The organism is Serratia sp. GW822-FHT06D09 (assembly GCF_058799515.1).
Window position 1 is genome coordinate 113,811 of sequence record NZ_JBXALO010000006.1, and the last position, 115,343, is coordinate 229,153.

Below are 115,343 nucleotides of genomic sequence, written 5' to 3' on the forward strand. Positions count from 1 at the left end.
AAAAACGTCCGTCAGGGTTTGCCAGGCGTTTTCTGCAAAGTTAGCCCGCCCGGCCTGAGGTTTGGGGCATTTGCGCAACGGCGTTGTCGTCGGCCAGGAAATATATCCTGCATGACTAATTATTTCAGATGACTTCATCTTATTGTCGGCAGCGCTTATTAATAATAAATGAGCTGCTCGTTTCCAGTGTTAACCTCGGGTTAATGATTAATACGCTGTCTTTGGCGCCGGCTTTATTTTATTTGTCAGCGAGGGTAAACCTTTTTTACCTGAAGCCCTTCGTGACGATAAACTTCATCTACAGTAGTGAATGGATAAGCGATCGCGCTGTCTATGGTAGATGGCTGAGCCAGTCACTCAGCGCCTCCTTTTGTTCTGGCGTGCCGGATGAAGCGATATCCCACGACAGAGCGCGAAACACTCGGAGAGCCGTTTCACTGTCCGTTGGCTGCTGGCGTAGCGCGGCAACGGGGGAATCGGCTCTGGCAACACCATCAGCATTAGCGAGGAAAGAGTCAGTATGGTCAAGGTAGACAAGTGGCGGTTTTTGGCTGTGGGCCTGTGCCTGACGGCATTCTCAGGCGCCGCATTGGCGGACTCGCTGGACGCCCAGCGTCAGCGTTACCTGCAGATTAAACAGGCGTGGGACAGTAAGCAGATGGACGTCGTGGCGCAATTGATGCCGACGCTGCGTGATTACCCGCTATACCCTTATCTGGAATACCGTGAGCTGACGCAAGATCTCAGTCAGGCCGGGTTCTCCGAGGTGAACGATTTTATCAAACAGCATCCGACGCTGCCGCCGGCCAAATCATTGGCCCCGCGCTTTGTTAACGAGCTGGCACGGCGTGAAGACTGGCGGACTCTGTTGGCCTTTAGCCCACAGGCGCCTAAACCTATAGCTGCGCGTTGCAATTACTACTACGCCAAATGGGCCACCGGCGATCAACAGGCGGCCTGGAGCGGTGCTGAAGACGTTTGGATGAGCGGTAAATCGTTACCGGGCTCCTGTGACAAGCTGTTCAGCGTCTGGAAGGGCTCCGGCAAACAGACACCATCGGCGGTACTGGAGCGCATGAAGCTGGCGTTGAAAGAGGGCAACAGCGGCCTGGTCAACAGCTTGTACCGTCAGTTGCCGTCAGATTACCAAACCATGGGCGATGCGTTGGTGCGTCTGCAAAACGATCCGGCCACGGTAGAATCCTTTGCCCGTAGCGTAGGGCCAACAGATTTTACCCGTGCCGCGACCGGCATCGCTTTTGAACGCCTGGCGCGCCAGGATGTAGAAAATGCTCGCGCAATGATCCCGACGCTGGTGCGCCTGCAGAAAATGAGCGACAGCGAGCAGTTGGGGTTGGAAGAGGCGGTGGCCTGGCGCCTGATGGGCAGCGATGCCACCTTCGAACAAACCCAATGGCGCGATAAGGTGATCCTGCGCAGTCAGTCTCCGGCTCTGCTGGAACGTCGTGTGCGTATGGCATTGGGCAATGGCGATCGCCAGGGGGTGGCTACCTGGCTGGCTCGCCTGCCAGCGGAGTCTCGCAATAAAGACGAGTGGCGTTACTGGCGTGCAAGCCTGCTGCTGGACGAAGGCAAACGCAGTGAAGGTGAAGAGATCCTGCGTCGCCTGATGAACGAACGCGGCTTCTATCCAATGGTGGCGGCGCAGAAACTGAATAAGCCTTACCCGGTAATGGTGGCCGTGGCGGCGAAACCTCGCGCTTCGCTGGTGGACGGACCGGAGATTGCCCGGGTACGCGAACTGATGTACTGGAATATGGATAATCTGGCGCGCAGCGAGTGGACCTCGTTTGTGTCCAGCCGCAGTCGTCCGGAACAGGAAGCGCTGGCGCGTTATGCGTTCGAGCAAAAATGGGCCGATCTCAGCGTGCAGGCAACCATCGTTGGCAAACTGTGGGATCACCTTGAAGAGCGCTTCCCGGTAGCCTGGCCGCAAGAGTTCCGGGCCGCGACCGATGACAAGGGGATCACGCCGAGCTACGCCATGGCGATAGCCCGTCAGGAGAGCGCCTGGAACCCGAAAGCCCAGTCACCGGTAGGGGCCAGCGGCCTGATGCAGGTGATGCCGCGTACCGCGCAGCATACTGTGCAGATGTACAATATTCCCGGCTACTCAAGCCCAAGCCAGCTGCTTGATCCCCGGGTTAACATTACCATCGGTACCAGCTACCTGGAGTATGTGTACCAGCAGTTCGGCCGTAACCGCATTCTGTCATCGGCGGCCTACAACGCCGGTCCATCGCGGGTGAATACCTGGTTGGGCAACAGCGAAGGGCGGGTAGATGCGGTGGCGTTTGTCGAAAGCATCCCGTTCTCGGAAACCCGTTCTTATGTGAAGAATGTACTGGCCTATGACGCATTTTATCGCTACCTCATGCATCGTCCGGCCAAGGTGCTGACCGATGCCGAGTGGCAGAGGCGTTATTGATTTTTGCGGTGCTATGGTATGCTGCTGTACTAGTTAAATAGTATGGTGGCTTGCCATGACGCAATTATCGCTTAACGACCCGGCTCTTTCAGAACAAGGCAATGAGGATTGGCTGCGCTTTGTCGCGCTGCTGCAGAATTCGTTCGCCCAGGATCTGCATCAACCGCTGCTGCAACTGCTGCTGACGCCGGACGAAAGAACGGCTTTGGGGACGCGGGTGCGGATTATTCAGGAACTGATGCGCGGTGAGATGAGCCAGCGTGAGCTGAAGAACGAGCTGGGGGCCGGTATTGCCACCATCACTCGCGGTTCGAACAGCCTGAAGGCGGCGACGCCGGCGTTGAAACAGTGGCTGGAGCAGCAATTGCTGGGCGAGGCACCTTAGTCGTGCCTCGCTCGTCAGCGCTTATTTTTGCGGCGCGATGTTATGGTTTTGGTAGATCGGGTTGTGGAAGGGCACCAGCGCCAACAGCAGAGCCTGATGGTAAACGCTGGTGCGGCTCAACCGCCCATCGGTGAAGATACCGATAGCGCCGCCCTGGCGCTTCACTTCGGCATTGCCGGTGATGGCCGCCATTTCCGTCCCCAATTCGCGGCCGGCGCGAATTCCCTGTAAAATCGTCTCCGGCAGCATCAGACTGGCTGAACGCGATTCGCCTCGGGTGTACGGGTTTTCCACCGTCATCCAGGCGAAGGTCATATTCTCTTCGATACCCGCTTCCACGCCGACCCAAAAGTCGGCCTCCGGGCGTACCTGGCGTGCTTCCATGACGCGCTGGCGTGCACCGGTACGGGTTTCGAGATTGCCGATGGGTTGCAGTGAGACACCGCTGGCGACGTCGACTGATTCAATGCGGCATTGGTCTACGCCAAAGGTGTCCTCAAAGGCCAACTGAATAGCCTTAATCTTTGCCGGGTTGGTAGTTGCAGCGACAACATGATACATAACGGGTTTAGCATCCTTAAGCTAAGAGCCTATTCAATACGTCAGACGCTTGCGCAAGCGGCCTGTGACGAAGATAAACTCAGGTTTCACGCAGTATAACGGAAAAGCAAAATGTTACAGGTATACCTCGTTCGCCACGGCGAAACGGAATGGAATGCGGCTCGCCGTATCCAGGGTCAGTCCGACAGCCCGTTAACCGCCCACGGCGAACATCAGGCTCATCTGGTTGCCCAACGCGTCAGCAAGCTCGGCATCACGCACGTGATTACCAGCGATTTGGGGCGTACCCGACGCACCGCGCAAATCATCGCAGAAGCCTGCGGTTGCGAGGTGATAAACGATCCACGTTTGCGCGAATTGCACATGGGGGTTCTGGAAGAACGCCTGATCGACAGCCTGACGCCGCAGGAAGAGCAGTGGCGCAAGCAGATGGTCGATGGTACTGCTGACGGCCGTATCCCTCAAGGTGAATCCATGAGCGAGCTGGGTGGGCGGATGCGCGAGGCGCTGGAAAGCTGCCTGATGCTGCCGGAGGGGAGCAAACCGCTGATCGTGAGCCACGGTATCGCGTTGGGTTGTTTGATCAGCACCGTGCTCGGGTTACCTGCCTATGCCGAACGTCGCCTGCGTTTGCGCAACTGTTCGCTGTCACGTGTCGACTATCAGCAGAGCCCTTGGCTGGCTTCCGGCTGGATTGTCGAAACGGCGGGCGATATCACGCATCTGGACATGCCCGCACTCGACGAACTGCAACGTTAACGGCGGATCGGGATCAAATAGTCGCAGTTGATCTCTGTCGGCGGTTGGGGTGGCCGACGGTCACCCTTGGGATAAAAGCGCTCAATGTCGTGCCCTTTGCGGCGCGTGAGTTTGAGTGCCGGCAGACAAGTGCCGTACAGCGTCAGAATAAAGTCCTGCAGGCCAGAGGCTGGGCCTTCATAACTGAACATCGCATACTCGCCACCCTGCAGCGTCAGCGGCTGCCCAGCCTGAATTTCCTTCGGAACGTGATGCGGTTCCAGCGCCGTGGTGTACAGCACTTCCTGTTCGTCGTCCTTTTCCTGGCTTGGACGCGAATGGTGCAGACCGTACAGCACCGGCGGCAGCGTCTCCGCTTCGCCCAGGTATTGGCGCCAGAACTGTGAACGCAGCTCGGTACGGAAGTTTGAAATTTGCTCCAGCGTGCACGAATAGCTTTGCGTCAGGCCAATCAGGTGCAGTTCCGGTAGTGTGACAAACTCTGGCTGCGGCAGGGTAAAGGCGCCCAGGCGAATTGGCGGACAGATGCCGAATGCGCTCCAGTCTTCGGCGCGGCGATACAATGCCGGCGTTTGCGCAAACTGTTTTTTAAATGCGCGAGTGAATGTCTGCTGCGAGTCGAAGCGATACTGTAAGGCGATATCCAGAATAGGGCGGCTGGTTAAACGCAGCGCCACCGCAGCCTTGGATAATCTCCTTGCCCGGATATAAGCGCCGATGGCGTTACCGGTAATATCTTTGAACATCCGTTGTAGATGCCATTTTGAGTAACCCGCTTTTGCCGCCACGTTGTCCAGCGACAAGGGTTGGTCCAAATGGCTTTCCAGCCAGCTAAGCAGATCACGAATGATACCGGCTTGATCCATAGATCTTCCTCGTAGAGCTTTAGGGTCGGGACCCGAACTGTTTATTCGTCACGCTGGTGCTTGCGCTATCAGACCAATCCATGAGCCATTTTGCGTAGCACTCTTTGCCTCTCGCAGCGGGTTGTGCGGGAGTTGGACAGGGGCACACCTTAAAGGGCGCAAAGAAATAACGACGCCGCATAATAGCAATTTTTTTCCTCCGAGACTCTCAAAGATTTTTTTCACGCTCTGTGCTAAAAAGACCGGTGCAGACCGGAAAAACCCCTATTCTGTGACCTGAAACATAAACAATATTAATTGCCTGCGGCTATTTTCAGCGCCCAGGTTATTGGAGTTAAGTGAATGAAAAAAGGATGGATATTTTTGTTTGGTTTAGTTTGCGCAACGGTAAACAGCGCGCAGGCAGAACAGGTTGGGTCGGTGGATACGGTATTCAAACTCTTCGGTCCGGACCACAAAATCGTGGTGGAAGCATTCGACGATCCTGATGTTAAAAATGTAACTTGTTATATCAGCCGAGCCAAAACCGGTGGCATTAAAGGCGGGCTGGGATTGGCGGAGGATACTGCGGATGCGGCCATTTCTTGCCAGCAGGTCGGGCCGATTGCGCTGAACGATAAAATCAAAAACGGCAAGGCTGAAGGGACGGTGGTGTTCCAGAAACGAACGTCGCTGGTGTTCAAGAAGCTGCAGGTGGTACGCTTCTACGATTCAGCTCGTAATGCGTTGATTTATCTTAGCTATTCAGACCGTGTGGTGGATGGTTCACCGAAGAACGCGTTGAGCGCGGTGCCGATCATCCCTTGGGGTGAGGCAAAATAAGAGACTTGGGGTTCAACTGAACCCCAACTATTTTAACGCGAGACTTACTCTTCCAGATCGCCGCAGAAACGGTAACCTTCACCGTGAATGGTGGCGATGATTTCAGGCGTGTCCGGCGTGGATTCGAAGTGCTTGCGGATGCGACGAATGGTCACGTCCACGGTGCGGTCATGCGGTTTCAGCTCGCGACCGGTCATCTTCTTCAGCAGTTCGCCACGGGATTGGATCTTGCCCGGGTTTTCGCAGAAGTGCAGCATGGCGCGGAATTCACTGCGCGGCAATTTGTATTGCTCGCCCGCTGGGCTGATCAGTGAGCGGCTGTTGATGTCCAGCTCCCAACCGTTGAACTTATAGCTTTCAACCAGACGGCGTTCTTCGCCGACGCTGCCCAGGTTCATGGTGCGGGACAGCAGGTTGCGTGCGCGAATGGTCAGTTCACGTGGATTAAATGGCTTGGTGATATAGTCATCAGCGCCGATTTCCAATCCGAGGATCTTATCAACTTCGTTATCACGGCCGGTCAGGAACATCAGCGCAACGCTGGCCTGTTCGCGCAGTTCACGCGCCAGCAGCAGGCCATTTTTGCCTGGCAGATTGATGTCCATGATAACCAGATTGATATCATTTTCAGACAGGATGTTGTGCATCTCTGCACCATCATTGGCTTCATGAACAACGTAGCCTTCCGCCTCGAAAATGCTCTTCAGGGTGTTACGAGTGACTAACTCGTCTTCGACAATCAGAATGTGCGGGGTCTGCATATTTGCTACCTAAAATTGCCAACAAAATAGAAAATAGGAAGTACAGAAGTCTTTGTTTTCTTAGCGGAGGGCAGAGATTAGCGCTCACGTTCCCTCTTACCAAATGACTACAGTACGTAAACTCGTTCTTGATGCACTTTCCATCTCATGTCAACAAGATCGCTAGCTTGGTGGGGGTGCTATTCCTTACATCCCCAAAGGTGCCAAAACGGCGCATATCCTAACCCTATTAACAGCAATATAACAGTGCGTACCGAATTCATCACCCAACAAAACTAAGCTTTGTTGACATATATCAAATTCAATTGTAGCACGTTAACAGTTTTGTGAAAAACACTTACAGAAATGCCAGCTTAAGTCACAGAACCATAAATTCTGTGTACGATTCAGCATTGTTGTGCCTAATGAGGTAGAATTAACGGCTTATTGATAAAGCAGTTATATTAACACCTTGATTAATAAGAGTAGTAAATCATAAGAAGTAATAATATGTATTCCGTGCCATTTATAAGGCCAATAGCGCATTTACCCCTGTCTATCGCGGTGCGCGGGATTATTGTTGCACACTTGTAAATATAATCAGAGTATCCTGAACAGTCAAAAACCTGCGATCCCTTATTCAGTGGAGTATTGATGCAGCTGCATATTGTTTTAGTGGCTCCGGCACGGCCGGAAAACGTCGGCGCTGCGGCGCGGGCAATGAAAACCATGGGCTTTACTTCGTTGCGCATTGTCGACAGCGAAGCGCACCTGCAGCCGGCGGCGCGTTGGGTTGCTCACGGGGCGGGGGATATCCTCGACGGCGTGCAAACTTTTGCCACGCTGGAACAGGCACTGGCGGACGTAGATTTCACCGTGGCCACCACGGCCCGCAGCCGGGCGCGTTTTCATTATTACTGTACGCCGCAGCAGCTGTTAGGCCAACTGAGTGAGCGCAGCCAGTGGGTGAACCAGGCGGCGTTGGTGTTTGGCCGTGAAGATTCCGGCCTGACCAATGAGGAGCTGGAACTGGCGGATTTGCTGACCGGCGTACCTATGCAGGCGGATTACCCTTCGCTCAATCTCGGTCAGGCGGTGATGGTGTACTGTTATCAACTGTCAGAGCTGATGAACGTCAGTGCGCCACAAGAGCCGGTAGCCAACGAGGGGCAACTCAAGGCATTACGTCATCGCGCCGAGGGATTATTGGCGGCGCTGGAGGTCAGTGACGATCAAAAATTGCGCGACTGGCTGCATCAACGCCTTGGTGTTCTGCAACAGCGGGACACGGCGATGCTGCATACTTTGTTGCACGATATCGAAAAAAAACTGACAAAGTGATACCCGTAAACATGGCTAATTTTGCAGTGTGATCCACTGCAAATCTGCCGCCTGCCTGTCTTTTTGTTCTGTCATCTGGCTTTTCATCTCTCGCATCGCCCGGTTAGCCTGCTGTACGATAAATAAGCAAAAACAAGAAATAATTTGACTTGGGATAGCGATTGCTTTAACCAATAGAGGGGACAGAGTATTTAATGAGACAGACAGAAAAAATGCGAAACATCAGCCTGAACACAACAATTATTACCACCACCGATACCACAGGTAACGGGGCGGGCTGACGCGTACAGGAAACAAAAGAAAAAAGCCCGCACCTAACCAGTGCGGGCTTTTTTTTCGGCTTAAATTCGGGAGAGACAAGAAATGCGAGTGCTGAAATTTGGCGGAACCTCGGTAGCGAATGCAGAACGTTTTCTGCGCGTTGCCGACATCATGGAAAGTAATGCACGTCAGGGACAGGTGGCCACGGTCTTGTCCGCTCCGGCTAAAATCACTAACCACCTGGTGGCAATGATTGAAAAAACGGTAGCGGGGCAAGACATTCTGCCAAATATGAGCGATGCAGAGCGCATCTTCGCCGAGCTGCTGAGCGGGCTGGCGCAGGCGTTGCCCGGCTTTGAGTACGATCGCCTCAAGACGTTTGTCGATCAGGAGTTCGCCCAGCTCAAGCAGGTACTGCATGGCGTTGCGTTGCTTGGACAGTGCCCGGACAGCGTGAATGCGGCCATTATCTGCCGCGGCGAGAAGCTCTCCATCGCCATCATGGAAGGGGTGTTTCGTGCCAAAGGTTTCCCGGTCACGGTGATTAACCCGGTTGAGAAACTGCTGGCGCAGGGGCATTACCTGGAGTCCACGGTAGATATCGCAGAATCCACATTGCGTATCGCCGCATCGGCCATCCCGGCGGATCACATTGTGCTGATGGCCGGTTTCACCGCCGGCAACGACAAGGGCGAATTGGTGGTGCTGGGCCGTAACGGTTCCGACTACTCTGCCGCGGTGCTGGCTGCCTGTTTGCGCGCCGACTGTTGCGAGATCTGGACCGACGTTGACGGCGTTTATACCTGTGACCCACGCACCGTGCCGGATGCCAGGCTGTTGAAATCGATGTCGTACCAGGAAGCCATGGAGCTTTCCTATTTCGGCGCCAGCGTTCTCCACCCCCGCACCATTGCCCCCATCGCTCAGTTCCAAATCCCCTGCCTGATCAAAAACACCGCTAATCCACAGGCACCAGGCACGCTGATTGGCGGCGAAAATCTGGATTCTGATACGCCGGTGAAGGGCATCACCAACCTGAACAATATGGCGATGATCAACGTCTCCGGTCCGGGGATGAAAGGCATGGTCGGCATGGCGGCGCGGGTATTTGCCGTAATGTCGCGCGCCGGCATCTCTGTGGTGCTGATCACCCAGTCGTCCTCTGAATACAGCATCAGTTTCTGCGTGCCGCAGAGCGAACTGCAACGTGCGCGTCGGGCGCTGGAAGACGAGTTCTATCTTGAATTGAAAGACGGTCTGCTGGAGCCGCTGGACGTAATGGAACAGTTGGCGATCATCTCGGTGGTCGGCGACGGCATGCGTACCCTGCGCGGCATTTCGGCCAGCTTCTTCTCTGCGCTGGCTCGCGCCAATATCAACATTGTCGCTATTGCTCAGGGCTCTTCTGAACGCTCCATCTCGGTGGTGGTCAGCAATGATTCCGCGACCACCGGGGTGCGCGTTTGCCATCAGATGTTGTTCAATACCGATCAGGTGATTGAAGTGTTTGTCATCGGCGTTGGTGGCGTGGGCGGCGCGTTGATCGAGCAGATTTACCGTCAGCAACCTTGGCTGAAACAAAAGCATATCGATCTGCGGGTGTGCGGCATTGCCAATTCGCGTGCCATGTTGACCAACATTCACGGCATTCAGCTTGAAAGCTGGCGTGATGAGCTGGCCGGCGCGCAAGAGCCGTTCAACCTGGGGCGTTTGATTCGTTTGGTGAAGGAGTACCACCTGCTGAACCCGGTGATTGTCGACTGCACCTCCAGCCAGGCGGTTGCCGATCAATACGCGGACTTCCTGGCGGATGGATTCCACGTGGTGACGCCGAATAAAAAGGCCAACACCTCGTCGATGAACTACTACCAACAGTTGCGCACCGCCGCGGCCGGTTCGCGCCGCAAGTTTCTGTATGACACCAACGTCGGCGCGGGCTTGCCGGTGATCGAAAACCTGCAAAACCTGCTGAACGCCGGTGATGAGCTGACGCGTTTCTCCGGCATCCTGTCCGGTTCGCTGTCGTTTATTTTCGGCAAACTGGACGAGGGCATGTCGCTGTCGGCGGCGACCCTGGAGGCCAAGGCCAAAGGATATACCGAGCCGGATCCACGTGACGACCTTTCCGGTATGGACGTGGCCCGCAAGCTGCTGATCCTGGCCCGTGAAGCGGGGTACAAACTGGAACTGGAAGATATTGAGGTCGAGTCGGCGCTGCCGCCTTCCTTTGACGCCTCCGGGGATGTGGAAACCTTTATGGCGCGCCTGCCGGAACTGGATAAAGAGTATGCTCGCAATGTGGCCAACGCCGCTGAGCAGGGCAAGGTGCTGCGCTACGTCGGCGTCATTGAAAATGGCCGCTGTCAGGTTCGCATAGATGCGGTAGATGGCAACGATCCGTTGTATAAAGTGAAGAACGGCGAGAACGCCTTGGCTTTCTACAGCCGTTACTATCAGCCGTTGCCGTTGGTACTGCGTGGCTACGGTGCCGGTAACGATGTGACTGCAGCAGGGGTCTTCGCCGATCTGTTGCGCACACTGTCATGGAAGTTGGGAGTTTAATATGGTTAAGGTGTATGCGCCGGCCTCAATTGGCAACGTAAGCGTCGGCTTTGACGTTCTGGGTGCAGCGGTGTCACCGATCGACGGTACCTTGCTGGGCGACTGCGTCAGCGTCGAGGCTGCCGCCACGTTCAGCCTTCAGAACGCCGGTCGCTTCGTCAGCAAACTGCCGGACGATCCAAAAGAGAATATCGTTTATCAGTGCTGGCAGCGTTTCTGTCAGGAGATCGGCCGTGAGATCCCGGTGGCGATGCGGCTGGAGAAAAACATGCCGATCGGTTCAGGATTGGGTTCCAGCGCCTGCTCGGTGGTTGCCGGGCTGATGGCGATGAATGAATTCTGCAACCGTCCGCTGGATAAAATGACCCTGCTGAGCCTGATGGGCGAGCTGGAAGGCCGCATCTCCGGCAGCGTGCATTACGACAACGTGGCGCCTTGCTACCTTGGCGGCTTGCAACTGATGCTGGAAGAAGAAGGCTTCATCAGCCAGGAAGTGCCATGCTTTAAAGACTGGCTGTGGGTGATGGCCTATCCGGGCATCAAGGTGTCCACCGCCGAAGCGCGCGCGATTTTACCCGCGCAGTATCGTCGTCAGGACTGTGTCAGTCACGGTCGCTATCTGGCGGGCTTTATTCATGCCTGCCACACCCAACAGCCGCGTTTGGCCGCCAAACTGATGCAGGACGTGATTGCCGAGCCGTACCGCACTCGCCTGCTGCCGGGCTTTGCCGATGCGCGTAAAGCTGCGCAGGATATAGGTGCGCTGGCTTGCGGTATTTCCGGCTCCGGCCCGACGCTGTTCGCCGTCTGTGATGATGGCGCTACGGCTCAACGCATGGCCGATTGGCTGACTAATCACTATCTGCAAAACGACGAAGGTTTTGTTCATATTTGCCGTCTGGATACCGCAGGCGCACGACTACTGGGATAACGCATGAAACTGTACAACCTTAAGGATCACAACGAGCAGGTCAGCTTCGCGCAGGCGATCAAACAAGGCCTGGGCAAACAGCAAGGGCTGTTTTTCCCGCTGGAACTGCCGGAATTTGAATTGACCGAAATCGATCATCTGCTGGAGCAGGATTTTGTCACCCGCAGCAGCCGCATCCTGTCGGCGTTTATTGGCGATGAAGTTTCCGAAGAGGCTCTGCATAAGCGCGTAGCGGCGGCCTTTGAATTCCCGGCGCCGGTGGCGCAAGTGGAAGACGATATTGCGTGCCTGGAGCTGTTCCACGGCCCGACGCTGGCCTTTAAAGACTTCGGCGGCCGCTTTATGGCGCAAATGCTGGCGGAAGTGGCAGGCGATCAGCCGGTGACTATCCTGACGGCGACTTCCGGCGATACCGGCGCGGCGGTGGCACATGCTTTCTACGGCCTGAAGAATGTTCGCGTGGTGATCCTTTACCCGCAGGGCAAAATCAGCCCGTTGCAGGAAAAACTGTTCTGCACCCTGGGCGGTAACATTCACACCGTGGCGATTGATGGCGACTTCGATGCTTGCCAGGCCCTGGTCAAGCAGGCGTTTGACGATCAGGAGCTGAAAGAAGCGCTGCACCTGAACTCGGCCAACTCGATCAATATCAGCCGCCTGCTGGCGCAGATTTGCTACTACTTCGAAGCGGTAGCGCAACTGCCGCAGGAAGCACGTAATCAACTGGTGATTTCGGTGCCAAGCGGTAACTTCGGCGATCTGACCGCCGGCTTGTTGGCCAAATCACTGGGGCTGCCGGTGAAGCGTTTTATCGCCGCGACCAATGCCAACGATACCGTGCCGCGCTTCCTGACGAATGGTCAGTGGCAGCCACACGCCACGGTGGCAACGTTGTCGAATGCGATGGACGTCAGCCAGCCGAATAACTGGCCGCGCGTAGAAGAGCTGTTCCGTCGCAAGATCTGGCAGTTGAAAGAACTGGGGCACGCAACGGTGAGTGACGAAACCACCAAGGACAGCATGCGTGAGCTGGCGCAACTGGGCTACCTTTCTGAGCCGCATGCGGCAATCGCTTATCGCGCGTTGCGTGACCAATTGAAGGAAGGGGAGTTTGGCTTGTTCCTCGGTACTGCGCATCCGGCCAAGTTCAAAGAGAGCGTAGAGGAAATTCTCGGTCAGGAGCTGCCACTGCCCAAGGCGCTGGCGCTGCGCGCCGATTTGCCGCTGTTGTCCCACAATCTGCCGGCCAGCTTTGGCGAACTGCGTAAGTTCCTGATGGCCTTGCCTGCCTGATCCCGCTGGAGGCATAAAGCGAAAAGCCGTCATTGCGACGGCTTTTTTATGGGCGTGGCGGATTACTGCTCGGGGCGTTTGAACACCAGTTCGTTGCCTTTGGAGTCGGCTTCATCGAAGGCGTAACCTTCCAGGTTGAAACCAAGCAGTTGTTCGCGCTGCGTCAGGCGATTCTTGATGATATAGCGGCTCATCAATCCACGCGCCTTCTTGGCGTAGAAGCTGATCACTTTGTATTTGCCGTTCTTCTCGTCGAGGAACACCGGTTTAATCAGCGTGCCGTGCAGTTTGGCCGGCTTCACCGATTTGAAGTATTCGTCGGAAGCCAGGTTGACCACCACGTCGTCGCCCTGTTGCTCCAGCGCTTCGTTAAGCTTTTTGGTGATCTGCTCGCCCCAGAAGCTGTACAAATCCTTGCCCTTGGCGTTCTCCAGTTTGATACCCATCTCCAGACGGTAAGGCATCATCAGATCGAGCGGGCGCAGCACGCCGTACAACCCGGACAGCATGCGCAGATGCTGCTGGGCAAAGTCAAAATCGCCCTCGCTGAAGTCCTGTGCGTGCAAACCGGTATAGACGTCGCCTTTGAAAGCCAGCAGGGCCTGGCGAGCATTGTCTGGGGTGAACTTTGGCTGCCAGTCGCCAAAGCGAGCGGCGTTCAACCCGGCCAGTTTGTCGCTGATGCCCATCAGTTTGGAGATTTGTACCGGCGTCAGCTCGCGGCAGATTTTGATCAGCTGCTTAGATTTGTCCAGCAGTTCCGGCTGAGTGAAGCGTTCTGTCGCCAATGGGCTTTCGTAATCAAGGGTTTTTGCAGGTGAAATAATAACGAGCATGGCCAGATCCTGTTTATCCAAGAAGGGGTACTGTAGCAAAAAGCGCGGGAAAAAGGGTCAATGGGTCTGATAGGCAGGGCGCGTGCCAGACGCGCCCGTAAAAACTCAGTTTTTATCCCATACGCCGGGTTCCAACTGAGATTTCAGTTCAGGGAAGCGGTTGGCGTCGAAAGTCGGCAATTTGCCCAGCGTACGCTGGCGGTGATAATCGTCGGCCAGTTTCAGCGCCACTTTTGACAGTAGCAGGATCGCCGTCAGGTTGGTGATGGCCATTAACGCCATTGAGGTGTCAGCCATTTTCCAGACAACCGGCAATTCAGCCAGCGCACCAAACATCACCATGCCCAGTGCGGCGCAGCGGAAAACCAGCAGGCCGGCCGGGTGGTTGCGCTCGAGGAACACCAGATTACTTTCGGCGTAGGCATAGTTGGCGATGATCGAGGTAAAGGCGAAAAAGAAAATGGCAATGGCAACAAAGGGAGATCCCCAACTGCCGACGGCGGCGGACAAGGCTCGCTGAGTCATGTCGATACCGCTGACATTGGCTACCGGCTGATCCAGTACGCCGGACGACAGGATGATCGCGGCGGTCGCGCTGCAAATCACGATGGTATCGATAAAGACACCGAGCATCTGCACGTAGCCCTGAGACGCAGGGTGCGGCGGGTAAGGGGAGGCGGAAGCCGCCGCGTTGGGCGCGGAACCCATACCGGCCTCGTTGGAAAACAGGCCACGCTGAACGCCCTGGGTCATTGCCTGCGAAATACCATAGCCGACGGCACCTGCCGCTGCTTCCTGCAGCCCGAAGGCGCTCTTGAACACCAGCGACAAGATTGCCGGCATATGCTCGATATTCTGGCCAATCACCCAGAATGCCAGCAGTAGATAAGCCGCAGCCATCAGTGGCACCACCCATTCAGCCACGCGGGCAACCGAGCGGATACCGCCGAAGATGACCAGACCGCTCAGTACGACCAGACCGATACCGATATACAGAGGCTTCACGTTGAAGGCAACGGCGGAGGCCTGGGCAATGGAATTGGCCTGCACGGCATTGAACACTAATCCGAAGGCTACGATCAGGAAGATGGAGAACAGCACGCCCATCCAGCGCATGCCCAGCCCTTTTTCCATATAGTAAGCTGGCCCGCCGCGGAAGTTACCCTGATCGTCTTTGGTTTTGTAGAGCTGCGCCAGGCTGCTTTCGACAAAGGAAGTGGCCATGCCGATGAACGCCACCACCCACATCCAGAAGATGGCCCCGGGGCCGCCTGCGGTAAGGGCAATAGCCACGCCAGTCAGATTACCGGTGCCTACGCGCGCGGCAAGGGTGGTGCATAAAGCTTGAAAAGAGGAGATGCCCGCGCTGTCGCTTTTGTTGCTGTGCTTGAGCACGGAGAACATATGGCTGAAATGGCGGACCTGGATAAAGCGGGTACGCAGGGTAAAATAAATGCCTGCGCCAAGCAGTAAATAAATCAGTACCGAACCCCACAAAATATTATTTATAAAATTCATCAGGTCCGTCACGGATCCCTCCTTGTTGTTATTTTTTGTGCACCGCGCCGCATCCACCGCGGGTGAAGATATATTGATTGAATTTTTACAAGAGCTTAGCTGAAACCAGTCGGGTTCCGAGCAATTGAGATTTTTCTCAGATCACTGGCCCTATTGCATCAATTTTCGCGAATTTAACATAATTTATTCAATCGATAGCACGTTATTGCCTTTTCTTCAGCTCGGGAATGACGAAAGATACGAGCGTAAACGGTTGCTCGCTCAAGGATAAAACCAGCGCCGCCGGGCCGCGATTTTCCAGCCTTGCACCGGGCCTTGCGCATGTTATTATCAGGGCAGGGCATGGTTGAACGATGCCAAAAGTTCATGCACAAACGATGAGATAATGCCAACATGACCGATAAATTAACTTCCCTGCGCCAACTCACTACCGTGGTTGCAGATACGGGCGATATCGCGGCAATGAAGCTGTATCAACCGCAAGATGCTACAACCAACCCTTCGCTGATCCTCAATGCAGCCCAAATTCCTGAATACCGCAAACTGATTGACGAAGCTATTGCCTGGGCGCGTGAGCAGAGCAGCGATCGCGAACAGCAGATCGCCGACGCCGCCGACAAGCTGGCCGTCAACATCGGTCTGGAAATCCTTAAGCTGGTTCCTGGCCGTATCTCTACCGAAGTGGACGCACGTCTGTCCTACGATACCGTGGCCAGCGTTGCCAAGGCCAAGCGCCTGATCAAGCTGTACAACGATGCCGGCATCAGTAACGACCGCATCCTGATCAAACTGGCTTCTACCTGGCAGGGCATCCGCGCGGCAGAGCAGTTGGAGAAAGAAGGCATCAACTGTAACCTGACGCTGCTGTTCTCCTTCGCTCAGGCGCGTGCCTGTGCCGAAGCTGGCGTGTACCTGATCTCTCCGTTTGTTGGTCGTATCCTCGACTGGTACAAAGCCAACGGCGACAAGAAAGAGTTCGCGCCAAACGAAGATCCAGGTGTGGTTTCCGTTACCGAGATCTACCAGTATTACAAAGAGCACGGTTACAAAACCGTGGTGATGGGCGCCAGCTTCCGTAACGTCGGTGAAATCATCGAACTGGCTGGCTGTGACCGTCTGACCATCGCCCCTGCACTGCTGAAAGAGCTGGCAGAGAGCGAAGGTTCCCTGGAGCGTAAACTGGCTTACACCGGCGAAGTGAAAGCGCGTCCTGCGGCGCTGACCGAGCCTGAGTTCTACTGGCAGCACAACCAGGATCCAATGGCGGTTGAGAAACTGACCGACGGTATCCGCAAGTTTGCCGTAGACCAGGGCAAGCTGGAAAAAATGATCGCCGATCTGCTGTAATTCAGGCAGTCAGCGCAGAAAAAGGTGGCTTAGGCCGCCTTTTTTTATGCCCGCAGATCCCCGGCACGGGCAGACACCTTATACTCTCGGGATGAATAACAGGGCGGGAAGCGAACCCGCTCGAACCCCATTAGGCTGTAGAGGTTACGCATGGACATATTACGTATTGGTTTGGTTTCAGTTTCTGACCGCGCTTCCGGCGGCGTTTACCAGGACAAAGGCATACCGGCTTTGGAAGCGTGGCTGACCGACGCGCTGGCCACGCCGTTCAAACTGGAAACCCGCTTGATCCCCGATGAGCAAACGTTAATCGAGCAAACCCTGTGTGAGCTGGTGGATGAAATGGGCTGCCATCTGGTGCTGACGACCGGCGGTACCGGGCCGGCGCGACGTGACGTGACCCCAGACGCCACGCTGGCGATCGCCGATCGCGTGATGCCTGGCTTCGGCGAGCAAATGCGTCAAATCAGCCTACACTATGTGCCAACGGCAATTCTTTCACGCCAGGTGGGGGCGATCCGCAAGCAGGCGCTGATCATCAACCTGCCGGGACAACCGAAGTCAATCAAGGAAACGCTGGAAGGGGTCAAGGACGAACAGGGCAAGGTGGTGGTGCATGGTATCTTCGCCAGCGTGCCGTACTGCATTCAGTTGCTCGAGGGGCCTTATGTGGAAACTCAGGCCGAAGTGGTAGCAGCATTTAGGCCGAAGAATGCGCGTCGCGAGATAAACCTCTAAATTTCAGCGTAATGTGAGATAAGCCCCAAGCGTTCTGGTGTGAAAATATTTTGCCGTTATAGTAAGGATTCGTTTACAGAAGCCGCTGGCTTTTATTTTAACAGTCTCCTCTGACGGTACCCTATGCCTCACGATAATAATCGCCGGTTAAACCGGCAAGACTACAAAACTCTGACATTAGCTGCCCTGGGCGGAGCGCTGGAGTTCTACGACTTCATCATTTTCGTCTTCTTTGCTGCGGTGATGGGCGAACTCTTCTTCCCGGCGGATATGCCTGAATGGCTGCGTCAGGTGCAAACCTTCGGCATCTTTGCCGCCGGTTACCTGGCCCGCCCGTTGGGCGGCATCGTCATGGCACACTTCGGCGATTTGGTCGGCCGTAAGAAGATGTTCAGCCTGAGCATTCTGCTGATGGCGCTACCGACGCTGGGCATGGGCCTGTTACCGACCTACGCCAGCATCGGTATTGCCGCGCCGCTCTTGCTGCTGCTGATGCGCGTGCTGCAGGGTGCAGCGATTGGTGGTGAAGTGCCGGGGGCCTGGGTGTTTGTTGCCGAACACGTGCCGCGCCGCCGCATTGGTTTTGCCTGCGGTACCCTGACCGCCGGTCTGACGGTCGGTATCTTGCTGGGCTCGTTGGTGGCGACGGTGATCAACACTACGCTCAGCCAACAGACCATCGCCGAGGGGGGCTGGCGCATTCCTTTCCTGCTGGGCGGCATTTTCGGCCTGGTGGCGATGTACCTGCGCCGCTGGTTGCAGGAAACGCCAATTTTCATCGAGATGCAGGCGCGCAAAGCCCTGGCGGAGGAGCTGCCGCTGAAATCCGTGGTGCTTAACCATCGCAAGGAAGTGGTGGTGTCGATGCTGCTGACCTGGCTGCTGTCCGCCGGTATCGTGGTGGTGATCCTGATGACCCCGACTTACTTGCAAAAGCAATTTGGCATTGCCCCGGCGCTGTCGCTGCAGGCGAACAGCATTGCCACCATCATGCTGATTGCTGGCTGCATTACCGCCGGTTTGGCGGCGGATCGCTTCGGTGCCAGCAAGACCTTTATCGTTGGCAGTTTGCTGTTGGCCGGCTGCAGTTGGCTATTTTATCGGACGGTGGGAGAACACCCGGAAATGCTGTTCGCCTGCTATGCGCTGGTAGGCTTCAGCGTGGGCGTGGTGGGCGCTGTACCCTATGTGATGGTGCGGGCTTTCCCGGCGGAAGTGCGATTTACCGGTATTTCGTTCTCATATAATGTCGCATACGCTATTTTTGGGGGTTTAACCCCAATATTTGTGACGTTGATCATGAAGTTAACCCCGTTAGCACCCGCTTACTACGTATTGGCGTTGTCGGGGATAGGACTGCTGCTGGGGATTTACCTCCATCGCGATCTGAATAGCGAAACCAAGGCGCAACGCGCCGGTTCTTACAGCTAAAAAAAAGCCCTGCAATCAACCGCAGGGCTTTTCATTTCAGGTCAATGACGCTTATGCCACTGCCCGGATAGGTTCTACATTGTTGACGCTGGGTTCGCCAATCGGCAGCACCGTACGGCCAAACTGCTCGTTGAGCACTTCCGCCATAGCCAGGTAGATAGCGCTGGCACCGCAGATGATGCCTTCGTAGCCGGCAAATTTCAGCAGCGCAGGGTTGCCGGTGATGTTACCGACGGCCAGCAGGGCGAACAGCAGCGTCAGGCTGCCGAACACGAACTGCAGCACGCGGTTGCCGCGCAGAGTGCCGAAGAACATGAACAGGGTGAAGACGCCCCACAGTGCCAGATAGATCCCCAGCACGCTGGCGTCGGTCGGTTCAGCCAGGCCCAGGCGTGGCAGCAGCAGCAGCCCGACCAGGCTCAGCCAGAAGCTGCCGTAAGAGATAAAGGCCGTCATGCCGAAGGTATTGCCTTTCTTGTATTCCAGCAGGCCAGCCATAATCTGGGCCAGTCCACCGAAGAAAATCCCCATGCTGATGATGGAAGAGTTCAATGGGAAAAAGCCCGCGTTGTGCAGGTTCAGCAAGACGGTGGTCATCCCGAAGCCCATCAGGCCGAGAGGGCCGGGATTCGCCAACTTGTTGGTGTGCATATGTCCTCTGCGATAACAGAATTTTAACGAAAATGGATAGGTAAATTCATAAATGGTCTGAATGGCCGAAAAACCTATAACTTCCATCAGAGCGCGCGGCATCATAATGATCCCCAGAACAGGAAACAATGATCTGAGTGACGATAAAAACGAATTTTTTTTTGCCCTGCCCCTTGATGCTGGATTGTATGGCCCCATCTTATTTGCAACCGCAGTTGCTGACCGCGGGTAAGTCTGAAATGTCGGGCAGTTGAAAAGCAAAAATTCGCCCGCATATAGGTTAGCAACCTGACCGAATATGAATTTATTAGTGGAGACGTTTAGATGGGCAAAATCATTGGTATCGACCTGGGTACTACCAACTCTTGTGTAGCAATTATGGATGGTGGTAAAGCGCGCGTGCTGGAGAACAGCGAAGGCGATCGTACTACACCTTCGATCATCGCATATACCCAGGATGGTGAAATTCTGGTTGGCCAGCCTGCTAAGCGTCAGGCTGTTACTAACCCACAAAACACCCTGTTTGCGATCAAGCGCCTGATTGGCCGTCGCTTCCAGGATGAAGAAGCACAGCGTGATAAAGACATCATGCCGTACAAAATTGTGGCTGCTGATAACGGCGACGCATGGGTAGAAGTGAAAGGCCAGCGTGTGGCACCACCGCAGATCTCTGCAGAAGTGCTGAAGAAAATGAAGAAAACGGCGGAAGATTACCTGGGTGAACCGGTAACTGAAGCGGTTATCACCGTACCTGCATACTTCAACGACGCACAGCGTCAGGCGACCAAAGACGCCGGCCGTATCGCAGGTCTGGAAGTAAAACGTATCATCAACGAACCGACCGCTGCGGCCCTGGCTTACGGCCTGGACAAAGAAGTCGGCAACCGTACCATCGCGGTTTATGACCTGGGTGGCGGTACTTTCGATATCTCTATTATCGAAATCGACGAAGTTGACGGCGAAAAAACCTTCGAAGTTCTGGCAACCAACGGTGATACCCACCTGGGTGGTGAAGACTTCGACAGCCGCCTGATCAACTATCTGGTGGAAGAGTTCAAGAAAGAACAAGGTTTCGACCTGCGCAACGATCCGTTGGCGATGCAGCGTCTGAAAGAAGCCGCTGAGAAAGCGAAGATTGAACTGTCTTCCGCTCAGCAGACCGACGTAAACCTGCCGTACATTACTGCAGATGCGAGCGGTCCAAAACACATGAACATCAAAGTGACCCGTGCAAAACTCGAGTCGCTGGTAGAAGATCTGGTTGCGCGTTCTATCGAGCCGCTGAAAGTCGCTCTGAAAGACGCAGGCCTGTCGGTTTCCGACATTCAGGACGTGATCCTGGTGGGCGGCCAGACCCGTATGCCAATGGTTCAGAAGAAAGTCGCTGACTTCTTCGGTAAAGAACCGCGTAAAGACGTTAACCCGGACGAAGCCGTTGCGGTGGGTGCTGCGGTACAGGGCGGCGTGTTGGCCGGTGATGTGAAGGACGTTCTGCTGCTGGACGTTACCCCGCTGTCGCTGGGTATCGAAACCATGGGCAGCGTGATGACTCCGCTGATCACCAAAAACACCACCATCCCGACCAAGCACAGCCAGGTGTTCTCTACCGCTGAAGACAACCAGTCTGCGGTAACCATCCACGTGCTGCAGGGTGAGCGTAAACGCGCTAACGATAACAAGTCACTGGGCCAGTTCAATCTGGACGGCATCCAGGCGGCTCCACGCGGTATGGCGCAAATCGAAGTGACCTTCGACATCGACGCCGACGGTATTCTGCACGTGTCTGCCAAAGACAAGAATACTGGCCGTGAGCAGAAGATCACCATCAAGGCTTCTTCTGGTCTGAACGAAGAAGAAATCCAGAAAATGGTGCGCGATGCTGAAGTGAACGCCGAAGCTGACCGTAAGTTCGAAGAGCTGGTGCAGACCCGTAACCAGGCCGACCACCTGATCCACGGTACCCGTAAGCAGTTGGAAGAAGCGGGCGACAAACTGCCGGCGGAAGACAAAACGGCTATCGAAGCGGCGCTGAAAGATCTGGAAGTTGCGGTTAAAGGCGAAGATAAAGCCGAGATCGAAGCTAAGACCCAGGCTCTGGTGCAGGTTTCCGGCAAGCTGCTGGAAATGGCCCAGGCGCAGCAGGCTCAGCAAGGTGCTGATGCCGGTGCTGACAACGCGGCGCAGAAAGATGACGACGTGGTTGACGCTGAGTTCGAAGAAGTTAAAGACAAAAAATAATCGCCCTTAAGCGGGCACGGAACGGCTGAGAGGCCGTTACCGGAAACCAGCACGGGCGTCGAGGCAACTCTACGCCCGTGCACGCATGTTAAGGGTTACAGAAATAATGGCGAAGAAAGACTATTACGAGATTCTCGGCGTCTCCAAGACGGCGGAAGAGCGTGAGATCAAAAAGGCGTATAAACGCCTGGCGATGAAGTACCATCCTGACCGCAACCAGGATCAGGACGCCGAAGCCAGATTTAAAGAGGTCAAGGAAGCGTACGAAGTTCTGACCGACGATCAAAAGCGTGCGGCCTACGATCAATACGGCCATGCGGCGTTTGAACAAGGCGGCATGGGCGGTGGCGGTGGGTTTGGCGGCGGCGGTGCCGACTTCAGCGATATCTTTGGCGACGTATTTGGCGACATCTTCGGTGGTGGCCGCCGTCAACGTGCCAGCCGCGGTTCCGATCTGCGCTACAACATGGAGCTGTCCCTCGAGGAAGCTGTTCGTGGCGTGACCAAAGAGATCCGCATTCCGACGCTGGAAGAGTGTGGTGTTTGTCACGGCAGCGGCGCGAAGCCAGGCAGCTCGCCGGTGACCTGTCCAACCTGTCACGGTCAGGGCCAGGTGCAGATGCGCCAGGGCTTCTTTACCGTGCAGCAGGCCTGTCCGCACTGCCATGGCCGCGGTCAGATCATCAAAGACCCTTGCAACAGCTGCCATGGCCACGGCCGGGTTGAGAAAGCCAAAACGCTGTCGGTGAAAATCCCGGCTGGCGTGGATACCGGTGACCGCATCCGCCTGGCGGGTGAGGGTGAAGCAGGCGAACACGGCGCACCTGCTGGCGATCTGTACGTTCAGGTTCAGGTGAAGGCTCACCCGATCTTCGAGCGTGAAGGCAACAACCTGTACTGTGAAGTACCGATTAACTTCGCGATGGCAGCATTGGGCGGTGAGATCGAAGTGCCGACGCTGGATGGCCGCGTGAAGCTGAAAGTGCCGACAGAAACCCAGACCGGCAAACTGTTCCGCATGCGCGGCAAGGGTGTTAAATCGGTACGTGGCGGTAGCCAGGGCGACCTGCTGTGCCGTGTAGTGGTGGAAACCCCGGTTAACCTGAACGACAAGCAGAAGCAATTGCTGAAGGAACTGGAGGAGAGCCTGGGTGGCCCTTCCGGTGATAAAAACAGTCCGCGTTCGAAAAGTTTCTTCGACGGCGTGAAAAAGTTTTTTGATGACCTGACGCGTTAAGCTTCTGTCTCCGTTAGCGTTCTGCATAACCCCGGTGTCAAAACCGGGGTTTTTTATTGACGTTTATTCACCAATACCCCTATAAAAAATGTGATATATATCGTTAATTGTTCGGTTTTAACGATGTTTAAAGCATTTATAAACGTATTTTATCGAGCTAAATCGCCGTCTATACTCGTTCCATTACTTTGTCTGCGGGGCCCATGTGCTACGCACAGATCTGGAGAGACGTATTGTGACCAACATTATTCGTCAGTTTTTACGTCAGGAGGCCGCGGGCGGTATCATCCTGATAGTCGCCGCGATTATTGCATTGATCATGGCCAATACCCCGGCTCAGGGGATCTATCACGCTTTCCTCAATTTACCGGTCATGGTTAAGGTGTCTTCACTGGAGATTGCCAAGCCGCTGCTGCTGTGGATTAACGATGGCCTGATGGCGATCTTTTTCCTGGTGGTGGGGCTGGAGGTTAAGCGTGAGCTGATGCAAGGTTCATTGGCCGGGCGCGACAAGGCGGTCTTCCCGGCAATTGCCGCGCTGGGCGGCATGCTGGCACCGGCGCTGATTTACCTGATGTTCAACGGCGCGGACGAGGTGACTCGTCAGGGCTGGGCAATCCCGGCGGCGACCGATATTGCGTTTGCCCTCGGGGTGATGGCGCTGTTGGGTAACCGCGTGCCAACCAGCCTGAAGGTGTTCCTGCTGGCGCTGGCGATTATTGATGACCTGGGCGTGATCGTAATTATCGCGCTGTTCTATACCCACGAAGTCTCGATGGCGGCGCTGGGCGTGGCGGCGGCGGCTGTTGCGGTACTGGCGTTTATGAACTGGCGCGGGGTGGGGAAAACCTCACTCTATATGATTGTCGGCCTGGTGCTGTGGGTAGCTATCCTCAAATCCGGGGTGCATGCAACGCTTGCCGGGGTGATCGTCGGTTTTATGATCCCGCTGAACGTGAAGAAAGGCCCGTCGCCTTCAGAAACGTTAGAGCATGAACTGCATCCGTGGGTGGCCTTTATGATCCTGCCGCTGTTTGCTTTCGCTAACGCCGGCGTTTCATTACAGGGCGTGTCGTTGAGCGGGCTGACCTCGCTATTGCCGGTCGGGATCGCGGCGGGTCTGTTTATCGGTAAGCCGTTGGGCATCTTCACCTTTAGCCTGTTGGCAGTGAAGTTGGGGATTGCCAGGTTGCCTGAAGGAATTGGTTTCAAACAGGTGTTTGCCGTTTCTGTGCTCTGTGGTATTGGTTTCACCATGTCGATTTTCATCGCGTCACTGGCGTTTGGTGATGCGGATGTTGCACTAAGCACCTATTCGCGACTGGGGATCCTGATTGGGTCAACTACGGCGGCGGTGGTCGGGTACGCTCTGTTGCGCATGTCGTTACCAAGGGTCAGATAACCCCTTTAGGGTATCCCCTGTTTGCGGGGACACACTACAATAGCTGGTCGGAGCTGCACAGTATAAAATATGTGCAGCTTCGGCCGTTCTGTTTGGGACGAATGCAGCAACAGGTTGTCTGAAACAGGGAAAGGACATTAGTCGCTCGTCACGGTCGAAAGTTCGCCGCGATGAAATGTTAAGGAGAGCACCTCGTGAGGATGTCGCATATCAACTTTAATCACCTTTACTACTTCTGGCAGGTCTGCAAGGAAGGTTCTGTGGTCGGCGCCGCCGAAGCGTTGTTTCTGACGCCTCAGACCATTACTGGTCAGATCAAAGCGCTGGAAGAGCGTTTGGACGGCAAGCTGTTCAAGCGGCAGGGGCGTGGGCTGGTGCCTTCTGAATTGGGGCAGCTGGTGTTCCGCTATGCCGACAAGATGTTTATGCTCAGCCAGGAAATGCTGGATATCGTCAATTATCGCAAGGAATCCAACCTGCTGTTCGACGTAGGGGTGGCGGATGCGTTGTCCAAGCGTTTGGTGAGCCAGGTGCTGGAAACGGCGGTGGTGGTGGATAATGAGCAAATTCACCTGCGTTGCTTTGAGTCGACGCATGAGATGCTGCTGGAGCAGCTCAGCCAGCATAAGCTCGATATGATCCTGTCAGACTGCCCGGTGGACTCCAGCCAGCAGGAAGGGCTGTTTTCACTCAAGCTGGGTGAGTGCGGCATCAGCTTCTTCTGTCGTCAGCCGGCGCCGGACCTGCCGTTCCCCGCCTGCCTGGAACAGCGCAAATTGTTGATCCCTGGCCGACGTTCGATGCTGGGACGTAAATTGCTTAACTGGTTTAACACCCAAGGCATTCAGGTGGAAATCCTGGGCGAGTTTGACGATGCGGCCCTGATGAAAACCTTTGGCATGTACCACAACGCGATCTTCGTTGCTCCGACGCTGTATGCGCAAGATACCTATAACGACGATGACGTGGTGGAGATTGGACGTATTGATAGCGTGCAGGAAGAGTACTACATCATCTTTGCCGAGCGCATGATCCAGCATCCGGCGGTACAGCGGGTGTGCAACAAGGACTTCTCTGCGCTGTTTGCCTACTAGACCGGGTAGCGCAGACGTAAAAAAACCGGCCTGAGCCGGTTTTTTTTCAAGCAGACAACACGATGCTTATTACAAAGCGTTGATGCGCGCCGACAGGTTTGACTTATGGCGTGCTGCTTTGTTTTTGTGGATCAGGCCTTTAGCAGCCTTGCGGTCCACGATTGGTTTCATTACAGCGTAAGCAGCTTGCGCAGCTTCTTTGTCGCCAGTGGCGATAGCAGCTTCTACTTTCTTGATGTAGGTACGCATCATTGAGCGGCCGCTAGCGTTATGCTTACGACGCTTCTCAGACTGTACGGCGCGCTTCTTAGCTGATTTGATATTAGCCAAGGTCCAACTCCCAAATATATTCTATTGAGGACAATTCGAAGGCCGAGGAATATGCCCTTTTAGCCTGCGTTTGTCAATGAATTTGTGCAAATAAGCGCCGTTTGTACGGGCGGCACTTGCTACGTTGTGATGGCGCAGGATTTTACCAGCTTCGGTCATGGGAATACAGTCTTTCGCGAGAAAATTCACCAATGATTTGCCACGGTGGTCGCAACCCATTGGCCGCAGTCGGTAATCACCCGGATGACGCCGGATAAACTGCGGTTAGGGCGTTTCACCTGCAGATTATCTCCGGTATGGTATGTCTATTACATAAAGGCACCAATCGCGGGTTAACCTTAACCGCTGTACAAGGTATAATCCGGCGATTTCCACTGTTTTGAGCCAGCTATGGAGCTAATTCGCGGCATTCACAATATCCGGGCACGCCACCATGGTTGCGTGCTCACCATCGGCAACTTTGACGGCGTACACCGCGGTCACCAAGCGTTGCTGGAGCAGCTGAAACAAGAGGGGCAACGCCTCGGGCTGCCAGTGATGGTCATGATCTTTGAGCCGCAGCCGCTGGAAATGTTTGCAGCGGACAAGGCACCGGCCCGTCTCACGCGTTTGCGTGACAAGGCTAAATACCTGGCGCAGGCGGGGGTTGATTACCTGCTGTGCGTCAAGTTTGATCCGCGTTTTGCCGCCAACACGGCACAGGCGTTCGTCGCCGACCTGCTGGTGGAAAAACTGGGCGTGAAATTCCTGATGGTCGGGGATGATTTTCGCTTTGGCGCTACCCGCCAGGGCGATTTTCCGCTATTGCAAAAAGCCGGGAAGGAATATGGCTTTGAAGTGATCAGCACGCCGACCTTCCGCGAGGGCGATCAACGCATCAGCAGCACGGCGATCCGCAATGCGCTGCGCGATGACGACCTGGCGCAGGCGGAGACGCTGCTGGGCCACCCGTACAGCATTTCTGGTCGGGTGGTGCACGGCGATGAGCTGGGTCGCACCATCGGCTTCCCGACCGCCAACCTGCCGCTGAAGCGCCTGGTTGCCCCGGTGAAAGGGGTTTATGCGGTAGAAGTTTATGGTCTGGGGCCTGAGCCGCTCCCTGGCGTAGCCAATATCGGCACGCGCCCAACCGTTGCCGGTGTGCGTCAGCAGCTGGAAGTCCACCTGCTGGATGTCACAATGGATCTTTACGGGCGCCATATAGACGTGGTGCTCCGCGCGAAATTGCGCAATGAACAGCGTTTTGCTTCGCTCGATGCCCTGAAGCAGCAAATCGCCAATGATGTGGTGACGGCCCGAAAGTTCTTCGGGTTAAAAACACTGGTTTAATCGTTTACCCTAAACACTTCGAGTGGCATCGTGGCGGCAACCGCGCGAACCCCGATGAGCTTGCACAGGCAAGTGATTCGGGTAAGAAAGGGCAGCCAACAAAGATGCAGCTTGAAGTGTGACGGGTAAATAGCCGAAAACGGAAACGAGAATCTCATGAGTGACTACAAGAATACCCTGAACTTGCCGGAAACAGGGTTCCCGATGCGCGGCGATCTGGCCAAGCGTGAACCTGGCATGCTGCAACGTTGGTATGAACAGGATCTGTACGGGATTATTCGTACTGCCAAAAAGGGCAAAAAATCCTTCATTTTGCATGACGGCCCTCCGTATGCGAACGGCAGCATTCACATTGGTCACTCGGTTAACAAGATTCTCAAAGACATTATTATCAAGTCGAAAGGGATGTCCGGCTTCGACTCGCCTTACGTTCCGGGTTGGGACTGCCATGGCCTGCCGATCGAACTGAAAGTTGAGCAACTGTACGGCAAACCGGGTGAGAAACTCACCGCCGCGGAATTCCGTGTGAAGTGCCGTGAGTACGCCGCTGAGCAGGTTGAAGGCCAGAAAAAAGACTTTATCCGTCTGGGCGTGTTGGGCGACTGGGATCACCCGTACCTGACCATGGACTTCAAAACCGAAGCCAATATCATCCGCGCGTTGGGCAAAATCATCGACAACGGCCACCTGCTGAAAGGCGCCAAGCCGGTGCACTGGTGTACCGACTGCCGCTCTTCGCTGGCGGAAGCGGAAGTGGAATATTACGACAAGACTTCGCCGTCGATCGATGTGGCTTTCCACGCGGTTGACGCGGCTGCCGTGGCGGCCAAATTTGGCGTCACCAGCTTCAACGGCCCGGTTTCTCTGGTGATCTGGACCACCACGCCATGGACCTTGCCGGCTAACCGCGCGATCTCTTTGCACCCTGAATTTGCTTATCAACTGGTGCAGGTCGAAGGCCAGTGCCTGATCCTGGCCGCTGAGCTGGTAGAAAGCGTGATGAAGCGCGCCGGTATCAGCTCATGGACCGTGCTGGGCAGCTGCAAAGGCGCCGATCTGGAGTTGATGCGTTTCGAACACCCGTTCATGGGCTTCGACGTACCGGCGATCATGGGCGAACACGTCACGCTGGATGCCGGTACCGGTGCGGTCCATACCGCCGGTGGCCACGGTCCGGATGACTTTGTCATCAGCCAGAAATACGGTCTGGAGATTGCCAACCCGGTAGGGCCAAACGGCTGCTACCTGACCGGCACTCATCCGTTGCTGGACGGCAAGTTTGTCTTCAAGGCCAACGATCTGATCGTAGACCTGCTGCGTGAGAAAGGCGCACTGTTGCACGTTGAAAAACTGGTTCACAGCTATCCATGCTGCTGGCGCCACAAAACGCCGATCATCTTCCGCGCAACGCCACAGTGGTTCATCAGCATGGACCAGAAAGGCCTGCGTCAGCAGTCGCTGGAAGAGATCAAAGGCGTGCAGTGGATCCCGGAATGGGGCCAGGCACGTATCGAAACCATGGTGGCCAATCGCCCGGACTGGTGTATTTCGCGTCAGCGTACCTGGGGCGTGCCGATGTCGCTGTTTGTGCACAAAGACACTGAACAACTGCACCCACGCAGCGTTGAGCTGATGGAAGAAGTGGCGAAGCGCGTTGAGCAAGACGGTATTCAAGCCTGGTGGGATCTGGACGCTGCCGATATTCTCGGCGCGGATGCTGCCGACTACGTCAAAGTGCCAGACACCCTGGACGTGTGGTTCGACTCCGGTTCTACCCACTCTTCCGTGGTTGACGTGCGTCCGGAATTCCAGGGCCAAGGTGCAGACATGTATCTGGAAGGCTCCGATCAGCACCGCGGCTGGTTTATGTCATCGTTGATGATTTCCACCGCGATGAAGGGCAAGGCGCCATACAAAGAAGTGCTGACCCACGGTTTCACCGTTGACGGTCAGGGCCGCAAGATGTCCAAGTCCATCGGCAACACCGTCAGTCCACAAGACGTGATGAACAAGCTGGGTGGCGACATCCTGCGCCTGTGGGTGGCGTCTACCGACTACACCGGTGAAATCGCGGTGTCCGACGAGATCCTCAAGCGTTCTGCCGATTCTTATCGTCGTATCCGTAACACCGCGCGTTTCCTGTTGGCCAACCTGAACGGGTTTGAGCCAAGCACCGATTGCGTGGCCCCGGAAGACATGGTGGTACTGGATCGCTGGGCGGTGGGCCGTGCACTGGCGGCGCAGAAGGATATCGAACAGGCTTACGCCAACTATGACTTCCATGAAGTGGTGCAGCGCCTGATGCAGTTCTGCTCGGTCGAGATGGGCTCCTTCTATCTGGATATCATCAAGGATCGTCAGTACACCGCGAAGAGCGACAGCGTTGCTCGCCGCAGCTGCCAGACCGCATTGTTCCACATCGCGGAAGCGCTGGTTCGCTGGATGGCGCCGATCATGTCGTTCACCGCCGATGAAATCTGGAGCTTCCTGCCAGGCAAACGTGCGCAGTACGTGTTCACTGAAGAATGGTACGACGGTCTCTTCGGTTTGGCCGAAGGTGAAGGTATGAACGACGCCTTCTGGGCCGAGCTGCTGAAAGTGCGCGGCGAAGTGAACAAGGTGCTGGAACAGGCACGTGCCGACAAACGGCTGGGGGGTTCTCTGGAAGCGGCGGTCACGCTGTATGCCGACACCGAACTGGCCGAACGTCTTAACAGTCTGCAGGATGAGCTGCGCTTTGTGTTGCTGACCTCGGCGGCGCGCGTTGCTCCACTGGCCGATGCGCCGGCGGATGCACAAACAGCAGAATTGGTGAAAGGTCTGAAAATTGCCTTCAGCACCGCAGAAGGTGAGAAGTGCCCGCGCTGCTGGCATTACACCACCGATATCGGCCTGGTGGCGGAGCATGCAGATCTTTGCGGCCGCTGTGTGATCAACGTAGCCGGTGACGGCGAAAAGCGTAAGTTTGCCTAAATGAGTAAACCAATCTGTTCGACCGGTCTGCGCTGGCTGTGGCTGGTGGTGGTGGTGTTGGTACTGGATTTCGCCAGCAAACAGTGGATCCTCGGTAACTTTGTGCTGGGCCAGTCCCAGCCGCTGATCCCGTCGTTCAATCTGTTTTATGCGCGCAACTACGGCGCCGCCTTCAGCTTCCTCGCCGATCACGGCGGCTGGCAGCGCTGGTTCTTTGCCGGCATCGCCGTCGCTATCGTTGCGGTGCTGTTGGTGATGATGTACCGCAGTCAGGCACAGCAAAAGCTGAACAATATTGCCTATGCTTTTATCATCGGCGGGGCGCTCGGCAACCTGTTCGATCGCCTGTGGCACGGGTTCGTGGTCGATTTCATCGACTTCTACGTAGGCGACTGGCACTACCCGACCTTCAACCTGGCGGATAGCTTTATCTGCGTGGGGGCGGCGATGATCGTGTTGGAAGGCTTCTTGTCGCCGGCGAGCAAAAGCGCAAAGAGTAAAGGTGAGTAATATGACGGCTCAGGTTAACGGTAGCAGCGCAGTGCTGGTTCACTTCACGCTGAAACTGGAAGACGGTTCAACCGCAGAATCTACCCGCAGCAGCGGCAAACCGGCGCTGTTCCGTCTGGGTGACGGCAGCCTCTCGGCACCGCTGGAAGCGGAGTTGATTGGCCTGCGTGCGGGCGACAAGTGCGCCTTTACCTTGCAGCCGGAAGCCGCATTCGGTGCAGAGAACCCGGACCTGGTCCAGTACTTCTCACGTCGCGATTTCGCGGAGACTGGGGTACCGGATGTGGGCACCATCATGCTGTTTACCGCCGTCGACGGCAGTGAAATGCCGGGCGTGGTGCGTGAAGTGGCGGAAGATTCGATTACCGTTGATTTCAACCATCCGCTGGCGGGCCATCCGGTGAGCTTCGATATTGAAGTGCTGGAGATTGATCCCGTGCAGGAGGAGACGCATGCAAATATTGCTGGCTAACCCACGTGGCTTCTGCGCCGGGGTTGATCGTGCGATCAGTATAGTAGAGCGCGCACTGGAAATTTACGGTGCGCCTATCTATGTACGCCACGAAGTGGTGCATAACCGCTATGTGGTGGACAGCCTGCGCGAGCGCGGGGCGGTGTTTATTGAGGAGATCGGTGAAGTGCCGGATGGGTCGATTCTGATCTTTTCGGCGCACGGGGTTTCCCAAGCGGTACGGGCGGAAGCCAAGGCGCGCGATCTGACCATGCTGTTTGACGCAACTTGTCCGCTGGTAACCAAAGTGCATATGGAGGTGGCGCGCGCCAGCCGTCGTGGCACTGAGGCGATCCTGATTGGCCATGCCGGCCACCCGGAGGTGGAAGGCACCATGGGCCAGTACAGCAACCCGAAGGGGGGCATGTATCTGGTTGAGTCGCCGGACGACGTGTGGAAGCTGCAGGTGAAGGATGAAAGCAACCTGTGCTTTATGACGCAAACCACGCTGTCGGTGGATGACACTTCTGACGTGATCGACGCCTTGCGCAAGCGCTTCCCGAGCATCATCGGGCCACGTAAGGACGACATCTGCTATGCCACGACCAACCGCCAGGAAGCGGTACGGAACCTGGCCGGGGATGCGGACGTGGTGTTAGTGGTGGGCTCGAAGAACTCATCCAACTCCAACCGTCTGGCTGAATTGGCTCAGCGCGTTGGCAAGCCGGCCTACCTGATCGATTCCGCCGCGGATATTCAGGAAGCCTGGCTGAAGAACGCGAGTAACATCGGCGTTACCGCCGGTGCGTCCGCCCCTGACGTGCTGGTACAGGACGTGATCGCTCGTCTGAAAGCCTTGGGCGGCCTTAACGTCCATGAAGTCAGCGGCCGTGAAGAGAATATCGTGTTTGAAGTGCCAAAAGAGCTGCGGGTCGATATCCGGCAGGTTGACTAGGCCACAGTGGTAAATAAATGAACGGGGAGCTTAGGCTCCCCGTTTTGCATTTGTGGATCGGGGGACGGGGGGCAATATTAGATCGAGAGGAAGGAATAGGATGTAATTCAAATTTTCTGTTATTTAAAGTCAAATTTGTTCTGACAATTTGAATTAATGAAAAATGAAGTGCTTATATAGGCAGTAATAAAGTTATTAAGACTAATATCATTAGTCTGCAATCTAAATAAAGTCTGGTGTTGGTCAGCAAAGGGCTGAAAGGTTAAATAACTAAATTAATTGTCGTTGCAGACACTGTTTATTTAATTAAGTTCGAAACTGGTTTAAAGAATTTTTCTCCTTTTGCTGCAGATGGATTTTCATATGCTCAAGCAAACGGCGAACTTTTAAAGGTTGGCTGTCCCGTCGCGGCATAATTGCATAGCAATTAATCTCTGGTAATCGCCATTCAGGCAGGATTTCCACCAAATCGCCATTGTGTAATTCACGCTCAACATTGACAAAGAAATTACGGATGATCCCTTTGCCCGCCAGCGCCAGTTCTTTCATGGCCATACCGTTATTGGTAAATAGACGCCCGGTCATTCGTAGCCGATGTTCATCGCCGTTGTGGTGGAGCAGGCGAACAAATTGCGGGTTGCCCAAGGGGGTAAAAGTCACCCATTGATGCCGGGTTAACGCTTGTGGGCTCTCGGGAATACCATGTCCCGCAAGGTAGGCTGGTGATGCACATAATACCTCACGAAAGCGCGCAAGGCGGGTTGAAACGTAACTGGAATCAGCCAACACACCGCCACGGATCGCCAGATCAATACGCTGGCCTATCAGGTCGATTTTCTCGTCGTGGATCTCCAGCCTCAGCGTGATGCGCGGGTGTTCATCAAGGAAGCTTTGCAGTGCAGGCACCAGATAGTGGGTGGCGAACTCAGTGGATGTGGCAACGCGTAGCTCCCCACTCAGCTCACCGCGCAGGGCGGCGATACGTTGTTGACCGCGCTCAGCAGCATGCAGCATCAAAACGCAATCTTCATAAAAACAGAGCCCGGCCTCGGTCAGGCTCAGTGAGCGAGTAGAACGCAGAAGTAATTGAATGCCGAGCTCGTTTTCCAACAGGCGGATATGCTGGCTGACGGCAGAGGTGGTAATGCCTAATTCCTTGGCTGCCATGCTGAATGCGCCGCAATCGACAACTTTAGAAAAAATGGCCATGCGTTTTAGAATATTACTCATAGTTTGTTAAGTTCAACTTAACCAAGATTGTTAATTATACGGGCTAATAATATAGCACCATCTCTTCTATATTGCCTGAAGCAGATAAATCTCAGCAGTGAGTATTATTCCCTGGTGATGCCTCTTTTTTCGAAAAGTCTTATTGCGTTTGTGAATAAATCACCTGCGCCATAATCTGAACAGGAGTTAATTGTGGACAGTGCCCGTATTGAAAAAATATCGTTAAAGATCCTTCATGAGCTATTGCAATATCGGCGTCGTTTTCCAGGAATGGAAACATCAAACTCCGAGGAAGAGCTGCTCGTCACTCAGGTGCAATTGCCGCGCATCCGGGCATTCATTGAACAACAACGGCGGATTGAGTTTGTACTGCCGGCCTTTCCGACAAAATCACCCAATACTAATAAGGTGATCGGTGCGGTACCCGATATGGCGGAACGCTTATCGTTGATATTCCTTAATTCCCTCTGCCAGCGTATTCAGCTTTATTATCCGCCGGGTGCGCATATTGTCATCTGTTCGGATGGTCATGTCTTCGGCGATTTAATCCGCGTCAGTGACGATGCCATCAACCACTATCAGCGCGAAATTGAAACTCTGCTGCATGAGGTTGGGGCCACGCACCTGAGCGTGTTCAACCTGGGGGATGTGGAAGGGCTGGCGGAACACACCGACGACTACGACTTACTGCGCCAGTTGCTGGTCGACGGTTATGCCGAATCGGAGTCGGCAATCAAACAACAGCTGATGGAAAGCGAGCAGGGGCTGCAACTGTACCGCGCCATTACCCGCTTCCTGTATGAAGACAGTCAACTGCCGGGCTACAGCGGCTCGAATGCCGCGTTGCAGAAAGACGCCAAGCTGCGTGCCTGCGGCGTGATCCAACGCAGCTGGGCCTGGGGTAATTTGCTGGCTCAGCATTTTCCGGCGGCGATCCGCTTGTCGATCCACCCGCAGCCTGCCGACAGTCTAAAAATAGGCATTCATATGATGCCAACCAAGGACGACTGGTTGACACCGTGGCACGGCGTCGCGGCCAACGTCAACGGACAGTTCGTACTGATGAAACGCAAAGACGCTCAGGAGTTAGAGGGCGAATTGGTGGCGATCCGCGGTACGCCAAGCCATTACCTGATTGAACAACCTCAAGTGGTGTAACGCGCCACCTTACGCCCGCTATCTTGGCGAGCGTCTTTTAACGGCACGGTTGCCGTGTGAGCAGCAAATTTGCTTCAAGGAGAGTCACCGATGGACAATCAACAATTGAACTGCCGTATTGAACTCAATAGCCCCTTTGGCGCCGTATTGACCCCCGAACACCCGGGGCAATCCATCAGCGAGCTGCCGGTAGCGGCGCTGCGGACGTTGGCACAGCAGCATCACCTGTTGGTGCTGCGCGGCTTCGATTCGGGTTTTACCGATCCGCGGGTATTGACCCGTTATGCCGGCAATTGGGGTGAGATCATGATGTGGCCCTTCGGCGCGGTGCTGGATGTGAAAGAACATCCAGACGCCAAGGACCATATTTTCGACAGCAGCTATGTGCCGCTGCACTGGGACGGCATGTATAAACCGACCATCCCGGAATTCCAGCTGTTTCACTGTGTAGCCGCGCCCTCGCAGGATGAAGGCGGTTGCACTACCTTTGTCGATACTACGCGCCTGCTGGCCAATGCCGATGAGTCGCAGCTGGCTCAGTGGCTGACGGTGTCTATCTCATACCGTATCAAGCAGGTGGTGCACTACGGTGGTGAGGTGTGTTCGCCGCTGGTGGTGACGCACCCGAGCGGTAGTGGGCTGATCATGCGCTACAACGAACCGCCGACAGAAGGGAAGAAATTCCTCAACCAGCATGCGCTGGAATATCACGGGGTGCCGGAAGATCAGCAGGAAGCGTTCCATCAGACTCTGCAGCAGCATCTCTACGATCCGCGCCACTATTACGCCCACCAGTGGCAGCAGGGTGATGTGGTGATCGCAGATAACTTCTCGCTGCTGCACGGGCGTGAAGGCTTTACCGCCCGCTCGGCCCGCCATTTACAACGGGTTCATATACAGAGCAACCCGGTGTGCGCCAATCTGGCGCTGAAACCGGCCAACGCAGAGGCTTAAGAGTTATGGCACGTATTCTGATGACCGCCGTGGCAACGCCCGGTCACGTTTACCCGATGCTGGGCATTGCCCGGCACCTGATTGCGCAAGGGCACCAGGTTCGGGTGATGACCGGCGCGTTGTTCCGTGAACGTGCGGAGGCGATAGGGGCGAAGTTTGTTGCCTTCGATCCCAAGGTCGATTTCGACTATCGCTATCTCGAGGAACACTTTCCTGAACGCGCTGCACTGCCGCCGGGCAATGTGCAGATGGCGCTGGCGTTGAAAGACTTTTTCGCCGCTCCAATCCCGTTGCTGAATCAACAGTTGCGTACGGTGATCGCCGCCGAGGCTACCGATCTGCTGATGGTGGAAAACTGTTTCTACGGGGTATTGCCGCTGCTGCAGGCGGAAGAACGCCCTCCGGTTATCGGTATCGGCGTAACGCCGCTGTCATTCTCGTCTGAAGATTCCATCTTCTACGGGCCGCGCATTCCTCCGGCGCTGTTGCCGCGGGAGCTACGTCGTGAACAGCTGGTGGATGACGCCACGCGTGCCTTGATTGATGAGGTGCAGCAGAGTTTTGACGCCGCGATGACGCAATCCGGTGGCAGGCCGTTGCACCAACCCTTTAGCGATGCCTTGATCGGCGGTTGCGATCGTTTCTTGCAACTGGCGACCCCTGCGCTGGAATATCGGCGTGACGATTTGCCCGCCGGCGTGCGATTTATTGGCCCGTTGCGCAGCGCACCGATGCAACAGTCGAGCGAAGCCCTCTGGGATGAGACGGACCAACGGCCGCTGGTGATTGTCAGCCAGGGCACGTTGGCGAATGTCGATCTGCATCAGTTGATAGTTCCGACGCTGAAGGCGTTGGCACAGTTACCGGTACGGGTGCTGGCGACCACCGGGGGGCGTTCGGTCGACGGGCTGTTGGATCGGTTGCCGGACAATGCCAGAGTGCGAGAGTTTATCTCTTTCGAACACTGGTTGCCGCAGGCCGCAGTGCTGATCACCAACGGCGGTTACGGTTCGATCAACTACGCGTTGGATCAGGGCGTGCCGTTGATTATTGCCGGTACCGGCGAGGACAAGCTCGAGGCGGCTGCTCGGGTGGTGGCAGCTGGCTGCGGCATTAATCTGCACACCAGCAATCCGGACGAATCGCAGCTGCGTCATGCCGTGCAGCAGATCCTGACGCAACCGGCCTACCGACAGCACGCGGCATGGGTTCAGGCCGATTACGCCTGCCATGATGCGCTGGCGACTATTGCCGAAGAGGTGGCGGCGTTAACCGCTTGAGTCGCTTTTATCACGGGGGCTTCGGCCCCCTCTTTGTGTCTTCCGCTATCGGTCGTCGTCTTGCATAATGGCACTGCGTCCCCCATCCATCACAATTGTGGTGCCGGCGATAAATCCCGCACCATCGCTGGCAAGAAACAGGCATAAATCACCGACTTCCTCGGGGCGGCCAAGGCGACCGACCGGATGTTTCTTAACGGTTTTCTCTCGTGCCAGTTTGGCGTCAGTATGGGCGTCGAACCAGGCCTGATTGCCTTCGGTATCAATAAAGCCAGGGGCAATACCCAGCGTGCGGATCGTCGGACCCCACTCGATAGTCAGACTCTGCACCAGCGATAAGAGTGCCCGTTTGCTGATGTTGTAGGGCGCACAGCCAGGCATGGTGGAAAATGCGTGGTTGGAGGTGATCACCAGGATCACGCCATGGCTTTTGGTCAATGCCGGGCGGGCGCATTTCGCCAGATACCAGTGCGAGCGCAGGTTGAGATCGAAATTGTGGGTCCAGTCTTCTTCTTCGCAATCAATGCCTTTGAAGACGTTTTTCCCAGCGTTGGAAACCACGATGTCGATGCGTCCGCATTGTTGTTCAGCATTCGCGACAAAGCGTTTAATGTCGGCGGTCTGGGTGACGTCGACCGAAGAATAGAAAAAATGCTGTGGGTAATCGGCCAATAATTGTCGGGCCTGCGGCGCATTTTCCAGGCTGGGATAGGCGCAACCCATCACGGTATCGCCGTTAGCGAGAAAGGTTTTGGCGATAGCCAGCCCTATGCCCTGACTGGCGCCAGTGACGATGGCTACACGCCCGGATTGGTGGGGTAGCATATAGACCTCCGAAAGGGCCGCGATCAAGCGGCCGTCTTGGCTACAGAGAAAACTGGCTTAAAAACTGCGCGATCATAAGGTGATCATCAGCGGTCAGTTGCCAACCGGGGTGGCGACAGTAATCGGTAGCGATGATATTGCGTCGTTGCAGGATGGTCTTTTCGATCTGAATGATGTATTCGCAGTGGCTCATCCAGCGTTGGATGTAAGGCAACAATGCCTGATGCAGCCTATTCGCTTGTTCCACTTCACCGGCCTGCCAATGGCGATAAATACGCAGGTAAATCTCGCTGAACGAGCAACCCGGCATCACGCCTTTGCCGCCCGCCGCCAACATCTGCAACATATAAAGCCCGGCATAGCCGTTCAGAACGTTGGCCTGGCGAGCCAGTTGCAGAAATTCTTTGGTGTATTCCACCGGCGGATTACATTCAATTTTGAACACCGCATGGGGATAGCGGGCTGCCACGTCGGCCAATTGTTGCGGGGTGATCGGCAAACCGGTTTCACTCGGCGCGTATTGCACCATTACCGGGATGTCTACGGCCTCCAGAACGGCGAAAATGTGCTGCTGGATCGCCTGTGGGCTGGGTTGAAGGAAAAAGGGGGGCAGCAGCATCAAAGCGTCGGCGCCCAGAGCTTGATAATGACGAGCGTGTTTGACGGCGACTTCGCTGCTGTGATCGGTGACCGAGATAGCGCGATACAGCGGGGCTCCTGCCAGTTCGCTGATAAATATCTCCGCCAGGCGTTCACGCTCAGGCTCCTCGAGCTTCGGGAATTCGCTGGCGATGCCAAACAGCGTCATTCCCTGAACGCCGGTTGCTGCCAGATGCTCCAGCAACTGGGTAAAACTCAGCGGGTCGATTTCGCCATTGGCCTTGAACGGCATGGCGACGATAGGGTTGACCCCTTCAATGTCGATAGCTTGGTAACGGCCCATTATTCCTCCTCCCGATCGGCCAGTACGGCACCCTGCGCAGCAGGTAAAGCCCAGCGACGATATAAACGCAGGAAGCCGCGCGGCACTTCTTTGTCCACGGGTTGCCAGTTTTGGCGCCGCTGCGCCAACATCGTCTCGTCAACGTGCAGCGTAAGAGTACGCGCGGGAATATCGATGGATATTTCGTCACCGTCTTGCACCAATGCCAGCTCGCCGCCGTCCACCGCTTCAGGCGAGATATGGCCGACAAACAGCCCGCGGTTGGAGCCGGAGAAACGGCCGTCGGTGATCAGAGCGCAACTGTCAGCCAGGCCCATGCCTTCCAGCGATTTCATCGGCTTATACATTTCCGGCATTCCGGGGCCACCTTTAGGCCCTTCATAGCGCAAGACCAGGGCGCTACCCGGCTTAATCTGGCCGGACATAATCGCCTCGACGGACTCCTGCTCGCTGTTGAACACCACGGCGGGCCCCCGGAAGCGCATCAAATTTTCCGGCACGGCCGCAGGCTTCACCACGCAGCCTAACGGTGACAAATTACCGTGCAGTACGGCAACGCCAGCTTCATTCCGCACCGGAATGGCCAGGGTATGGATGACTTCCGGGCGGCGGCTTGGCCGGGTTTCCGCCAGCAGTTCCGCTTTGGTTTTGCCGGTGACGGTTAACGCGTTGAGATCGAGCAGTTTGGCAATCTCAAGCTCTACTGCCGGTACGCCACCCGCTTCCCAAAAATCAATCATGTCATGTTCACTGGCCGGGTAGAGCGAGGCAACCAGCGGTACCTGGTGGCTCAACTCATCGAAGACGGACAGCGGCAGATGGCCCAGTTCCGCTTCGTAATGAATGGCTTGCAGATGCAGGATGGCATTGGTGGAGCCGCCGGTGGCCAGCAGGTAGATCACCGCATTGCGGATCGACTCGGCGGTGATAATTTGGCGGGCATTGACGCCATTCAATACCAGTTCCACCGCGGTGCGCCCGGTTTCGATAGCGCACTCGCGGCGCTCGGCCGAAACCGCCGGCAGCGTGCTGCTGCCCGGCAGGCTCATACCCAGTACTTCACCGATGCAGCACATGGTGTTGGCGGTGCCGTACATAGTGCAGGAGCCCGGGCCGGGTTCGGCGATATTTTCGATATGGGCAAATTCCGCCTCATCGATTTCGCCACGCATCTTCCAACCGATGGCCTCGGTGACGATGTTGCCGTCCCAGTGTTTACCTTTATATTCAGCCGGGTACATCGGCCCGCCGTTAACCATGATGGCCGGAATATCCAGCCGTGCCGCCGCCATCAGCATGGCGGGGACAATTTTGTCGCAGGAGCCAAGCAACACCATGCCGTCGAAACGATGGGCACGCATCATCACTTCGATGGAGGCGGTGATCACTTCACGAGCGGCCAGAATGTAGCGCATGCCGAGATGCCCTTCGGCGATACCGTCACAGGGAGCGATAGTGCCGAACACCATGCCGACCCCGCCGGCTTCTTCAATGCCCTGCAATACCTTGGCCGTCAGCTCATTCAGATTGGCGTGGCCGGCCGTCGCGTTGGTATAGCTGTTGACCACGGCGATCACCGGACGGCGCAGTTGTTCGTCGCTGTGCCCCATAGATTTGTATAGCGCACGCTTCAGCGCGCCGTCATCGCCCTCCAGAATAGGGTTGAAATGCGAGCCGCAACCGCTGCTGCCACAGGTTCCACATCCGCTCATCATTAAAATCTCTCAGTGATATTTAAAGGATCCTCAGCGTCAGGCTGAGCAACATCTTGGTCATGCATGCCATGGGTTTTGCCGGGGGAGACCAGCTTGGCAGGCAGCATGAAAATCAACGGCGCACAGAGCAGCAGGAAGCCCGCAAGAATGTACAGGCCGCTGTCGGTCTGGCCGGTTTGATCTTTCAGCCAGCCGAGAACCGTGGGGCCGAAGAAACCCGCGAGGTTGCCGACAGAATTCACCAGAGCAATACCGGCAGCGGCGGCGGTGCCGGAAAGCAGGGTGCCGGGCAGGCTGATGTAGGTAGGGATCAGCGCCAGGGTGCCGGACATCGCTACGCAGATCCACGTCATCATCCAGAAGGTGGAGCCGCTGCAGTAAGCGCTCAACGTCAGGCCGATACAGCCAATCACCGCCGGAATGGCAATATGCCAGCGACGTTCCTGTTTCAGATCGGAATGGCGGCTGTTCCATATCATAAATGCCGCGCCAAACACGTAGGGTAGGGCTGCCAGCAGGCCGATTTGGAGATCGTCGCTGATACCCGAAGTCTTGATGATGGAAGGCAGCCAGAAGCTGACGCCGTAATAACCGACGTTGAAACTGAAGAAAATCAGCGCCAGCAACCAGACATAGCGGTTAGCCAGCATCTCTTTCAGGCTGTGGGACGCTTTGCCGTTCGCCGCCCGATCCCGGTTGGCACGATCCTTGGCCAGATCGGTTTGCACGATCTGTTTTTCTTCGACGGTGAGCCATTTGGCTTCGTCCACGTTGTTATCCAGGTAACGCAGTACCACAAAGGCCAGTACGAAAGAGGGAATGGCCTCGACCAGGAACAGCCACTGCCAGTTGTGTAAACCGCCGACATTTTCGAACAGTTTGAGGATCAAACCTGAAAGCGGGCTGCCGATAATCACCGACAGTGGTGTAACCAGAATGAACAGCCCCAGCGTGCGGGCGGAACGCCATGAAGGGAACCACAGCGTTAAATAGAACACGATGCCGGGGAAAAAGCCGGCTTCGGCCACGCCAAGCAGGAAACGCAATACATAGAAGGTGGTTGGCGTGGTGACAAACATCATGGCCGCGGACAGGATCGCCCAGGTAGCCATGATGCGGGCAATCCAAAAACGCGGCCCGAAGCGTTGCATCAGCAGGTTGCTTGGCAGCTCAAAAATAAAATAGCCGATGAAGAAAATGCCGGCACCGAGACCATAGACGGTATCGCTGAAGCTCAGGGCATCCTGCATATGCAGCTTGGCGAACCCGACGTTAACGCGGTCCAGATAGGCGAAGAAATAGCACAAAATCAGGAAAGGGATCAGGCGGCGGGTAATTTTTCCGTACACCCGCGTTTCAGCGGCCTGTTCCGTCGTTGGATTTTCCGTGGTCAGCTTCATGATGGTTTCCTCTGATTTATTTTTATTAGCCGGGTTATGCCGGCGTATTCAAGGAATGGTCGGTAGTCTTGGGCTGGGGTGGCCTGCCTATATGGCGCAGGGAGGCACCCTGCATCAGATTTTTTTCGATGCATTCAAGGGAGATATTTTTGGTTTCCGGTACGAAACATAACGTCAGTACGATGCATAGCAGATTGAGTAGCGCGTAAAGCCAGAAAGTCCCGGCGCTGCCGAGGTTGTCGATCAGCGTCAGGAAGGTGGCACCAATAATCATGTTGGCAATCCAGTTGGCCATGGTGGAGCAGGTGACGCCAAAGTCTCGTCCGGCCAGCGGTTGGATTTCGGAGCACAGTACCCAAATCAATGGGCCGGCACTCATGGCGAAACCTATGATAAAGATCAGCAGCACCGTCACTGCGGCGTATTGTTCCGTGGGATTGCCGATGCCGATATAAAACATATAACCGAGCGTCGCCATGCAGATTGCCATCAGGCTGAAGCCGAGTTTGAGGATCGGTTTACGACCCCAGTGATCGACCAGCGCGATCGCGATAAAGGTGGCCAGAACATTGGTCAGGCCTGCTATCACGGTGCACCACATTTGCTCGCGGGTGGTGGCGAAACCGGCGATTTCAAAAATCTTGGGGGCGTAATACATGATGATCGTCATGCCGGTGAACTGCTGCATAAATTGCAGCAGAACGCCCAGGTAGGTGGAGCGGCGGAAGTGCGCATTGTGGCGAAACAGCTGCCAGCCTCGTTGCTTCATTTGCAGGCTTTCACGGATTTGGTTGAGTTCGTCGCGAGCCTCGGCATCCGAATTGCGTAACAGTTGCAAGACCTTGCCGGCCAATTCACCGCGCCCCTTCATCGCCAACCAGCGTGGGCTTTCCGGCAGTGTCAGTACGCCGATAAATAGCACCAGCGCCGGGAAGGTGATGATGCCCAGCATCCAGCGCCAGTGTCCGCCAGCACTGAATGCGGTATCAGACAGGAAGGCGGCCAAAATTCCGATGGTAATCATCAACTGATAGAGAGAAATCATGCTGCCGCGAATGCGCTCTGGAGCGATTTCCGACAGATACAGCGGCGCAGTGAACGAGGCTATGCCCACGGCTAATCCCAGGATAAAGCGGGAAATCACCAGCACTTCTAGATTTTGGGCCACGGCGCAGCCGATCGAGCCGACGACGAACAAAACCGCACCTAACAACAAGCTTTTTTTACGGCCCAAATGGGAGGACATAGGCCCGCTGCTCAGGGCCCCCAGCGCGGCGCCGAACATCATGATGCTGACGACGATTTCCTGCTGTTGGCTCGAGAGGCTAAATTCGTTTGCCAGGAACGGCAACGCACCGGCGATCACCCCCATATCCAGGCCGAACAGCAAACCGGCTAACGCGGCAAGAAAGCAAACCTGCAGGGTTTGGCGGTTTGTTTTTGCGGGAATAGATGATTTATTCATAACAACACCTTTTAATTCAATGCGTTATATTTATTTTTATACAAGCATCGGCAACGTCGCAGTGGGCAAATAGCTATTCCACGCAATGTTGCCAGGCGGCCTGATAGGCCAGCGCGCGTTGACGTAATGCCGCCAGGCTGATGCCGGGTTGATAGAGTCCGCCTCCCAGCCCAAACCCGTTGCTGCCCGCCTGGATATAGGCGCGCATCTGCAGGGGATCCGGTTGGATCCCTCCTACCGGCAAGCAAACCAGCCTTTGGGGAAGCACGACACGCAGCGCCTTGGTTACCGCTGGGGTAATACTTTCTGCCGGGAACAGCTTCAATCCGCTGGCTCCGGCAGCAAGAGCGCAGAAGGCTTCGGAAGGGGTGGCCACGGCGGGCATGCTGATCAGATTCAAATAACGGGAATGGCCGATCACCGCGGCGTCGGTATTGGGAGAAATAATCAGTTGTCCCCCGGCTTTGGCCACCTCTTCAACCTGCTGGACGTTCAGGACGGTGCCAGCGCCGACAAAACCCCTGTCGCCGACGGTTTTCCTGATCACGCGGATAGAGTCGTACGGGGTGGGGCTATTAAGCGGCACCTCCAGAAAGCGGAAGCCGCAGTCCAGCAGAATTTCGGCGACGGGCTCAGCCTCCTCAGGCGTGATGCCACGCAAAATAGCGACCAGGGGAAGCGGCTGTTGCTGCCACTGTTGGAGGAAGATCTCTGGGCTCATTGGGCGGTTCCTTGTAGTAGGGGATACAGTTGACTTAATCCGTTGATAAAGCAGCTATCGCCATCCGTGGCGCGCAATGACAGGCCCAAGGGTTCCGCCGCCATTTGGTAGCGCGCAACCAGCGGGGGGCTGGCGACAACCCAGATGGGCTGGTGCGCGGGCAGCGCCTGAAGCTCATTACCGATCAACAAACCGGAAAGGTAGCTGTGTATATTTGCCGCGGCGATTTCACCGCTGAGGCGGCGGGTACGTGCCGAGAAAATCAGGTGGCTGAGGGGGGCACCGCTGCGTGCCGTATCGGCCCCGAGGATGAACGCCTGCGCGTCCTCCTGTTGTTCCGGCAGGGCGTTGCCCAAAATGGAGCGCCGGCAGAGCAACGAGAACAGTTCGCCGGTCATAAAGGTTGAGAAGTGGCCGATTTCTCCCTGATTCAACTGAACATGCTTGCTGTGGGTTCCGGGTAAAATTGCCAGGCATTGCGCCGCTGGATGTCGTCTGGCCAAACCGAGCAGCTGCACTTCTTCTCCTCGCATCACTTCAGGCTGCTGAGCCAGCCCCAGCCCCTGAACGCCGGGAATGATCCACGCTGGGCTACCCCAGACAGTGGTGAATTTCATGGCCCCAGCCGCCAAATTTTTCAGGCCGCACGGCTGGGTTATGTAGGCAACCTCATGCCACCCCTGTTGTGATCCCACCATGCCGGCCATGACCACCGGCAAAGCGCCATGTTCGACTAACCAGGGCTGCAATAAGGTATGCAGGGTGTCGGCAAACCGGTTTTTTTCCACGGCCAGCAACCCGCAGGGATGGCTGAGGTTACTTAGGCATTGCTCCCCACACATTAAAAAAGCGCGGAAGTTAGTGGTGCCCCAATCGATACCAATCCAGTTGTTATTCATTCAAGTAATACAAACCATTCAGTCTTGTCATACAAGAATGCTAGAGCGAAAATTGCTCAGGATCTGTGAGGGCGATCGAAATTACAGCAAAGAGGGATTTTTAGAGGATGTGGGCGAACATTTCCGGTTGCTGCTGCCAGTGATTCTTTTTGGCCGCATTGAGCAGAATGACACGCATGCGCTGTCGTGCGGTTTCTACCTGTTTGAAGCGAATGGCCTCCAGCAATTGTTGGTGCTCTTCAACCGCATTTTTGGTCAGCCGGATATCTTCTTCCAGCGTTTGCTGGAAAGAGAGCGCCATGGCCGCGGAAAGTGCGCTGCCCAATGAATGCAAAAAAGGATTGTGGCTGGCGCCCAGCAAGGCAAGGTGAAATGCCATATCGCCCTGCTCGAAGAGTTGGCGACTGGCCTGCTGTTGGCCTTGTGACATGAGTTTGCAAGCATCTTCCAGCGCGGCCAGGTCATGACCGGTGGCGTTAACGGCCGCTAATGCCGCGATATTCGGCTCAAAGATCAGACGGGTGACCATCAATTGTTCGACCAGTTGTTGGTCGAGACTGCCTTCCGCCAACCAGCTCAGTACGTCAGGATCCAAAAAGCTCCATTGCTCGCGGGCATTGACGGTGCTGCGCTTCTTGGCCTGAATGGAGACCAACCCCTTCGCCGCCAGCACCTGCAACGCGTTACGTACCGAAGTGCGTGAAACCGAATACTGCAAGGCCAATTCATTCTCCCCCGGCAGCGACAGCCCAGGCGGCAGATCGCCACTGATGATGCGGCGGGCCAAATCTTGCGTCAGGGTTTCCGATATGGTGGTTTGCGCGGTTTTCATCCGTGGTTCTCAGGTAATTAAAGCGGCAGTTGCGCCCTATACTAAGCTAAGCGGCGTGCGGGTGGTACCTGTGCCGGTTTGAATGAAGAAAACGAGCGTTTTTTCATGCAAATTTCACCGGTTCAAATTGCATGTTTATGTACAATCGTCAATGGGCGTTGATCGGCCTGATTGTTAACCCATTGACAGCATTACTGATGAAAAGTGGGGGATATCATAATTTTCTAATTATGAAATGAATCCTCTGGCGATGATAGGACGAGGCAGTTACCCTGAACCGATATACCCGTCATACTTGAAGCTGTATCTGTGTTGACTGCGCTCACTTACCCGAATCACTTACTGAAGTAAGCTCATTGGGATAAGCTCGCTTGCCGCCTTGATACAGCTCCAATTATTTAGGGTAATGAAATCAATCAACAAGAGAGCAAGTATGACTGATTCACCCATCCGCATTGCGATTGCGGGTTCCGGCGGCCGTATGGGCCGCCAATTGATCCAGGCGGTACATCAGGCGCAGGGCGTGGTTTTGGGGGCGGCAGTATCGCGCCCAGGTTCAAGCCTGATTGGGACCGACGCCGGTGAACTGGCGGGCATTGGTGCGCTGGGCATAACCGTCAGCGACAGCCTGGAAAAAGTGGCCGACGATTTCGATATCCTGATCGACTTCACCCGTCCGGAAAGCACCCTGGCGTACCTGGCTTTCTGCGTCGAGCACAAAAAAGCCGTAGTGATTGGCACCACCGGTTTCGATGATGCGGGTAAGGAAGCCATCCGCGCCGCAGCTGGGCAGATTGGCATCGTTTTCGCCGCCAACTTCAGCGTGGGCGTGAACCTGGTGTTAAAACTGCTGGAAAAAGCCGCGCAGGTGATGGGCGACTATACCGATATTGAGATTGTTGAAGCGCATCATCGTCATAAGGTAGACGCTCCTTCGGGGACGGCTTTGGCGATGGGCGAGGCGATTGCCGGCGCGCTGGGGCGCGATCTGAAAGAGTGCGCGGTGTATGCGCGTGAAGGTTATACCGGTGAACGCGATCCGAAGAGCATTGGTTTTGCCACTATTCGCGCTGGCGATATCGTCGGTGAGCACACCGCCATGTTCGCCGACATCGGTGAGCGGGTAGAAATCACCCATAAGGCCTCCAGCCGCATGACTTTTGCCAGTGGTGCGGTTAAGGCTGCAGCATGGCTTGAAGGTCATGATAAAGGTCTGTTTGATATGCGTGATGTGCTCGGTTTAGACCAGTTATAATTGATTTGTATGCCATCGTGATGTGGCTGTATTAATCATAGTGCTATGATTAACGGACAATAATTTTATTGTCCTTTTTTTTAATATGATAAATGTGTGTTTGAGGTTGTTTTTATTGTTTGATTGCTATTTTTTGTGATTAACTTTTAATTTATGATGCTTTTTCCCCTTCCAACGTATCTCTTGCCTGGAAAAGTGCCCTGGGAATTGTGATTTTCTGTCTTTAGAGCTCGCAACCGTTTACTCACCCGAGTTTAGACGTGTTTTTATGGCTACTGACCCCATTAAACGCCGAGAAGTGCAAAAATAAGAGAAAAAATGGCGCTTTGGGTAGACAAGCGGAGCACTCATCATTAAAATGCGCCCAATTTGCCAAAAATTGACCTTGAGGGCGGTTTTTGCATTGATTTAGATCGTGACATCTGAATTAATATGCAAATATTGTGATTGATTATTCCTTGGAGGGTGTTTTGATTAAGTCAGCGCTATTGGTTCTCGAAGACGGAACCCAATTCCACGGTCGGGCCATCGGGGCAGAGGGTACGGCAGTGGGGGAAGTGGTCTTCAATACGTCGATGACCGGTTATCAAGAAATCCTCACTGATCCTTCCTACTCCCGCCAGATCGTTACTCTTACTTATCCTCATATCGGCAATGTCGGCACCAATGCTTCCGACGAAGAATCCTCCGCTGTACACGCCCAAGGCCTCGTCATTCGCGACCTCCCACTGATTGCCAGCAACTACCGCAACGAAGAAGGCCTGTCTGACTACCTGAAGCGTCACAACATCGTGGCGATTGCCGATATCGATACCCGCAAGCTGACCCGCCTGCTGCGCGAGAAAGGGGCACAGAACGGCTGCATCATCGCCGCCGACACGCCGGATGCCGCCTTGGCGTTAGCGAAGGCCAAAGCCTTCCCGGGCCTGAAAGGCATGGATCTGGCGAAAGAAGTTACCACCCAGGAAGCCTACAGCTGGCAGCAGGGCAGTTGGACGCTTGAAGGCGACCTGCCGGAAGCCAAACCGGCCTCTGAGCTGCCGTTCCACGTGGTGGCCTATGACTACGGCGCCAAGCGCAACATTCTGCGTATGCTGGTGGATCGCGGCTGCCGCCTGACGGTGGTGCCGGCACAGACCCCGGCGGATGAAGTCTTGAAGATGGATCCGGACGGTATTTTCCTGTCCAACGGCCCGGGTGACCCGGAGCCATGCGATTACGCCATCGCCGCCATCAAGCAGTTCCTGACAACCGATATCCCGGTGTTCGGCATCTGCCTCGGCCATCAGTTGCTGGCTCTGGCCAGCGGTGCAAAAACCGTGAAGATGAAGCTTGGCCACCACGGCGGCAACCACCCGGTAAAAGATCTGGATAACGACTGCGTCATGATCACCGCGCAGAACCATGGTTTTGCGGTAGACGAAAACAACCTGCCGGCCGAACTGCGCGTCACGCACAAATCCTTGTTTGACCACACGGTGCAGGGCATTCACCGCACCGATAAAGCAGCGTTCAGCTTCCAGGGCCACCCTGAAGCCAGCCCGGGCCCACACGACGCCGCGCCGCTGTTCGATCACTTTATCGAACTGATTGAGACTTACCGTTCTAACGCCAAATAATCAGGAGCAGTAAAAAATGCCAAAACGTACAGACATAAAAAGCATCCTGATCCTCGGCGCTGGCCCGATTGTTATCGGCCAGGCGTGTGAGTTCGACTACTCGGGTGCCCAGGCGTGTAAAGCGCTGCGCGAAGAGGGTTACCGCGTTATTCTGGTCAACTCCAACCCGGCCACCATCATGACCGACCCGGAAATGGCGGATGCGACCTACATCGAGCCAATCCACTGGGAAGTGGTGCGTAAAATCATCGAAAAAGAGCGTCCGGATGCCGTGCTGCCGACCATGGGCGGCCAGACCGCACTGAACTGCGCGCTGGAGCTGGAACGTCAGGGCGTGCTGGCCGAGTTCGGCGTGACCATGATTGGCGCTACCGCTGACGCGATCGACAAAGCAGAAGACCGTCGTCGCTTCGACGTGGCGATGAAAAAAATCGGCCTGGACACCGCGCGCTCCGGTATTGCGCACAATATGGAAGAAGCGCTGGCGGTGGCCGCTGACGTCGGCTTCCCGTGCATTATCCGTCCTTCCTTTACCATGGGTGGCACCGGTGGCGGCATCGCCTACAACCGCGAAGAGTTCGAAGAGATCTGCGAGCGTGGTCTGGACCTGTCTCCAACCAAAGAGCTGTTGATTGACGAGTCGCTGATCGGCTGGAAAGAGTACGAGATGGAGGTGGTGCGCGATAAGAACGATAACTGCATCATCGTCTGTTCGATCGAAAACTTCGATGCCATGGGTATCCATACCGGCGACTCCATCACCGTAGCACCGGCGCAAACCCTGACCGACAAAGAATACCAAATCATGCGTAACGCCTCGATGGCGGTACTGCGTGAAATCGGCGTGGAAACCGGTGGTTCCAACGTGCAGTTCTCGGTTAACCCGAAAACCGGCCGTTTGATCGTCATCGAAATGAACCCGCGCGTATCCCGCTCTTCGGCGCTGGCATCTAAAGCCACTGGCTTCCCGATTGCCAAAATCGCCGCCAAACTGGCGGTGGGTTACACCCTCGATGAGCTGATGAACGACATCACAGGTGGCCGTACGCCGGCGTCGTTTGAACCGTCCATCGACTACGTCGTGACCAAGATCCCTCGTTTCAACTTTGAGAAATTTGCCGGTGCCAATGACCGTCTGACTACCCAGATGAAATCCGTCGGCGAAGTGATGGCGATTGGCCGTACCCAGCAAGAGTCACTGCAGAAAGCATTGCGCGGGCTGGAAGTGGGCGCCACCGGTTTTGACCCTAAAGTGAGCCTGGATGACCCGGAAGCACTGACCAAAATCCGTCGTGAGCTGAAAGACGCCGGTTCTGACCGCATCTGGTACATCGCTGATGCCTTCCGCGCCGGCCTGTCCGTTGACGGCGTCTTCAACCTGACTAACGTAGACCGCTGGTTCCTGGTGCAGATTGAAGAGCTGGTGCGTCTGGAAGAGCAGGTTGCCGGTACCGGCATCAACGGCCTGACGAAAGAGTTCCTGCGCACCCTGAAGCGCAAAGGCTTCGCCGATGCGCGTCTGGCCACCTTGGCCGGCGTCGCCGAAAGCGAAATCCGCAAGCTGCGTCATGGCTATGGCCTGCACCCGGTTTACAAGCGCGTGGATACCTGCGCGGCGGAATTCGCCACCGACACCGCTTACATGTACTCCACCTATGAAGAAGAGTGCGAGTCCAACCCGACCAACGACCGTCCGAAAGTGATGGTGCTGGGCGGCGGGCCAAACCGTATCGGCCAGGGTATCGAATTCGATTACTGCTGTGTGCACGCCTCGCTGGCGCTGCGCGAAGACGGTTACGAGACCATCATGGTCAACTGTAACCCAGAAACCGTGTCTACCGACTACGACACCTCCGACCGTCTGTACTTCGAGCCGGTAACGTTGGAAGACGTACTGGAAATCGTGCGCATCGAGAAGCCGAAAGGCGTTATCGTGCAATACGGTGGCCAGACGCCGCTGAAATTGGCGCGCGAGCTGGAAGCCGCAGGCGTACCTATTATCGGCACCAGCCCGGACGCGATTGACCGCGCCGAGGACCGTGAGCGTTTCCAGCAGGCGGTACACCGTCTGGGCCTGAAACAGCCGGCCAACGCCACCGTGGCAACCATTGAGCAGGCGGTAGAGAAAGCGGCCGGGATCGGTTACCCGCTGGTGGTACGTCCTTCTTATGTGCTGGGCGGTCGGGCGATGGAAATCGTTTACGACGAAATCGACCTGCGCCGTTACTTCCAAAACGCAGTCAGCGTCTCCAACGACGCCCCGGTGCTGCTGGACCGCTTCCTGGATGACGCGGTAGAAGTCGACGTCGACGCCATCTGCGACGGCGAACGAGTGCTGATCGGTGGCATCATGGAACACATCGAACAGGCGGGCGTGCACTCCGGTGACTCGGCTTGTTCACTGCCGGCCTACACCCTGAGCAAGGAAATTCAGGACGTGATGCGTCAGCAGGTTGAGAAACTGGCGTTTGAGCTGCAGGTGCGCGGTTTGATGAACGTGCAGTTCGCCGTGAAGAACAATGAAGTCTACCTGATTGAAGTCAACCCACGCGCCGCGCGTACCGTGCCGTTTGTTTCCAAGGCCACCGGCGTGCCGTTGGCCAAAGTGGCTGCGCGCGTGATGGCAGGCAAAACCCTGGCAGAGCAGGGCGTGACGGAAGAAGTCATCCCGCCTTACTACTCGGTAAAAGAAGTGGTGCTGCCGTTCAACAAGTTCCCAGGCGTCGACCCGATTTTAGGGCCGGAAATGCGCTCTACCGGGGAAGTGATGGGCGTGGGCCGCACCTTTGCCGAGGCCTTCTCCAAGGCGATGCTCGGCAGCCAGTCAGGCATGAAAAAACAGGGCCGTGCGCTGCTGTCGGTGCGTGAAGGCGATAAAGCCCGGGTAGTAGATCTGGCGGCAAGCCTGCTGAAACAGGGCTTCGAGCTGGATGCCACTCACGGTACCGCCGTGGTGCTGGGCGAAGCGGGGATTAACCCACGCCTGGTCAACAAGGTGCATGAAGGCCGTCCGCACATTCAGGACCGTATCAAGAATGGCGAATACACCTACATCGTCAACACCACCGCCGGTCGCCAGGCGATTGAGGACTCCAAGCTGATCCGTCGTAGCGCATTGCAGTACAAGGTGCATTACGATACGACCCTGAACGGCGGCTTTGCCACCGCGATGGCGCTAAAAGCGGATCCGACCGAGCAGGTGACTTCGGTGCAGGAGTTGCACGCGCGTATCACCAAGTAATTCGATGATGCCGTAAAAGCCAGGGCGCTGCAGTTCATTGCAGCGCCCTTATTTTTTTAACTTGTTCAGTGAATTTGTTGTCGTGAATTAGAAATTTCCGCTATCAATCATTCAGCAAACTGTCACCCTGTGTGATTGGTATATGCTTGATGTATTGGCATGGAACGAAGGAACGACGACAACAATGATTCTGATTATTTACGCCCATCCCTATCCCCGGCATTCGCATGCCAATCACCGCCTGCTGCAGGCCGTGAAGGATATTCCCGAGGTGGAGGTACGCTCGCTGTATGAGCTGTATCCCGACTTCAACATCGATATCAATGCCGAACAGCGGGCACTGGAGCGCGCCGATCTGGTAGTGCTGCAACATCCGATGCAATGGTACAGCCAACCGCCGCTGCTGAAATTGTGGATCGATAAGGTGCTGGAGCACGGCTGGGCCTATGGTCATGAAGGCAATGCTCTGGTGGGCAAAGATGTGCTGTGGGCAGTGACCAGCGGTGGCGATGAACACCATTTCGAGCTGGGCGATTACCCGAACTTCGCGGCTCTCGGGCAGCCGCTGCAAGCGACGGCGCTGTACTGCGGTATGCATTGGCAACCGTATTTTGCCGTGCATAACACCTTTACCTGCAATGAACCGGCGCTGATTGCGGCAGGGGAAGCCTACCGTCAACGGCTGGTAGCCTATCTGATGGAACACGGTGAACCCGCCGAGCAGGGAGTTGAGCATGGATAATCACCAGATGATGATTGAGGGGCTGATCTATTTGGGATCGGCCGCGTTGTTTGTGCCGATTGCGGTGCGGCTCGGGCTGGGCTCGGTGTTGGGCTACCTGATTGCCGGCTGCATTATTGGCCCCTGGGGGCTGAAGCTGGTCTCCGATGCCGAATCGATCCTCACCTTTGCCGAAATCGGCGTGGTGCTGATGCTGTTTATCATCGGCCTGGAGTTGGATCCGAAACGGCTGTGGACGCTGCGCGCCTCGGTATTTGGCGGTGGCATTATTCAGATGGCAGCATGCGGATTGGCGCTGAGCGCCTTTTGCTACTTCCTCGGATTGAACTGGAAGGTGGCGCTGCTGATTGGCCTGACGCTGGCGTTGTCATCCACCGCCATCGCCATGCAGGCCATGAGCGAACGTAACCTGACGCCGTCGCCGATTGGTCGCAGTGCGTTTGCGGCACTGCTGTTCCAGGATATCGCGGCGATCCCCCTGGTGGCGATGATCCCACTGCTGGCCAGCAGCGGTGCCACGACTACGTTAGCGGCGTTTTCCCTGTCAGCGGCCAAAGTGGTGGGTGCGCTGGCAATAGTGGTACTGCTGGGGCGCTATGTGACCCGGCCGCTGCTGCATTTTGTCGCGCGATCGGGCATGCGTGAGGTTTTCAGCGCCGTGGCGCTGTTCCTGGTGTTCGGCTTTGGCATTCTGCTGGAAATGGCCGGGCTGTCGATGGCGATGGGCGCCTTCCTCGCCGGGGTGCTGCTGGCGAGCTCTGAATACCGCCATGCGCTGGAAAGCGATATTCAGCCGTTCAAGGGGCTGCTGCTCGGGCTGTTCTTTATCGGCGTTGGCATGTCGATCGACTTCGGTACCTTGTTCCATCACCCGCTGCTGATCGCCTCACTGCTGCTGGGCTTTATGCTGATCAAGGCGGCGCTGCTGTGGCTGATTGGCCCCTGGCTTGGGGTGCCGAAGCGTCAACGCGGCATGTTCGCGATCCTGCTGGGTCAGGGCAGTGAGTTTGCCTTCGTGATCTTCGGCGCCGCTCAACTGGCCGGAGTATTGCCGCCAGACTGGGCCAAATCATTGACGCTGGCGGTTGCCCTGTCGATGGCGGCGACGCCGCTGCTGCTGGTGGTGGCAACACGGCTCGAGAAAAATACGCCGAAAGACGAACGCCCGGCGGATGTGATTGATGAAGAGAATGCCAGCGTGATCATCGCCGGGTTTGGTCGTTTCGGTCAGATAGCCGGCCGTTTACTACTGGCCAATGGCGTACATACCGTGGTGTTGGATCACGATCCTGACCATATTGAAACGCTGCGCAAGTTCGATACCAAGGTGTTTTATGGTGATGCCACCCGCGCCGATCTGCTGGAGGCCGCCGGTGCCGAGCACGCCAAGGTGTTGATCAACGCCATCGACGACGTGGAGGCTAACCTGCAACTGACCGAATTGGCCAAACGGCACTTCCCGCACCTGAAAGTGGTAGCGCGCGCGCGTGATGTCGATCACTGGTATCAGCTGCGTCAGTTAGGCGTGGAAAAGCCGGAGCGTGAAACCTTTGAAAGCTCGCTACGCATAGGCCGCGAAACGCTGGAGCTGCTGGGGCTGGACGCCTACGAGGCGCGGGAAAAAGCGGATACTTTCCGCCGCTATAACCTGAAAATGCTGGAAGACACGCTGGATAATTATCAGGATACCGAATTCCGCGTTGCCAGCCTGCAGCGGGCGAAAGAAATGCTCAGCGCGGCCATCGAACAGGATCAGGATCGGTTGGCGCGAGTACCGCAGAGTGGTTGGCGTGGCAGTATTGATGGCAAAGCGCCGGAAGATGAGGTGGTGGAAGCCAAGGGATAAGCCTAATGGGCGCAGCCGTCGGGCTGCGCCCACGATGGCCGAATTAACTCAGCGCCACCTTGATACCCAGAGCAATCAGCATCCCGCCCAGCAGCTTATCCACCACCTTTTGCGTTTTCTCCAGGCCACGACGCACCGGTCCGCTTTGGATCAGGAACACCAGAACTGGCCACCAGAGAACAGACAGGCCAAGGATAATTCCCGCATACCACAGTTTTTCGCCCAACCCTGAGTCGATTTGCAGCACCTGGGTGAATACCGCCAGGAAGAACAGCGTAGCTTTTGGGTTGAGCAAATTGCACAGATAGCCCTGTACGAAGGCGCTTTTCAGGCTTGTTTGCTGCGGCGGCAGGTTACTGACGTTCATCTTGCTGCCGCTGCGCGACAGCAGTGCCTGAATGCCGACCCAAATCAGGTAGACCGCACCGGCGTATTTCAGCACGTTGAACAGCCATGGCGTGGTGGTGATCACGACCGCCAGCCCGGCGACGCAGTAAGACATGTGAGTGGCGACGCCGCAGATCACGCCGAAAGCCGTCATCATCGCGGCCAGACGCGGGTAGCGGGCGGCGTTCTTGATCACCAGGAAAAAGTCCGGGCCGGGTGACAGCATGCCCAAGGTGGCGATACCAGCAACGAACAGCGAAGTTTCAAGCATGATTTGACTCTCTGCACAAAAGGCGTAATGGAGGCGATAATAACGCCACGTCCCCTGATACGCATCAACCAAATGAGGTAATGTTTGGCAATATGATGAATATTCACTCAGGGATCTCGACGGGGCCTCATGTATCAGACAACCCATATAGACCAGCCGGAAGCGCAGCGACAGCAGCGTGAAATTACCCGCCTGTGCATTCAGTGCGCTTTACTGTTGCTGCAGCACGGTGCCGAGAGCACGGTGGTGGAGCAGTTATCGACCCGATTGGGGATAGCGCTGGGGATGGACAGCGTTGAAAGTTCGATCTCGGCCAATGCGGTGGTGCTGACCACCATCAGCCACGGTGAGTGTCTGACCACCACGCGCAAGAACGTCGATCGCGGCATCAATATGCAGATGGTGACGGAGGTGCAGCACATCGTTATTTTGGCAGAGCATCGGCTGGCGGATGTGCATGACGTTGCCCGGCGCTTCGACAAGATCCGCCCTTTGCGTTATCCACGCTGGTTGGTGGTATTGATGGTGGCGCTGTCATGCGGTTGTTTCAGCGTGCTGAACGGCGGCGATCAAAAGGCCTTTGCCGTCACCTTTATTGCCAGCGGCATGGCTATGTCGGTGCGTCAGGTGCTGACCGCGCGCCACATGAATCCCTTGATTAACTTTTGCCTGACGGCCTTTGTCGCGACCTCGGTTTCCGGGCTGTTGCTGCGGCTGCCGCTGTTTAACGAAACCTCCACCGTGGCGATGGCCGCCAGCGTATTGCTGCTGGTGCCCGGTTTCCCGCTGATTAACGCGGTGGCCGACATGTTCAAGGGCCACGTCAATACCGGTTTGGCGCGCTGGGCGATGGCCAGTCTGCTGACGCTGGCTACCTGTATCGGCGTGGTGATGGCGATGTCGCTGTGGGATCTGCGGGGGTGGTCATGAGTCTGCTCTGGGCCTTATTGCAGGATATGCTGCTGGCGGCGGTGCCGGCGTTGGGTTTCGCCATGGTGTTCAACGTGCCGCTGCGCGCACTGCGCTATTGCGCGCTGTTGGGGGCGATTGGCCACGGCTCCCGCATGCTGATGATGCATGTGGGGATGAATATTGAATGGTCATCGCTGCTGGCGGCGATCCTGATTGGCATCATCGGTATTTATTGGTCGCGCTGGCTGTTGGCGCATCCGAAGGTGTTTACCGTGGCGGCAGTGATCCCGATGTTCCCCGGTATCTCGGCCTATACCGCGATGATCAGCGTGGTGGAGATTTCGCATCTGGGTTACAGCGAGGCGCTGATGGCCACCATGATGACCAACTTCCTCAAAGCCTGCTTTATCGTGGGGGCATTATCGATTGGGCTGTCATTACCTGGGCTGTGGTTATACCGCAAACGTCCCGGCGTTTAAGGATCATGGGCCAAAAATTGTTGGGCATTAGATATACTGATAAGAGCTATCTTATATATTCATATTGCTTGATTAGCCTATCGACGACCGTTGGGGCTTTACGTATAGTGTGAGCAATTTTGCTGCCTACACAGGGTTTAACAATGATTATCAGCCTGATCGCTGCCTTGGCGGCGGATCGCGTTATTGGCATGGAAAACGCCATGCCTTGGCACCTGCCGGCGGACCTCGCGTGGTTTAAACGTAACACGCTGAATAAACCGGTTATTATGGGCCGTAAAACTTTCGAGTCTATTGGTCGTCCGTTACCGGGCCGCCATAACATCGTGTTGAGCAGCCGTCCTGGCACCGACGCCGGGGTGACCTGGGCGACTTCACTGGACGAAGCGCTGGCCGCAGCCGGTGATGTGGAAGAAGTGATGGTGATGGGCGGCGGGCGTATTTATACCCAGTTCCTGGCACGCGCTAACCGTATGTACCTGACGCATATCGATGCCGAAGTCGGCGGTGACACCCATTTCCCAGACTATGAGCCGGACGAATGGGAAACCTCATTCAGCGAGTTTCACGATGCCGATGAGTTGAATTCTCACAGCTATTGTTTCGAGATCCTGGAACGCCGTTAATGGCCGGCGATTAACCGTATCCTTCTGAGGGCGCAAGTGATTGCGCCCTTTGTCTTTTTACCCCCCACCTCTCCCTGACTTTTCGTTGTAACATTTTCGTCACACTTCCTGATTAGTATGAAGCCCAACTCTGAGCGCCCCGGCAACTCTGGTGAATCTCGATCGCGGCGCCATATTAAAAAGGAAATAAACCTATGACGACCAAAATTGAGCAATTAGATGCCGATCGCCTGACCGATCCCACTCGCCGTAAACTGTTGCTGGGCAGCGCCGGTGCCGTTGGCCTGGCCGGTTTCCTCGGCGGCGGTATTTGGACGGTTTCCGCTCAGGCTCTGGCGGAAGATTTGCCACCGAACAAGCTGCTGGGCTTTAAAGGGATTGCCGCTTCCACCGCTGATGAGGTGGCGATTGCGCCAGGGTATCGCGCCGAGGTGCTGATCTCCTGGGGTGAGCCGCTGGTTGAGGGAGCTGCCGCTTTCGACCCACAGGGCAACAACAGCGCTGCCGATCAGGAAAAGCAATTCGGCGATAATAATGACGGTATGAGCTTCTTCCCGATTGATGACAATCACGGCGTGATGGCCATCAACAACGAATACGTCAACGAGCAATACCTGTTTGCTCATGGCGGCACCAAAGCCACTAGTCTTGAAGACGTGCGCAAGTCACAGGCTGCCCATGGCGTTTCTATCGTGGCGGTACGCCGTGTGGGTGATAGCCAACGTTGGGAGGTCGAGCGCCCATCGCGTTATAACCGCCGGATCACCGCCAACACCGAGATGCAATTCAGCGGCCCGGCTGCCGGGCACGCGCTGCTGCAAACGGCGGCGGATCCTGGCGGCCGCAAGGTATTGGGCACCTTCGGTAACTGCGCCAACGGGAAAACCCCTTGGGGCACTTACCTGACCTGCGAAGAGAATTTCGATACCTATTTCGGCACTCATCAGGCTGACTACAAGACCACGGCGGACCAAAAGCGCTATACGTTGAAAGTCAGCGAACCTGAACGTAACTGGCCGGATTACGATGAACGCTTTGACGTGGCGAAGAACCCTAATGAATTCAATCGTCATGGCTGGATCGTCGAAATCGACCCGATGAACCCTGGCTCAACGCCAATCAAACATACCGCGCTGGGCCGCTTCAAACATGAAAATGCGGCGGTGACCGTCGCCAAGGATGGTCGCCTGGTGGTCTACATGGGTGACGATGAGCGTGGTGAGCACATCTATAAATACGTATCCAAAGGCGTGGTTGACGTGGCTAACCCGGCCAACAACCGCAGCCTGCTGGACGAAGGCACTTTATATGTGGCGCAGTTTGACGGGGACGCCAACGGCACACCGCTGAAAGGTACCGGGCGCTGGATAGCGCTGGAGTTCGGTAAAAATGGCCTGACGCCGGAAAATGGTTTCCGCGATGAGGCGGAAGTGTTGATCTTCGCCCGCAAGGCTGCGGCGCAGGTGGGGGCTACCAAAATGGACCGGCCGGAATGGATCGCCGTCAATCCACATGATGGGCGCGCCTACTGCACGCTGACCAACAACAGCAAACGTGGTGAAGAAGGCATGCCGTTGAATGCCGCTAACCCGCGACCGAACAATGTCTACGGCCAAATTATCCGTTGGGATGAAGGCGGTGATGCCACTGCTGCGTCATTCAACTGGGATATTTACGCGCTGTGCGGTAACCCGATTGCCCATCCGGAAGGCGTGAATCGCGGCACACCCAATATCACGGCCGACAATACTTTCAACAGTCCGGACGGACTGGGCTTTGATAAGACCGGTCGCCTGTGGATCCTCACCGACGGCAAATACAGCAACAAGGGCGACTATGCCGGACAGGGCAACAACCAAATGCTGGTGGGCGATCCGCAAAGTGGCGAAATCCGCCGCTTTATGGTTGGGCCAAAGTCATGCGAACTGACCGGCATTACCTTTACCCCCGATTACAAGACGATGTTCGTCAACGTACAGCACCCGGGTGAAGAAGGTGATTCTCATTTCCCGAACAATAGCCCGCGTCCGCGCTCATCGGTGTTGATGATTACGCGTGAAGACGGTGGAGTGATTGGGGCTTAAGAAGAAAACAGCGGGGCGGCATTGACCGCCCCGACGGGATTATGACGCGGCCTGCTGGTGTACGCTGTCGGACAGATCGCTGCGATGGGCCGGTTGGGTAAAGTACTGCCGGTCTTCCCAACGCAACATGGTCAAATCGCCCCCCCAGCAACAGCCGGTATCCAGGCCAATAATGCCTTCCGGCGTGCCTTTGCCTTCCAGTGATGCCCAGTGACCGAAAACAATGGTGTAATCGGCGTCGACCAATCGTGGCAAATCAAACCAGGGTTTCAGCGGAGCAGGCGCAGTGCCTGGCGCATCTTTGCAGATCATATCGAGTTGGCCGTTCGGGAAGCAGTAGCGCATGCGCGTCAGGGCATTGGTGCTGAAACGCAAGCGCGCCAGCCCGCTCAGTTCCGGGCTCCAGTTGTTCGGCATGTCACCGTACATGGCGTCGAGGAACAGCGGATAGCTGTCGCTGCTCAGTACGGCTTCCACTTCACGGGCACAGGTTTGCGCAGTTTCAATGTCCCACTGCGGCGTGATGCCGGCATGCGCCATCACCAGCTTGAGTTGCTCATCGACCTGCAGCACCGGTTGGCGGCGCAGCCAGTTGATCAGCTCATCGGCGTCTGGCGCTTCCAGCAACGACGTAATGCGATCTTTGGGTTTATTGCGGCTGATGCCGGCATAAACGGCCAGCAGATGCAGATCGTGATTGCCCAGCACCATGCGTACTGCCGGTCCGAGTGAGCGCACGTAGCGCAGCACGTCTAGTGAACCGGGGCCACGCGCGACCAGATCGCCGGTCAGCCACAGCTGGTCATGTTGGGGATCGAAGGCAACCTGGGCCAATAGCGACTTGAGTTCATCAAAACAGCCATGAACGTCGCCGATAAGATATGTCGACATAATCAGTGAATCAGCGTTGGAATGGCTAAGCGGAACACGGGAATAGCGGTCTGGAACGGCTGACCCTGATGATCAACCATTTCGTAATGGCCTTCCATGGTACCCAGCGGCGTTTCAAGAATGGCGCCGCTGGTGTATTGGAATTCGCCCCCGGGCGGAATGAGCGGCTGCTCGCCGACCACGCCTTCGCCCTGAACTTCGGTTTGACGGCCATTGCTGTTGGTGATCAACCAGTAACGGCCGAGCAGCTGCACGTTGAAACGCCCCAAATTGCGAATGGTGATGGTATAAGCGAAGACGTAACGTTCTTCCTCAGGTATCGACTGTGATTCCACATAGACACTTTGTACCTGAATACATACGCGAGGCGAATCAATCATGATCACTACTCCTTATTGCTGCGGCGCGGGATTGGCTGAAAGCCAGTTAGCCAGCTTACAGTATTGCGCCACAGAAATATTTTCTGCTCTAAGTACCGGATCGATACCCAATTCCGTCAGTTGCTCCGGAGTGAACAAATCCCCCAGGCTATTGCGGACAGTTTTCCGGCGCTGGTTGAACGCCTGAGTCGTGATGCGGCTCAGCATGCGCACGTCACCCACCGGATTTGGATTCACCTTGTGCGGTACCAGACGTACCACTGCGGAATCCACTTTCGGCGCCGGAGTGAACGAAGTTGGTGGCACTTCCAGCACCGGAATAACGTTGCAGTAGTACTGCGCCATCACGGTTAAACGCCCGTAGGCTTTGCTGTTAGGGCCGGCAACCAGGCGGTTGACCACCTCTTTTTGCAACATAAAGTGCATGTCGCGAATGGCCTGAGTATAGCTGAAAAGGTGGAACATCAGCGGCGTCGAGATGTTGTACGGCAGGTTACCAAATACGCGCAGCGGTTGGCCAGCCTGCTCGGCCATTTCGGCGAAGTTCACCGTCATGGCATCTTGCTGGTGAATGGTCAGCTTGTCTTTCAACTGCGGGTGGTTTGCCAGACGGGCCGCCAGATCGCGGTCCAGCTCAATCACCGTCATACGGTCCATGCGCGCGCCGACCGGCTCGGTCAGTGCGCCCAGGCCGGGACCGATTTCAACGACCGCTTCGCCCGGCATTGGGTGAATGGCGGAAACAATGCTATCGATGACAAACTGATCGGTTAAAAAGTTCTGTCCAAAGCGTTTGCGGGCAAAGTGCCCTTGGTGGACTTTATTATTCATTACAATTAATTATCATTTTAATGGCGAGATTCAAGGCCGTTTTGAAACTGCCGGCATCGGCGGTGCCGGTGCCGGCCAGTTCCAGAGCGGTACCGTGGTCGACCGAGGTACGGATAAAAGGCAAACCGAGGGTAATGTTTACCGCCCGGCCGAACCCTTGGTATTTTAGCACCGGCAGGCCCTGATCGTGATACATCGCCAGCACCGCATCCGCATGTTGCAGATACTTGGGCTGGAACAGGGTGTCCGCCGGCAGCGGGCCGATCAGATGAATACCTTCAGTCCGCAGCGCGTCTAGCGCCGGGATGATGGTATCTATCTCTTCGCGTCCCATATGGCCGCCTTCTCCCGCATGCGGGTTCAGTCCGCAGACATATATCTGCGGCTGGGCGATGCCAAATTTGGTTTTCAGATCGTTGTCGAGAATACGGATGACTTCGAACAGGCTTTGGCGAGTGATGGCACCAGGCACTGCCAGCAAAGGCAGGTGGGTGGTAGCCAGCGCTACGCGCAGCTCTTCGGTCGCCAGCATCATTACCACGCGGTCGCAACCGCTGCGATCGGCAAAAAATTCGGTATGGCCGATAAAGGGCACACCGGCGTCGTTGATCACGCCCTTGTTCACCGGGCCGGTGATCAGCGCAGCAAACTCGCCGTTCAGGCAACCGTCGCAGGCGCGCGCCAGCGTTTCCACCACGTAAGCACTGTTACCGACATTCAGCTCACCAGCCACTACTGGATGAGCAGTCGCAACCGGCAATACCGTCAACGTACCCGCACGCTGTGGCTGAGCGGGGTGCTGTGGCTGATAGGTGCGCAGCTGTAGCGGCAGGTTCAACTGTCGGGCGCGTTCAAGCAACAAGGCCGGATCCGCGCACACCACCAGTTCAACAGGCCAATCCCGTTGCGCCAGCGCTGCCACTAAATCCGGCCCAACCCCGGCAGGCTCGCCGGGGGTGATTACGATACGATTATTGTTGTGCATTACCGTCAAGGATCTTCACGTAAGCCTGAGCACGTTGTTCCTGCATCCAGGTCTGCGCTTCTTCAGCAAACTTGCGGTTGAACAGCATGCGGTAAGCGCGATCTTTTTGCGCCGCATCGGTTTTGTCCACCTGACGCGTATCCAGCAGCTGGATCAGGTGCCAGCCGAAGGAAGAGTGTACCGGTTGGCTGACCTCGCCTTTGCTCAGCTTCATCAACGCGTCGCGGAAGGCCGGATCGTAGATGTCTGGAGAAGCCCAGCCCAGATCGCCGCCCTGCAGTGCAGAACCCGGATCCTGAGAAAGCTGTTTGGCTTCGTCAGCAAACTTGGCGCGACCGCTCTTGATAGCTTCGGCTACCGCCTGCAGCTTGGCACGCGCCTGATCGTCGGTCAGCACCACGGAAGGTTTCAGCAGAATGTGACGAGCATGAACCTCGGTGACAGATACCGACTGGTTGGCGCCACGGATATCATTCACTTTCAGGATGTGGAAGCCGACGCCGGAACGGATTGGCCCAACCACGTCGCCTTTTTTGGCGTTAACCAGTCTTTCGGCGAACAGGGTAGGGATCTCCTGCAGCTTGCCCCAGCCCATGTTGCCGCCTTTCAGCGCCTGGGAATCTGCAGAGTAGGAGATGGCCAGCTTGCCGAAGTCGGCGCCGCCGTTGATTTCACCCATCAGCTGTTTAGCCAGGGCTTCAGCATCGTCAACCTGCGCCTGTGTCGGGTTCTCCGGCAGCGGGATCAGGATGTGGCTGATGTTCATTTCGGTATCGCTGCCGTTCTGAGCGCCAACCTGGGTCGCCAGTGAGTCCACTTCCTGAGGCAGGATGGTGACGCGGCGGCGAACTTCGTTGTTACGCACTTCGCTGATCAGCATTTCTTTGCGGATCTGTGAACGGTAAGTGTTGTAGTTCAGACCTTCATACGCCAGACGACTGCGCATCTGATCGATGCTCATTTTGTTCTGTGCGGCGATGTTGCCGATGGCTTTGTCCAGATCGGCATCGGAGACGTTAATCCCCATTTTCTTGGCCATCTGCAGTTGGATGTTATCCATAATCAGACGTTCAAGGATCTGGTGACGCAGGGTCTTGTCATCCGGCAATTGCTGACCGGCCTGCTGCGCATTGAGCTTCACCGACTGCAACAGGGTGTTTACGTCGCTCTCAAGTACCACGCCGTTATCCACGACGGCGGCGACTTTATCCACTTCTTGGGGTGCTGCGAACGCGGTATTGGCACAAACCACCAATCCGAGAATAAGCGTTCTCCAGTTCTTCATACTTTTCCCATTCTGTAATCCGCAAATGCGGGTGAAAGTTCTCGTTTTCAAAGTGTTACAAAGTATCAAAATGCACGCTGGTAAGGCAGTATGCCGGAACGCAACATTTCCGCGGAGCCCAGACTGTGATCGCTGCTCAGGCCACGCAGTTCGATGTTGAATGAAACTTTGTTGTCATAAACGCTGGTATTGTTGCTGTTGTTCCAGTCGGTGATCTTGCGCTCGTAGCCCAAGGTCACTGCCCAGCAGCAGGTGTTGTACTTCAGACCGAGCAACTGATCGGCGGACTGTTGGGCACGGGTGTCGTAGTAATAAGCCCCCACGACGGCCCAGCGATCGGCGATTGGCCAACTGCCGGTGACGCCCACCTGCGAAATACCGTCCTGATAAGCCGGCACCTGTCTGGTGTTCAGTGCCGTCTCAATATACTCCGGCGTAGCGTAACGGTAGTTCAACTGCAATACGCGTTCGGAATCCTGACGGTATTCCACCACGGCGTTACCCAACGAGACGCTATTGAGACGCGTATCATACTGCAGGCCGCCACGCAGACCCCAACGATCGTCAATCTTCCAATAGGTGTCGCCGGCCCAGGCCAGGCTACCGGTGTCGTCATTGTTGTCGTAATTCGTCGTTTTGTCGCCGGTACGGGAACGGCTGAAGTAGTAGATTTGACCCACGGAAACGTTAAAACGTTCAACCAGCGCATCATCATAAATACGCGAGGTCAAACCGGTCGATACGCGGTTCTGTGAGGCAATGCGATCCAGGCCGCTGTAGGTGCGGTCGCGGAACAAACCGGAGTAGTCGGTTTGCAGCAGCGTGGTGTCGTAGGTGTAGATGTTACTTTGGTCGCGATAGGGTACATACAGGTACTGTACGCGTGGCTCGAGGGTCTGGGTATAGCCTTCGGACCAGTTCATTGGGCGATCGAACACCATCTTGCCGTCGACCTTGAACTGCGGCAACACGCGGTTGACCGAATCTTCGAGATCGGGGGCGTCGCTACCGGTACGGTTCTTGTAGTTGTTGGCGAAACCGTCAGGAATATCCTGCTGGTAATGGGTCGCCAGCAGCTTGGCTTCGGTATTGATACTGCCCCAGCCGTTGGTCAACGGCAGGCTCAGCGTCGGTTCCATATGCAGACGGGTGGCGTCCGGGCTATAGGGGTTGACGCTGATAAACTTGGCGGCCTGACCATAAATGCGGAAATCGAACGGGCCGAGATCCTCTTTATAGTAGTTCAGGTCGAGCTGCGGCTGAACTTTGTAGGAGTCTGAGCTGCTGCGATCGGTATCGTCGTAAATCTGGAACTGTTTGGAGCTTAAGGTCGCATCCCAGTTATCAATGGCGTAGCCGACGCTGAATTTCTGCGTCGCATAACCGTCGGTGGTCGAACCGTATTTGGAATCCAGATCGGTAAAGTATTTGGAGTCGCTGACCTTGGTGTAGTCGACGTTGAAACGCCACACCTGATCCATCACGCCGTTGTGATTCCAGTAGAACAACCAACGCTTACTGTCGTCAGGATTGTCCTTGCTGTATTCCTTGTCGTCCGGCAACCAGTCCAATTCCATCAGGCCCAGACCCGGCTGCACCAGGTAGCGGAATTCGTTCTGTAACTGCAGACCACGTTTGGACATGTAATGCGGGGTGATAGTGGCGTCGAAGTTCGGCGCAATGTTCCAGTAATACGGCAGCATGAACTCAAAGCCATTGCTGCTGCCATATTTTGCGTTCGGGATCAGGAAGCCGGAACGACGCTTATCACCGACCGGCAATTGCAGGTACGGGCTGTAGAATACCGGTACACCGCCAATTTTGAAGCGGGCGTTCCAGATTTCAGCGACTTGCTCTTCGCGGTCGTGGATCACCTCGGAACCGACTACGCTCCAGCTGTTATCACCCGGCAAACAGGAGGTAAAGGTCCCGTTTTCCAAAATGGTGTAACGGTTGGCGCCGCGCATCTTCATTTTGTCGGCGTCGCCACGTCCCTGACGGCCCACCATTTGGTAGTCGCCTTGATAGACGTCGGTATCTTTATTATTCAGGTTCGACCAGGCTTTCGGGCCTTTCAACTTGATCTGGTTGTCGCTGTAGTGCACATCACCCGTAGCGGTCACGGTGCGAACCGGTTCGGTTTGCCCCGCGTCTTGCGTCTGGTTCAGTTCAACCTGTTTGGCGGTCAGGGTGCTGTTGCCTTGTTCAATATTCACGTTGCCGGTGAACAGCGCGCTTTTCGGATAGTCCGCGCGTGAATCATCGGCGTGAATGGTGACAGGCAGGCTGTTAGGATCGCCGCTGACCAGCGGTTTGTCATAAACAGGAACGCCAAGCATACATTGCTCGGCCAGGTCAGCCAGCGCGTGCTGACTGTAGAGTGCCGTCCAAATCAGTGTGGCCAGCAGTGTTGGGAAACTTTTTTTCATACGCGGTTTTGGTGTTCCGTCATCAGAGGCGTCATGTCCGGCAAACGGTCAGAGACTATATCACTCATCTGCGTTGCGCTAGTGTTAAATCCGGCCGTTTACTTGCGTCGTCGATAGGCGCAAAGATAAATGACAGGTATGATAATCCAAATCCTGAGAAAAATCGCCTTAACCCTTACCTAAGACGGAAGGGAGCAGTCGGCTTTCGGCATGATAATTGAGGAGTATATGCAGTATTGGGGAAAACTGCTCGGGGTCATCGTGGCCATTTGGGCTGGCGCGGGATTCTGGGGTGTAGTTTTGGGGCTGATTGTCGGTCATATGATCGACTCTGCGCGTAGCAATAAGCGCAGCCGGGGCTTTTTTACCGACCAGCAAACGCGGCAAACGCTGTTTTTCCGCACCACTTTTCAGGTGATGGGTCACCTGACCAAATCAAAAGGGCGCGTTACCGAGGCGGATATTCAGATCGCCAGCCTGTTTATGGATCGTCTGCAACTGCACGGGGAAGCCCGTACCGCGGCGCAGCAGGCGTTTCGTGAAGGCAAACAGAGCCAGTTCCCGCTGAGAGAAACGCTGCAGCAGTTCCGCAGCATCTGCTTTGGCCGTTTTGACCTGATTAGGATGTTTCTGGAAATTCAGATCCAGGCGGCGTTTGCCGACGGGTCACTGCATCCTAACGAACGGCAGGTACTGTATGTGATTGCCGAAGAGCTGGGCATTTCACGTGCGCAGTTCGACCAGTTCCTCAGCATGATGGAGGGCGGACGCCAGTTTGGCGGCGGTCAGCAGGGCGGTTATTCGCAAGGCGGTTACCAACAGGCGCAACGCGGTCCAACGCTGGAGGATGCCTGCAAGGTATTGGGTGTCAGCAGCAGCGACGACGCGACCACCATCAAGCGCGCTTACCGCAAGCTGATGAGCGAGCACCATCCGGATAAGCTGGTAGCGAAAGGTTTGCCGCCGCAAATGATGGAAATGGCCAAGCAGAAAGCGCAGGAAATTCAGGCGGCCTACGACCTGATCAAACGCGAGAAAGGCTTTAAGTAAAAAGAGGTGAGGGCTCGGTATTCTCTGAGCCCCTCTTTATATCGGTCAGAAGTCGGGTTCGACGCGAAAGTGCATCGGCGTCTGGAAAGCCGGATGGGTAATGCGCAGCTCTTGTGCATGCAGCTGTAAACGCGGCGCCATGGCTTTGGCTTCTGGCGTGGCATAGAAACCGTCGCCGAGGATAGGATGCCCCAGCGCCAGCATATGCACGCGCAGCTGGTGCGAGCGGCCAGTGATCGGCATGAGTTTGACCCGCGTGCTGCCGTCGGCGTCGCGTGACAACACCAGATATTCGGTTTGCGCCGCTTTGCCGGTCTCGAAACACACTTTCTGCAGCGGCCGATTCGGCCAGTCGCAAATCAGCGGTAAATCCACCAGACCTTCATCCTGCGCCAGATGCCCCCACACGCGGGCGATGTAGGACTTCTTCGGCTCGCGCTCGCGGAACTGGCGCTTGAGTTCACGCTCGGCCGCCTTGTTCAGCGCCACCACAATCACCCCGCTGGTGGCCATATCCAGACGATGCACCGATTCGGCAGCCGGAAAATCCGCCTGAATGCGCGTCATCAGGCTGTCTTTATTTTCCGGCGCACGGCCCGGGACCGACAGCAGGCCACTTGGCTTGTTGACCACGATAATGTGCTCATCCTGATACAGGATATGCATCGGTCCCTGCGGGGGATTGTAGGGTTCCATTTTGTTGGCTCCGCTGAGAGTAACGGCCAGGGGAACTGCAGTTCCCCTGGCGCGGGTTACTGGTGAGTGACGACCACCAGACGGATTGCATCCAGACGCCATCCCGCCTCATTCAGGTTGAGCAGCACCTGCTTGCGGTTGAACTCCAGCGTTTCTACCTCGTCATCACGAATATTCGGGTTGACCGCCTTCAGGGCTTCCAGACGAGCCAGCTCGGTGCTCAGCTTGTCATCCGCTTCCTGTTTGGCCTGCTCGATCAGGGCGCGAGCCTGTTCTTCAACCAGGCTTTCCGCCTGTTGCAACATGGCATGCACATCCTGTTGCACCGCATTGACCAGCTTGCTGGAGGTATGGCGGTTGACCGCGTTCAACTGGCGGTTGAAACTTTCGAATTCAACCTGCGCTGCCAGATTGGTGCCTTTGCGATCCATCAACATGCGGATTGGCGTTGGCGGCAGGAAGCGAGTCAGCTGCAGATGTTTCGGCGCCTGCGCTTCGACCACATACACCAGCTCGACCAGCAGGGTACCGACCGGCAGTGCCTTGTTTTTCAACAGAGAAACTGCACAGCTGCCGGTATCGCCGGACAGGATCAAATCCAGGCCGTTGCGGATAATCGGGTGTTCCCAACTGACGAACTGGGCATCCTCACGCGACAGGGCCTGTTCGCGATCGAAGGTGACGGTACAGCCGTCCTGCGGCAGACCCGGGAAGTCGGGCACCAGCATGTGGTCGGACGGCGTCAGAACAATCAGGTTGTCGCTGCGATCGTCCTGGTTGATGCCGACGATATCGAACAGGTTCAGCGCGAAGCCCACCAGATTGACGTCGTTGTCCTGATTGGCAATGGCTTCCGCCAGCGCCTGCGCTTTCTCGCCGCCGTTGGAGTGCATTTCCAGCAGGCGGTCACGGCCCTGCTCGAGCTGCATTTTCAGGTGGTCGTGCTGCTGGCGGCAGGCGTGAATGAACTCGTCCAGCCCTTCCTGCTCGGTCGGCGAAGCCAGGAAAGCGATCAGCTGCTCGTAGCCGCTGTCGTAGATGGTACGGCCGGTCGGGCAGGTATGCTCGAAGGCATCGAGCCCTTCGTGGAACCAGCGGCCCAGAACTGCCTGAGCGGTGTTCTCCAGGTACGGCACCATGATTTGAATGTCATGCATCTGGCCGATACGGTCCAGACGGCCAATACGCTGTTCCAGCAGGTCCGGGTTGAACGGCAGGTCGAACATCACCAGATGGCTGGCGAACTGGAAGTTACGGCCTTCGGAGCCGATCTCGGAACACAACAGCACCTGGGCACCGTCTTCTTCGGAGGCGAAGTAAGCGGCGGCGCGGTCGCGTTCGATAATCGACAGGCCTTCGTGGAACACGGCGGCACGGATAGCTTCACGTTCCCGTAGCACTTGCTCCAATTGCAGCGCGGTGGCGGCCTTGGCGCAGATCACCAGCACTTTTTCGTGGCGATTGGTCACCAGATAGTTCAGTAACCATTCGACGCGAGGATCGAAGTTCCACCAGGTGGCGTTCTCGCCTTCGAATTCCTGATAGATTTGCTCTGGATAGAGCATGTCGCGTGCGCGCGCCTCAACGGTTTTCTTCGCGCCCATGATGCCGGACACTTTAATGGCGGTCTGGTACTGGGTCGGCAACGGCAGTTTGATCTGGTGCAGGTTGCGGTGCGGGAAGCCTTTGACACCGTTGCGCGTGTTACGGAACAGCACGCGGCTGGTGCCGTGGCGGTCCATCAGCATGGTGACCAGTTCCTGACGCGCCTGCTCGCTGTTTTCACCGTCGCTGTTGGCGGCTTTCAGCAGCGGTTCAATGTCTTGTTCGTCGATCAGCTCGCCGAGCAGGTTCAGCTTGTCGTCGGCCAGGCGCTCACCGCTGAGCAGCAAGGTAACGGCATCGGCCACCGGGCGATATTTTTGCTGTTCGGCAACAAAATCGTGGTAGTCGTGGAAACGGTTCGGATCCAGCAGGCGCAGACGGGCGAAGTGGCTTTGTTGGCCAAGTTGCTCTGGCGTTGCGGTCAGCAGCAGCACGCCGGGAATGTGTTCTGCCAGTTGTTCGATCACCTGGTATTCACGGCTCGGCGCATCTTCGCTCCAGGCCAGATGGTGCGCTTCATCCACCACCAACAGATCCCACTGGGCATCGGCCAGTTCTTCCAGGCGCTGCTTGTTGCGGCGTACGAAGTCCAGCGAGCAGATCACCAGCTGTTCGGTTTCAAACGGGTTGCTGCTGTCGAGTTTGGCCTCTGAGTAACGGCTGTCGTCAAACAGAGAGAAATACAGGTTGAAGCGGCGCATCATTTCGACCAGCCACTGGTGCTGCAGGGTTTCCGGCACCACGATCAATACGCGCTCGGCGCGGCCTGCCAGCAACTGCTGGTGGATAATCATCCCGGCTTCGATGGTTTTACCCAATCCAACTTCGTCCGCCAACAAAACGCGCGGCGCATGACGCTGGCCGACTTCATAGGCGATATGCAACTGGTGCGGGATCAGGCTGGCACGCATGCCACGCAGGCCGGCGAACGGCAGGCGATACTGCTCGCTCTGGTATTTACGCGCGCGGAAACGCAGGGCGAAACGGTCCATACGGTCGATCTGGCCGGCAAACAGGCGGTCCTGCGGCTTGCTGAAGGTCAATTTGCTGTCCAGCAGCACTTCGCGCATCGCCACACCGCTCTCCTGGGTATCCAGGCGGGTGCCGATATAGGTCAGCAGACCGTTATCCTCTTTGACCTCTTCGACCTGCAGTTCCCACCCTTCGTGGTTGCTGATGGTGTCGCCCGGGTTGAACATCACACGGGTGATTGGCGAGTCATTTCTGGCGTAGAGGCGGTTTTCACCGGTTGCGGGGAAAAGCAGGGTAATCATGCGCGCATCCAGCGCCACGACGGTTCCCAGTCCTAATTCGCTTTCCGTATCGCTGATCCAGCGTTGACCAAGTGTAAAAGGCATATATTGTCGGCTCGATTCTTTTAAGTAAGTCTTGTTACCGGGCGGAAAGGGCCGCGGCACCCGTATCAAACGTCTGCTAATCCCGATTTATTTTAATATGGCGGGCAATAGCTATTCATCCCATGCATACATCGTCAGACGACATGGGGGGTGTGTGGGTCCAGAATTTGGGAAGGGCGCTATGGTAATGGAAGGCGGCGCGTTCGTCACCTGCAAAACCCGATGATTTTTCTTAACCCTTCACCAAACCCTGCTGGCGGGCGGAATGTTAAAACAGTCCCATCTGCCCGGTCACCAGCGTGGTAAAATCGTCATGTAAAAATGGCAGTATAGCGTCTGCTACCGGCTGCAGCTGGCGCTCCAGATAATGGGGATAATCAATCGCCGACTGCTGGGTCTCCAGCGGCTCCGGCCCGGCCACGGTCATGACATAGCTGATCCAGCCGCCGTTTTGGTATTGCAACGGTCGTCCCTGCTGACGATTATAGTCGTCGGCGATACGTGCTGCGCGCACATGCGGTGGAACGTTGCGCTGATAGTCGTCCAGCTTTCTGCGCAGACGCTTGCGGTAGACCAGCCGATCGTCGAAATCACCGTTAAGCGTTTGACTAACGTATTCACGCACAAAATCCTGGTAGGGCTGGCATTTAAAAATGCGTTGATACAGCAGGCGCTGAAACTGCTGTGCCAGCGGTGTCCAGTCGGTGCGCACCGTTTCCAATCCCTTGTAGACCATCTCTTCGCTGCCGTCCGGTTGGGTGATCAGCCCCGCGTAACGTTTTTTGCTGCCCTGCTCGGCGCCGCGAATGGTAGGCATCAGGAAACGTGAGTAATGGGTTTCAAACTCCAGTTCCAGCGCATTTTCCAGCCCGTACTCTTGCTGCAAATGCTGTTGCCACCATTGGTTCACCTGTTGCACCAGCTTTTGGCCTATTTGCGCCGCTTGCTGCTCGTCATGCGGTTGTTTGAGCCAAACGAAGGTCGAGTCGGTATCGCCGTAGATCACCTGATACCCCTGCGCCTCGATCAGCTCGCGCGTTTGCCGCATGATTTCATGGCCGCGCAGGGTGATCGACGAGGCTAATCGGGGATCGAAAAAACGACAGCCGCTCGATCCTAATACGCCATACAGCGCGTTCATGATGATCTTTAAGGCCTGCGACAAGGCTTTGTTCTGCTGACGTTTCGCCGCTTCACGGCCTTGCCAGATCTGCTCGACGATCGCCGGCAAACAGTGCTTGCTGCGTGAAAAACGCGCGTGGCGAAAACCGGGCACCGAGTCCGCATCGCCTGGGTTTCGCATGCCTTCGACCAAGCCGACCGGATCGATCAGGAAGGTGCGGATGATTGAGGGATACAGGCTCTTGTAATCCAGCACCAGCACCGAGTCATACAGGCCGGGTTGCGAATCCATCACAAAACCGCCGGGGCTGTGTTCCTCGGGCTGTTCACCCAGGTTGGGGGCCACAAAGCCCAGCCGGTGCATGCGCGGCATATACAGATTGCTGAAGGCGGCCACCGAACCGCCGCTGCGGTCGGCTGCCAGCCCGGTAACCGTGGCGCGTTCCAGCAGGAAGGTCAGCAACTCGGTTTTGGCAAAAATTCGCGTAACCAGTTCGCAGTCTTTCAGGTTGTAACGCGCCAGCGCGGGCTTGTCTTCGGCAAAGCGCCGGTCGATTTCTGCCATGCGCTGGTAAGGGTTATCGATAGACTTGCCTTCTCCCAGCAGCGTTTGCGACACGTGTTCCAGGCTGAACGACGGAAAGTTCCAGGTGGCGGATTTCAGCGCTTCAATGCCGTCGATAATCAGGCGACCGGCAGCGGAAGCGAAAAAGTGATTCTGTTTGAAACCGTGTTCGCGCCACTCCAGCAGGTTGCCGCCACGGCCCAGTCGCAGCGGGATCTGATAGCGTTCGGCGTGTTTTTGCAGCACGCGCAAATCGAACTGCACCAGGTTCCAGCCAATAATGGCGTCGGGATCGTGCCGCTCAAGCCATTGGTTCAGCCGTTCCAGCATTTGCGGACGGCTGACGCAGTACTCCAACTCAAAATCCAGTGGTTCATTGCCGCCGTTGGCGGGCCCAAGCATGTAAACCTGGCGCTGGCCGCAGCCTTCCAGGGCAATCGAGTACAGCTCGCCGTGGGCGGTGGTTTCAATGTCCAGGGAGACCAGCTTCAAGGTTGGGCGGTATTCCGGCGCCGGTTTCATTTGGCCGCCCTGCAGCGGGCCGTTGCCGTTGGCCTGGCCGCTGAACCACACCGGTGCGGTGATGAAACGCTCCATCAGGTAGCGTTCCGGTGGACGGATATCGGCCTCGTAGACATTGACGCCGCCGTCTTTCAGCAACTTTTCCAGCTTGATCAATTGGCGATGCTGCCGGCAGTAAAGCCCCATCACCGGGCGATGGTGAAAGTCAGTCAACGGCAGGGGTTTCAGCTCCAGTTGCCGCTCCTCACGCAGCAGCAGTTCAGCGCGCTGGCGCTGTTCGGCCGGGATAAAGGCTACGGAGATCTGTGGCGCCAGACGAAGTTGCTGCGGCCCATTGTCGGTCGCCAGCCAAAACTCCACCTCGGTGCCGGCAGGCGTATCACGCCAGTGGCGGGTGAGCAGAAAGCCCTGTTGGAGTGACATCATATACCCTTCGTATTTCAAGCTGCGGCGTTGTTGGCTGCGTGCGTTCACCCCAGTCACTTACTTGAGTAAGCTCCTGGGGACTCTCGCTCTTGCCGCCTAGCCGCAACTTGACATCCATTGGGTATTCCCCTGATGCTCAAGGCGTGGTGTCGTTGGCTGTTTGCGAAAGCTTTGGTTCTGGTAGATAAATTATAGTATGGGTTTTTATACAGTAATTGTCCATGGCCGCACAGTTCTGCCAAAAAAGCATACAATTCACAGGTTGACTCGCTCCCGGCCGCACCGGACAATCCCACGCCCACGCGCTTTGGATAACGAACAGAGGTTTAATGGAAGCCTATTTACAGCACTTGATCACCCAGTCATTGGCTTTCACTCTGATGGTGGTCATGTTTGTCGCGTTTCTGGAATCGCTGGCGCTGGTGGGGCTGTTGCTGCCCGGCACGGTCATGATGGCCAGTATCGGTGCGTTGATCGGCAGCGGTCAGGTAGATTTCTATTATGCCTGGGCTGCGGGCATCGTGGGTTGCCTGTTGGGTGACTGGATTTCTTACTTTATCGGCCGCGCCTTCAAGGGGCCGCTGCACCGCTGGTCATTCTTGAAGAAGAACAAAGCGATGCTGGACAAGACCGAGCACGCGTTGCACCAACACAGTATGGCGACCATCCTGATTGGGCGCTTTGTTGGCCCAACGCGCCCGCTGGTGCCGATGGTGGCCGGCATGCTCGATTTGCCGCCGTATAAATTCGCGTTGCCTAACATCATCGGCTGTATTGCCTGGCCACCAGTCTATTTCTTCCCCGGTATTTTGGCCGGCGTAGCCATCGATATCCCTGCCAGCGCCAACAGTGCGTTATTTAAGTGGTTGCTGTTTGCGGTAGTGGTATTGATTTGGTTGGCCGCCTGGCTGAGCTGGCGATGGTGGCGCGAAGGCAAACGCAGCGCTGACCGGCTTGGCAAGTGGCTGTCACCGGTACGTCTGCGGATAGCCTGCGTCCTGAGCTGGGGATTGGCGATCGGCACCTTTTATTATCTGCACCAGCAACCGCTGATGCCGGTTTATCGTCACCTGCTGTGGAAGGTGTTGGCTGGCTGATATCCCCGTTGTCTTTCAAGCGGCAGCGTTGTTGGCTGCGTCCCTAAACCCCAGTTACTTACCTAAGTAAGCGCCTGGGGATTCAGGCTCTTGCCGCCTAGCTGTCACGTGAAATCCATAGTGGATAGGGTTTGGTGTTCTGCCACCTTACTGGAAGAAGGCTTCCAGCTGTTCAAACACCCGCACGTCTTCGCTGTGGCGTTTTACCTGCAGCACATCTTCGAGTTTTTCTACCTGGCTGATCATCTGCATCAGCCGCTGATCGTCCGCCACTAATAGCCAGATGCGGCTTTGTTTACCGTCTTTCAGCGGCAGGCAAAGAATGCCCTCCACGTTGAAGGCGCGGCGGGCAAACAGGCCGCAGACGTGCGACATCACGCCAGGGTGGTTACGTACCGCCAGTTCCAGAATCACCTGTGGGTTATTGCGTTGTTCTGACATGGCTTATTCTCCAATCATGTCGATGTTGGCAGCGCCCGGCGGCACCATCGGGAAAACTTTTTCATTAATATCAATCAGCGCATGGATCAGGCAAGGCCCTGGACGTTGGATCGCTTCGGCCAGTGCCGCTTGCGGATCTTCTGCGGCATTCAAATCGCAGGTGTCCATCCCGAAACCGGCGGCAATCTTGATAAAGTCGGTGCGCTTGGGATAGGCGGCGGCGAAAATGCGCTGCTGGTAGAACAGCGTTTGCTGCTGATGCACCAGCCCCAACGCCTGGTTGTTCATCAGGATAATTTTCACGTCCAGGTCATGTTCGACGGCGGTCGCCATTTCCTGAATATTCATCATCAGGCTGCCGTCACCGGAGAAACACAGCACCTTGCGCTGCGGCTCGGCCAGGGCAGCGCCGATCGCCGCTGGCAGGCCGAAGCCCATGGTGCCCAGCCCGCCGGAGGTCAGCCACTGGCGCGGTCGGCTCAGCGGATAGGCTTGTGCTACCCACATCTGATGCTGGCCCACGTCGGTGGTAATGATGGCGTTTTCGTCCACGCAGCGCGCGGCAGCCAGCACCAGCCCGTAGTGGCTCAGCGGATCTTCGGCGTTAGGCATGCTGAACGGGAACTCGCGCTTGAGATCATTGACGGTACTCAGCCATTCGCTGCGTGGCTGCGCTTCGATTTGAGGCAGCAGTTGTTGCAATACCTGGCCTACGTCGGCGTGAATGGCAATATTGGCCTGCTTTACCTTGCCCAGTTCGGCGCGATCGATGTCCACGTGAATGATGCTGGCGTTTGGACAGAATTGCTCGGTCTTGCCAATCGCCCGATCGTCAAAGCGCGCGCCCAGCACGATCAGTAAATCAGCCTCTTGCAGAATAAAGTTGGTACTGCGCGCCGCATGCATACCCAGCATGCCCAGCGACAACGGATGCTGCACCGGCATGGCGCCCAATGCCATCAGCGTCATGGTGGTGGGCAGGTTGGCGCGTTCAGCGAGCTCAATCGCCTGCTGATAGGCGTTGGCGCAGATGATGCCGCCGCCCAGATACAACACCGGGCGTTTGGCCTGATTGATCATCGCGGCGGCCTGCGCCACGGCGGTAGCTTCAAAGGTTGGCGCCGCATCGGGAACGGCGATCGGCGGCAGTTCGTCCAGGCTGATAACCGCCGTTTGAACATCTTTCGGTACGTCGATCCACACCGGGCCAGGGCGGCCGGATTCAGCGATGCGGAATGCGTCACAGATCACCTGCGGCAGTTCGCGGATATCGCGGACTAAATGGTTGTGCTTGGTGATTGGAATCGAGATCCCATAGGTGTCCACTTCCTGGAAGGCGTCGGTGCCAATCATCGAAGAGGGCACCTGGCCGGTGATGCACACCAGCGGGATAGAATCGAGTTTGGCGTCGGCGATGGCGGTGACCAGATTGGTCGCGCCCGGGCCGCTCGAGGCAATACAAACCGCCGCCTTGCCGTTAGCGCGTGCCATACCCTGCGCCATAAAACCCGCCCCCTGTTCGTGGCGAGCCAGTACGTGATGAATACGGGTGCTTTGGCTCAGCGCGTCATACAGCGGCAGTGCCGCACCGCCGGGAATGCCGGCGACGGTGGTGATGCCCTGACGCTCCAGCAGATGAACGATCAACTCTGCGCCGGTGAAGCGGTTACCTTGATGTGGCGTGCCCGAAATTGCCATGTTCCTATCCTTTCTCAAGGCCGGTTTGCTTTTCTGGGCAGGGGGCTAAAACTAAAAACCCCGCCCGGTTTGCGCCGGCGGGGTTTGGGAATCGATGCGTTGATTCGGACCCTACGGCGCATTGCCGACGACCACCACCACACGCACGACGACCACCGCGGCTGGTAGCGCGGTAATTAGTAGGGTCGAAGTCAGCGAGGATGCGATCACAGGGAACCTTATCATCAGTAAAAAAAGTCAGGTTTTTATAGAACCACAGGCGAAAAATTCGCACAACTGGTTTATTTGCACAGCATAAAAAACGGGCGGAAGATCACGGTTTGTGTGAAATGCCCAGCACCTTGGCTTCCGGCGCGCTACCGTCCAGCAGCGCCTGCGTCGGGCCGTCGTAAAAAATACGGCCGTCCACCACCAGCAGGGTCCGTGGCGCGATGCGTGCGGCGTCATCCAGGTTGTGCGATACCATCAACAGCGTCAGGTTTCGCTGGTCGCAAACTTCCTGCAGCAGTTGCAGCATCTCGTTGCGTAAAGCCGGATCGAGCGCTGAAAAAGGTTCGTCGAGTAACAGGATGGGCCGCTGGCGGATCAGGCAACGCGCCAGGGCGGCACGCTGGCGTTGGCCACCGGAAAGTTGCGACGGCAGGCGGGGCAGATGTTCTTCCAGCCCTACTTGCCGGGCAATTTGCGCCAACTGCCGCTTCTGCTCCTCATTCAGCCGCAGGCCGGGATCCAGGCCTAAACCGATGTTCTGCGCCACCGTCAGGTGGGCGAACAGGTTATTTTCCTGAAACAGCATCGAGACCGGGCGCTTGGCTGGCGGCGTGCCGGTGTGGTCGCTACCGTTGAGCAGCAACCTGCCGCTGGCGGACGGCAGAAAACCGGCGATCAGGCTGAGCAGAGTGCTCTTCCCCGCCCCGCTGGGGCCCAGCACCGCGACGCGTTCGCCCGGTTGAATACGCAGGTCGAAGCGCATTGGCAGGTGTTCATACAGGTAGGTCAGTTTTTCAAGCTTTAGCATATGTCCTTCATCTTTCACGTTGCCGCTGTGTTGGCTTTCTTCACTTATCCCAGTCACTTAGGGAACTAAGCTCCTGGGAATGCGCTCAGTCGCCGCCTTGCTGCAGCTTGAAATCTATCGGTCAGAGCGGCCCGGTAAGCGTTCGATCAGGGTAAACAGCAGGAAGCACAGCAACAGCAACAGCAGCGCGGTGACCGCGCCGTCATTACTGCGGTAGGCGCCGATCTGCTGGTACAGGTAAAAAGGCAGGGTGCGGAAATGTTCGTTGCCAAACAGTGCCACCACGCCGAAATCGCCGATCGACAGTACGCAGGCGAAGGCCAGCGCCTGGGCCAACGGGCGGCGCAGCGCTTTCAGCTCAATCCAGCGTAGCCGCTGCCAGCCCTGAATATCCAGCGACAGGCACAGCGGATTATAACGTTCGGCCAGGTCGCGCATGGGGTTTTCCAACACTTTTAGCGCATAGGGCACGGCCATCAACGCATTGGTGAGGATCACCAGCGCGTACGGCGACTGCGGCAGCCCGACGGTGTCGCTCAACAGCAGGAAGAAACCGGTGGCCAGCACAATGCCCGGCATCGCCAGGATCACCATACCGCTCAACTCCAGCGCGTGCCCCCAACGCAGTCTCTGTTGCAGCTTCAGCTCACGGCTGCTCCACAGCAGCATCATGGTCAGCACGACACAAAGTACGCCCGCCCCCAGAGCGATGCGTAACGAAGTGAACAATGCCTGCCACAACACCTGTTGCTGCAGGACGCTAACCATCGTTTGATTGGCGCCGTCGGCGATCACCGCCAGCAGTGGGGGCAACAGCAGCAGCAACGCGGCGGCAATCAGCAAAAAGTCACTGATGCGTCGCCACAGGCTGTCTTCCGGATTACGCCAGATAGTGGCATGGGTATTGCCGACCGGCAGCGCCTGGCTCAGGCGCTGGCTGAAGATCACCAGCCCCAGGCAGCATGCCAGTTGGATCAGCGCCAGCAGCGCGGCGCGGCTGAGATCGTAGTCGTAACTGAGAGCCTGATAGATGGCCAGTTCGATGGTGGTTGCCTGCGGCCCACCTCCCAGCGACAGTACGGTGGCGAAGCTGGCGAAGCACAGCATAAAGATCAGCGCGCCGCTCGGCAGGATTTGACGGCGCAGCGCTGGCCACTCGACAAAGCGAAACTGCTGCCAACCGCTCATGCCCAGCTGGGCTGCCAATTGGCGCTGTTCAACCGGGATGTTTTCCAGCGCCTGCAGCAGCAGACGTGTCGCCAACGGCAGGTTGAAGAACATGTGCGCCAGCAGGATGCCCTGCAGACCATAAGGCGTGAAACTGTAGTTAATGCCCAGCCAGCCACACAGCATTGCCAACCAGCCCTGGCGGCCATATACGCTGAGCAGGCCGAATACCGCCACCAGCACCGGCAGCACCAGCGTCATGGCGCAGAGCCGCAGCAGTAACTGACGACCGGGGAAACGGCGGCGATAGAGCGCCCGAGCCAGCAGGATCGCGGGTAGCACCGAGATCAGCGCGGACAGCAGGGCCTGCCAAAACGTGAAGCGCACTACGTGCCACAGGTAGCTGTCTTGCCATATACCACGCCAATCGCTGTCCGGCGCGTGCCGCCACAGCGACCCCATCGCCAGCACGGCGATGGTCAGGATCAGGCCGGCGGCCAGCAGCCCCGGCCATAGCCAACGCGGAATCAGTGGCTGACGGCGGTTTGCCATGCCCGGATCCAGTTGCTGCGTTGTTTGGCTACATCTTCTGCGCTGTACTGCAGTGCGGTCTGCGGGACGGTCATTTGGTCAAATCCGGCCGGCAGTGAGGTCTTGATCACCGGGTACATCCAGTTGCCGGTAGGAATGGCGTTTTGGAACGCCGGGGATACCATAAATTGCATAAAGCGTTCCGCCAACTCAGGTTGCTTGCTGGCCTTGAGTTTGCCCGCCACTTCCACCTGCAGATAATGGCCTTCACTGAAGTTGGCAGCGGCGTAGCTGTCTTTTTTTTCTTCAATCAGATGGTAGGCTGGGGAGGTGGTGTAGCTAAGCACCAAATCGCCTTCGCCTTTCAGGAACAGGCCATAGGCTTCGCTCCAGCCCTTGGTCACGGTGACGGTTTTCTTCGCCAGCTTCTGCCAGGCTGCCGGTGCCTGATCGCCATACACTTTCTGCATCCACAGCAGCAGACCCAAACCTGGGGTACTGGTACGCGGATCCTCATAGATCACTTTCCAGTTCTGGCTGCTGTCGACCAGCTCATGCAGGCTTTTGGGCGGGTTTTTCAGCTTTTCTTTGTTGTAAACGAAGGCAAAGTAGCCGTAGTCATAGGGGACGAAGGTTTTGTCTTGCCAGCCGCCCGGTACGTTCAATTTGCTGCTGTCGACGTCGCTTGGCGCGAATAGCCCAGTTTGCTGCGCCGCCTGTAGCAGGTTGTTGTCCAGCCCCAGCACCACGTCGGCGGCGCTGTTTTTGCCTTCCATGCGCAGGCGGTTAAGCAGTGAGACACCGTCTTCCAGCGCGACAAATTTCAGCTCGCAATCACATTGGGCCTCAAAGGCTTTTTTGACCGCCGGGCCAGGGCCCCAGTCAGCGGCGAAGGAATCGTAGGTGTAGACCGTCAGCGTGGGCTTGGCGAACACCGGTGCTGCGCAAAACAACAGTAACAAGGGCAGGCTTTTTTTGACCACTTTGCACTCCTGAAAATTTAGGGGGGCAAGGGTATCTGAGGGGGCAAGCGGCTGATGCCGGATCGCTGGGCTCAAATCCCTCCGCCGGTATTGACCGGATCAGGTTCGACGGGTTTGTTCTCAGCAAAACCGGCCGCTTGCGTTTTCATTACGCTGCTGTCGTTTCGCACCCCGTTGAGACGGCGCCATTGTAAAGACTAACGGGCGCCGGTGAAAGGTGCTTATGCTTCCGGCGGCGCAAACCAGGCGGATTTGAAATCGAACCAACCCAGAGTGTTCATTCGCACGCCGCGCATGCTGCGCTGGCCATGCAGTTGCAGCCAGTGGTGGAACAGAGGATGCAATTGATGGCCGCTGACCAGACGTTGGCAAAAGTCCGCCAGCGGCAGGGCATTGGCGCGCCACAGCGCCGCATCTTCGGACAAGTCCTCACTCATGCAGTGCTGCATCAGCGGCAGTTCATACAGGGTGGCGAACAGTGAGAACTCCAGCGGCAGGTAAAAGTTGGCGCTGCCGAGCCACAAATCGGTGCTCGCGTCGCCTTTATGCCAGGTAGCGTAATCGACAATCTGAATATTCAGCTTAATGCCGTGCTGCGCCAGCAGCGGCTCGATGGCCTGCTGAATGGCGTGGAACTCCGAGTGTTCGCTGTAGTAGGTCAGGGTCAGTTCGGTCAATCCGGCCGGTTTGGGCTGCAATGCCAGCGCGCGATTGTGGTGCCAGCGCGGCAGAATGCCGTAGGCCGGTGACCAATAGCGTTGATAAACAGGGCCGGCGTTGCTCAGGAGCGAAATAGGGTTGATCAGTTCGCATAACCAGCTGCGGATGACCGGATCGGCCGCCAGCGGAGAGCGCTGATCGAATAGCAGAAAATAGCAGCCTTCTTCCAGTCGACTTTCCAGCTCGTTTTTCCCGGTATCGTCCGCCTGGAGCTGTACGCCGGAGTGTACCAGTTCTTCGGTCACCTCTGGCAGCACCCAGATATTGACCTCGTCGATCAGTGCGCGATAGCCAAAGTAATCATCAAAGGCGTGAATTTTCATCTGGCTGCGGTGATTGCGCACCACGCTATAGGGGCCGGTACCGACCGGATGGCGCGAGAACTCCGGCAGGCTCTGCCACTCGCGCGGCAATATCATGGCGTGCACGCTGCCCAGCAGCCACGGCAACCAGTAATCGGGGCTATGCAGATGCACGTCAATCACGTAGGGCGTCGGCGACGTCACGCGTTCGATATGGGAGAACAGCGGTTGTGGCATCAACCGGCTGAGCGAACTGATGACATCTTCCATTTCCAGCTCGCGCCCATGGTGGAAATGAATGGCCGGGCGTAAATAAAAGCGCCAATGCAACGGCGTTAAAGCTTGCCAGTGATGAGAAAGATCGGATTCCAGTTCCCCGTTTTCCTCATTTATCCGCGTCAGGCCGCTGAAAATTTGCCTCGCCAAATGGGTTTCCGAGCGCCGCAGCGCCGAGCCCGGCAACAGATTGTACAGTTGCCGGTAATAGAGCACGCGCAGGATGTGTTTACCCTGACGAAAGCTGCGGCCCAGTTGGGACAGCAGCATCTGCCGCACCACATTTTTATCGCCGACCAGTTGCACCAGTTGATCGATACGATCCTGCTCCAGCAACTCCTCGGCACGCTGTTGCTGCAGCGCCAGACCGGTATAGTGAAAGGTCAGTTGCGAACGCTTGCCGCGCCCCGATTCTGCCTGCCAGGTCAGCCAGCCCTGTTGCTGCATGGCGCCCAGTAACGAACGCACGTGGCGACGCGAGCAACTGAGCACTTCGGCCAGCTCTTGTAACGTGGTTTCGGTCGGTTCGCCATGGCAGCGCTGCCACAGGCGAATGAACTGCTGTTGCAATCTGGAAGTGGACATAAAAGAGGAAGGCTCCGGCGGTAACCCATCAATTTATCTTTCCCTATATTACGCCGATAATTTTCCTCAATGAAAGGGGGAGGGCGACGGATGAAAGTTTTCTTGTCAAAACAGTTCTATCAGCGCTACTTCAGCGCAGTACGCCGGCAGCACGCTGACTGGTTGGGACTGGTACCTGAACAGGCGCGGCTGGAGATGTTGGCTCACCTGACCCAATGGGATATCGCGTCAATGACGGACAAGCAATACCGCGAGCACCTCTGAGGCTTCGGTAGCGAAAGTGTTTCTGAGTAATGGTGCTGTTCACCAGCCAGTGGGGTTATACCCACTGGTTTTTTTATTGTGGGCTGCGGGGATATTCTTGCAATTTTTTCCCCTTGGCCTAAGGTTCTGTCTTCCGCATTAAGGGCCTGAGACGAAGATATGAAACGACTGCATTGGCTGCCACGCCGCTTTAATCCCGTCTTTGCCGCTTTCCTGCTGATTGCTTTCCTTTCCGGTATTGCCGGAGCGCTATTGGCGCCGACCCTGAGCCTGTTTTTAACCACCGAGGTTAAGGTCCGGCCGCTGTGGGTGGGTCTGTTCTATACCGTTAACGCCATTGTCGGCATCGCGGTCAGTTTTCTGCTGGCCAAACGTTCGGACACGCGCGGCGATCGACGCAAGCTGATCCTGGTGTGCTGCCTGATGGCGGTCGGCAACTGCCTGCTTTTTGCCTTCAACCGCGACTATTTGACGCTGATTACGGCCGGGGTGCTGCTGTCGGCGATAGCCAACACCGCCATGCCACAGATTTTCGCACTGGCGCGGGAATATGCTGACAGCTCGGCACGTGAAGTGGTGATGTTCAGCTCGGTCATGCGTGCGCAGCTGTCGTTGGCCTGGGTGATTGGCCCGCCGCTTTCGTTTACGCTGGCGCTGAATTACGGCTTTACGGTGATGTTCGTTATTGCCGCGGCGACCTTTGCAATTTGTGCATTGCTGGTGTGGTTTACGCTGCCTTCGGTGCCGCGTGTCGCACCGGTAGAACCTGCCGATACGCTAATCGCAGCCCCTTCGGCACCGATTGCCCCAGTCAGCGCCTGGCGGAACCCGGATGTCAGGCGGTTGTTTATCGCCTCGGTGCTGATGTGGACCTGCAATACCATGTACATCATAGACATGCCGCTGTATATCACCGCCGATCTGGGCCTGCCGGAGAACCTGGCGGGGCTGCTGATGGGCACGGCGGCCGGGCTGGAGATCCCGGCGATGCTGCTGGCCGGTTATTACGTCAAGCGCTTCGGCAAACGCAATATGATGCTGTTCGCCGTGGTGGCAGGCATCCTGTTTTATGCCGGGCTGGTGGTGTTCAAGTTCAAGCTGGCGTTGATGGTATTACAGCTGTTCAATGCCATCTTTATCGGCATCATCGCCGGTATCGGCATGCTCTATTTCCAGGACCTGATGCCAGGGCGGCCCGGTGCGGCGACAACGCTGTTTACCAACAGTATTTCTACCGGGGTGATCCTGGCCGGGGTGCTGCAGGGCGCGTTGGTGGAAAACCTGGGTCATTACGCGGTGTATTGGTTGGCGGCACTGCTGGCGGTGGCGGCGTTATGGATGAGCGCCCGCGTGCGAGAAGTGTGAGTGTAAACGTCGTCAATATTGACGCATGTCATTGAGAACATTACGCCAACGGCCCAAGCTAAACGAAACCGGAGCCCGATCGCTGTGCTCCCGCCCATCTTGCTGCTGAGATGCCGATCCGTTTAGAAAAGTGGGTATGTTATGGATAAACTAACACCGCTCAAACCTGTCCCTTCCCTGTGTGCCGTCGTCGTCGCTCTGCTTATCTGGTTTGTGATCCCGGTTCCCGAAGGGGTTGCGCCCAATGCCTGGCATCTGCTGGCGCTGTTTATCGGCACTATCATCGCCATCATCGGCAAGGCAATGCCGATTGGTGCGGTTTCGATAGTGGCCATCGCACTGGTGGCCGTAACCGGTGTCACTAACCCCGGCAAACCGGGCGCGGCGCTCAATGATGCGCTCAGCGGGTTCTCCAACCAGCTGATTTGGCTGATCGGTTTTTCGATCATGATCTCGCTTAGTCTGAACAAAACCGGGCTGGGCGCGCGCATTGGCTACTACTTTATTTCGTTGTTCGGTAAGAAGACGTTGGGGATCGCCTATGCATTGACGCTGGCGGAAACCACCCTGGCGCCGGTCACCCCAAGCAATACCGCCCGAGGCGGCGGGATTATCCACCCGATCATGAAGTCAATCGCCGACAGCTTCGGCTCGCGGCCCGATCTGAACACCTCCGGTAAAATTGGCCGCTATCTGTCGCTGGTGAATTACAACATCAACCCCATCACGTCGGCGATGTTTATCACCGCGACTGCGCCTAACCCGCTGATCGTCAGCCTGATCGCCAAGGGTACGCACGGCAACTTTGAGCTTTCCTGGTCAATGTGGGCAATTGCCGCTCTGGTGCCGGGCGTGTGTTCGTTGATCGTTATGCCGCTGGTCATTTATCTGTTGTATCCACCGGAGGTGAAAAGCACCCCGGACGCGCCGCGCTTCGCTCGCGACAAGTTACAGGCTTTGGGGCCAATCACATTGCCGGAGAAAATTACTCTGGCAGTGTTTGCCTTGCTGCTGGTGCTGTGGGCGGGTATCCCGGCGATGATCTTCGGCCCGGCGCTGGCGGTTAACCCCACCACGGCCGCGCTGATTGGCCTGGCGGTGCTGTTGGCGACCGGCGTGCTGAGTTGGGAAGACGTTTTGAAGCACAAAGGGGCCTGGGATACGGTGGTGTGGTTCTCTGCGCTGGTGATGATGGCCAGTTTCCTCGGCAAGTTGGGGTTGATTAGTTGGCTGTCGCAGACCGTGGGCAGCGGTATTGATCATATGGGGATGAGCTGGGTGGGCGGCACCGTGCTGTTAACCATCATCTATCTGTATTCGCACTACTTCTTTGCCAGCACCACCGCACACGTCACCGCCATGTTTGCCGCCTTCTTTGCCGCCGGCGTTGCGCTCGGGGCGCCACCGGCGCTGTTGGGCCTGATCCTGGCGTTTTCGTCTTCTCTGATGATGTCACTGACCCACTATGGTACCGGGACGGCGCCGATCATTTTCGGTTCCGGCTATGTGACGCTGGGCGAATGGTGGAAAGCCGGTTTTGTGATGAGCGTGATTAACCTGCTGATTTGGATGTTAATTGGCGGGGCCTGGTGGAAGTGGCTGGGTTATTGGTGATACCCGTCATACTTGAAGCTGCTGCGGTGTTGGCTGCGTAAGCGCACCCCTGTCACTTAGTTCACTAAGCTCCAGGGGATTTACTTACTTGCCGCCTTGCCGCAGCTCCAATTATTTAGGGTATTAGCCGCTGATCAGTTCAGAAACGCGGGCTGCTGCGCCTCGTAGCGAGAAATATCCGCTTCGTGTTGCAGCGTCAGGCCGATGCTGTCCAATCCGTTAATCATGCAGTGGCGGCGGAAGCTGTCGATCTCAAACGGGTAGCTTTTGCCGCCGGCATTGACCGTCTGGTTCTCCAAATCGACCACGAATTCGACCCCTTCGTTGTCGGCAACCAGCTTGAACAGTTCATCAACCTGTTGTTCGCTCAAAGTAACCGGCAGCAGCTGGTTGTTGAACGAGTTGCCGTAGAAGATATCGGCGAAGCTGGGCGCTATCACCACTTTGAAACCGTAATCGGTCAGTGCCCACGGAGCGTGCTCGCGTGAGGAGCCACAGCCAAAGTTTTCGCGCGCCAGCAGGATGCTGGCACCCTTGTAGCGCGGCTTGTTCAGCACGAACTCAGGGTTTGGCTGCTGGCCGGCGTCATCGAGGAAGCGCCAGTCGTTAAACAGGTGCTGGCCGAAGCCGGTACGCGTCACTTTCTGTAAAAACTGTTTTGGAATGATGGCGTCGGTGTCGACGTTAGCCGCGTCCAGAGGCACGACCAAACCAATATGTTGAGTAAATTTAGACACGTTAGCCCCTTAGTGAATATCACGGATATCGGCGAAATGACCGGCAACGGCCGCCGCCGCCGCCATCGCCGGGCTGACCAGGTGAGTACGTCCACCGCGGCCCTGACGCCCTTCGAAGTTACGGTTGCTGGTGGATGCGCAGCGCTCACCGGGGTTCAGACGATCGTTGTTCATCGCCAGGCACATTGAGCAGCCCGGCAGACGCCATTCGAAACCGGCTTCAATAAAAATTTGATCCAGGCCTTCCGCTTCCGCTTGAGCTTTCACCGGGCCGGAGCCCGGCACCACGATCGCCTGTACGCCATTGGCAACCTTGCGGCCTTTGGCGATTGCCGCAGCCGCACGTAAATCTTCGATACGTGAGTTGGTACAAGAGCCGATAAACACTTTGTCGATCGGCACTTCGGTCAGCTTGATGCCCGGTTTGAGGTCCATATAGGCCAACGCTTTTTCTGCCGAGGCACGTTCCACCGGATCGCTGAACGATTCCGGCGCCGGGATTGCCTGATTAACGGCAATAACCTGCCCTGGGTTGGTACCCCAGGTAACCTGTGGCGCGATGTCTTCGGCGCGCAGGGTCACTACGGTATCAAATTTGGCGTCATCATCTGACTTCATGGTGCGCCAGTAGGCGACGGCCTGTTCCCAGTTGTTACCGGTTGGGGCAAACTGACGGCCTTTCAGGTATTCAAAGGTGGTGTCGTCCGGAGCCACTAACCCGGCTTTGGCGCCCATTTCGATCGCCATGTTGCACAGGGTCATACGGCCTTCCATGCTCAGCGCTTCAATCGCTTTGCCACAGAATTCCACGACGTGACCGGTACCGCCGGCGCTGCCGGTTTTGCCGATGATCGCCAGCACGATGTCCTTGGCAGTAATACCTTCGGCGGCATCACCGGTGACTTCAATCTTCATGGTTTTGGCGCGACCCTGTTTCAGGGTTTGGGTAGCCAACACATGTTCCACTTCCGAGGTACCGATACCGAAGGCCAGCGAGCCGAAGGCTCCATGCGTCGCGGTATGAGAGTCGCCGCAGACGATGGTCATGCCCGGCAGCGTCATGCCCTGCTCAGGGCCGATGACGTGTACGATGCCCTGGAAAGGGTGGTTCAGGTCATACAGCGAGACGCCGAATTCAGCACAGTTCTTGATCAGCTCCTGCATTTGAATACGCGCCATCTCGCCGCTGGCGTTGATGTCTTTGGTTTGGGTCGAGACGTTGTGGTCCATAGTGGCGAAGGTTTTGCCAGGTTGGCGCACCTTGCGGCCCATGGCGCGCAGACCGTCAAATGCCTGTGGCGAAGTGACTTCGTGCACCAGATGGCGGTCGATATACAACAGCGGCGTTTCGTTCGGCGCTTCGTACACCACGTGGGCATCGTACAGCTTCTGATATAAGGTCTTGGCCATGTTATGCCCCCTGAGCTACAAAGCGGGCGATGATGTCACCCATTTCATCGGTGCTGATGGCTTTACCGGTACCTGCCAGATCGGCGGTGCGGTAACCCTGTTCCAGCGCCTGGTTGATTGCGCGTTCTACGGCATCCGCTGCTTCAGTGGCACCCAGGCTGTAACGCAGCAGCAGGGTGGCGGACAGGATCTGGGCGATTGGGTTGGCGATGCCTTTACCCGCGATGTCCGGTGCAGAACCGCCTGCGGGCTCGTATAAACCGAAGCCTTGCTCGTTCAGGCTGGCGGACGGCAGCATGCCCATCGACCCGGTGATCATTGCGCACTCGTCGGACAGGATATCGCCGAACAGGTTGGAACACAGCAGCACGTCGAACTGCGACGGGTCTTTGATCAACTGCATGGTGGCGTTGTCGATATACATATGCGACAGCGACACATCTGGGTAATCCTTGGCGACCTGATTGACCACTTCGCGCCACAGAATCGAGCTCTGCAATACGTTGGCTTTATCAATCGAGGTCACTTTATTGCGGCGCTTGCGGGCAGATTCGAAGGCGATGCGCGCAATGCGTTCGATCTCGAAGCGATGATAGACCTCGGTGTCGAAAGCGCGCTCCTGCATACCCTGGCCTTCACGGCCTTTCGGCTGGCCGAAGTAGATACCACCGGTCAGTTCACGCACGCACAGAATATCGAAACCGCGGGCGGCGATGTCGGCCCGCAGCGGGCAGAACTCTTCCAACCCTTGATACAGGCGAGCAGGGCGCAGGTTGCTGAACAGTTTGAAGTGCTTGCGCAAGGGCAGCAAGGCACCGCGTTCAGGTTGTTCTGCCGGCGGCAAGTGCTCCCATTTCGGGCCACCTACTGAACCGAACAGGATGGCGTCGGCTTGCTCGCAACCGGCGAGGGTTGCCTGTGGCAGCGGACTGCCATGACGATCGATGGCAATACCACCGACGTCGTACTCGGCTTCGGTGATGCGGATATCAAAGCGCTGACGCACTGCGTTCAACACTTTACGCGCTTGGGCCATTACTTCCGGGCCGATTCCGTCTCCGGGCAAGACGGCAATGTGGTAGGTCTTCGTCATGTTCACACCGTTTCCTGATTATTTTGATGTTTGTTTTGCTGCAGACGCTGCTTTTCTTTTTCTACCTGCTGGGAGCGCCAAATATTATTCAGTACGTGAACCATCGCCTTGGCGGAGGATTCCACGATGTCGGTCGCCAGACCTACGCCATGGAAGCGGCGGCCGTTGTACGACACCACGATATCAACCTGGCCCAGCGCATCGCGCCCCTGGCCCTTGGCGGTTAATTGATATTTCACCAGTTCGATCGGGTAACCGGTAATACGGTTGATTGCCTGATAAACCGCATCAACCGGGCCATTGCCGGTGGCCGCTTCGGCTTTCTCTTCTTCGCCGCAGACCAGTTTCACTGAGGCGGTGGCCATAATGCTGCTGCCTGACTGCACGCTGAAGTAATCCAGGCTGAAGTGCTCTGGTTCTTCCTGCTGCTTATTAATGAAGGCCAGCGCTTCCAGGTCGTAATCGAACACCTGGCCTTTTTTGTCGGCCAGCTTCAGGAAGGCGGCGTACAGATTGTCCAGGTTGTAGTCCTGTTCCTTATAGCCCATCTCTTCCATACGGTGTTTCACCGCAGCGCGACCGGAACGGGAAGTCAGGTTCAACTGTACATCCTTCAGACCTATGGTCTGCGGGGACATGATTTCGTAGTTTTCGCGATTTTTCAGCACGCCGTCTTGGTGAATACCGGAGGAGTGGGCGAAAGCATTGGAACCGACGATCGCTTTGTTGGCCGGGATCGGCATGTTGCACAGCTGGCTGACAATCTGGCTGGTACGGAAGATTTCCTGATGATTGATGTTGGTGTGCACGTTCATGATGTCCTGGCGCACTTTGATCGCCATGATCACTTCTTCCAGCGAGGTGTTGCCTGCGCGTTCACCGATACCGTTCAAGGTCCCTTCAACCTGGCGGGCGCCAGCCTGTACTGCGGCGATGGAGTTGCCGACCGCCATGCCCAGATCGTCGTGGCAGTGGACGGAGATAATGGCTTTATCGATATTCGGTACGCGGTCATACAGGGTGGTGATAATACCGCCAAACTGGTTCGGGGTGGTGTAGCCCACGGTGTCCGGGATATTGATGGTGGTCGCGCCGGCATTGATAGCGGCTTCCACCACGCGACACAGGTTATCGATTGGCGTACGGCCGGCGTCTTCACAGGAGAATTCTACGTCGTCAGTGTAGTTACGGGCGCGTTTCACTGAGCGTATTGCCATCTCCAGCACTTCGTCGAACGAGCGCTTCAGTTTTGATTCAATATGCAGGGTCGAGGTGGCCAGGAACACGTGAATGCGGAACGCTTCGGCGACGCGCAATGCTTCGGCCGCGACGTCGATGTCTTTATCTACGCAACGTGCCAGGCCACAGACACGGCTGTTTTTAATCTGGCGAGCGATGGTTTGCACGGATTCGAAATCACCCGGTGAGGAGACAGGGAAGCCTACTTCCATGACGTCGACACCCATTCTCTCCAGCGCCATCGCTATCTGAATCTTCTCTTTCACGCTCAGGCTGGCCTGCAGCGCTTGCTCGCCATCACGCAAAGTTGTATCGAAAATAATGACTTGTTGGCTCATCGGGTGGTTCCTTATCGTGTTTATTTCACGCTAAGCGGGTAAAAAAAAACCCGCGCAGTAGCGCGGGTTTGTTATGAGGGTGGGCTGAATCAGCTCTGAACTCCGTCCACCGGCATACCGCGCAAACAAGATGCGTTAAGTAGTAGGCCTAGTAGACGGTAAGTGTGGTTCATGGCGGTTCAACTCTCTAAAATAATGTCGTTGCCTAATTTGATACGTTATTGGCTTAACTATGTCAACACCTGATTGAAAATGAGGGTACTCCTTTAGAGCCCGATTAGCGCACCCTGAGAAACAGACGATAGTTCGGAGAAAAATGACATTGTCAGAGAAAAGTTGAGGGCGGGTTTGCGGCCCAGTTAGCATAAACGAAATGAATATATATCCTCGCAATTGCTTCTGAGGGACAGTGCGTTAAAATTAAAGATGCAAAACAACGGGAGCCGTGCTAGCCAAAATTGAAGGTGGTGTTTTTGTATTGCTGGTATCAATGCTTTGCAGTGGTTTATGTTTTTTGTGAATTAGCCATAAGACTAAAGTGGCCGGTAAGTAACGGTTGCTTGATTGGGTGATGTGTTTTTAATGCGGTTTATCAGAGGAAGATGGATAATGATTTGTTACTGTAGGTTATTAAAAATAACAATTGCCGGATTTCTACCGGGAGGTGAATGATAAACCTGTTGCAAACCGGATTTTGGCTTTTAACCATGCTTATAAACAGGACGATGCTTTAGCCCGATTTTAAATGAATGGGGCGAGAGATAACTAATTCTTCTCGGTGTGATTAATACCACAATTTTGTTGTTTTAATTATGCCTGGTGAATTATCTACACAGGACTTAGTGGAGTGGGATATGTCGGAATGTAATTCAGAAATTATTATTGATAAGGATGCCGCTGATATTCATTTGCGCAGTGTCGACCTGAACTTGCTCACCGTATTCGATGCCGTGATGCAGATGCAAAACATTACCCGGGCGGCGGCCTTTTTGGGAATGTCACAACCGGCAGTCAGCAATGCGGTCGCGCGGTTGAAATTGATGTTTAACGACGAGCTGTTCGTGCGCTGTGGACGCGGTATTCAACCGACGGCGCGAGCTCGTCAGCTGTTTGGGCCCGTCAGACAGGCTTTGCAGTTGGTGCAAAATGAGCTGCCGGGCGCGGAGTTCGAACCCTTCACCAGTGAACGCGTTTTCTCCATCGCCATCTCCAGCCCGCTTGATCTGCGACTGGGTGCCGGAATAATCAATCATTTGAAGAAAGTTGCCCCGCAAACTCACTTAAAAATCAAATCCTATATAAGCAATAATATCGACAATCAATTACGCTATCAGGAAGTCGAGTTTGTGATTGGCTATGCCCGCTTTGATCCAACAGAGTTTAAAAGTGTGGCTATTTTTGACGATGAGTTAGTGTTGGTTACCGCAAGAAAACATCCCAGAATTGAAAAAGACATTACGCCTGAACAGATTATGGCTGAGCAGCATGCTGTAGTTTCGCTGGAGAGTTTTTACTCTTTTAGCCAACCTTACTATATGGAAGAGGCAATGCAGCGCCTCGTGGCTCAGCAATGCACAGATTTATACAGCGTATTGAACATGGTTTCCAATACTCACATGATTGCTATTGTTCCGGCATGGTTGGCCCGGCAACAGTCGGAAGCATTACAATTGCAGTTTGTCCCATTGCCATGGAATGAAAACAAAGTTACCTGCTACCTCTCTTGGCATGAATCGGCAGAGCGCGACAAGGGGCATCAATGGATGAAAGCCCAGCTTGGCCGGTCTGATATGCCGGAGTAAATCAGTCTATTATTACCCCCATGGTGGTAATGTCCCATTGGGGGGTAATATGTACTGGCGCTTTATTAAGAATTATCTTGGTGTTCTCTAAGGGGTTTCTTTATTTAAGCGTTCTGGATTGGTTCATTTAGAATAAGTTAGACAGTTTCATTAAAAAATATCGATATAAAATTATATACTGAAATGTTATTTATATTTGGTTTTTATCTCTGTTCCAGGGGCGGGCCTTTCGGTCTAGCATTTTGTGGCCTGGATAAAACCTTTTCCTCCCCTTTTTGTCCAACGGTGAGACGCGGTGTAATCAACCTGAGTTTTGGCTCACACTTCTACGCTGAAATCTCTTTTCCCGTTGTCTGAGAGTAGGTAGACTGCGCGAAAAAAAGTAAACACGTGTAAGCTGAGTTGTGAGGAGAGGTTATCCCACACTACGCTAACTGTTTGATTCATTTCAGGCTTAGAGCGCTATGATCAATAATCTGCTGCAATACCATTTGACTCACCGTATACAGCACCAAATTACTCACCGTGCCGATCGCACTGCTTTTCGCCAATGGTCTCCCCAGGGGGAGACCCAAATGACCTGGAAGCAGGTCGATACGCATATCAATCTCATCGCCAGTGCGCTGTTGGCATTGGGTGCCGACGTGCAGGAACGTATCGCGATTTTTGCCAATAACTGCATGGCCTGGTCGCTGGCGGATTTGGCCATTCTGCAATTACGGGGTGTGAGCGTGCCGCTGTATGCCACCAACACGCCGGCCCAGGCGGCCTTTATCATCAATGACGCCGATATCCGTATTCTGTTTGTCGGCGAGCAGGCTCAATTGGATGCCGCCATCGCGCTGCGCGGTGTGTGTCCGCAGTTGAGCCACATTATTGTATTTAATGACAGCGTCGACCTGCATGGCTGTGAGATTGCCCAACACCTGAGCACCTTTGAACGTGAAGTCGACGTAGCGGCGTTCTCATCCCAATTGCAGCAACGCATAGCCGATTGCGATCTGCGGGATCTCTTCACGCTGATCTATACCTCCGGCACCACCGGCGAACCCAAGGGTGTGATGCTGGATTATCGCAATCTGGCTGCGCAGCTTTATCTGCATGATGAGCGGCTGACGGTGAATGAAGAGGATGTGTCTCTCAGCTTCCTGCCGATGTCACACGTGTTTGAACGGGCCTGGAGCTTCTTCATCATGCACTCTGGCGCGCAAAACGTGTTCTTGCCGAATACCGATTGGGTGCGCGAAGCCATGGCGGCGGTACGTCCGACGCTGATGTGCGCGGTGCCGCGCTTTTACGAAAAAATCTTCAGCGCAGTGCATGAAAAGGTCGCGCGTGCGCCTTGGCTGCGTCGGGCGTTGTTCCATTGGGCGATTGTCTGCGGTGAGCGCAAGTTCCTGCAGGAGCGCGCCGGCAAGCCATTGGGCAAGCTGTTCGATCTTTCTCATCGCTGGGCCGATAAACTGGTGCTGAGCAAGCTGCGCGGTATCCTCGGCGGGCGTGTACGCTTCTTGCCGGCCGCGGGCGCCAAACTGGACGACAATGTCATCCTGTTTTTCCAGGCGATGGGCGTTAACATCAAATACGGCTATGGCATGACCGAAACCTGCGCCACCGTTTCCTGTTGGGAAGAGGGCAATTTCCGCTTTGGCTCGATTGGCAAGCCCTTGCCGGGGGTTGAAGTGCGTATCGGCGAGGAGAATGAAATTCAGGTGCGTGGGCCAGTGGTGATGCGTGGCTATTTCAATAAACCGCTGGAAACCGCCGCTTCCTTTACCGAGGATGGCTGGTTGAAGACCGGCGATGCCGGAGCCATGGATGAAGGCGGCAACCTGTTTATCACCGAACGCCTGAAGGATTTGATGAAAACCTCTGGCGGCAAGTACATCGCTCCGCAGATGTTGGAAGGCACGCTGGCGCAGGATCGCTTTATCGAGCAGGTGGCGATCATCGCCGATGCGCGTAAATTCGTTTCCGCCCTGATCGTGCCCAGCTTTGAATCTCTGGAAGAGTATGCGAAATCCATCAATCTGAAGTATCAGGATCGGATCGAGCTGTTGCGTCACAGCCATATTCTGGAAATGTTTGAAAGCCGCCTGCGTGAGATGCAAAAAGAGTTGGCGCGCTTTGAACAGGTAAAAAGATTTACCTTGTTGCCTGCCGCCTTCTCGATGGAGTTGGGTGAGCTGACGCCAACGTTGAAGCTACGTCGTAAGGTCATTTCACAGCGCTATCAGCGTGAAATTGACTCCATGTACCAGGATTAGATCAGCGATTGACGCCGGACGGATTGTTCGGCGAAAAAAACAGCATAATCCTTGCCTGATATAGTTCTGTAATTCCTCGCCTGATTGAAACAATGCCTAGCCCGAGCCGCTGGCGGCTAGTGCATTGTTTCTGTAAACACCTGATCTCCAGCCGCTTGGCAATAACCATTCCATTACCAAGCCTTTTTGCTGTTTGCCTGCCCAATATTCTGACGTTATGTTAATCAGTTAGAACCAATCCACAAAAACTTTGGGGCAATGCCCCACAGCAGGCGCTACGTTCCGGCGCCAGACAAGAAAAAGTAAGCCTGGAGGCAAACCCATGGAGATGTTGTCAGGAGCCGAGATGGTCGTCCGATCGTTGATCGATCAGGGCGTTAAGCACGTATTCGGATATCCGGGCGGGGCGGTACTCGATATTTACGATGCCCTGCATACGGTCGGAGGCATCGATCACATATTGGTGCGCCATGAGCAGGGCGCAGTGCATATGGCCGATGGCTATGCGCGCGCCACCGGTGAAGTCGGGGTGGTTCTGGTGACCTCAGGGCCGGGAGCGACCAATGCGATCACCGGCATTGCGACAGCCTATATGGACTCCATCCCGATGGTGGTGCTTTCCGGGCAGGTTCCCAGCTCGCTGATTGGTTACGATGCCTTCCAGGAGTGCGACATGGTCGGGATTTCTCGCCCGGTGGTCAAACACAGTTTCCTGGTGAAGCGCACCGAAGATATTCCCGGCATTTTGAAGAAAGCCTTCTACCTGGCTTCTACCGGCCGCCCAGGTCCGGTGGTGATTGATCTGCCGAAAGACATCGTTGGCCCGGCAGTAAGAATGCCCTATGCCTACCCGCAGGAAGTGAGCATGCGCTCTTATAACCCGACGGTGCAGGGCCACCGCGGGCAGATTAAACGCGCATTGCAAACTATCCTTTCGGCCAAGAAGCCCGTTATGTACGTCGGCGGCGGCGCGATTAATTCGGCCTGTGACGGTGAACTGCTGGAGCTGGCGGAAAAACTGAATTTACCGGTTACCTGCACCCTGATGGGATTGGGCGCGTTTCCCGGCACGCACCGTCAGAGCGTCGGCATGCTCGGTATGCACGGGACTTACGAAGCCAACAAAACCATGCATCACTCTGACGTGATCTTTGCCGTCGGCGTGCGCTTTGACGATCGTACCACCAACAACCTGGCGAAATATTGCCCGGATGCCACCGTACTGCATATCGATATCGACCCCACCTCAATCTCCAAGACGGTTGATGCCGATATCCCGATCGTCGGTGATGCCAAGCAGGTGTTGACCCAGATGCTGGAATTGTTGGCGCAGGAAGACAAAACGCAGGATCACGATGCGCTGCGTGATTGGTGGCAGTCTATTGAACAGTGGCGTGCGCGCGACTGCCTGGGCTACGACAAGAACAGCGGCACCATCAAGCCGCAGGCCGTGATTGAAACCCTGCATCGGTTGACCAAGGGCGACGCTTACGTCACCTCCGATGTTGGCCAGCACCAGATGTTCGCCGCACTCTACTACCCGTTCGACAAGCCACGCCGTTGGATCAACTCCGGCGGGCTGGGCACCATGGGCTTTGGTTTGCCTGCCGCGCTGGGCGTCAAGCTGGCATTGCCTGATGAAACCGTGGTGTGCGTGACCGGCGACGGCAGTATCCAGATGAATATCCAGGAGCTTTCCACCGCATTGCAGTACAACCTGCCGGTGATCGTAGTGAACCTTAATAACCGCTATCTGGGGATGGTGAAGCAGTGGCAGGACATGATCTACTCTGGTCGTCACTCCCAGTCCTATATGGATTCCCTACCGGACTTCGTCAAGCTGGCGGAGGCTTACGGTCATGTGGGCATCGCCATTCGCACGCCGGATGAACTGGAAAGTAAATTGGCGCAGGCACTGGCCGAAAAAGAGCGCCTGGTATTTGTCGATGTGACCGTCGATGAGACCGAACATGTTTACCCAATGCAGATCCGCGGTGGAAGCATGGACGAAATGTGGTTAAGCAAAACGGAGAGGACCTGATCATGCGCCGAATTTTATCTGTCTTGCTGGAAAACGAATCCGGTGCGTTATCGCGTGTGGTGGGTTTGTTCTCTCAGCGTGGTTACAACATCGAAAGCCTGACGGTCGCGCCGACCGACGACCCTACGTTGTCGCGTATGACGATCCAAACCGTTGGCGATGAGAAGGTGCTGGAGCAGATCGAAAAGCAATTGCATAAGCTGGTGGACGTGCTGCGCGTCAGTGAATTGGTGCAGGGCGCACACGTCGAGCGAGAAATCATGCTGGTGAAGCTGCAGGCCAGCGGTTACGGGCGTGAGGAAGTGAAGCGTTGTGCCGATATTTTCCGCGGTCAGATCGTTGACGTTACCGCTACGCTGTACACCGTTCAACTGGCCGGCACCAGCGATAAGCTGGATGCATTCCTGAGTGCGGTGCGTGAAGTTGCCGAAATTGTTGAAGTGGCGCGTTCCGGCGTGGTCGGCGTATCGCGCGGCGATAAAATCATGCGCTGAGGGGTGAGATTGGCGTAATCTGAGGGCGCGGCCAGGCTGCGCCCTTTGTTTTTCGGCGTTTTTTGCCCGTTTGCTGGCACCTTTCGGCAAAAGCGGTTGCTAGGCAGAGTTTTCTGCTGTTAGATCGCAGAGGCTGGATTGAATAACCGCACAGGATGCGATGGTTAATCCGGGCATGGTTTTCACTTCTATTTTCAGCGTCATTAAGGGGTTAACGTGAAACTGGATGAAATCGCGCGTCTCGCGGGCGTTTCGCGCACTACGGCCAGTTATGTCATCAACGGCAAGGCGAAGCAGTATCGTGTCAGCGATAAAACCGTCGAGAAAGTGATGGCCGTGGTCAGGGAGCACAACTATCACCCAAATGCCGTCGCGGCAGGGCTGCGCGCCGGGCGAACGCGCTCTATCGGTCTGGTGATCCCGGATCTGGAAAACACCAGCTACACCCGGATTGCCAACTATCTGGAGCGTCAGGCACGCCAACGCGGCTACCAACTGTTGATTGCCTGTTCGGAAGATCAGCCGGATAACGAAATGCGCTGCATCGAACATCTGCTGCAACGTCAGGTCGATGCACTCATCGTTTCCACCGCTTTGCCGCCAGAGCATCCATTCTATCAGCGCTGGGCCAACGATCCGCTGCCGATTATTGCCCTGGACCGTGCGCTGGATCGCGAGCATTTCATCAGCGTGGTGGGTGCCGACCAGGAGGATTCTTTCGCGCTGGCGCAGGAACTGCGTACCTTCCCGGCTGAGTCTGTGCTGTATCTGGGCGCGTTGCCGGAGCTTTCCGTCAGCTTCCTGCGTGAACAGGGCTTCCGTCAGGCCTGGCAGGATGACGAGCGTCATGTCGATTATCTGTATGCCAATAGCTATGAGCGCGAGGCTGCGGGCGTGCTGTTTGCCGAATGGCTGAAAACCCATCCGATGCCACAGGCATTGTTCACCACCTCATTCTCATTGTTGCAAGGGGTGATGGACGTGACCTTGAAGCAGCGTGGCCGCTTACCGACCGATCTGGCGATCGCCACCTTCGGCGACCATGAGCTGCTGGACTTCCTTGAGTGCCCGGTGCTGGCGGTTGCGCAGCGTCACCGTGACGTGGCCGAACGCGTATTGGAGCTGGTGCTGGCCAGTCTGGATGAGCCGCGTAAACCTAAACCGGGTCTGACGCGTATTCGCCGCAATCTGTTCCGCCGCGGCAGTCTGAGCCGAAAATAATCCTATAGCAGGGGCGCTTAACTGCGCTCCTGTTTCAAACTCCCCGTTATACGTAGCCTGTTACCCTGAACAGTCTTCTGCAGTATTCGAGAAAATACCCGTACACCACACCCATCGCCATCGATACCACAGCGTTGCTGGCCACGGCCGTTATGATCTGCTGCCCGTCGGCACCGACGCTCCACAGGATCGCGGCATAAACCGGCGATTGGAAACTGACATAGGCCAGCAGATCGGCAAGGTTACGCAATAAAAAGGGGTATCGATCAGCACGCCTGGCGATGCGGATGAACAGGTCCCGATAGCGCCCATAGGGCCAGGCGATCAGGATATTCACCGGAATCGACAGCAAGCGGGACGAGAGCGATTGTTGAAAGCTCATGCCGGAGACCAGAATTTCTATCGCCATACCGGCGATAAAGCAATACACCACCAGAGCAAAGGTATCGGCGGCGGCACTGCGCCAGTGAGTGGTAGGCGAGAGCATGGTGCAATCTCCGGAATGTTGGTTAATGTTCTGTTAAATTTATTTTTTATGGTTGTTAATTCTGGTTTTTTCTTTCATTTGTAGTTTACATTGCCGGTTGATGTTGGATAAGTAGCTTAATATTTTTATTTGGCGGCGTTGGGTGGTTTTTGTGCTGAGGACAGACGGCAGAATGTGGCGCGAAGGGATTAAAAATGGACTATTCCTAACTATTCAATTAAAACAATGGGTTGCATAATTTCTGACGATAAGGCTGTTTTCCACAGTAAAAATTGTGGTCATTAAACATGTAAGGAAATGAAACCATAATTGTAAACAGGTATTTTGGGAGTAATCTTACTAAATTGATTTGAATCGAAATTAACTCGCCTCGTAATATCCGAGTAATTTATTTTTCCATCTGGCTTATCAGCGGCACTTTAATTGAAGTAAAATAGCGGCCGACTTGAGGATGAATAACCGTTGTACGTTATTAACTCAATGGCTTACGCCGTATTTCGTTTGTAGGGCGAGTTAACGCCGAGCCTTGTCTGGCGCGGCTCGCGCTCGGTTACTGCGATGTGATTGCCGAGCTGAAAAATGAGACATCGATTGCAGAAGGAAGTATTGACTTAATTAATCGCCAATTTGTCAGGTTTTTAATCAGGTTCTTTCCGCTTAGAAAATTCTCCCCGTTTATCATGATGTTAATTTTTAATCATCTAATAAATAGCGTTCCTTTCGCGAGTCAGCTCCCAAAATGACCGAAGAAATATTGCCAAAGCGCTGGCGCTCTGGCTTGACAAGGTTTTCATACCCTCCGTAAACTCCATTATGTGGGAATTTGTGGGGTAAAGTGGTGAAAACGGTCGTGAAGGGGTAACTCAGGTATGTTCCGTGGAGCAACGATGGTTAACCTCGACAGCAAAGGGCGGCTTGCCGTACCCACCCGATATCGGGATTTGCTGAACGAGCAATCGCAAGGCCAAATGGTTTGCACCATTGACCTCCACCAGCCCTGCCTGCTGCTCTACCCACTGCCCGAATGGGAAGTTATTGAACAAAAGTTATCCCGTCTGTCGAGTATGAATCCCGCCGAGCGTCGCGTTCAGCGCCTGCTGTTGGGTCATGCCAGTGAGTGTCAGATGGACAGCGCCGGCCGTTTGCTGTTAGCCACTACGCTACGTCAGCACGCCGGGCTTACCAAAGAAGTGATGCTGGTCGGGCAGTTCAACAAGTTTGAACTGTGGGATGAACAGACCTGGTATCAACAAGTCAAGGATGATATTGACGCAGAACAGTCGACTCAGGAACCGTTGTCTGAGCGGCTACAGGACTTGTCGCTATAAGCATGTTGGAAAACTATAAACACACTACCGTACTGTTGGATGAGGCGGTTAACGGCCTCAACATTCGCAGTAACGGCATCTATATCGACGGTACTTTTGGCCGCGGTGGCCATTCGCGTCTGATTCTGTCCCAGCTTGGGCCGGAAGGACGTTTGTTGGCAATTGACCGCGACCCACAGGCGATTGCAGCCGCCAAGTCTATTGATGACCCTCGTTTTAGCATCGTACACGGCCCATTTTCAGAGTTGTCGCACTATGTGCGGGAACGCGAATTAGTAGGGAAGATTGATGGCATCTTGCTCGATCTGGGGGTTTCTTCACCGCAGTTGGATGACGCGGAACGCGGTTTCTCCTTCATGCGTGACGGTCCACTGGATATGCGCATGGACTCCTCAAGCGGTCAGTCAGCCTCCGAGTGGCTGATGAAAGCGGAAGCAGACGATATCGCCTGGGTGCTGAAAACCTTCGGTGAAGAGCGTTTTGCCAAGCGTATCGCTCGCGCCATCGTAGAAAGAAATCTCGTCGAGCCGATGACCCGTACCAAAGAGCTGGCGGACTTGATCGCCAACGCCAGCCCGTTCCGGGATAAGCACAAGCACCCGGCAACCCGCAGCTTCCAGGCGATCCGTATCTACATAAACAGCGAATTGGAAGAGATCGAACGTGCGCTGGACGGCGCGCTGGAAGTGCTGGCCCCGCAGGGCCGTCTGTCGATCATCAGTTTCCACTCGCTGGAAGACCGCATTGTTAAACGCTTCATGCGTCACCATAGCCGCGGCGCTCAGGTGCCCGCCGGTATCCCGCTGACGGAAGAGCAACTGCGCAGTATGGGCGGACGCACGCTGAAAGCGCTGGGCAAGATGATGCCTGGGGATGCTGAGGTGGCGGAAAACCCACGTGCACGTAGCTCAGTGCTGCGTATTGCCGAGAGGATGCCGGTGTGATTGGCAACGAACGCCACGGTCTGGTCGGCGTGATTGGCGGCGATTTGCTGCGTAACGCCAAGATCCCACTGATTTTGCTGATTGCTTCGTTGGTGTCTGCGGTTTTCGTCGTGACCACCGCGCACCGCACCCGCTTGCTGACTGCCGAGCGCGAGCAGTTAGTTCTTGAGAGAGACGCCCTGGACATTGAGTGGCGCAACCTGATTCTTGAAGAGAATGCCCTTGGGGATCACAGTCGGGTAGAACGCATCGCAACGGAAAAACTGCAGATGCAACATGTTGATCCATCTCAGGAAAATATCATCGTTAAACAATGAATGGTTTAACTGAAATCATTACACGGAGTAGAAAGGGAACGCATGAAAGCAGCACGCCCCGGTAAGTTGAAACGCCAGGAAGATCAGGCCAGCTTTGTAAGCTGGCGTTTTGCGTTGCTGTGCGGCTGTATTTTGCTGGCGTTGGTAGGGCTGATGCTGCGGGTGGCTTATCTGCAGGTGATTAACCCGGACCGCTTGGTAAAAGAAGGCGACATGCGCTCACTGCGCGTGCAGGAAGTACCGACTGCGCGCGGCATGATCAGCGATCGTTCAGGTCGGCCGCTGGCGGTAAGTGTGCCGGTGAATGCAATCTGGGCGGATCCGAAAGAGCTGAATGAGCGCGGTGGTATCACGCTGGATAGCCGCTGGAAGGCCCTGTCCGATGCGCTGAATGTTCCGCTGGATCAGCTTTCTACCCGCATCAACGCCAACCCTAAAGGGCGCTTTGTCTATCTGGCGCGCCAGGTGAATCCGGCGATCGGCGACTACATTCGCAAGTTGAAACTGCCGGGTATTTACCTGCGTCAGGAATCCCGTCGCTACTATCCTTCCGGCCAGGTGACTTCGCACATCATTGGCGTGACCAACATTGACGGTCAGGGGATTGAAGGCGTCGAGAAGAGCTTTGACCGCTGGCTGACCGGGCAACCGGGCGAGAGAACCGTGCGTAAAGACCGCTTTGGCCGGGTCATCGAGGATATTTCTTCGGTGGACAGTCAGGCGGCGCATAACCTGGTGCTGAGCGTCGATGAGCGTCTGCAGGCATTGGTTTACCGCGAACTCAACAACGCTGTGGCCTTCAACAAGGCTGAATCCGGTACTGCGGTGCTGGTGGATGTGAATACCGGCGAAGTGTTGGCGATGGCCAACAGCCCGTCTTACAACCCGAACAATATGGCCGGTACGCCGAAAGAAACCATGCGTAACCGTGCTATCACCGATATTTTTGAGCCTGGTTCCACCGTAAAACCTATGGTGGTCATGACGGCATTGCAGCACGGCATTGTGAAAGAAAACAGCGTGCTGAATACCGTCCCTTACCGTATCAACGGCAAGGAAATCAGGGACGTTGCGCGTTACGCGGAACTCTCCCTGACCGGGATCTTGCAGAAGTCGAGTAACGTCGGCGTTTCACGGCTGGCGTTATCGATGCCGTCCTCAGCGTTAGTAGATACTTACTCTCGTTTTGGATTGGGAAAAGCGACCAATTTGGGGCTGGTCGGAGAAAGCAGTGGCATATACCCAAAAAAACAACGGTGGTCTGACATAGAGAGGGCCACCTTCTCTTTCGGCTATGGGCTAATGGTAACCCCGTTACAGTTAGCGCGAGTCTACGCAACGATCGGCAGTCTGGGCGTTTATCGCCCGCTGTCGATTACCAAAGTTGACCCACCGGTTGCCGGTGAGCGCGTCTTCCCCGAACCTCTGGTGCGCACCGTTGTGCACATGATGGAAAGCGTTGCCTTACCGGGCGGCGGTGGGGTGAAGGCGGCCATCAAGGGCTACCGCATAGCCATCAAAACCGGTACCGCCAAAAAAGTGGGCCCGGACGGCAAATACGTCAACAGATACATCGCTTATACCGCCGGCGTGGCGCCGGCCAGTAATCCTCGTTTTGCTCTGGTGGTGGTAATCAACGACCCGCAGGGTGGGAAATACTACGGTGGTGCGATCTCCGCGCCGGTGTTTGGCGCCATCATGGGCGGCGTATTGCGCACCATGAACGTTGAACCGGATGCGTTGCCTACCGTTGAGAAAAGCGATTTTGTAACTAACAGAAAAGAGGGTTCAGGTGGCAGATCGTAATTTGCGCGATTTACTCGCTCCGTGGGTGCCAACGGCTCCCGGGCGCGCGCTGCGGGAAATGACATTAGACAGCCGTATTGCGGCTGCCGGGGATCTGTTTGTCGCCGTTGTCGGCCATCAAACGGATGGACGCCGCTATATTCCGCAGGCCATCGCGCAGGGCGTTGCCGCTGTGATTGCCGAAGCTGAAGGCCAGGCCGAAGATGGCGCTATCACCCAAATGCACGGCGTGCCGGTGATTTACCTGAGCCAGCTCAACCAGCGCCTTTCCGCACTGGCCGGGCGTTTTTACCATGAACCGGCGGAACGTCTGCGTCTGGTCGGCGTTACGGGTACCAACGGCAAAACCACCACCACTCAGCTGCTGGCGCAGTGGGGCCAACTGCTGGGTGAAACCAGCGCCGTAATGGGCACCGTCGGCAATGGTTTGCTGGGCCAGGTTTGCCCAACAGAGAATACCACCGGCTCTGCGGTAGATGTTCAACACGTATTAAACGAGCTGGTCGATCGCGGCGCCACCTTCGCGGCGATGGAAGTCTCTTCCCACGGCCTGGTGCAAAACCGCGTGGCGGCGCTGCCGTTTGCCGCTGCGGTGTTCACTAACCTGAGCCGCGATCATCTGGATTACCACGGTGACATGGCCAATTACGAAGCGGCCAAGTGGTCGCTGTTCGCCAGTCACGAAGTGGGCCAGGCGATTATCAATGCCGATGACGAAGTCGGCCAGCGCTGGCTGAGTCAATTGCCGGATGCGGTTGCTGTCACCATGCAGGGCAACCTGCAGCCTGGCTGCCACGGTCGCTGGCTGAAAACCACCGCGGTTAACTATCACGATAACGGCGCTACTATTCGCTTCAGCTCAAGCTGGGGCGATGGTGAGATTGAAAGCCGCCTGATGGGGGCTTTCAACGTCAGTAACTTGCTGTTGGCGTTGGCGACCCTGCTGTCGTTGGGGTATCCACTGGATGAACTGGTGGCCACCGGTAATCAGCTGCAACCGGTGTGTGGCCGCATGGAAGTTTTCAACGCGCCGGGTAAACCGACGGTGGTGGTCGATTACGCCCACACCCCGGATGCGCTGGAAAAAGCTTTGGAAGCCGCGCGCCTGCACTGCCAGGGGCAGTTATGGTGCGTGTTTGGCTGCGGCGGCGATCGCGACAAGGGCAAGCGTCCACTGATGGGCGGCATCGCCGAACAGTTCGCCGATCGCGTCGTTGTTACCGACGATAACCCTCGTACCGAAGAGCCGCAGGCGATTATCGCCGATATCCTGACTGGCTTGCTGGATGCCGGACGCGTTCTGGTGATCCACGGTCGTGCGGAAGCCGTAACCAGCGCCATCATGCAGGCGAAAGAACAAGACGTGGTGCTGGTGGCCGGTAAGGGCCACGAGGATTACCAACTGGTGGGGAATCGCCGTCTGGATTACTCCGATCGCACCACCGTCGCGCGTTTGCTGGGGGTAGTAGCATGATCCCTGTCTCCCTTCAGGCACTGGCCGATGTATTGAGCGCTGAGCTGATCGGCGCCGATTGCCAAATCGTTGAGGTGACGACAGATACCCGTCAGGTAACCGCTGGTTGCCTGTTTGTGGCATTGAAAGGTGAGCGTTTCGACGCTCACGATTTTGCTGTTGATGCTGTAGCCGCAGGCGCCGGGGCGTTGCTGGTAAGTAAGCGCTTATTGGTGGATGTTCCGCAACTGGTGGTGAAAGACACCCGTCTGGCGTTAGGGCAACTTGCTGCCTGGGTACGCAAGCAGGTACCGGCCCGAGTCGTGGCGTTAACCGGCTCATCGGGCAAGACTTCGGTGAAAGAGATGGCCGCCGCTATCCTGCGTGAGTGCGGCGAAGTGCTTTATACCGCCGGCAATTTCAATAATGACATCGGCGTGCCTTTGACGCTGCTGCGTTTGCAGCCGCAGCACGACTTTGCGGTGATTGAGCTGGGCGCTAACCACATTGGCGAAATCGCCTATACCACCGCATTAACTTGTCCGCAGACCGCCCTGGTAAATAACCTGGCGGCCGCTCACCTGGAAGGCTTTGGTTCCTTGGCCGGTGTTGCCCAGGCGAAGGGCGAAATTTTTACCGGCTTGCCGGCTGACGGCGTGGCGATCATCAACGCCGACAACAACGATTGGCCGCATTGGCAGAGCATGCTGGAGGGGAAGACCGTTTGGCGATTCTCTCCGCAGGCGGCAGAAGGCGTCGATTTCTTCGCCAGCGATGTACAGGTTAACGGTGAAGGCACACGGTTTACGTTGCACAGCCCGTTCGGCACTGCGCCTATCGCGCTGCCCCTTCCTGGGCGTCATAACGTCGCCAACGCGTTGGCGGCAACGGCACTGGCAATGTCGGCCGGTGCATCGCTCGAGGCCGTGCGTCAGGGGCTCAAGCAACTGCAGGCGGTGCCGGGACGTTTGTTCCCGATTGCCCTGTCTGCCGGCAAGCTGCTGTTGGATGACAGCTACAACGCCAACGTTGGCTCAATGACGGCCGCTGCGCAGGTACTGGCGGAAATGCCGGGTTACCGCGTGATGGTGGTGGGCGACATGGCAGAGCTGGGGGCGGAAGCCGAAGAGTGTCACCGTCAGGTGGGCGAAGCGGCTCGGCTGGCGGGAGTCGATAAGGTGCTGGGCGTGGGGCCATTGAGCCAAACGCTGATTGCCGCCTCCGGTAACGGCGAACATTTTCAGGATAAGGCAGCAGTGATCGCGCGCGTGGCGGAATTACTGTCGGAACATGCGGTAATTACCGTGTTAATCAAGGGTTCACGTAGTGCCGCAATGGAGCAGGTAGTACGCGCGTTACAGGAGAAAGCACCATGTTAGTTTGGCTGGCCGAGCATTTGGTCAAATATTATTCCGGCTTCAACGTCTTTTCCTACCTGACGTTCCGAGCCATTGTCAGCCTGCTGACCGCGCTGTTCCTCTCCTTGTGGATGGGGCCGCGGGTGATCAAACGCCTGCAGGAGATGTCCTTCGGCCAGGTGGTGCGTAACGACGGTCCAGAGTCGCATTTCAGCAAGCGCGGCACGCCGACCATGGGCGGCATCATGATCCTGACCTCCATCACCGTTTCGGTGCTGATGTGGGCCTATCCGTCCAACCCTTATGTTTGGTGCGTACTGTTCGTGCTGGTGGGTTACGGCATCGTCGGTTTCGTTGACGACTACCGCAAGGTGGTGCGTAAAGACACCAAAGGGCTGATCGCCCGCTGGAAATACTTCTGGCAGTCGGTGATTGCGCTGGTGGTTGCTTTCGCCATGTATGCCGTAGGTAAAGACACGCCAGCCACCGAGCTGGTTGTGCCGTTCTTTAAGGACATCATGCCTCAGCTTGGCCTGTTGTACGTGCTGCTGGCTTACTTTGTCATCGTGGGGACCAGCAACGCGGTCAACCTGACCGACGGGCTGGACGGCCTGGCGATTATGCCGACGGTGTTCGTGGCCGCCGGTTTTGCACTGGTAGCCTGGGCAACCGGTAACATGAACTTCGCCAACTACCTGCACATTCCATATTTGCGTCACGCCGGTGAACTGGTGATCGTCTGTACCGCCATTGTCGGCGCCGGCCTGGGCTTTTTGTGGTTCAACACCTATCCGGCCCAGGTCTTCATGGGCGACGTGGGTTCGTTGGCGCTGGGCGGCGCGTTGGGCACCATTGCGGTGCTGCTGCGCCAAGAGTTTTTACTGTTGATTATGGGCGGCGTGTTCGTGGTTGAAACGCTGTCGGTGATTTTGCAGGTGGGGTCGTTCAAGCTGCGCGGGCAACGTATTTTCCGCATGGCGCCGATTCACCACCACTATGAATTGAAAGGCTGGCCGGAACCACGCGTGATCGTGCGCTTCTGGATTATTTCGCTGATGCTGGTGCTGATTGGCCTGGCGACGCTGAAGGTGCGGTAACTATGGCGGATTATCAGGGTAAGAAAGTGGTCATCATCGGGCTGGGCCTCACCGGCCTGTCCTGTGTTGATTTCTTTATGGCGCGCGGCGTAACGCCACGCGTTATGGATACCCGCATTTCACCTCCAGGGCTGGACAAGCTGCCTGAAAGCGTTGAGCGTCACCTGGGTGATTTGAATCAGGATTGGCTGTTGGCGGCGGATTTGATCGTCGCGAGTCCGGGCATGGCATTGGCGACCCCGGCATTGAGCGCTGCTGCAGAGGCGGGCGTAGAGATTGTTGGCGATATCGAATTGTTCTGCCGTGAAGCCCAGGCACCGATCGTGGCGATTACCGGTTCCAACGGTAAAAGCACCGTCACCACCCTGGTGGGTGAAATGGCAAAAGCCGCAGGTTGGGCGGTAGGCGTCGGTGGCAATATCGGCCTGCCTGCGTTGAGCCTGCTGCGTCAGGAATGCCAACTGTACGTGCTGGAGCTGTCGAGCTTCCAACTGGAAACCACTTACAGCCTGCACGCGGCTGCGGCGACCATTTTGAACGTCACCGAAGATCATATGGATCGCTATCCGTTTGGGCTGCAGCAATACCGTGCCGCCAAGCTGAAGGTCTATGAAAATGCCAGCCTGTGCGTGGTCAATGCCGACGACGCATTGACGATGCCGATTCGCGGGGCGGATCAGCGTTGCATCAGCTTTGGTGCCGATGTGGGCGACTATCACCTGAACCGCCAACTGGGCGAGACCTGGTTGCGCGTGCGCGGCGAGAAAATCCTGAACACCCGCGAAATGAAGCTGACTGGCCGCCATAACTACACCAATGCGTTGGCGGCGCTGGCACTGGCCGATGCGGTGAACATCCCGCGCGCTTCCAGCCTGAAAGCGTTGACCACCTATACCGGTTTGGCGCACCGCTTCCAATTGGCCTGGGAACATAACGGCGTTCGCTGGATTAACGATTCTAAAGCCACCAACGTTGGCAGTACCGAAGCGGCGTTGAATGGTCTGCAGGTGGACGGCACCTTGCACCTGCTGTTGGGCGGCGACGGTAAATCGGCCGATTTCTCCCCGCTGGCGCGCTACCTGCAAGGCGATAACGTTCGCCTTTACTGCTTCGGCCGTGATGGTGAACAGTTGGCTCAGCTGCGGCCGGAGGTCGCTACGCTGACCGAGACTATGGAACAGGCGATGCAGACGATAGCCGGCCGGGTGCAACCTGGCGATATGGTGTTGTTGTCACCCGCCTGTGCCAGCCTGGATCAGTTCCGCAATTTTGAAGTACGCGGCGACGAGTTTACTCGTTTGGCACAGGAGCTTGGCGGATGAGACTGCGCTTGCCGAACTTCGGGCTGACAGAGCTCTTTAAAAACTGGGTGGCGGGATCGCGAGATAACGATTCGGTCAATATGGTGCTGTACGACCGTACCCTGCTGTGGCTGACCTTTGGGTTGGCCATTATCGGTTTTGTGATGGTGACTTCGGCTTCGATGCCGATCGGTCAGCGCCTGGCGGACGATCCGTTCTTGTTTGCCAAGCGTGATGCGTTGTACCTCGGGCTGGCGTTCGGTCTGTCGATGGTGACCTTGCGCATTCCGATGGAAGTCTGGCAGCGCTATAGCAACATCATGCTGCTGTTGTCGATTGTGATGCTGTTGATCGTATTGGTGGTCGGCAGCTCGGTAAACGGGGCATCGCGCTGGATCTCGCTGGGGCCGCTGCGTATTCAGCCGGCAGAGCTGTCCAAGCTGTCGCTGTTCTGTTACCTGGCGAGTTATCTGGTGCGCAAAGTAGAAGAGGTGCGCAGCAACTTCTGGGGCTTCTGCAAGCCGATGGGCGTCATGGTGGTGTTGGCCGTGCTGCTGCTGGCTCAGCCGGACCTCGGTACCGTGGTGGTGCTGTTTATCACCACGCTGGCAATGCTGTTCCTGGCCGGCGCGAAAATGTGGCAATTCCTGGCGATTATCGGATCCGGAGCCTTCGCGGTAGTGCTGTTGATCATCGCCGAACCTTACCGTATGCGCCGTGTGACCTCGTTCTGGAATCCGTGGGCCGATCCGTTCGGCAGCGGCTATCAGCTGACCCAGTCGCTGATGGCCTTTGGCCGTGGTGAATTCTGGGGACAAGGGCTGGGTAATTCGGTGCAGAAACTCGAGTATTTGCCGGAAGCGCACACCGACTTTATCTTCTCGATTTTAGGCGAAGAGCTGGGCTATATCGGTGTGGTTTTTGCATTGTTAATGGTATTCTGCGTCGCTTTTCGTGCTATGTCGATTGGCCGCCGTGCGCTGGAGATTGATCAGCGCTTTTCTGGCTTCTTGGCCTGCTCAATTGGCGTGTGGTTTAGCTTCCAGGCGCTGGTCAACGTCGGTGCCGCTGCCGGAATGCTTCCCACTAAAGGCTTAACGTTACCGCTGATAAGCTATGGCGGTTCGAGCCTGTTGATTATGTCGACGGCGATCGTGCTGTTGCTGCGTATTGATTATGAAACGCGTCTGGCTAAAGCCCAGGCGTTTGTGAAGAGGTAAGGGATGAGCGGGAAACCTAAGCGTTTAATGGTGATGGCAGGCGGTACCGGCGGACACGTGTTCCCGGGACTGGCGGTCGCACATCATCTGATGGCGCAAGGCTGGCAGGTGCGCTGGCTTGGAACCGCAGACCGAATGGAAGCCGATCTGGTGCCAAAGCACGGGATCGAGATTGATTTCATCCGTATTTCCGGCCTGCGTGGCAAAGGGCTGAAGGCCCAACTGAGCGCGCCGCTGCGTATCTGGCAAGCCGTACGTCAGGCGAAGGCGATTATGCGCAGCTACCAACCGGACGTGGTGCTGGGGATGGGGGGTTACGTTTCTGGTCCTGGCGGTTTGGCCGCATGGCTGTGCGGCATCCCGGTGGTGCTGCATGAACAAAACGGCATTGCCGGGCTGACCAACCGTTGGTTGGCGCGCATTGCCAAGAAGGTCCTGCAGGCCTTCCCTGGCGCGTTCCCCAATGCGGACGTGGTGGGCAACCCGGTACGCACTGACGTATTGGCGCTGCCGCTGCCGGCAGAGCGATTGACGGGGCGTGAAGGGCCCATTCGCGTACTGGTGATTGGCGGCAGTCAGGGTGCCCGGGTGCTGAATCAGACAGTTCCTGAAGTCGCGGCGAGATTGGGCGATAGAATTACGCTCTGGCATCAGGTAGGCAAAGGTGCGCTGGAAAATGTGTTGCGCGACTACGAGAGGGTAGGGCAGACGCAACACAAAGTGACCGAGTTTATTGATGACATGGCGGCGGCGTACGCTTGGGCTGATGTCGTGGTGTGCCGCTCCGGCGCGCTGACGGTCAGCGAGATCGCCGCTGCGGGCCTTCCTGCGATCTTCGTGCCTTTCATGCACAAAGACCGCCAACAGTATTGGAATGCCCGCCCGCTGGAAGAAGCCGGTGCGGCGAAGATTATCGAGCAACCGCAGTTTAACGCCGATGTGGTGGCGGAGCTGCTGGCTGGCTGGGATCGTCCTACGCTGCTGGCTATGGCCGAAAAGGCCCGTGCCGTGGCCATTCCGGATGCTACCGAACGCGTAGCTGCGGAGCTGGTGCGCGTCGCCAAATAATATGCAGGGGTCCGGTTCGCCGGGCCTGAATTAAAGAATGTCATGTAGGGGCCCGGCATGCCGGACCTGGATTAGAGAGAGTGATGAATACACAACAACTGGCGAAACTACGTACTATCGTGCCCGAGATGCGACGCGTCCGGCACATTCACTTTGTCGGCATCGGTGGCGCCGGCATGGGTGGTATCGCCGAAGTGTTGGCCAATGAAGGTTATCAAATCAGCGGTTCTGACCTGGCACCGAATCCGGTAACCCAGCAGTTGAGCGCGCTCGGGGCGACGATTTACTTCCATCACCGTCCGGAGAACGTACTGGATGCCAGCGTAGTCGTGGTTTCTACCGCGATTTCTGCCGACAACCCGGAAATTGTCGCCGCTCGTGAAGCGCGTATTCCGGTAATCCGCCGCGCAGAGATGTTGGCCGAACTGATGCGTTTTCGTCACGGCATCGCCGTTGCCGGTACGCATGGCAAGACCACGACCACGGCAATGGTGTCGAGCATTTATGCCGAAGCCGGTCTGGACCCGACCTTTGTTAACGGCGGGCTGGTGAAAGCGGCAGGAACTCATGCGCGTTTGGGCTCCAGCCGTTACCTGATTGCGGAAGCGGATGAGAGCGATGCCTCTTTCTTGCATCTGCAACCGATGGTGGCGATTGTCACCAATATCGAAGCCGACCATATGGAGACCTACCAGGGCGACTTCGAAAACCTGAAGCAGACATTTATTAACTTTTTGCACAACCTGCCGTTCTACGGCCGTGCGGTGATGTGTATTGACGATCCGGTGGTGCGTGAATTGCTGCCACGTGTGGGTCGCCATATCACCACTTACGGTTTCAGCGACGATGCCGACGTTCGCATCGAGAGCTACCGTCAGGTTGGAGCCCAGGGCCACTTCACCCTGAGCCGCCAGGACAAGCCGCTGATGACGGTGACGCTGAATGCGCCGGGTCGTCACAACGCGTTGAACGCGGCGGCGGCAGTGGCGGTAGCAACGGAAGAGGGCATTGACGACGCAGATATCCTGCGTGCGTTGGCCAGCTTCCAGGGGACCGGTCGCCGCTTTGATTTCCTCGGCGAATTCCCGCTGGAGCCGGTAAATGGCAAAAGCGGCAGTGCGATGCTGGTGGACGATTATGGCCACCACCCGACCGAGGTCGACGCGACGCTGAAAGCCGCACGTGCAGGCTGGCCGGACAAGCGTCTGGTGATGATTTTCCAGCCGCACCGTTACACGCGTACTCGCGATCTGTATGACGACTTTGCCAATGTGCTGTCGCAGGTGGACGTGCTGCTGATGCTGGACGTTTACTCTGCCGGTGAAACGGCAATTCCAGGGGCGGACAGCCGCTCGCTGTGCCGTACCATCCGCAGCCGCGGCAAGCTGGATCCGATTCTGGTTTCTGATGCGGATACCGTGCCGGAAACCCTGGCAGGGTTGCTGCAAGCGGACGATTTAGTGCTGGTGCAGGGCGCCGGCAACGTGGGGAAAGTCGCACGCAAACTGGCTGAGCTGAAGCTGCAGCCTCAGAAAAAAGAGGAGGAACATCATGGCCGATAAAGTTGCCGTACTGCTGGGTGGCACCTCCGCTGAACGTGAAGTGTCATTGCAATCCGGCGCCGCCGTGCTGGCCGGGCTGCGTGAAGCCGGTATCGACGCTCACGGCATCGATATCCGTGATTTCCCGGTCACCCAGTTGAAAGAACATGGGTTTACCAAAGTATTTATCGCGCTGCATGGCCGAGGCGGTGAAGACGGCACCCTGCAAGGCATGCTGGAGTTCCTCGAACTGCCTTATACCGGCAGTGGCGTGATGGCTTCGGCACTGACCATGGACAAGTGGCGCACCAAAATGGTGTGGCAGTCGATGGGCCTGCCGGTGGCGCCTTATGTTGCGCTGAACCGACAGCAATATGCCGGTGCAGAAAAAGAGGCGCTGATCGCGCGCGTAGAGGCCTTGGGCCTGCCGCTGATCGTCAAGCCGAGCCGTGAAGGCTCCAGCGTTGGTATGAGCAAAGTTACCGAGCGTGGCGCTCTTGAGGCGGCTCTGGAAGAAGGTTTCCGTCATGACGACGACGTGCTGGTCGAGAAGTGGCTGAGCGGTCCGGAATACACGGTAGCGATGCTGGGTGATCGAGTATTGCCTTCCATCCGGATTCAACCGGCCGGCGTGTTTTACGATTACCAGGCCAAGTACATCTCGGACGATACCCAGTATTTCTGTCCGAGCGGCCTGGGTGCGGAACAGGAAGCCGAAATGGCGTCTCTGGCGTTACGCGCCTATCGTGGGCTGGACTGCAGCGGCTGGGGCCGCGTTGATGTGATGCAGGATAGCGATGGCAGCTTCTATCTGCTTGAGGTGAATACCTCGCCGGGCATGACCAGTCATAGCCTGGTGCCGATGGCAGCGCGGCAGTCTGGTTTAAGCTTCTCGCAGCTGGTAGCGAGAATTTTGGAATTGGCCGACTGATATGTCGCAAGCTGCCCTGAATGCGCGTGAACGCGAGGTGGACAACAACCCGCGACGCAGCAATGGAACCCAGTTGGCGGGAATGATTTTCCTGTTGATGGTGTTGGGAACGGTCCTGTGGAGTGGGTGGGCGGTGATTGGCTGGATGAAAGACGCCAGCCGCCTGCCGCTGTCACGACTGGTGGTGACCGGTGAACGTCACTACACCACCAACGACGATATTCGTCAGGCTATCCTGGCGCTGGGATCGCCGGGGACGTTCATGACGCAGGATGTGGATATCATCCAGCAGCAGATTGAACGCCTGCCGTGGATCAAGCAGGCCAGCGTGCGTAAGCAGTGGCCGGATGAGCTGAAGATCCACCTGGTGGAATATGTCCCGGTGGCGCGCTGGAATGATTTGCACATGGTAGATGCCGAAGGCAAATCCTTCAGCGTGCCTGCAGAACGAATTGGCAAACAGAAGTTGCCGTTGCTGTATGGTCCGGAAGGGAGCGAACAGGATGTTCTTGAAGGTTACCGGACCATGAGCAGCATGTTAGCGGCCAGCAAATATACGCTGAAAATGGCGGCCATGAGCGCCCGCCATTCCTGGCAGCTGGCTTTGGATAATGATGTTCGGCTGGAGCTGGGACGCGACGATCGCACCGGACGCCTGCAGCGCTTTATCGAGCTTTACCCGGTATTGCAGCAGCAGGGGCAGGCAGAAAGCAAGCGAGTCAGTTATGTCGACTTACGCTACGAGGCCGGTGCATCGGTAGGTTGGGCCCCCGTGTTTATCGACCCGCAGGCTGCAGGCGATCGGCAGAACAGTAATCAGCAACAGAATCAGGCACAGGCAAAACAACAATGATCAAGTCGACGGACAGAAAACTGGTAGTTGGACTGGAGATCGGTACTGCAAAAGTCTCCGCATTGGTAGGGGAAGTTCTGCCCGATGGCATGGTCAACATTATCGGGGTGGGCAGTTGCCCGTCTCGCGGTATGGATAAGGGTGGCGTTAACGACCTGGAGTCGGTAGTGAAGTGCGTACAGCGCGCTATCGATCAGGCCGAACTGATGGCGGATTGTCAGATTTCTTCGGTTTACCTCGCATTATCGGGTAAACACATCAGCTGCCAGAACGAAATAGGGATGGTTCCTATTTCCGAAGAGGAAGTGACACAGGAAGATGTGGAGAATGTGGTGCATACCGCTAAATCGGTACGCGTCCGTGATGAACACCGCATCCTGCACGTCATCCCTCAGGAATACGCCATCGATTATCAGGAAGGCATCAAAAACCCGGTTGGGTTGTCCGGCGTGCGTATGCAAGCCAAGGTGCACCTGATCACCTGCCATAACGATATGGCTAAGAACATCGTTAAGGCAGTAGAACGTTGTGGTCTGAAAGTTGACCAACTTATTTTCGCCGGTCTGGCCGCCAGCTATGCGGTACTGACCGAAGATGAGCGCGAGCTCGGCGTTTGTGTAGTGGATATCGGCGGCGGCACCATGGATATGGCGGTGTACACCGGCGGTGCGCTGCGCCACACCAAAGTGATCCCTTACGCCGGGAACGTGGTCACCAGCGATATCGCTTACGCCTTCGGCACGCCGCCGACAGACGCGGAAGCGATCAAAGTTCGACACGGCTGTGCGCTTGGGTCGATTGTTAGCAAGGATGAAAGTGTAGAGGTGCCAAGCGTTGGAGGACGTCCTCCTCGGAGTCTGCAAAGACAGACACTGGCTGAAGTGATTGAGCCACGCTACACCGAACTGTTGAATCTGGTTAACGATGAAATTTTGCAATTGCAGGAGCAACTGCGTCAGCAAGGGGTGAAGCATCATCTGGCAGCGGGTATTGTGCTGACCGGTGGTGCCGCCCAGATTGATGGCCTGGCAGCCTGTGCGCAACGGGTGTTCCACACCCAGGTACGCATCGGCCAACCCTTGAACATCACGGGTCTGACGGATTATGCGCAGGAGCCTTACTACTCTACGGCGGTAGGTCTGCTGCACTATGGAAAAGAGTCTCACCTGAGCGGTGAGGCAGAAGTAGAAAAACGCGCCTCGGTGGGCAATTGGTTTAAACGTATCAATAGCTGGCTGAGAAAAGAGTTTTAATGTTTCAACAAAGAGATCATGCTGAGTAATCTTTTTATGATCTCGCAGCGACAGGCACAAAACGGAGAGAAACTATGTTTGAACCAATGGAACTAACCAATGACGCGGTGATTAAAGTCATCGGCGTCGGCGGTGGCGGTGGCAACGCCGTTGAACACATGGTGCGCGAGCGCATCGAAGGTGTTGAATTCTTTGCCGTGAATACAGACGCTCAGGCGCTTCGTAAAACGGCAGTTGGCCAAACCATCCAGATCGGTAGCGGTATTACCAAAGGTCTGGGTGCAGGCGCGAACCCTGAAGTGGGTCGCAATTCAGCGGAAGAAGACCGTGAAGCCCTGCGCGCCGCACTGGATGGTGCAGACATGGTCTTCATTGCAGCCGGCATGGGCGGCGGTACCGGTACCGGTGCAGCGCCAGTCGTCGCTGAAGTTGCTAAAGACCTGGGTATTCTGACAGTGGCCGTGGTGACCAAGCCTTTCAATTTTGAAGGCAAGAAACGCATGGCGTTCGCTGAGCAGGGTATCGCAGAATTGTCCAAACATGTGGACTCACTGATCACTATCCCGAACGACAAGCTGTTGAAAGTTCTGGGTCGCGGTATTTCTCTGTTGGACGCGTTTGGTGCGGCTAACGACGTGCTGAAA

The 115,343-nt window shown here is 56.2% G+C and carries 97 protein-coding genes, 1 riboswitch and 1 other annotated feature (1 of these 99 only partly in view); of the genes, 58 read left to right on the plus strand and 39 right to left on the minus strand.

The window, feature by feature from the left end; translation table 11 throughout:
• Positions 1-520 precede the first annotated feature (520 nt).
• Both sltY and trpR read left to right on the plus strand, forming a co-directional pair.
• Positions 521-2,449, plus strand: a complete 1,929-nt coding sequence (sltY, locus tag AC1RKG_RS15910) for a murein transglycosylase (protein ID WP_048762900.1) — start codon at positions 521-523, stop codon at positions 2,447-2,449.
• A 55-nt stretch (positions 2,450-2,504) separates the two neighbouring features.
• Entirely contained in the window at positions 2,505-2,834 is a 330-nt protein-coding gene (gene trpR / locus AC1RKG_RS15915; RefSeq protein ID WP_020825132.1) for a trp operon repressor, read from the plus strand.
• A gap of 21 nt (positions 2,835-2,855) precedes the next feature.
• Here the strand turns inward: trpR and yjjX are convergent, their stop codons facing one another.
• A complete protein-coding gene (yjjX, locus tag AC1RKG_RS15920) occupies positions 2,856-3,395 on the minus strand; it encodes an inosine/xanthosine triphosphatase (protein ID WP_122077088.1) in 540 nt (179 codons plus the stop codon).
• Positions 3,396-3,506: 111 nt separating this feature from the next.
• Here yjjX and gpmB point away from each other — a divergent pair, with 111 nt between their 5' ends.
• Entirely contained in the window at positions 3,507-4,154 is a 648-nt protein-coding gene (gene gpmB / locus AC1RKG_RS15925; RefSeq protein ID WP_020825134.1) for a 2,3-diphosphoglycerate-dependent phosphoglycerate mutase GpmB, read from the plus strand.
• Here the strand turns inward: gpmB and robA are convergent.
• Positions 4,151-5,020, minus strand: coding sequence for an MDR efflux pump AcrAB transcriptional activator RobA (gene robA / locus AC1RKG_RS15930; RefSeq protein WP_020825135.1), 870 nt, complete (start codon positions 5,018-5,020; stop codon positions 4,151-4,153). The two genes, gpmB and robA, sit on opposite strands and share 4 nt — an antisense overlap.
• A 342-nt stretch (positions 5,021-5,362) precedes the next feature.
• Here robA and creA point away from each other — a divergent pair, with 342 nt between their 5' ends.
• Entirely contained in the window at positions 5,363-5,842 is a 480-nt protein-coding gene (gene creA / locus AC1RKG_RS15935; protein ID WP_020825136.1) for a protein CreA, read from the plus strand.
• A 44-nt stretch (positions 5,843-5,886) separates the two neighbouring features.
• On the opposite strand, the gene arcA is transcribed toward creA, so the two are convergent.
• Positions 5,887-6,603, minus strand: a complete 717-nt coding sequence (gene arcA / locus AC1RKG_RS15940; protein ID WP_004949989.1) for a two-component system response regulator ArcA — start codon at positions 6,601-6,603, stop codon at positions 5,887-5,889.
• A 633-nt stretch (positions 6,604-7,236) separates the two neighbouring features.
• Between arcA and AC1RKG_RS15945 the strand changes: the two genes are divergently transcribed.
• From AC1RKG_RS15945 to thrC, 5 genes are all read left to right on the plus strand, one after another.
• A complete protein-coding gene (locus tag AC1RKG_RS15945) occupies positions 7,237-7,923 on the plus strand; it encodes a tRNA/rRNA methyltransferase (RefSeq protein ID WP_493183472.1) in 687 nt (228 codons plus the stop codon).
• Positions 7,924-8,135: 212 nt separating this feature from the next.
• On the plus strand, positions 8,136-8,204 hold the full coding sequence (thrL, locus tag AC1RKG_RS15950; protein WP_071998276.1) for a thr operon leader peptide: 69 nt from the start codon (positions 8,136-8,138) through the stop codon (positions 8,202-8,204).
• Positions 8,143-8,261: a sequence feature (Thr leader region), on the plus strand. Its footprint overlaps the gene before it by 62 nt.
• 25 nt (positions 8,262-8,286) lie before the next feature.
• Positions 8,287-10,746: a bifunctional aspartate kinase/homoserine dehydrogenase I gene (gene thrA, locus AC1RKG_RS15955; RefSeq protein ID WP_493183473.1), complete on the plus strand. Its 2,460-nt coding sequence runs from the start codon at positions 8,287-8,289 to the stop codon at positions 10,744-10,746.
• 1 nt (position 10,747) lies between these two features.
• Positions 10,748-11,677: a homoserine kinase gene (gene thrB, locus AC1RKG_RS15960; RefSeq protein ID WP_020825139.1), complete on the plus strand. Its 930-nt coding sequence runs from the start codon at positions 10,748-10,750 to the stop codon at positions 11,675-11,677.
• A 3-nt stretch (positions 11,678-11,680) separates the two neighbouring features.
• Positions 11,681-12,970, plus strand: coding sequence for a threonine synthase (thrC, locus tag AC1RKG_RS15965; RefSeq protein WP_020825140.1), 1,290 nt, complete (start codon positions 11,681-11,683; stop codon positions 12,968-12,970).
• 62 nt (positions 12,971-13,032) lie between these two features.
• Here the strand turns inward: thrC and yaaA are convergent, their stop codons facing one another.
• On the minus strand, positions 13,033-13,806 hold the full coding sequence (gene yaaA, locus AC1RKG_RS15970; RefSeq protein WP_020825141.1) for a peroxide stress protein YaaA: 774 nt from the start codon (positions 13,804-13,806) through the stop codon (positions 13,033-13,035).
• 105 nt (positions 13,807-13,911) lie between these two features.
• Positions 13,912-15,336, minus strand: a complete 1,425-nt coding sequence (locus tag AC1RKG_RS15975; protein ID WP_122077097.1) for an alanine/glycine:cation symporter family protein — start codon at positions 15,334-15,336, stop codon at positions 13,912-13,914.
• 381 nt (positions 15,337-15,717) lie between these two features.
• On the opposite strand from AC1RKG_RS15975, the gene tal reads away from it, so the two are divergent.
• The 3 genes from tal to AC1RKG_RS15990 all read left to right on the plus strand — a co-directional run bounded on the left by tal (position 15,718) and on the right by AC1RKG_RS15990 (position 18,840).
• Positions 15,718-16,671: a transaldolase gene (gene tal / locus AC1RKG_RS15980; protein WP_020825143.1), complete on the plus strand. Its 954-nt coding sequence runs from the start codon at positions 15,718-15,720 to the stop codon at positions 16,669-16,671.
• Positions 16,672-16,821: 150 nt separating this feature from the next.
• Positions 16,822-17,409, plus strand: a complete 588-nt coding sequence (gene mog / locus AC1RKG_RS15985) for a molybdopterin adenylyltransferase (RefSeq protein ID WP_020825144.1) — start codon at positions 16,822-16,824, stop codon at positions 17,407-17,409.
• Positions 17,410-17,532: 123 nt separating this feature from the next.
• Positions 17,533-18,840 carry an MFS transporter gene (locus AC1RKG_RS15990; protein ID WP_046374548.1) on the plus strand — a complete coding sequence of 436 codons (1,308 nt, stop codon included), beginning with the start codon at positions 17,533-17,535 and terminating at the stop codon, positions 18,838-18,840.
• A 51-nt stretch (positions 18,841-18,891) separates the two neighbouring features.
• Here AC1RKG_RS15990 and satP read toward each other — a convergent pair whose 3' ends face one another.
• A complete protein-coding gene (gene satP / locus AC1RKG_RS15995; RefSeq protein ID WP_493183474.1) occupies positions 18,892-19,491 on the minus strand; it encodes an acetate uptake transporter in 600 nt (199 codons plus the stop codon).
• A 324-nt stretch (positions 19,492-19,815) separates the two neighbouring features.
• Between satP and dnaK the strand changes: the two genes are divergently transcribed.
• From dnaK to nhaR, 4 genes are all read left to right on the plus strand, one after another.
• Positions 19,816-21,729, plus strand: a complete 1,914-nt coding sequence (gene dnaK, locus AC1RKG_RS16000; RefSeq protein ID WP_020825147.1) for a molecular chaperone DnaK — start codon at positions 19,816-19,818, stop codon at positions 21,727-21,729.
• A gap of 106 nt (positions 21,730-21,835) precedes the next feature.
• Positions 21,836-22,966, plus strand: a complete 1,131-nt coding sequence (gene dnaJ, locus AC1RKG_RS16005; protein WP_020825148.1) for a molecular chaperone DnaJ — start codon at positions 21,836-21,838, stop codon at positions 22,964-22,966.
• Positions 22,967-23,201: 235 nt separating this feature from the next.
• Positions 23,202-24,368, plus strand: coding sequence for a Na+/H+ antiporter NhaA (nhaA, locus tag AC1RKG_RS16010; protein ID WP_122077100.1), 1,167 nt, complete (start codon positions 23,202-23,204; stop codon positions 24,366-24,368).
• A gap of 194 nt (positions 24,369-24,562) precedes the next feature.
• Positions 24,563-25,462 (plus strand): transcriptional activator NhaR, encoded by a 900-nt coding sequence (gene nhaR / locus AC1RKG_RS16015; protein WP_004950031.1) that lies wholly within the window; start codon positions 24,563-24,565, stop codon positions 25,460-25,462.
• 69 nt (positions 25,463-25,531) lie between these two features.
• Here the strand turns inward: nhaR and rpsT are convergent, their stop codons facing one another.
• On the minus strand, positions 25,532-25,792 hold the full coding sequence (rpsT, locus tag AC1RKG_RS16020; RefSeq protein ID WP_012005147.1) for a 30S ribosomal protein S20: 261 nt from the start codon (positions 25,790-25,792) through the stop codon (positions 25,532-25,534).
• Between the two features lie 390 nt (positions 25,793-26,182).
• Between rpsT and ribF the strand changes: the two genes are divergently transcribed.
• From ribF to ispH, 5 genes are all read left to right on the plus strand, one after another.
• On the plus strand, positions 26,183-27,121 hold the full coding sequence (ribF, locus tag AC1RKG_RS16025) for a bifunctional riboflavin kinase/FAD synthetase (protein WP_020825150.1): 939 nt from the start codon (positions 26,183-26,185) through the stop codon (positions 27,119-27,121).
• 156 nt (positions 27,122-27,277) lie between these two features.
• Complete coding sequence (ileS, locus tag AC1RKG_RS16030; RefSeq protein WP_493183475.1) at positions 27,278-30,094, plus strand: isoleucine--tRNA ligase; 2,817 nt, start codon at positions 27,278-27,280, stop codon at positions 30,092-30,094.
• Positions 30,095-30,604, plus strand: a complete 510-nt coding sequence (gene lspA, locus AC1RKG_RS16035; protein WP_020825152.1) for a signal peptidase II — start codon at positions 30,095-30,097, stop codon at positions 30,602-30,604.
• A 1-nt stretch (position 30,605) separates the two neighbouring features.
• Positions 30,606-31,076 carry an FKBP-type peptidyl-prolyl cis-trans isomerase gene (fkpB, locus tag AC1RKG_RS16040; RefSeq protein ID WP_046374547.1) on the plus strand — a complete coding sequence of 157 codons (471 nt, stop codon included), beginning with the start codon at positions 30,606-30,608 and terminating at the stop codon, positions 31,074-31,076.
• Positions 31,057-32,010, plus strand: a complete 954-nt coding sequence (ispH, locus tag AC1RKG_RS16045; protein WP_020825154.1) for a 4-hydroxy-3-methylbut-2-enyl diphosphate reductase — start codon at positions 31,057-31,059, stop codon at positions 32,008-32,010. The genes fkpB and ispH overlap by 20 nt, the downstream gene beginning before the upstream one ends.
• Before the next feature lie 306 nt (positions 32,011-32,316).
• Here the strand turns inward: ispH and AC1RKG_RS16050 are convergent, their stop codons facing one another.
• Positions 32,317-33,240 (minus strand): LysR family transcriptional regulator, encoded by a 924-nt coding sequence (locus tag AC1RKG_RS16050; RefSeq protein WP_115060160.1) that lies wholly within the window; start codon positions 33,238-33,240, stop codon positions 32,317-32,319.
• 192 nt (positions 33,241-33,432) lie between these two features.
• Here AC1RKG_RS16050 and pvcA point away from each other — a divergent pair, with 192 nt between their 5' ends.
• The 3 genes from pvcA (at position 33,433) to AC1RKG_RS16065 (ending at position 36,632) form a co-directional block, all read left to right on the plus strand.
• Positions 33,433-34,398: an L-tyrosine isonitrile synthase gene (pvcA, locus tag AC1RKG_RS16055; protein ID WP_128865026.1), complete on the plus strand. Its 966-nt coding sequence runs from the start codon at positions 33,433-33,435 to the stop codon at positions 34,396-34,398.
• 90 nt (positions 34,399-34,488) lie between these two features.
• Positions 34,489-35,352: a TauD/TfdA dioxygenase family protein gene (locus tag AC1RKG_RS16060; RefSeq protein WP_128865025.1), complete on the plus strand. Its 864-nt coding sequence runs from the start codon at positions 34,489-34,491 to the stop codon at positions 35,350-35,352.
• 20 nt (positions 35,353-35,372) lie between these two features.
• On the plus strand, positions 35,373-36,632 hold the full coding sequence (locus AC1RKG_RS16065) for a glycosyltransferase (RefSeq protein ID WP_493183506.1): 1,260 nt from the start codon (positions 35,373-35,375) through the stop codon (positions 36,630-36,632).
• Between the two features lie 45 nt (positions 36,633-36,677).
• On the opposite strand, the gene AC1RKG_RS16070 is transcribed toward AC1RKG_RS16065, so the two are convergent.
• The 8 genes from AC1RKG_RS16070 to AC1RKG_RS16105 form a co-directional block, all read right to left on the minus strand.
• On the minus strand, positions 36,678-37,457 hold the full coding sequence (locus AC1RKG_RS16070; RefSeq protein ID WP_493183476.1) for an SDR family NAD(P)-dependent oxidoreductase: 780 nt from the start codon (positions 37,455-37,457) through the stop codon (positions 36,678-36,680).
• Between the two features lie 40 nt (positions 37,458-37,497).
• On the minus strand, positions 37,498-38,400 hold the full coding sequence (locus AC1RKG_RS16075) for a dihydrodipicolinate synthase family protein (protein WP_493183477.1): 903 nt from the start codon (positions 38,398-38,400) through the stop codon (positions 37,498-37,500).
• Positions 38,400-40,112: a dihydroxy-acid dehydratase gene (gene ilvD, locus AC1RKG_RS16080; RefSeq protein WP_128865035.1), complete on the minus strand. Its 1,713-nt coding sequence runs from the start codon at positions 40,110-40,112 to the stop codon at positions 38,400-38,402. The genes AC1RKG_RS16075 and ilvD overlap by 1 nt, the downstream gene beginning before the upstream one ends.
• Before the next feature lie 2 nt (positions 40,113-40,114).
• Positions 40,115-41,515, minus strand: coding sequence for an MFS transporter (locus tag AC1RKG_RS16085; RefSeq protein WP_122077112.1), 1,401 nt, complete (start codon positions 41,513-41,515; stop codon positions 40,115-40,117).
• A gap of 34 nt (positions 41,516-41,549) precedes the next feature.
• On the minus strand, positions 41,550-42,980 hold the full coding sequence (locus tag AC1RKG_RS16090; protein WP_122077115.1) for a sugar porter family MFS transporter: 1,431 nt from the start codon (positions 42,978-42,980) through the stop codon (positions 41,550-41,552).
• 73 nt (positions 42,981-43,053) lie between these two features.
• Complete coding sequence (locus tag AC1RKG_RS16095) at positions 43,054-43,701, minus strand: 2-dehydro-3-deoxy-6-phosphogalactonate aldolase (RefSeq protein WP_122077118.1); 648 nt, start codon at positions 43,699-43,701, stop codon at positions 43,054-43,056.
• The gene (locus tag AC1RKG_RS16100; RefSeq protein WP_493183478.1) at positions 43,698-44,600 is read right to left on the minus strand and encodes a 2-dehydro-3-deoxygalactonokinase; all 903 of its coding nucleotides are present in this window, start codon (positions 44,598-44,600) and stop codon (positions 43,698-43,700) included. The genes AC1RKG_RS16095 and AC1RKG_RS16100 overlap by 4 nt, the downstream gene beginning before the upstream one ends.
• 100 nt (positions 44,601-44,700) lie before the next feature.
• On the minus strand, positions 44,701-45,432 hold the full coding sequence (locus AC1RKG_RS16105) for a FadR/GntR family transcriptional regulator (protein ID WP_048762910.1): 732 nt from the start codon (positions 45,430-45,432) through the stop codon (positions 44,701-44,703).
• A 433-nt stretch (positions 45,433-45,865) separates the two neighbouring features.
• Here AC1RKG_RS16105 and dapB point away from each other — a divergent pair, with 433 nt between their 5' ends.
• The 5 genes from dapB (at position 45,866) to kefC (ending at position 54,135) form a co-directional block, all read left to right on the plus strand.
• Positions 45,866-46,687, plus strand: a complete 822-nt coding sequence (dapB, locus tag AC1RKG_RS16110) for a 4-hydroxy-tetrahydrodipicolinate reductase (protein WP_046374542.1) — start codon at positions 45,866-45,868, stop codon at positions 46,685-46,687.
• Positions 46,688-47,157: 470 nt separating this feature from the next.
• The gene (gene carA / locus AC1RKG_RS16115) at positions 47,158-48,306 is read left to right on the plus strand and encodes a glutamine-hydrolyzing carbamoyl-phosphate synthase small subunit (protein WP_071844605.1); all 1,149 of its coding nucleotides are present in this window, start codon (positions 47,158-47,160) and stop codon (positions 48,304-48,306) included.
• A 16-nt stretch (positions 48,307-48,322) separates the two neighbouring features.
• Positions 48,323-51,547, plus strand: a complete 3,225-nt coding sequence (carB, locus tag AC1RKG_RS16120) for a carbamoyl-phosphate synthase large subunit (protein WP_020825167.1) — start codon at positions 48,323-48,325, stop codon at positions 51,545-51,547.
• Positions 51,548-51,731: 184 nt separating this feature from the next.
• Complete coding sequence (kefF, locus tag AC1RKG_RS16125; protein WP_020825168.1) at positions 51,732-52,289, plus strand: glutathione-regulated potassium-efflux system oxidoreductase KefF; 558 nt, start codon at positions 51,732-51,734, stop codon at positions 52,287-52,289.
• Positions 52,282-54,135, plus strand: a complete 1,854-nt coding sequence (kefC, locus tag AC1RKG_RS16130) for a glutathione-regulated potassium-efflux system protein KefC (protein WP_020825169.1) — start codon at positions 52,282-52,284, stop codon at positions 54,133-54,135. Before kefF ends, kefC begins: the two co-directional genes overlap by 8 nt.
• 43 nt (positions 54,136-54,178) lie before the next feature.
• On the opposite strand, the gene AC1RKG_RS16135 is transcribed toward kefC, so the two are convergent.
• Positions 54,179-54,793 (minus strand): LysE family translocator, encoded by a 615-nt coding sequence (locus tag AC1RKG_RS16135; protein WP_493183479.1) that lies wholly within the window; start codon positions 54,791-54,793, stop codon positions 54,179-54,181.
• A gap of 129 nt (positions 54,794-54,922) precedes the next feature.
• Here AC1RKG_RS16135 and AC1RKG_RS16140 point away from each other — a divergent pair, with 129 nt between their 5' ends.
• The 4 genes from AC1RKG_RS16140 (at position 54,923) to AC1RKG_RS16155 (ending at position 58,894) form a co-directional block, all read left to right on the plus strand.
• Entirely contained in the window at positions 54,923-55,723 is an 801-nt protein-coding gene (locus AC1RKG_RS16140; protein ID WP_493183480.1) for a threonine/serine exporter family protein, read from the plus strand.
• The gene (locus AC1RKG_RS16145; protein ID WP_020825172.1) at positions 55,720-56,184 is read left to right on the plus strand and encodes a threonine/serine exporter; all 465 of its coding nucleotides are present in this window, start codon (positions 55,720-55,722) and stop codon (positions 56,182-56,184) included. The genes AC1RKG_RS16140 and AC1RKG_RS16145 overlap by 4 nt, the downstream gene beginning before the upstream one ends.
• 143 nt (positions 56,185-56,327) lie before the next feature.
• Positions 56,328-56,810, plus strand: coding sequence for a type 3 dihydrofolate reductase (folA, locus tag AC1RKG_RS16150; protein WP_020825173.1), 483 nt, complete (start codon positions 56,328-56,330; stop codon positions 56,808-56,810).
• A 194-nt stretch (positions 56,811-57,004) separates the two neighbouring features.
• Positions 57,005-58,894 carry a PhoX family protein gene (locus AC1RKG_RS16155; RefSeq protein WP_122077131.1) on the plus strand — a complete coding sequence of 630 codons (1,890 nt, stop codon included), beginning with the start codon at positions 57,005-57,007 and terminating at the stop codon, positions 58,892-58,894.
• A gap of 39 nt (positions 58,895-58,933) precedes the next feature.
• Here the strand turns inward: AC1RKG_RS16155 and apaH are convergent, their stop codons facing one another.
• The 6 genes from apaH to lptD all read right to left on the minus strand — a co-directional run bounded on the left by apaH (position 58,934) and on the right by lptD (position 65,695).
• Positions 58,934-59,785 carry a bis(5'-nucleosyl)-tetraphosphatase (symmetrical) ApaH gene (apaH, locus tag AC1RKG_RS16160; protein ID WP_116691303.1) on the minus strand — a complete coding sequence of 284 codons (852 nt, stop codon included), beginning with the start codon at positions 59,783-59,785 and terminating at the stop codon, positions 58,934-58,936.
• 2 nt (positions 59,786-59,787) lie between these two features.
• Positions 59,788-60,165: a Co2+/Mg2+ efflux protein ApaG gene (gene apaG, locus AC1RKG_RS16165; protein ID WP_012005174.1), complete on the minus strand. Its 378-nt coding sequence runs from the start codon at positions 60,163-60,165 to the stop codon at positions 59,788-59,790.
• A 12-nt stretch (positions 60,166-60,177) separates the two neighbouring features.
• Entirely contained in the window at positions 60,178-60,996 is an 819-nt protein-coding gene (gene rsmA / locus AC1RKG_RS16170; protein WP_020825176.1) for a 16S rRNA (adenine(1518)-N(6)/adenine(1519)-N(6))-dimethyltransferase RsmA, read from the minus strand.
• A complete protein-coding gene (gene pdxA / locus AC1RKG_RS16175) occupies positions 60,989-61,981 on the minus strand; it encodes a 4-hydroxythreonine-4-phosphate dehydrogenase PdxA (RefSeq protein WP_493183481.1) in 993 nt (330 codons plus the stop codon). The genes rsmA and pdxA overlap by 8 nt, the downstream gene beginning before the upstream one ends.
• A complete protein-coding gene (surA, locus tag AC1RKG_RS16180; RefSeq protein WP_041414190.1) occupies positions 61,968-63,266 on the minus strand; it encodes a peptidylprolyl isomerase SurA in 1,299 nt (432 codons plus the stop codon). The genes pdxA and surA overlap by 14 nt, the downstream gene beginning before the upstream one ends.
• Before the next feature lie 65 nt (positions 63,267-63,331).
• Positions 63,332-65,695, minus strand: coding sequence for an LPS assembly protein LptD (gene lptD / locus AC1RKG_RS16185; RefSeq protein WP_187962273.1), 2,364 nt, complete (start codon positions 65,693-65,695; stop codon positions 63,332-63,334).
• 228 nt (positions 65,696-65,923) lie between these two features.
• Here lptD and djlA point away from each other — a divergent pair, with 228 nt between their 5' ends.
• Positions 65,924-66,745, plus strand: a complete 822-nt coding sequence (djlA, locus tag AC1RKG_RS16190) for a co-chaperone DjlA (RefSeq protein WP_020825180.1) — start codon at positions 65,924-65,926, stop codon at positions 66,743-66,745.
• Between the two features lie 45 nt (positions 66,746-66,790).
• Here djlA and rluA read toward each other — a convergent pair whose 3' ends face one another.
• From rluA to AC1RKG_RS16205, 3 genes are all read right to left on the minus strand, one after another.
• Entirely contained in the window at positions 66,791-67,441 is a 651-nt protein-coding gene (gene rluA / locus AC1RKG_RS16195; protein WP_046374535.1) for a bifunctional tRNA pseudouridine(32) synthase/23S rRNA pseudouridine(746) synthase RluA, read from the minus strand.
• A gap of 56 nt (positions 67,442-67,497) precedes the next feature.
• The gene (gene rapA / locus AC1RKG_RS16200; protein WP_201895748.1) at positions 67,498-70,404 is read right to left on the minus strand and encodes an RNA polymerase-associated protein RapA; all 2,907 of its coding nucleotides are present in this window, start codon (positions 70,402-70,404) and stop codon (positions 67,498-67,500) included.
• Positions 70,405-70,672: 268 nt separating this feature from the next.
• A complete protein-coding gene (locus tag AC1RKG_RS16205; protein ID WP_493183507.1) occupies positions 70,673-73,036 on the minus strand; it encodes a DNA polymerase II in 2,364 nt (787 codons plus the stop codon).
• A gap of 332 nt (positions 73,037-73,368) precedes the next feature.
• On the opposite strand from AC1RKG_RS16205, the gene AC1RKG_RS16210 reads away from it, so the two are divergent.
• Positions 73,369-74,136, plus strand: coding sequence for a DedA family protein (locus tag AC1RKG_RS16210; protein WP_130016174.1), 768 nt, complete (start codon positions 73,369-73,371; stop codon positions 74,134-74,136).
• A gap of 147 nt (positions 74,137-74,283) precedes the next feature.
• On the opposite strand, the gene ilvN (AC1RKG_RS16215) is transcribed toward AC1RKG_RS16210, so the two are convergent.
• The 7 genes from ilvN (AC1RKG_RS16215) to sgrR all read right to left on the minus strand — a co-directional run bounded on the left by ilvN (AC1RKG_RS16215) (position 74,284) and on the right by sgrR (position 81,857).
• Complete coding sequence (gene ilvN / locus AC1RKG_RS16215) at positions 74,284-74,577, minus strand: acetolactate synthase small subunit (RefSeq protein WP_116691300.1); 294 nt, start codon at positions 74,575-74,577, stop codon at positions 74,284-74,286.
• Between the two features lie 3 nt (positions 74,578-74,580).
• Entirely contained in the window at positions 74,581-76,275 is a 1,695-nt protein-coding gene (ilvB, locus tag AC1RKG_RS16220) for an acetolactate synthase large subunit (RefSeq protein WP_020825186.1), read from the minus strand.
• A 111-nt stretch (positions 76,276-76,386) separates the two neighbouring features.
• Positions 76,387-76,500, minus strand: a complete 114-nt coding sequence (ivbL, locus tag AC1RKG_RS16225) for an ilvB operon leader peptide IvbL (RefSeq protein ID WP_218167600.1) — start codon at positions 76,498-76,500, stop codon at positions 76,387-76,389.
• An 88-nt stretch (positions 76,501-76,588) separates the two neighbouring features.
• Positions 76,589-77,293 carry a thiamine ABC transporter ATP-binding protein ThiQ gene (gene thiQ, locus AC1RKG_RS16230; RefSeq protein ID WP_041415214.1) on the minus strand — a complete coding sequence of 235 codons (705 nt, stop codon included), beginning with the start codon at positions 77,291-77,293 and terminating at the stop codon, positions 76,589-76,591.
• 114 nt (positions 77,294-77,407) lie between these two features.
• Positions 77,408-79,012 carry a thiamine/thiamine pyrophosphate ABC transporter permease ThiP gene (gene thiP / locus AC1RKG_RS16235; RefSeq protein WP_020825188.1) on the minus strand — a complete coding sequence of 535 codons (1,605 nt, stop codon included), beginning with the start codon at positions 79,010-79,012 and terminating at the stop codon, positions 77,408-77,410.
• Positions 78,988-79,974 carry a thiamine ABC transporter substrate binding subunit gene (gene thiB / locus AC1RKG_RS16240; RefSeq protein WP_493183482.1) on the minus strand — a complete coding sequence of 329 codons (987 nt, stop codon included), beginning with the start codon at positions 79,972-79,974 and terminating at the stop codon, positions 78,988-78,990. The genes thiP and thiB overlap by 25 nt, the downstream gene beginning before the upstream one ends.
• A 58-nt stretch (positions 79,975-80,032) precedes the next feature.
• Positions 80,033-80,158: riboswitch (TPP riboswitch) on the minus strand.
• Between the two features lie 37 nt (positions 80,159-80,195).
• Positions 80,196-81,857: an HTH-type transcriptional regulator SgrR gene (gene sgrR, locus AC1RKG_RS16245; protein ID WP_046374530.1), complete on the minus strand. Its 1,662-nt coding sequence runs from the start codon at positions 81,855-81,857 to the stop codon at positions 80,196-80,198.
• A gap of 90 nt (positions 81,858-81,947) precedes the next feature.
• Here sgrR and sgrT point away from each other — a divergent pair, with 90 nt between their 5' ends.
• From sgrT to AC1RKG_RS16260, 3 genes are all read left to right on the plus strand, one after another.
• Complete coding sequence (sgrT, locus tag AC1RKG_RS16250; RefSeq protein WP_020825191.1) at positions 81,948-82,121, plus strand: glucose uptake inhibitor SgrT; 174 nt, start codon at positions 81,948-81,950, stop codon at positions 82,119-82,121.
• Positions 82,122-82,280: 159 nt separating this feature from the next.
• Positions 82,281-83,486 (plus strand): sugar efflux transporter, encoded by a 1,206-nt coding sequence (locus tag AC1RKG_RS16255; protein WP_128865013.1) that lies wholly within the window; start codon positions 82,281-82,283, stop codon positions 83,484-83,486.
• A 141-nt stretch (positions 83,487-83,627) separates the two neighbouring features.
• Positions 83,628-85,100, plus strand: coding sequence for a DASS family sodium-coupled anion symporter (locus AC1RKG_RS16260; protein ID WP_020825193.1), 1,473 nt, complete (start codon positions 83,628-83,630; stop codon positions 85,098-85,100).
• 134 nt (positions 85,101-85,234) lie between these two features.
• Here AC1RKG_RS16260 and leuD read toward each other — a convergent pair whose 3' ends face one another.
• The 5 genes from leuD to leuL all read right to left on the minus strand — a co-directional run bounded on the left by leuD (position 85,235) and on the right by leuL (position 90,090).
• Positions 85,235-85,837, minus strand: a complete 603-nt coding sequence (leuD, locus tag AC1RKG_RS16265; RefSeq protein WP_020825194.1) for a 3-isopropylmalate dehydratase small subunit — start codon at positions 85,835-85,837, stop codon at positions 85,235-85,237.
• A 9-nt stretch (positions 85,838-85,846) separates the two neighbouring features.
• Positions 85,847-87,247, minus strand: a complete 1,401-nt coding sequence (gene leuC / locus AC1RKG_RS16270; protein WP_046374527.1) for a 3-isopropylmalate dehydratase large subunit — start codon at positions 87,245-87,247, stop codon at positions 85,847-85,849.
• A gap of 1 nt (position 87,248) precedes the next feature.
• Positions 87,249-88,340 (minus strand): 3-isopropylmalate dehydrogenase, encoded by a 1,092-nt coding sequence (gene leuB / locus AC1RKG_RS16275; RefSeq protein WP_041414192.1) that lies wholly within the window; start codon positions 88,338-88,340, stop codon positions 87,249-87,251.
• A 2-nt stretch (positions 88,341-88,342) separates the two neighbouring features.
• Positions 88,343-89,917, minus strand: coding sequence for a 2-isopropylmalate synthase (gene leuA, locus AC1RKG_RS16280; RefSeq protein WP_020825197.1), 1,575 nt, complete (start codon positions 89,915-89,917; stop codon positions 88,343-88,345).
• 89 nt (positions 89,918-90,006) lie between these two features.
• Positions 90,007-90,090, minus strand: a complete 84-nt coding sequence (gene leuL / locus AC1RKG_RS16285; protein WP_104410921.1) for a leu operon leader peptide — start codon at positions 90,088-90,090, stop codon at positions 90,007-90,009.
• A 681-nt stretch (positions 90,091-90,771) separates the two neighbouring features.
• On the opposite strand from leuL, the gene leuO reads away from it, so the two are divergent.
• The 5 genes from leuO to cra all read left to right on the plus strand — a co-directional run bounded on the left by leuO (position 90,772) and on the right by cra (position 97,742).
• Positions 90,772-91,719, plus strand: a complete 948-nt coding sequence (gene leuO / locus AC1RKG_RS16290; RefSeq protein WP_409324917.1) for a transcriptional regulator LeuO — start codon at positions 90,772-90,774, stop codon at positions 91,717-91,719.
• Positions 91,720-92,183: 464 nt separating this feature from the next.
• Positions 92,184-93,986 carry an AMP-dependent synthetase/ligase gene (locus tag AC1RKG_RS16295; protein ID WP_493183483.1) on the plus strand — a complete coding sequence of 601 codons (1,803 nt, stop codon included), beginning with the start codon at positions 92,184-92,186 and terminating at the stop codon, positions 93,984-93,986.
• Between the two features lie 322 nt (positions 93,987-94,308).
• On the plus strand, positions 94,309-96,027 hold the full coding sequence (ilvI, locus tag AC1RKG_RS16300) for an acetolactate synthase 3 large subunit (protein ID WP_041414196.1): 1,719 nt from the start codon (positions 94,309-94,311) through the stop codon (positions 96,025-96,027).
• A gap of 2 nt (positions 96,028-96,029) precedes the next feature.
• A complete protein-coding gene (ilvN, locus tag AC1RKG_RS16305; protein ID WP_004932806.1) occupies positions 96,030-96,521 on the plus strand; it encodes an acetolactate synthase small subunit in 492 nt (163 codons plus the stop codon).
• Positions 96,522-96,737: 216 nt separating this feature from the next.
• Positions 96,738-97,742, plus strand: a complete 1,005-nt coding sequence (gene cra / locus AC1RKG_RS16310) for a catabolite repressor/activator (protein WP_020825201.1) — start codon at positions 96,738-96,740, stop codon at positions 97,740-97,742.
• A gap of 46 nt (positions 97,743-97,788) precedes the next feature.
• On the opposite strand, the gene AC1RKG_RS16315 is transcribed toward cra, so the two are convergent.
• Positions 97,789-98,229, minus strand: a complete 441-nt coding sequence (locus AC1RKG_RS16315; RefSeq protein WP_048762928.1) for an L-alanine exporter AlaE — start codon at positions 98,227-98,229, stop codon at positions 97,789-97,791.
• Between the two features lie 869 nt (positions 98,230-99,098).
• Between AC1RKG_RS16315 and mraZ the strand changes: the two genes are divergently transcribed.
• The 15 genes from mraZ to ftsZ form a co-directional block, all read left to right on the plus strand.
• The gene (gene mraZ, locus AC1RKG_RS16320) at positions 99,099-99,557 is read left to right on the plus strand and encodes a division/cell wall cluster transcriptional repressor MraZ (protein ID WP_041414198.1); all 459 of its coding nucleotides are present in this window, start codon (positions 99,099-99,101) and stop codon (positions 99,555-99,557) included.
• A 2-nt stretch (positions 99,558-99,559) separates the two neighbouring features.
• Positions 99,560-100,501 (plus strand): 16S rRNA (cytosine(1402)-N(4))-methyltransferase RsmH, encoded by a 942-nt coding sequence (gene rsmH / locus AC1RKG_RS16325; protein ID WP_020825204.1) that lies wholly within the window; start codon positions 99,560-99,562, stop codon positions 100,499-100,501.
• A complete protein-coding gene (ftsL, locus tag AC1RKG_RS16330) occupies positions 100,498-100,818 on the plus strand; it encodes a cell division protein FtsL (RefSeq protein ID WP_012005204.1) in 321 nt (106 codons plus the stop codon). Before rsmH ends, ftsL begins: the two co-directional genes overlap by 4 nt.
• Positions 100,819-100,860: 42 nt before the next feature.
• The gene (locus AC1RKG_RS16335) at positions 100,861-102,624 is read left to right on the plus strand and encodes a peptidoglycan glycosyltransferase FtsI (RefSeq protein WP_122077173.1); all 1,764 of its coding nucleotides are present in this window, start codon (positions 100,861-100,863) and stop codon (positions 102,622-102,624) included.
• Entirely contained in the window at positions 102,611-104,098 is a 1,488-nt protein-coding gene (gene murE / locus AC1RKG_RS16340) for a UDP-N-acetylmuramoyl-L-alanyl-D-glutamate--2,6-diaminopimelate ligase (RefSeq protein WP_493183484.1), read from the plus strand. Before AC1RKG_RS16335 ends, murE begins: the two co-directional genes overlap by 14 nt.
• Positions 104,095-105,456, plus strand: coding sequence for a UDP-N-acetylmuramoyl-tripeptide--D-alanyl-D-alanine ligase (gene murF / locus AC1RKG_RS16345; RefSeq protein ID WP_493183485.1), 1,362 nt, complete (start codon positions 104,095-104,097; stop codon positions 105,454-105,456). The genes murE and murF overlap by 4 nt, the downstream gene beginning before the upstream one ends.
• Positions 105,450-106,532, plus strand: a complete 1,083-nt coding sequence (gene mraY, locus AC1RKG_RS16350; RefSeq protein WP_012005208.1) for a phospho-N-acetylmuramoyl-pentapeptide-transferase — start codon at positions 105,450-105,452, stop codon at positions 106,530-106,532. Before murF ends, mraY begins: the two co-directional genes overlap by 7 nt.
• A 2-nt stretch (positions 106,533-106,534) precedes the next feature.
• The gene (gene murD / locus AC1RKG_RS16355) at positions 106,535-107,854 is read left to right on the plus strand and encodes a UDP-N-acetylmuramoyl-L-alanine--D-glutamate ligase (RefSeq protein WP_046374520.1); all 1,320 of its coding nucleotides are present in this window, start codon (positions 106,535-106,537) and stop codon (positions 107,852-107,854) included.
• Between the two features lie 2 nt (positions 107,855-107,856).
• On the plus strand, positions 107,857-109,053 hold the full coding sequence (gene ftsW / locus AC1RKG_RS16360) for a cell division protein FtsW (protein WP_122080578.1): 1,197 nt from the start codon (positions 107,857-107,859) through the stop codon (positions 109,051-109,053).
• Between the two features lie 3 nt (positions 109,054-109,056).
• On the plus strand, positions 109,057-110,121 hold the full coding sequence (gene murG / locus AC1RKG_RS16365; RefSeq protein ID WP_046374518.1) for an undecaprenyldiphospho-muramoylpentapeptide beta-N-acetylglucosaminyltransferase: 1,065 nt from the start codon (positions 109,057-109,059) through the stop codon (positions 110,119-110,121).
• A gap of 83 nt (positions 110,122-110,204) precedes the next feature.
• Positions 110,205-111,683 carry a UDP-N-acetylmuramate--L-alanine ligase gene (murC, locus tag AC1RKG_RS16370; RefSeq protein ID WP_020825211.1) on the plus strand — a complete coding sequence of 493 codons (1,479 nt, stop codon included), beginning with the start codon at positions 110,205-110,207 and terminating at the stop codon, positions 111,681-111,683.
• Positions 111,673-112,593: a D-alanine--D-alanine ligase gene (locus tag AC1RKG_RS16375; RefSeq protein WP_046374517.1), complete on the plus strand. Its 921-nt coding sequence runs from the start codon at positions 111,673-111,675 to the stop codon at positions 112,591-112,593. The genes murC and AC1RKG_RS16375 overlap by 11 nt, the downstream gene beginning before the upstream one ends.
• A gap of 1 nt (position 112,594) precedes the next feature.
• Positions 112,595-113,446 carry a cell division protein FtsQ gene (gene ftsQ, locus AC1RKG_RS16380; RefSeq protein ID WP_020825213.1) on the plus strand — a complete coding sequence of 284 codons (852 nt, stop codon included), beginning with the start codon at positions 112,595-112,597 and terminating at the stop codon, positions 113,444-113,446.
• Complete coding sequence (gene ftsA, locus AC1RKG_RS16385) at positions 113,443-114,699, plus strand: cell division protein FtsA (protein ID WP_004950148.1); 1,257 nt, start codon at positions 113,443-113,445, stop codon at positions 114,697-114,699. Before ftsQ ends, ftsA begins: the two co-directional genes overlap by 4 nt.
• A gap of 74 nt (positions 114,700-114,773) precedes the next feature.
• Positions 114,774-115,343 carry the start of a cell division protein FtsZ gene (gene ftsZ, locus AC1RKG_RS16390; protein WP_004950150.1) on the plus strand. 585 nt of this gene lie beyond the right edge of the window, so only the first 570 of its 1,155 coding nucleotides appear in the window; it begins with the start codon at positions 114,774-114,776; its stop codon lies beyond the right edge, outside the window.

Bases quoted from the DNA above. Each gene is read 5' to 3' on its own strand.
- sltY (WP_048762900.1), top strand. From the start codon at position 521: ATGGTCAAGGTAGACAAGTGGCGGTTTTTGGCTGTGGGCCTGTGCCTG.
- trpR (WP_020825132.1), top strand. From the start codon at position 2,505: ATGACGCAATTATCGCTTAACGACCCGGCTCTTTCAGAACAAGGCAAT.
- yjjX (WP_122077088.1), bottom strand. From the start codon at position 3,395: ATGTATCATGTTGTCGCTGCAACTACCAACCCGGCAAAGATTAAGGCT.
- gpmB (WP_020825134.1), top strand. From the start codon at position 3,507: ATGTTACAGGTATACCTCGTTCGCCACGGCGAAACGGAATGGAATGCG.
- robA (WP_020825135.1), bottom strand. From the start codon at position 5,020: ATGGATCAAGCCGGTATCATTCGTGATCTGCTTAGCTGGCTGGAAAGC.
- creA (WP_020825136.1), top strand. From the start codon at position 5,363: ATGAAAAAAGGATGGATATTTTTGTTTGGTTTAGTTTGCGCAACGGTA.
- arcA (WP_004949989.1), bottom strand. From the start codon at position 6,603: ATGCAGACCCCGCACATTCTGATTGTCGAAGACGAGTTAGTCACTCGT.
- AC1RKG_RS15945 (WP_493183472.1), top strand. From the start codon at position 7,237: ATGCAGCTGCATATTGTTTTAGTGGCTCCGGCACGGCCGGAAAACGTC.
- thrA (WP_493183473.1), top strand. From the start codon at position 8,287: ATGCGAGTGCTGAAATTTGGCGGAACCTCGGTAGCGAATGCAGAACGT.
- thrB (WP_020825139.1), top strand. From the start codon at position 10,748: ATGGTTAAGGTGTATGCGCCGGCCTCAATTGGCAACGTAAGCGTCGGC.
- thrC (WP_020825140.1), top strand. From the start codon at position 11,681: ATGAAACTGTACAACCTTAAGGATCACAACGAGCAGGTCAGCTTCGCG.
- yaaA (WP_020825141.1), bottom strand. From the start codon at position 13,806: ATGCTCGTTATTATTTCACCTGCAAAAACCCTTGATTACGAAAGCCCA.
- tal (WP_020825143.1), top strand. From the start codon at position 15,718: ATGACCGATAAATTAACTTCCCTGCGCCAACTCACTACCGTGGTTGCA.
- mog (WP_020825144.1), top strand. From the start codon at position 16,822: ATGGACATATTACGTATTGGTTTGGTTTCAGTTTCTGACCGCGCTTCC.
- AC1RKG_RS15990 (WP_046374548.1), top strand. From the start codon at position 17,533: ATGCCTCACGATAATAATCGCCGGTTAAACCGGCAAGACTACAAAACT.
- satP (WP_493183474.1), bottom strand. From the start codon at position 19,491: ATGCACACCAACAAGTTGGCGAATCCCGGCCCTCTCGGCCTGATGGGC.
- dnaK (WP_020825147.1), top strand. From the start codon at position 19,816: ATGGGCAAAATCATTGGTATCGACCTGGGTACTACCAACTCTTGTGTA.
- dnaJ (WP_020825148.1), top strand. From the start codon at position 21,836: ATGGCGAAGAAAGACTATTACGAGATTCTCGGCGTCTCCAAGACGGCG.
- ribF (WP_020825150.1), top strand. From the start codon at position 26,183: ATGGAGCTAATTCGCGGCATTCACAATATCCGGGCACGCCACCATGGT.
- ileS (WP_493183475.1), top strand. From the start codon at position 27,278: ATGAGTGACTACAAGAATACCCTGAACTTGCCGGAAACAGGGTTCCCG.
- lspA (WP_020825152.1), top strand. From the start codon at position 30,095: ATGAGTAAACCAATCTGTTCGACCGGTCTGCGCTGGCTGTGGCTGGTG.
- fkpB (WP_046374547.1), top strand. From the start codon at position 30,606: ATGACGGCTCAGGTTAACGGTAGCAGCGCAGTGCTGGTTCACTTCACG.
- ispH (WP_020825154.1), top strand. From the start codon at position 31,057: ATGCAAATATTGCTGGCTAACCCACGTGGCTTCTGCGCCGGGGTTGAT.
- AC1RKG_RS16050 (WP_115060160.1), bottom strand. From the start codon at position 33,240: ATGAGTAATATTCTAAAACGCATGGCCATTTTTTCTAAAGTTGTCGAT.
- AC1RKG_RS16060 (WP_128865025.1), top strand. From the start codon at position 34,489: ATGGACAATCAACAATTGAACTGCCGTATTGAACTCAATAGCCCCTTT.
- AC1RKG_RS16065 (WP_493183506.1), top strand. From the start codon at position 35,373: ATGACCGCCGTGGCAACGCCCGGTCACGTTTACCCGATGCTGGGCATT.
- AC1RKG_RS16070 (WP_493183476.1), bottom strand. From the start codon at position 37,457: ATGCTACCCCACCAATCCGGGCGTGTAGCCATCGTCACTGGCGCCAGT.
- AC1RKG_RS16075 (WP_493183477.1), bottom strand. From the start codon at position 38,400: ATGGGCCGTTACCAAGCTATCGACATTGAAGGGGTCAACCCTATCGTC.
- ilvD (WP_128865035.1), bottom strand. From the start codon at position 40,112: ATGAGCGGATGTGGAACCTGTGGCAGCAGCGGTTGCGGCTCGCATTTC.
- AC1RKG_RS16085 (WP_122077112.1), bottom strand. From the start codon at position 41,515: ATGAAGCTGACCACGGAAAATCCAACGACGGAACAGGCCGCTGAAACG.
- AC1RKG_RS16090 (WP_122077115.1), bottom strand. From the start codon at position 42,980: ATGAATAAATCATCTATTCCCGCAAAAACAAACCGCCAAACCCTGCAG.
- AC1RKG_RS16095 (WP_122077118.1), bottom strand. From the start codon at position 43,701: ATGAGCCCAGAGATCTTCCTCCAACAGTGGCAGCAACAGCCGCTTCCC.
- AC1RKG_RS16100 (WP_493183478.1), bottom strand. From the start codon at position 44,600: ATGAATAACAACTGGATTGGTATCGATTGGGGCACCACTAACTTCCGC.
- AC1RKG_RS16105 (WP_048762910.1), bottom strand. From the start codon at position 45,432: ATGAAAACCGCGCAAACCACCATATCGGAAACCCTGACGCAAGATTTG.
- dapB (WP_046374542.1), top strand. From the start codon at position 45,866: ATGACTGATTCACCCATCCGCATTGCGATTGCGGGTTCCGGCGGCCGT.
- carB (WP_020825167.1), top strand. From the start codon at position 48,323: ATGCCAAAACGTACAGACATAAAAAGCATCCTGATCCTCGGCGCTGGC.
- kefF (WP_020825168.1), top strand. From the start codon at position 51,732: ATGATTCTGATTATTTACGCCCATCCCTATCCCCGGCATTCGCATGCC.
- kefC (WP_020825169.1), top strand. From the start codon at position 52,282: ATGGATAATCACCAGATGATGATTGAGGGGCTGATCTATTTGGGATCG.
- AC1RKG_RS16135 (WP_493183479.1), bottom strand. From the start codon at position 54,793: ATGCTTGAAACTTCGCTGTTCGTTGCTGGTATCGCCACCTTGGGCATG.
- AC1RKG_RS16140 (WP_493183480.1), top strand. From the start codon at position 54,923: ATGTATCAGACAACCCATATAGACCAGCCGGAAGCGCAGCGACAGCAG.
- AC1RKG_RS16145 (WP_020825172.1), top strand. From the start codon at position 55,720: ATGAGTCTGCTCTGGGCCTTATTGCAGGATATGCTGCTGGCGGCGGTG.
- folA (WP_020825173.1), top strand. From the start codon at position 56,328: ATGATTATCAGCCTGATCGCTGCCTTGGCGGCGGATCGCGTTATTGGC.
- AC1RKG_RS16155 (WP_122077131.1), top strand. From the start codon at position 57,005: ATGACGACCAAAATTGAGCAATTAGATGCCGATCGCCTGACCGATCCC.
- apaH (WP_116691303.1), bottom strand. From the start codon at position 59,785: ATGTCGACATATCTTATCGGCGACGTTCATGGCTGTTTTGATGAACTC.
- apaG (WP_012005174.1), bottom strand. From the start codon at position 60,165: ATGATTGATTCGCCTCGCGTATGTATTCAGGTACAAAGTGTCTATGTG.
- rsmA (WP_020825176.1), bottom strand. From the start codon at position 60,996: ATGAATAATAAAGTCCACCAAGGGCACTTTGCCCGCAAACGCTTTGGA.
- pdxA (WP_493183481.1), bottom strand. From the start codon at position 61,981: ATGCACAACAATAATCGTATCGTAATCACCCCCGGCGAGCCTGCCGGG.
- surA (WP_041414190.1), bottom strand. From the start codon at position 63,266: ATGAAGAACTGGAGAACGCTTATTCTCGGATTGGTGGTTTGTGCCAAT.
- lptD (WP_187962273.1), bottom strand. From the start codon at position 65,695: ATGAAAAAAAGTTTCCCAACACTGCTGGCCACACTGATTTGGACGGCA.
- djlA (WP_020825180.1), top strand. From the start codon at position 65,924: ATGCAGTATTGGGGAAAACTGCTCGGGGTCATCGTGGCCATTTGGGCT.
- rluA (WP_046374535.1), bottom strand. From the start codon at position 67,441: ATGGAACCCTACAATCCCCCGCAGGGACCGATGCATATCCTGTATCAG.
- rapA (WP_201895748.1), bottom strand. From the start codon at position 70,404: ATGCCTTTTACACTTGGTCAACGCTGGATCAGCGATACGGAAAGCGAA.
- AC1RKG_RS16205 (WP_493183507.1), bottom strand. From the start codon at position 73,036: ATGTCACTCCAACAGGGCTTTCTGCTCACCCGCCACTGGCGTGATACG.
- AC1RKG_RS16210 (WP_130016174.1), top strand. From the start codon at position 73,369: ATGGAAGCCTATTTACAGCACTTGATCACCCAGTCATTGGCTTTCACT.
- ilvN (WP_116691300.1), bottom strand. From the start codon at position 74,577: ATGTCAGAACAACGCAATAACCCACAGGTGATTCTGGAACTGGCGGTA.
- ilvB (WP_020825186.1), bottom strand. From the start codon at position 76,275: ATGGCAATTTCGGGCACGCCACATCAAGGTAACCGCTTCACCGGCGCA.
- ivbL (WP_218167600.1), bottom strand. From the start codon at position 76,500: ATGATAAGGTTCCCTGTGATCGCATCCTCGCTGACTTCGACCCTACTA.
- thiQ (WP_041415214.1), bottom strand. From the start codon at position 77,293: ATGCTAAAGCTTGAAAAACTGACCTACCTGTATGAACACCTGCCAATG.
- thiP (WP_020825188.1), bottom strand. From the start codon at position 79,012: ATGGCAAACCGCCGTCAGCCACTGATTCCGCGTTGGCTATGGCCGGGG.
- sgrR (WP_046374530.1), bottom strand. From the start codon at position 81,857: ATGTCCACTTCCAGATTGCAACAGCAGTTCATTCGCCTGTGGCAGCGC.
- sgrT (WP_020825191.1), top strand. From the start codon at position 81,948: ATGAAAGTTTTCTTGTCAAAACAGTTCTATCAGCGCTACTTCAGCGCA.
- AC1RKG_RS16255 (WP_128865013.1), top strand. From the start codon at position 82,281: ATGAAACGACTGCATTGGCTGCCACGCCGCTTTAATCCCGTCTTTGCC.
- AC1RKG_RS16260 (WP_020825193.1), top strand. From the start codon at position 83,628: ATGGATAAACTAACACCGCTCAAACCTGTCCCTTCCCTGTGTGCCGTC.
- leuC (WP_046374527.1), bottom strand. From the start codon at position 87,247: ATGGCCAAGACCTTATATCAGAAGCTGTACGATGCCCACGTGGTGTAC.
- leuB (WP_041414192.1), bottom strand. From the start codon at position 88,340: ATGACGAAGACCTACCACATTGCCGTCTTGCCCGGAGACGGAATCGGC.
- leuA (WP_020825197.1), bottom strand. From the start codon at position 89,917: ATGAGCCAACAAGTCATTATTTTCGATACAACTTTGCGTGATGGCGAG.
- leuL (WP_104410921.1), bottom strand. From the start codon at position 90,090: ATGAACCACACTTACCGTCTACTAGGCCTACTACTTAACGCATCTTGT.
- leuO (WP_409324917.1), top strand. From the start codon at position 90,772: ATGTCGGAATGTAATTCAGAAATTATTATTGATAAGGATGCCGCTGAT.
- AC1RKG_RS16295 (WP_493183483.1), top strand. From the start codon at position 92,184: ATGATCAATAATCTGCTGCAATACCATTTGACTCACCGTATACAGCAC.
- ilvI (WP_041414196.1), top strand. From the start codon at position 94,309: ATGGAGATGTTGTCAGGAGCCGAGATGGTCGTCCGATCGTTGATCGAT.
- ilvN (WP_004932806.1), top strand. From the start codon at position 96,030: ATGCGCCGAATTTTATCTGTCTTGCTGGAAAACGAATCCGGTGCGTTA.
- AC1RKG_RS16315 (WP_048762928.1), bottom strand. From the start codon at position 98,229: ATGCTCTCGCCTACCACTCACTGGCGCAGTGCCGCCGCCGATACCTTT.
- mraZ (WP_041414198.1), top strand. From the start codon at position 99,099: ATGTTCCGTGGAGCAACGATGGTTAACCTCGACAGCAAAGGGCGGCTT.
- rsmH (WP_020825204.1), top strand. From the start codon at position 99,560: ATGTTGGAAAACTATAAACACACTACCGTACTGTTGGATGAGGCGGTT.
- AC1RKG_RS16335 (WP_122077173.1), top strand. From the start codon at position 100,861: ATGAAAGCAGCACGCCCCGGTAAGTTGAAACGCCAGGAAGATCAGGCC.
- murF (WP_493183485.1), top strand. From the start codon at position 104,095: ATGATCCCTGTCTCCCTTCAGGCACTGGCCGATGTATTGAGCGCTGAG.
- mraY (WP_012005208.1), top strand. From the start codon at position 105,450: ATGTTAGTTTGGCTGGCCGAGCATTTGGTCAAATATTATTCCGGCTTC.
- murD (WP_046374520.1), top strand. From the start codon at position 106,535: ATGGCGGATTATCAGGGTAAGAAAGTGGTCATCATCGGGCTGGGCCTC.
- murG (WP_046374518.1), top strand. From the start codon at position 109,057: ATGAGCGGGAAACCTAAGCGTTTAATGGTGATGGCAGGCGGTACCGGC.
- murC (WP_020825211.1), top strand. From the start codon at position 110,205: ATGAATACACAACAACTGGCGAAACTACGTACTATCGTGCCCGAGATG.
- AC1RKG_RS16375 (WP_046374517.1), top strand. From the start codon at position 111,673: ATGGCCGATAAAGTTGCCGTACTGCTGGGTGGCACCTCCGCTGAACGT.
- ftsQ (WP_020825213.1), top strand. From the start codon at position 112,595: ATGTCGCAAGCTGCCCTGAATGCGCGTGAACGCGAGGTGGACAACAAC.
- ftsA (WP_004950148.1), top strand. From the start codon at position 113,443: ATGATCAAGTCGACGGACAGAAAACTGGTAGTTGGACTGGAGATCGGT.